96 protein-coding genes and 1 pseudogene (1 of these 97 only partly in view) are annotated in these 102,529 nt (G+C 60.5%); 48 read left to right on the forward strand and 49 right to left on the reverse strand.

Features of this window, described 5'->3' with window-relative positions:
• The 5 genes from truD to rpoS form a co-directional block, all read left to right on the forward strand.
• Positions 1-299, forward strand: partial view of a tRNA pseudouridine(13) synthase TruD gene (gene truD, locus JFT66_RS11345; protein WP_198859276.1) — the end only. Its footprint begins 760 nt before the window's first position; only the last 299 of its 1,059 coding nucleotides appear in the window; its start codon lies off the left edge, out of view; the stop codon is at positions 297-299.
• Positions 287-1,036 carry a 5'/3'-nucleotidase SurE gene (surE, locus tag JFT66_RS11350; protein ID WP_153837624.1) on the forward strand — a complete coding sequence of 250 codons (750 nt, stop codon included), beginning with the start codon at positions 287-289 and terminating at the stop codon, positions 1,034-1,036. Before truD ends, surE begins: the two co-directional genes overlap by 13 nt.
• A gap of 41 nt (positions 1,037-1,077) precedes the next feature.
• Complete coding sequence (locus JFT66_RS11355) at positions 1,078-1,713, forward strand: protein-L-isoaspartate(D-aspartate) O-methyltransferase (protein WP_198809603.1); 636 nt, start codon at positions 1,078-1,080, stop codon at positions 1,711-1,713.
• 209 nt (positions 1,714-1,922) lie between these two features.
• Positions 1,923-2,753 carry a peptidoglycan DD-metalloendopeptidase family protein gene (locus JFT66_RS11360; protein ID WP_034118476.1) on the forward strand — a complete coding sequence of 277 codons (831 nt, stop codon included), beginning with the start codon at positions 1,923-1,925 and terminating at the stop codon, positions 2,751-2,753.
• A gap of 106 nt (positions 2,754-2,859) precedes the next feature.
• Entirely contained in the window at positions 2,860-3,867 is a 1,008-nt protein-coding gene (rpoS, locus tag JFT66_RS11365) for an RNA polymerase sigma factor RpoS (protein ID WP_034118477.1), read from the forward strand.
• Positions 3,868-4,080: 213 nt separating this feature from the next.
• Here the strand turns inward: rpoS and JFT66_RS11370 are convergent, their stop codons facing one another.
• Positions 4,081-4,290, reverse strand: a complete 210-nt coding sequence (locus JFT66_RS11370) for a cold-shock protein (protein WP_002554837.1) — start codon at positions 4,288-4,290, stop codon at positions 4,081-4,083.
• A gap of 388 nt (positions 4,291-4,678) precedes the next feature.
• Between JFT66_RS11370 and dcd the strand changes: the two genes are divergently transcribed.
• Both dcd and JFT66_RS11380 read left to right on the forward strand, forming a co-directional pair.
• A complete protein-coding gene (gene dcd, locus JFT66_RS11375; protein WP_003189215.1) occupies positions 4,679-5,245 on the forward strand; it encodes a dCTP deaminase in 567 nt (188 codons plus the stop codon).
• Between the two features lie 108 nt (positions 5,246-5,353).
• Entirely contained in the window at positions 5,354-5,554 is a 201-nt protein-coding gene (locus JFT66_RS11380; protein ID WP_032877358.1) for a hypothetical protein, read from the forward strand.
• 23 nt (positions 5,555-5,577) lie between these two features.
• On the opposite strand, the gene pdeM is transcribed toward JFT66_RS11380, so the two are convergent.
• The 15 genes from pdeM to JFT66_RS11455 form a co-directional block, all read right to left on the reverse strand.
• A complete protein-coding gene (pdeM, locus tag JFT66_RS11385) occupies positions 5,578-6,228 on the reverse strand; it encodes a ligase-associated DNA damage response endonuclease PdeM (RefSeq protein WP_034118478.1) in 651 nt (216 codons plus the stop codon).
• Complete coding sequence (locus JFT66_RS11390) at positions 6,228-8,708, reverse strand: ligase-associated DNA damage response DEXH box helicase (protein WP_198859277.1); 2,481 nt, start codon at positions 8,706-8,708, stop codon at positions 6,228-6,230. The genes pdeM and JFT66_RS11390 overlap by 1 nt, the downstream gene beginning before the upstream one ends.
• A 57-nt stretch (positions 8,709-8,765) precedes the next feature.
• The gene (locus tag JFT66_RS11395; RefSeq protein ID WP_034118480.1) at positions 8,766-9,530 is read right to left on the reverse strand and encodes an ABC transporter ATP-binding protein; all 765 of its coding nucleotides are present in this window, start codon (positions 9,528-9,530) and stop codon (positions 8,766-8,768) included.
• A 13-nt stretch (positions 9,531-9,543) separates the two neighbouring features.
• The gene (locus JFT66_RS11400; protein WP_034118481.1) at positions 9,544-10,662 is read right to left on the reverse strand and encodes a succinylglutamate desuccinylase/aspartoacylase family protein; all 1,119 of its coding nucleotides are present in this window, start codon (positions 10,660-10,662) and stop codon (positions 9,544-9,546) included.
• 9 nt (positions 10,663-10,671) lie between these two features.
• The gene (locus JFT66_RS11405) at positions 10,672-11,382 is read right to left on the reverse strand and encodes an ABC transporter permease (protein ID WP_034118482.1); all 711 of its coding nucleotides are present in this window, start codon (positions 11,380-11,382) and stop codon (positions 10,672-10,674) included.
• Positions 11,379-12,107, reverse strand: a complete 729-nt coding sequence (locus tag JFT66_RS11410) for an ABC transporter permease (RefSeq protein WP_034118483.1) — start codon at positions 12,105-12,107, stop codon at positions 11,379-11,381. The genes JFT66_RS11405 and JFT66_RS11410 overlap by 4 nt, the downstream gene beginning before the upstream one ends.
• A gap of 56 nt (positions 12,108-12,163) precedes the next feature.
• Positions 12,164-12,943: a transporter substrate-binding domain-containing protein gene (locus JFT66_RS11415; RefSeq protein WP_033902768.1), complete on the reverse strand. Its 780-nt coding sequence runs from the start codon at positions 12,941-12,943 to the stop codon at positions 12,164-12,166.
• A gap of 311 nt (positions 12,944-13,254) precedes the next feature.
• Positions 13,255-14,889 (reverse strand): ATP-dependent DNA ligase, encoded by a 1,635-nt coding sequence (locus tag JFT66_RS11420; protein ID WP_198859278.1) that lies wholly within the window; start codon positions 14,887-14,889, stop codon positions 13,255-13,257.
• The gene (locus JFT66_RS11425; RefSeq protein WP_153870371.1) at positions 14,886-15,890 is read right to left on the reverse strand and encodes a ligase-associated DNA damage response exonuclease; all 1,005 of its coding nucleotides are present in this window, start codon (positions 15,888-15,890) and stop codon (positions 14,886-14,888) included. Before JFT66_RS11425 ends, JFT66_RS11420 begins: the two co-directional genes overlap by 4 nt.
• Before the next feature lie 139 nt (positions 15,891-16,029).
• On the reverse strand, positions 16,030-18,471 hold the full coding sequence (locus JFT66_RS11430) for a penicillin acylase family protein (RefSeq protein ID WP_198859279.1): 2,442 nt from the start codon (positions 18,469-18,471) through the stop codon (positions 16,030-16,032).
• A 228-nt stretch (positions 18,472-18,699) separates the two neighbouring features.
• Positions 18,700-19,344, reverse strand: coding sequence for a glutathione S-transferase N-terminal domain-containing protein (locus JFT66_RS11435; RefSeq protein WP_034118487.1), 645 nt, complete (start codon positions 19,342-19,344; stop codon positions 18,700-18,702).
• Positions 19,345-19,531: 187 nt separating this feature from the next.
• Entirely contained in the window at positions 19,532-19,738 is a 207-nt protein-coding gene (locus JFT66_RS11440; RefSeq protein WP_034137262.1) for an SEC-C metal-binding domain-containing protein, read from the reverse strand.
• Positions 19,735-20,217, reverse strand: coding sequence for an LEA type 2 family protein (locus tag JFT66_RS11445; RefSeq protein WP_153837631.1), 483 nt, complete (start codon positions 20,215-20,217; stop codon positions 19,735-19,737). The genes JFT66_RS11440 and JFT66_RS11445 overlap by 4 nt, the downstream gene beginning before the upstream one ends.
• 21 nt (positions 20,218-20,238) lie before the next feature.
• The gene (locus JFT66_RS11450; RefSeq protein ID WP_034118489.1) at positions 20,239-20,709 is read right to left on the reverse strand and encodes a YchJ family protein; all 471 of its coding nucleotides are present in this window, start codon (positions 20,707-20,709) and stop codon (positions 20,239-20,241) included.
• Between the two features lie 4 nt (positions 20,710-20,713).
• Positions 20,714-21,211 carry a DUF6231 family protein gene (locus JFT66_RS11455; protein WP_034118490.1) on the reverse strand — a complete coding sequence of 166 codons (498 nt, stop codon included), beginning with the start codon at positions 21,209-21,211 and terminating at the stop codon, positions 20,714-20,716.
• A 206-nt stretch (positions 21,212-21,417) separates the two neighbouring features.
• Here JFT66_RS11455 and JFT66_RS11460 point away from each other — a divergent pair, with 206 nt between their 5' ends.
• Positions 21,418-22,176: a collagen-like protein gene (locus JFT66_RS11460; RefSeq protein WP_198859280.1), complete on the forward strand. Its 759-nt coding sequence runs from the start codon at positions 21,418-21,420 to the stop codon at positions 22,174-22,176.
• Positions 22,177-22,248: 72 nt separating this feature from the next.
• On the opposite strand, the gene JFT66_RS11465 is transcribed toward JFT66_RS11460, so the two are convergent.
• Positions 22,249-22,713: a CopD family protein gene (locus JFT66_RS11465; RefSeq protein ID WP_034118492.1), complete on the reverse strand. Its 465-nt coding sequence runs from the start codon at positions 22,711-22,713 to the stop codon at positions 22,249-22,251.
• A 99-nt stretch (positions 22,714-22,812) separates the two neighbouring features.
• Here JFT66_RS11465 and dinG point away from each other — a divergent pair, with 99 nt between their 5' ends.
• The 6 genes from dinG to JFT66_RS11495 all read left to right on the forward strand — a co-directional run bounded on the left by dinG (position 22,813) and on the right by JFT66_RS11495 (position 31,259).
• The gene (gene dinG / locus JFT66_RS11470; RefSeq protein ID WP_034118493.1) at positions 22,813-24,957 is read left to right on the forward strand and encodes an ATP-dependent DNA helicase DinG; all 2,145 of its coding nucleotides are present in this window, start codon (positions 22,813-22,815) and stop codon (positions 24,955-24,957) included.
• A gap of 88 nt (positions 24,958-25,045) precedes the next feature.
• Entirely contained in the window at positions 25,046-27,343 is a 2,298-nt protein-coding gene (locus tag JFT66_RS11475) for a beta-galactosidase (protein ID WP_198859281.1), read from the forward strand.
• Positions 27,344-27,425: 82 nt separating this feature from the next.
• Positions 27,426-28,571 (forward strand): EstA family serine hydrolase, encoded by a 1,146-nt coding sequence (locus JFT66_RS11480; protein ID WP_034118495.1) that lies wholly within the window; start codon positions 27,426-27,428, stop codon positions 28,569-28,571.
• Between the two features lie 143 nt (positions 28,572-28,714).
• Positions 28,715-29,854 (forward strand): OmpA family protein, encoded by a 1,140-nt coding sequence (locus JFT66_RS11485; RefSeq protein ID WP_198859282.1) that lies wholly within the window; start codon positions 28,715-28,717, stop codon positions 29,852-29,854.
• A 27-nt stretch (positions 29,855-29,881) separates the two neighbouring features.
• Positions 29,882-30,529, forward strand: coding sequence for a pyridoxamine 5'-phosphate oxidase (gene pdxH, locus JFT66_RS11490; RefSeq protein ID WP_198859283.1), 648 nt, complete (start codon positions 29,882-29,884; stop codon positions 30,527-30,529).
• Between the two features lie 265 nt (positions 30,530-30,794).
• Entirely contained in the window at positions 30,795-31,259 is a 465-nt protein-coding gene (locus tag JFT66_RS11495; protein ID WP_003189251.1) for a glycine zipper 2TM domain-containing protein, read from the forward strand.
• A gap of 160 nt (positions 31,260-31,419) precedes the next feature.
• On the opposite strand, the gene nhaA is transcribed toward JFT66_RS11495, so the two are convergent.
• Complete coding sequence (gene nhaA, locus JFT66_RS11500) at positions 31,420-32,604, reverse strand: Na+/H+ antiporter NhaA (protein WP_034118498.1); 1,185 nt, start codon at positions 32,602-32,604, stop codon at positions 31,420-31,422.
• Between the two features lie 216 nt (positions 32,605-32,820).
• On the opposite strand from nhaA, the gene JFT66_RS11505 reads away from it, so the two are divergent.
• Positions 32,821-33,915: a PLP-dependent cysteine synthase family protein gene (locus tag JFT66_RS11505; RefSeq protein WP_198859284.1), complete on the forward strand. Its 1,095-nt coding sequence runs from the start codon at positions 32,821-32,823 to the stop codon at positions 33,913-33,915.
• Between the two features lie 124 nt (positions 33,916-34,039).
• On the opposite strand, the gene JFT66_RS11510 is transcribed toward JFT66_RS11505, so the two are convergent.
• The 3 genes from JFT66_RS11510 to JFT66_RS11520 all read right to left on the reverse strand — a co-directional run bounded on the left by JFT66_RS11510 (position 34,040) and on the right by JFT66_RS11520 (position 37,126).
• Positions 34,040-35,653 carry an NAD(P)/FAD-dependent oxidoreductase gene (locus JFT66_RS11510; RefSeq protein WP_198859285.1) on the reverse strand — a complete coding sequence of 538 codons (1,614 nt, stop codon included), beginning with the start codon at positions 35,651-35,653 and terminating at the stop codon, positions 34,040-34,042.
• A gap of 106 nt (positions 35,654-35,759) precedes the next feature.
• Positions 35,760-36,431, reverse strand: a complete 672-nt coding sequence (locus JFT66_RS11515) for a COG3650 family protein (RefSeq protein ID WP_034118501.1) — start codon at positions 36,429-36,431, stop codon at positions 35,760-35,762.
• A 95-nt stretch (positions 36,432-36,526) separates the two neighbouring features.
• Positions 36,527-37,126: a short chain dehydrogenase gene (locus JFT66_RS11520; protein ID WP_153837637.1), complete on the reverse strand. Its 600-nt coding sequence runs from the start codon at positions 37,124-37,126 to the stop codon at positions 36,527-36,529.
• A 104-nt stretch (positions 37,127-37,230) separates the two neighbouring features.
• On the opposite strand from JFT66_RS11520, the gene JFT66_RS11525 reads away from it, so the two are divergent.
• Entirely contained in the window at positions 37,231-38,139 is a 909-nt protein-coding gene (locus JFT66_RS11525) for a LysR family transcriptional regulator (protein ID WP_153837638.1), read from the forward strand.
• Here JFT66_RS11525 and JFT66_RS11530 read toward each other — a convergent pair.
• The 4 genes from JFT66_RS11530 to JFT66_RS11545 are packed head-to-tail and all read right to left on the reverse strand — an operon-like array spanning position 38,136 to position 40,598.
• A complete protein-coding gene (locus tag JFT66_RS11530; RefSeq protein WP_034118505.1) occupies positions 38,136-38,621 on the reverse strand; it encodes a DoxX family protein in 486 nt (161 codons plus the stop codon). The two genes, JFT66_RS11525 and JFT66_RS11530, sit on opposite strands and share 4 nt — an antisense overlap.
• On the reverse strand, positions 38,618-39,394 hold the full coding sequence (locus JFT66_RS11535; protein WP_153837639.1) for an HvfC/BufC N-terminal domain-containing protein: 777 nt from the start codon (positions 39,392-39,394) through the stop codon (positions 38,618-38,620). The genes JFT66_RS11530 and JFT66_RS11535 overlap by 4 nt, the downstream gene beginning before the upstream one ends.
• A complete protein-coding gene (bufB, locus tag JFT66_RS11540; RefSeq protein ID WP_198859286.1) occupies positions 39,391-40,269 on the reverse strand; it encodes an MNIO family bufferin maturase in 879 nt (292 codons plus the stop codon). Before bufB ends, JFT66_RS11535 begins: the two co-directional genes overlap by 4 nt.
• 23 nt (positions 40,270-40,292) lie before the next feature.
• Positions 40,293-40,598 (reverse strand): BufA1 family periplasmic bufferin-type metallophore, encoded by a 306-nt coding sequence (locus JFT66_RS11545; RefSeq protein WP_034118508.1) that lies wholly within the window; start codon positions 40,596-40,598, stop codon positions 40,293-40,295.
• A 776-nt stretch (positions 40,599-41,374) separates the two neighbouring features.
• Here JFT66_RS11545 and JFT66_RS11550 point away from each other — a divergent pair.
• From JFT66_RS11550 to JFT66_RS11565, 4 genes are read left to right on the forward strand one after another with little or no spacing between them, the layout of a single operon-like run.
• Positions 41,375-42,367: a hypothetical protein gene (locus JFT66_RS11550; protein WP_198859287.1), complete on the forward strand. Its 993-nt coding sequence runs from the start codon at positions 41,375-41,377 to the stop codon at positions 42,365-42,367.
• 2 nt (positions 42,368-42,369) lie between these two features.
• Entirely contained in the window at positions 42,370-43,062 is a 693-nt protein-coding gene (locus JFT66_RS11555; RefSeq protein ID WP_153837643.1) for a hypothetical protein, read from the forward strand.
• 23 nt (positions 43,063-43,085) lie between these two features.
• Positions 43,086-44,063 (forward strand): hypothetical protein, encoded by a 978-nt coding sequence (locus tag JFT66_RS11560; protein WP_034118511.1) that lies wholly within the window; start codon positions 43,086-43,088, stop codon positions 44,061-44,063.
• A gap of 12 nt (positions 44,064-44,075) precedes the next feature.
• Complete coding sequence (locus JFT66_RS11565) at positions 44,076-45,368, forward strand: MFS transporter (RefSeq protein ID WP_162524813.1); 1,293 nt, start codon at positions 44,076-44,078, stop codon at positions 45,366-45,368.
• A gap of 48 nt (positions 45,369-45,416) precedes the next feature.
• On the opposite strand, the gene JFT66_RS11570 is transcribed toward JFT66_RS11565, so the two are convergent.
• From JFT66_RS11570 to JFT66_RS11590, 5 genes are all read right to left on the reverse strand, one after another.
• Positions 45,417-46,118 (reverse strand): ABC transporter ATP-binding protein, encoded by a 702-nt coding sequence (locus tag JFT66_RS11570; RefSeq protein WP_034118512.1) that lies wholly within the window; start codon positions 46,116-46,118, stop codon positions 45,417-45,419.
• Position 46,119: 1 nt separating this feature from the next.
• Positions 46,120-46,887, reverse strand: coding sequence for a high-affinity branched-chain amino acid ABC transporter ATP-binding protein LivG (livG, locus tag JFT66_RS11575; RefSeq protein WP_005785832.1), 768 nt, complete (start codon positions 46,885-46,887; stop codon positions 46,120-46,122).
• Positions 46,884-48,137, reverse strand: coding sequence for a high-affinity branched-chain amino acid ABC transporter permease LivM (locus JFT66_RS11580; RefSeq protein WP_034118513.1), 1,254 nt, complete (start codon positions 48,135-48,137; stop codon positions 46,884-46,886). Before JFT66_RS11580 ends, livG begins: the two co-directional genes overlap by 4 nt.
• Positions 48,134-49,057, reverse strand: a complete 924-nt coding sequence (gene livH, locus JFT66_RS11585) for a high-affinity branched-chain amino acid ABC transporter permease LivH (RefSeq protein WP_003193535.1) — start codon at positions 49,055-49,057, stop codon at positions 48,134-48,136. The genes JFT66_RS11580 and livH overlap by 4 nt, the downstream gene beginning before the upstream one ends.
• A gap of 227 nt (positions 49,058-49,284) precedes the next feature.
• Positions 49,285-50,412: a branched-chain amino acid ABC transporter substrate-binding protein gene (locus tag JFT66_RS11590; protein WP_153837646.1), complete on the reverse strand. Its 1,128-nt coding sequence runs from the start codon at positions 50,410-50,412 to the stop codon at positions 49,285-49,287.
• Between the two features lie 341 nt (positions 50,413-50,753).
• Between JFT66_RS11590 and JFT66_RS11595 the strand changes: the two genes are divergently transcribed.
• A complete protein-coding gene (locus JFT66_RS11595) occupies positions 50,754-51,056 on the forward strand; it encodes a DUF2288 domain-containing protein (protein ID WP_017530446.1) in 303 nt (100 codons plus the stop codon).
• A 229-nt stretch (positions 51,057-51,285) separates the two neighbouring features.
• Here the strand turns inward: JFT66_RS11595 and JFT66_RS11600 are convergent, their stop codons facing one another.
• Together JFT66_RS11600 and JFT66_RS11605 are read right to left on the reverse strand one after the other, a co-directional pair.
• Positions 51,286-53,550, reverse strand: a complete 2,265-nt coding sequence (locus JFT66_RS11600) for a putative bifunctional diguanylate cyclase/phosphodiesterase (protein ID WP_198859288.1) — start codon at positions 53,548-53,550, stop codon at positions 51,286-51,288.
• 138 nt (positions 53,551-53,688) lie between these two features.
• Positions 53,689-54,057: a YkgJ family cysteine cluster protein gene (locus JFT66_RS11605; protein WP_034118516.1), complete on the reverse strand. Its 369-nt coding sequence runs from the start codon at positions 54,055-54,057 to the stop codon at positions 53,689-53,691.
• 251 nt (positions 54,058-54,308) lie between these two features.
• On the opposite strand from JFT66_RS11605, the gene JFT66_RS11610 reads away from it, so the two are divergent.
• Positions 54,309-55,655, forward strand: a complete 1,347-nt coding sequence (locus JFT66_RS11610) for a spinster family MFS transporter (RefSeq protein WP_034118518.1) — start codon at positions 54,309-54,311, stop codon at positions 55,653-55,655.
• Between the two features lie 76 nt (positions 55,656-55,731).
• On the opposite strand, the gene rapA is transcribed toward JFT66_RS11610, so the two are convergent.
• Complete coding sequence (gene rapA, locus JFT66_RS11615; protein WP_034118519.1) at positions 55,732-58,578, reverse strand: RNA polymerase-associated protein RapA; 2,847 nt, start codon at positions 58,576-58,578, stop codon at positions 55,732-55,734.
• A gap of 219 nt (positions 58,579-58,797) precedes the next feature.
• On the opposite strand from rapA, the gene JFT66_RS11620 reads away from it, so the two are divergent.
• Positions 58,798-59,139: an aspartate-semialdehyde dehydrogenase gene (locus JFT66_RS11620; RefSeq protein WP_198859289.1), complete on the forward strand. Its 342-nt coding sequence runs from the start codon at positions 58,798-58,800 to the stop codon at positions 59,137-59,139.
• Here JFT66_RS11620 and JFT66_RS11625 read toward each other — a convergent pair.
• The 3 genes from JFT66_RS11625 to JFT66_RS11635 all read right to left on the reverse strand — a co-directional run bounded on the left by JFT66_RS11625 (position 59,136) and on the right by JFT66_RS11635 (position 61,747).
• Positions 59,136-60,317, reverse strand: a complete 1,182-nt coding sequence (locus JFT66_RS11625; protein ID WP_034118521.1) for an aminotransferase class V-fold PLP-dependent enzyme — start codon at positions 60,315-60,317, stop codon at positions 59,136-59,138. The genes JFT66_RS11620 and JFT66_RS11625 overlap by 4 nt on opposite strands.
• On the reverse strand, positions 60,314-60,784 hold the full coding sequence (locus JFT66_RS11630; RefSeq protein WP_198859290.1) for a RidA family protein: 471 nt from the start codon (positions 60,782-60,784) through the stop codon (positions 60,314-60,316). The genes JFT66_RS11625 and JFT66_RS11630 overlap by 4 nt, the downstream gene beginning before the upstream one ends.
• A 90-nt stretch (positions 60,785-60,874) precedes the next feature.
• Positions 60,875-61,747 carry a LysR substrate-binding domain-containing protein gene (locus JFT66_RS11635; RefSeq protein WP_198859291.1) on the reverse strand — a complete coding sequence of 291 codons (873 nt, stop codon included), beginning with the start codon at positions 61,745-61,747 and terminating at the stop codon, positions 60,875-60,877.
• A gap of 132 nt (positions 61,748-61,879) precedes the next feature.
• On the opposite strand from JFT66_RS11635, the gene JFT66_RS11640 reads away from it, so the two are divergent.
• Positions 61,880-62,041: a hypothetical protein gene (locus JFT66_RS11640; RefSeq protein ID WP_198859292.1), complete on the forward strand. Its 162-nt coding sequence runs from the start codon at positions 61,880-61,882 to the stop codon at positions 62,039-62,041.
• A gap of 143 nt (positions 62,042-62,184) precedes the next feature.
• Positions 62,185-62,301, forward strand: coding sequence for a cytochrome c oxidase subunit CcoM (gene ccoM / locus JFT66_RS30085; protein ID WP_019817835.1), 117 nt, complete (start codon positions 62,185-62,187; stop codon positions 62,299-62,301).
• A gap of 140 nt (positions 62,302-62,441) precedes the next feature.
• On the opposite strand, the gene JFT66_RS11645 is transcribed toward ccoM, so the two are convergent.
• Together JFT66_RS11645 and JFT66_RS11650 are read right to left on the reverse strand one after the other, a co-directional pair.
• The gene (locus JFT66_RS11645; protein WP_003189291.1) at positions 62,442-63,917 is read right to left on the reverse strand and encodes an inorganic phosphate transporter; all 1,476 of its coding nucleotides are present in this window, start codon (positions 63,915-63,917) and stop codon (positions 62,442-62,444) included.
• Positions 63,918-64,250: 333 nt separating this feature from the next.
• Positions 64,251-64,451 (reverse strand): hypothetical protein, encoded by a 201-nt coding sequence (locus JFT66_RS11650; RefSeq protein ID WP_003189295.1) that lies wholly within the window; start codon positions 64,449-64,451, stop codon positions 64,251-64,253.
• A gap of 559 nt (positions 64,452-65,010) precedes the next feature.
• Here JFT66_RS11650 and pcaR point away from each other — a divergent pair.
• The 11 genes from pcaR to pcaC all read left to right on the forward strand — a co-directional run bounded on the left by pcaR (position 65,011) and on the right by pcaC (position 75,723).
• On the forward strand, positions 65,011-65,853 hold the full coding sequence (gene pcaR, locus JFT66_RS11655; protein WP_153837651.1) for a pca regulon transcriptional regulator PcaR: 843 nt from the start codon (positions 65,011-65,013) through the stop codon (positions 65,851-65,853).
• Between the two features lie 145 nt (positions 65,854-65,998).
• Positions 65,999-67,339, forward strand: coding sequence for an MFS transporter (locus JFT66_RS11660; RefSeq protein ID WP_198859293.1), 1,341 nt, complete (start codon positions 65,999-66,001; stop codon positions 67,337-67,339).
• Positions 67,340-67,530: 191 nt separating this feature from the next.
• Positions 67,531-68,388 (forward strand): CoA transferase subunit A, encoded by an 858-nt coding sequence (locus JFT66_RS11665; RefSeq protein WP_198859294.1) that lies wholly within the window; start codon positions 67,531-67,533, stop codon positions 68,386-68,388.
• On the forward strand, positions 68,388-69,167 hold the full coding sequence (locus JFT66_RS11670; RefSeq protein WP_034118527.1) for a CoA-transferase subunit beta: 780 nt from the start codon (positions 68,388-68,390) through the stop codon (positions 69,165-69,167). Before JFT66_RS11665 ends, JFT66_RS11670 begins: the two co-directional genes overlap by 1 nt.
• Positions 69,164-70,366 carry a 3-oxoadipyl-CoA thiolase gene (gene pcaF / locus JFT66_RS11675; RefSeq protein ID WP_198859308.1) on the forward strand — a complete coding sequence of 401 codons (1,203 nt, stop codon included), beginning with the start codon at positions 69,164-69,166 and terminating at the stop codon, positions 70,364-70,366. Before JFT66_RS11670 ends, pcaF begins: the two co-directional genes overlap by 4 nt.
• 17 nt (positions 70,367-70,383) lie before the next feature.
• Complete coding sequence (gene pcaH, locus JFT66_RS11680; protein WP_153870392.1) at positions 70,384-71,088, forward strand: protocatechuate 3,4-dioxygenase subunit beta; 705 nt, start codon at positions 70,384-70,386, stop codon at positions 71,086-71,088.
• Between the two features lies 1 nt (position 71,089).
• Positions 71,090-71,656, forward strand: coding sequence for a protocatechuate 3,4-dioxygenase subunit alpha (gene pcaG, locus JFT66_RS11685; RefSeq protein ID WP_153870393.1), 567 nt, complete (start codon positions 71,090-71,092; stop codon positions 71,654-71,656).
• Between the two features lie 188 nt (positions 71,657-71,844).
• Complete coding sequence (locus tag JFT66_RS11690; protein ID WP_034118531.1) at positions 71,845-73,140, forward strand: MFS family transporter; 1,296 nt, start codon at positions 71,845-71,847, stop codon at positions 73,138-73,140.
• A 10-nt stretch (positions 73,141-73,150) separates the two neighbouring features.
• Positions 73,151-74,515, forward strand: a complete 1,365-nt coding sequence (locus tag JFT66_RS11695; RefSeq protein WP_198859295.1) for a 3-carboxy-cis,cis-muconate cycloisomerase — start codon at positions 73,151-73,153, stop codon at positions 74,513-74,515.
• A 10-nt stretch (positions 74,516-74,525) separates the two neighbouring features.
• Complete coding sequence (gene pcaD / locus JFT66_RS11700) at positions 74,526-75,317, forward strand: 3-oxoadipate enol-lactonase (protein ID WP_198859296.1); 792 nt, start codon at positions 74,526-74,528, stop codon at positions 75,315-75,317.
• 10 nt (positions 75,318-75,327) lie between these two features.
• Positions 75,328-75,723: a 4-carboxymuconolactone decarboxylase gene (gene pcaC / locus JFT66_RS11705; RefSeq protein ID WP_198859297.1), complete on the forward strand. Its 396-nt coding sequence runs from the start codon at positions 75,328-75,330 to the stop codon at positions 75,721-75,723.
• A 133-nt stretch (positions 75,724-75,856) separates the two neighbouring features.
• Here pcaC and JFT66_RS11710 read toward each other — a convergent pair whose 3' ends face one another.
• The 5 genes from JFT66_RS11710 to JFT66_RS11730 form a co-directional block, all read right to left on the reverse strand.
• The gene (locus JFT66_RS11710; RefSeq protein WP_198859298.1) at positions 75,857-76,756 is read right to left on the reverse strand and encodes a polysaccharide deacetylase family protein; all 900 of its coding nucleotides are present in this window, start codon (positions 76,754-76,756) and stop codon (positions 75,857-75,859) included.
• A gap of 82 nt (positions 76,757-76,838) precedes the next feature.
• Entirely contained in the window at positions 76,839-78,089 is a 1,251-nt protein-coding gene (locus tag JFT66_RS11715; RefSeq protein ID WP_034118537.1) for an OprD family porin, read from the reverse strand.
• A 183-nt stretch (positions 78,090-78,272) separates the two neighbouring features.
• Positions 78,273-79,730, reverse strand: a complete 1,458-nt coding sequence (gene adeC, locus JFT66_RS11720; protein WP_034118538.1) for an AdeC/AdeK/OprM family multidrug efflux complex outer membrane factor — start codon at positions 79,728-79,730, stop codon at positions 78,273-78,275.
• On the reverse strand, positions 79,727-82,888 hold the full coding sequence (locus JFT66_RS11725) for an efflux RND transporter permease subunit (RefSeq protein WP_034118539.1): 3,162 nt from the start codon (positions 82,886-82,888) through the stop codon (positions 79,727-79,729). Before JFT66_RS11725 ends, adeC begins: the two co-directional genes overlap by 4 nt.
• Before the next feature lie 3 nt (positions 82,889-82,891).
• Positions 82,892-84,040 carry an efflux RND transporter periplasmic adaptor subunit gene (locus JFT66_RS11730; RefSeq protein WP_034118540.1) on the reverse strand — a complete coding sequence of 383 codons (1,149 nt, stop codon included), beginning with the start codon at positions 84,038-84,040 and terminating at the stop codon, positions 82,892-82,894.
• Positions 84,041-84,305: 265 nt separating this feature from the next.
• Between JFT66_RS11730 and JFT66_RS11735 the strand changes: the two genes are divergently transcribed.
• Positions 84,306-84,938, forward strand: a complete 633-nt coding sequence (locus tag JFT66_RS11735) for a TetR family transcriptional regulator (protein WP_034118541.1) — start codon at positions 84,306-84,308, stop codon at positions 84,936-84,938.
• 241 nt (positions 84,939-85,179) lie between these two features.
• Here JFT66_RS11735 and JFT66_RS11740 read toward each other — a convergent pair whose 3' ends face one another.
• The 3 genes from JFT66_RS11740 to JFT66_RS11750 are packed head-to-tail and all read right to left on the reverse strand — an operon-like array spanning position 85,180 to position 87,772.
• Positions 85,180-86,235 (reverse strand): alkene reductase, encoded by a 1,056-nt coding sequence (locus JFT66_RS11740; protein ID WP_198859299.1) that lies wholly within the window; start codon positions 86,233-86,235, stop codon positions 85,180-85,182.
• A gap of 29 nt (positions 86,236-86,264) precedes the next feature.
• A complete protein-coding gene (locus JFT66_RS11745; RefSeq protein ID WP_198859300.1) occupies positions 86,265-87,431 on the reverse strand; it encodes an MFS transporter in 1,167 nt (388 codons plus the stop codon).
• A gap of 14 nt (positions 87,432-87,445) precedes the next feature.
• The gene (locus JFT66_RS11750) at positions 87,446-87,772 is read right to left on the reverse strand and encodes an ArsR/SmtB family transcription factor (RefSeq protein ID WP_034118544.1); all 327 of its coding nucleotides are present in this window, start codon (positions 87,770-87,772) and stop codon (positions 87,446-87,448) included.
• 154 nt (positions 87,773-87,926) lie between these two features.
• Here JFT66_RS11750 and JFT66_RS11755 point away from each other — a divergent pair, with 154 nt between their 5' ends.
• Positions 87,927-88,511, forward strand: coding sequence for an acyl carrier protein phosphodiesterase (locus JFT66_RS11755; protein WP_034118545.1), 585 nt, complete (start codon positions 87,927-87,929; stop codon positions 88,509-88,511).
• A gap of 110 nt (positions 88,512-88,621) precedes the next feature.
• Here JFT66_RS11755 and JFT66_RS11760 read toward each other — a convergent pair whose 3' ends face one another.
• On the reverse strand, positions 88,622-89,413 hold the full coding sequence (locus tag JFT66_RS11760) for a lysophospholipid acyltransferase family protein (RefSeq protein ID WP_034118546.1): 792 nt from the start codon (positions 89,411-89,413) through the stop codon (positions 88,622-88,624).
• Positions 89,413-90,168 carry an L-ornithine N(alpha)-acyltransferase gene (gene olsB / locus JFT66_RS11765; RefSeq protein ID WP_034118547.1) on the reverse strand — a complete coding sequence of 252 codons (756 nt, stop codon included), beginning with the start codon at positions 90,166-90,168 and terminating at the stop codon, positions 89,413-89,415. Before olsB ends, JFT66_RS11760 begins: the two co-directional genes overlap by 1 nt.
• Positions 90,169-90,353: 185 nt before the next feature.
• On the opposite strand from olsB, the gene JFT66_RS11770 reads away from it, so the two are divergent.
• The 8 genes from JFT66_RS11770 to JFT66_RS11805 all read left to right on the forward strand — a co-directional run bounded on the left by JFT66_RS11770 (position 90,354) and on the right by JFT66_RS11805 (position 98,568).
• Positions 90,354-91,427, forward strand: a complete 1,074-nt coding sequence (locus JFT66_RS11770) for a serine hydrolase domain-containing protein (RefSeq protein ID WP_198859309.1) — start codon at positions 90,354-90,356, stop codon at positions 91,425-91,427.
• On the forward strand, positions 91,424-91,738 hold the full coding sequence (locus tag JFT66_RS11775) for a hypothetical protein (protein ID WP_034118549.1): 315 nt from the start codon (positions 91,424-91,426) through the stop codon (positions 91,736-91,738). Before JFT66_RS11770 ends, JFT66_RS11775 begins: the two co-directional genes overlap by 4 nt.
• Positions 91,739-91,846: 108 nt before the next feature.
• Positions 91,847-93,022, forward strand: coding sequence for a M20 aminoacylase family protein (locus JFT66_RS11780; protein ID WP_198859301.1), 1,176 nt, complete (start codon positions 91,847-91,849; stop codon positions 93,020-93,022).
• Between the two features lie 60 nt (positions 93,023-93,082).
• Entirely contained in the window at positions 93,083-94,393 is a 1,311-nt protein-coding gene (locus JFT66_RS11785) for a citrate-proton symporter (RefSeq protein WP_198859302.1), read from the forward strand.
• Positions 94,390-95,832 (forward strand): amidase, encoded by a 1,443-nt coding sequence (locus JFT66_RS11790; protein WP_198859303.1) that lies wholly within the window; start codon positions 94,390-94,392, stop codon positions 95,830-95,832. Before JFT66_RS11785 ends, JFT66_RS11790 begins: the two co-directional genes overlap by 4 nt.
• Positions 95,833-95,895: 63 nt before the next feature.
• Positions 95,896-96,654 carry a helix-turn-helix domain-containing protein gene (locus tag JFT66_RS11795; protein ID WP_034118553.1) on the forward strand — a complete coding sequence of 253 codons (759 nt, stop codon included), beginning with the start codon at positions 95,896-95,898 and terminating at the stop codon, positions 96,652-96,654.
• 173 nt (positions 96,655-96,827) lie between these two features.
• The gene (locus JFT66_RS11800; RefSeq protein ID WP_153837666.1) at positions 96,828-97,409 is read left to right on the forward strand and encodes a YceI family protein; all 582 of its coding nucleotides are present in this window, start codon (positions 96,828-96,830) and stop codon (positions 97,407-97,409) included.
• A 1-nt stretch (position 97,410) separates the two neighbouring features.
• Positions 97,411-98,568, forward strand: coding sequence for a phospholipase D-like domain-containing protein (locus tag JFT66_RS11805; RefSeq protein ID WP_198859304.1), 1,158 nt, complete (start codon positions 97,411-97,413; stop codon positions 98,566-98,568).
• A gap of 128 nt (positions 98,569-98,696) precedes the next feature.
• Here JFT66_RS11805 and bglX read toward each other — a convergent pair whose 3' ends face one another.
• The gene (gene bglX / locus JFT66_RS11810) at positions 98,697-100,988 is read right to left on the reverse strand and encodes a beta-glucosidase BglX (protein ID WP_153870408.1); all 2,292 of its coding nucleotides are present in this window, start codon (positions 100,986-100,988) and stop codon (positions 98,697-98,699) included.
• A 238-nt stretch (positions 100,989-101,226) separates the two neighbouring features.
• Here bglX and JFT66_RS11815 point away from each other — a divergent pair, with 238 nt between their 5' ends.
• Both JFT66_RS11815 and JFT66_RS11820 read left to right on the forward strand, forming a co-directional pair.
• Positions 101,227-101,838 carry a LemA family protein gene (locus JFT66_RS11815; RefSeq protein WP_034118558.1) on the forward strand — a complete coding sequence of 204 codons (612 nt, stop codon included), beginning with the start codon at positions 101,227-101,229 and terminating at the stop codon, positions 101,836-101,838.
• A gap of 18 nt (positions 101,839-101,856) precedes the next feature.
• Positions 101,857-102,456: pseudogene (locus tag JFT66_RS11820) on the forward strand (TPM domain-containing protein); the annotation flags it as partial.
• Positions 102,457-102,529: the final 73 nt, after the last annotated feature.

Consider the following 102,529-nt stretch of genomic DNA (forward strand, 5'->3'; position numbering starts at 1 on the left):
ACCCGACCGGCCCGCAGTGGGGCGAGGGTGACTCGCCAGCGACAGGTCTTACACATGAACTGGAACAATCTGTCGCTGCCAGCGAGGCCGACCTGCGTGATTGGTTGGTGAATGCAGGTATGAGCCAGGAACGTCGCATTCTGCGACTGCCCATTGGCGGGTTGACGTGGCATTATCCCGAGCCTGACATTCTGCAATTGGAATTCGTCCTGCCGGCCGGATGCTTCGCCACTGTCTTGGTGCGCGAACTTGTTGATCTGGTGCCGGTGGGGCAGACGGACAGCCCATGCGTATTCTGATATCAAACGATGACGGTGCCACCGCGCCCGGTCTTGCCGCGCTCTATGCTGCGTTGCAAGATTACGCCGAGTGCGTGGTGGTTGCCCCCGACCAGGACAAGAGCGGCGCCAGCAGTTCGCTGACGCTCGACCGTCCACTGCACCCGCAGGTCCTGGCCAATGGCTTTATCAGCGTGAACGGCACCCCCACCGACTGCGTGCACCTGGCGATCAACAGTTTGCTGGAGCATGAGCCGGACCTGGTGGTTTCGGGTATCAACCTGGGCGCCAACCTGGGTGATGACGTGCTGTATTCCGGCACCGTGGCGGCGGCCCTTGAAGGGCGCTTTCTGGGTCGCACCGCGTTCGCTTTCTCCTTTGCCTCGCGCCAATTGGATAACCTGGCGACGGCGGCGTATTTCGCACGCAAGCTGGTGCAAGCTCATGGCTCGCTGGACCTGCCGCCGCGTACGGTACTCAACGTCAATATCCCCAACTTGCCCCTCGATCATATCCGCGGTATCCAGCTCACGCGCCTGGGCCATCGCGCCCGTGCGGCGGCGCCCCTGAAGGTGGTCGATCCGCGCGGCAAGGAAGGCTATTGGATTGCCGCAGCCGGTGACGCCGAGGATGGCGGAGAGGGCACGGACTTTCACGCGGTGATGCAAGGTTATGTGTCGATTACCCCGTTGCAGTTTGATCGCACCTTCAGTGATGCCTTCAGTGGTCTCGATGGCTGGCTGGAGGGTCTGCGTTGATGGCTCGTGAACAAGACGACCTGTTGCGCCGTGGCATCGGGATGACGTCCCAGCGCACGCGGGAGCGATTGATCCAGCGCCTGTATGAAGAGGGCTTGTCCAACCCCCAGGTACTGGAAGTGATCCGGCGCACGCCGCGGCATCTGTTTGTCGATGAAGCCTTGGCGCACCGCGCCTATGAAGACACGGCGTTGCCCATCGGCCACAACCAGACTATCTCCCAGCCGTACATGGTTGCGCGCATGAGCGAGCTGCTGCTGGCGGCGGGGCCTTTGGACAAGGTGCTGGAAATCGGTACGGGTTCTGGCTACCAGACGGCCGTGCTGTCGCAATTGGTGGAGCGGGTGTTCTCGGTAGAGCGCATCAAGGTGCTGCAGGACCGGGCCAAGGAACGTCTGGTGGAGCTGAACCTGCGCAACGTGGTGTTTCGCTGGGGCGACGGCTGGGAAGGCTGGCCGGCGCTGGCGCCGTACAACGGCATCATCGTCACCGCGGTGGCCACTGATGTGCCGCAAGCCTTGCTGGATCAATTGGCACCTGGCGGGCGGCTGGTCATCCCGGTGGGCTCCGGCGAAGTGCAACAGTTGATGCTTATTATCCGTGAAGATGAAGGCTTTTCCCGGCATGTGCTCGGTGCCGTGCGATTCGTACCGTTGCTCAATGGTCCGCTGGCCTGATGATTTCTTCGCAAGCAGTGAATTCTGTTGGCGAGGATGTGTCTTACGGCGGGGTCTATTGAATCAACATGCTTGGCGGCCGGTATTAAACATGATGAATTTTTCGTTTCAGTCGTGTGCCGGTAAAAAGCCAACGCCCAGTTATACTTGCGTCATATTTCAAGCCTGATACAGGCGTTAACGTTCAGCCACCACAAAGGGAGCGGCGGGTGAGTCTCACAGGTCCTGCGCAGCGAATGAGTAAAACAAGCTTTCAGCGACTGGTGCTTGGCCTTGTCTTGAGTTCCTTATTGGCGGCCTGCTCGAGCACGCCATCGGGCGGTGCGCGGGTAGTTGACCGCGCAGCACCGCAAAGACCGACGGTGACCACCGGCCAATATGTGGTGCGCAAGGGCGACACACTGTTCTCGATCGCCTTCCGTTATGGCTGGGACTACAAAGCGCTGGCCGCCCGTAACAACATTCCTGTGCCTTATACGATACATCCCGGCCAGACTATCCGTTTCGATGGTCGCTCCGGTTCGGCATCTACGGCAGTTGTGACAAAATCGGGATCTTCGCCCTCGTCTTCGAGCAAAACTACCGTCATCACCCGGCCCGCAGGTAGCGCCGCGCCTACGGTTGCGGGCAAGCCGGCACCCGCGCCGCTGCCACCTGCGGGGCCTGCACCGACCGGTTGGGGGTGGCCTTCAAACGGAGTGTTAATTGGAAAATTCTCTTCAAACGGTAGTTTGAATAAAGGCATTGATATCGCCGGGGATTTGGGACAGCCTGTTTTAGCTGCGTCTGATGGGACAGTGGTGTACGCCGGGAGTGGTTTACGGGGCTACGGCGAGCTGGTCATCATCAAACACAGCGATACCTACGTCAGTGCCTACGGTCACAACCGCAGGTTGTTGGTTCGGGAGGGGCAGCAAGTCAAAGTCGGACAGACAATTGCCGAAATGGGGTCAACTGGTACAGACCGGGTGAAACTGCACTTTGAGATTCGCCGCCAAGGGAAACCTGTAGATCCGCTGCAATTCTTACCCCGTCGTTGATATGTTGCACAGCCTGTTCCCTCACGTAGAAGGAACAGGCTCCAGCGTTGCCAAGGATAAAGGCGTCGCTTGAGCTTGAGGTCGAACTCACCAAAGGACTATAACAATGGCTCTCAGTAAAGAAGCGCCGGAGTTTGACATCGACGATGAGGTTCTCCTTATGGAGGCCAGTATCGATACGGATTCGATGTCAGATAATGAAGGAGCGGCACCACCTTCAGTTCGCACCAAATCCAAGAACTCCACCGCGTTAAAGCAACACAAGTACATTGATTACACGCGGGCGCTCGACGCGACTCAGCTGTACCTCAATGAAATCGGCTTTTCCCCTCTGTTGACCCCCGAAGAAGAAGTCCATTTTGCGCGTCTGTCGCAAAAGGGCGATCCGGCTGGGCGCAAACGCATGATTGAAAGCAACCTGCGCCTGGTGGTGAAAATCGCTCGACGCTACGTCAATCGTGGGTTATCCCTGCTGGACCTGATCGAGGAAGGCAACCTGGGCCTGATCCGGGCGGTGGAGAAGTTCGACCCTGAGCGGGGCTTCCGCTTTTCAACCTATGCCACCTGGTGGATCCGACAGACCATCGAACGGGCGATCATGAATCAGACCCGTACGATCCGGCTGCCGATCCATGTGGTCAAGGAGCTCAACGTCTACCTGCGGGCAGCGCGTGAGCTCACTCAAAAACTCGATCATGAACCTTCGCCTGAAGAGATCGCCAACCTGCTGGAAAAACCGGTAGGGGAGGTCAAGCGCATGCTGGGCCTTAACGAGCGGGTATCTTCGGTCGATGTCTCGCTGGGACCGGATTCGGATAAAACCCTGCTGGACACCCTGACGGATGATCGTCCAACGGATCCTTGCGAACTGTTACAGGACGTTGATCTTTCCCAAAGTATTGACCAGTGGTTGTCAGAGCTTACGGACAAGCAGCGTGAGGTGGTGATTCGCCGCTTCGGCCTGCGCGGCCATGAGAGCAGCACCCTGGAGGATGTAGGTCTGGAGATCGGCCTGACCCGTGAGCGGGTGCGACAGATCCAGGTGGAGGGCCTCAAGCGCTTGCGTGAGATCCTCGAGAAGAATGGCTTGTCGAGCGAGTCGTTGTTCCAATAGGAAGCGACTCTGCTTGAATGCTTGAATGCGGGAGGGGGCTTGCTCCCGATAGCGGTGTGTCAGTCAATCCAAATATCGACTGGTCCACCGCTATCGGGAGCAAGCCCCCTCCCACATTTTACGTATGGCATTTTTATTTATGTATGACCAAATTCCAGGCATAAAAAAACCCCGCTTTTAAGGGCGGGGTTTTTTCGACTGAGTCAGTACAAGTTAGATAACTTGAACTTCTTCAGCTTGCATGCCTTTCTGACCGCGGGTAGCGATGAAAGAAACCTGTTGGCCTTCTTTCAGGCTTTTGAAGCCGTCGGATTGGATAGCTTTGAAGTGAACGAACAGGTCGTCACCGGATTGTGGAGTGATGAAGCCGAAGCCTTTTTCATCGTTGAACCACTTAACGGTACCAGTTTGGCGATTAGACATGGTGTAACTCCTTGAACAAAGTTAACTGCGACTCAGGAAAAGCCCTGGCCGAGACTGAGTGCAAAGAGCAGGAAAAATTCTTGGAGATGGTTGGATCGAAATTCAACATATCGTGTAGAGATTCTCAGTGACACAAGCAACACAGTGGCGCCACCTTAACCCTTTTTCAGGAACGTGCCAATGGTATTTCCGAAGGTTTCTCTAATTTCGTGACTGACGGTGGTATTTACAGTCACCCTTGACGGTAACCCGGACACCGGCCCCGCTGGCTGCGGCTTATGGCGGGCCGTGCATTCAGCAAGAAAACCCCTGTGGCCTTTGAACCCCAGGGCCGGCCCCGGTAAGATGGCCCACAGATTTTTTCCACCTCGCTATTCAGGACACCGCCATGAGCATCAAATCGGACAAGTGGATTCGCCGCATGGCGCAGGAACACGGCATGATCGAGCCGTTCGTCGAGCGCCAGATTCGTGGTGAAGGCGATGAACGTGTCATTTCGTACGGCGTTTCCAGCTATGGCTACGATGTGCGTTGCGCCGATGAATTCAAGGTGTTCACCAACATCAATTCGGCGATCGTCGACCCGAAGAACTTCGACGAAAAAAGCTTCGTCGACGTCAAGAGCGACGTGTGCATCATCCCGCCAAACTCATTTGCCCTGGCGCGTACTGTGGAATTCTTCCGTATTCCTCGCGACGTGTTGACCATTTGCCTGGGTAAAAGCACCTACGCGCGCTGCGGCATTATCGTCAACGTGACGCCGCTTGAACCGGAGTGGGAAGGCCACGTGACCCTGGAGTTTTCCAACACCACTACCTTGCCGGCGAAGATTTACGCCAACGAAGGCGTGGCACAGATGCTGTTCCTGCAGTCCGACGAGGCTTGTGAAGTGTCCTACAAAGACCGTGCAGGCAAGTATCAGGGCCAGCGTGGCGTCACTCTCCCACGCGCTTGATCGAAAGCTCCTACGGTCAAAGGGAATTAGTCTGCGGAAAGTGACTCTATCTAGGTGTACTGCCTCGGCGCGTGCAAAACGCGTCGGGCCACGCTTGAGGAGTACCTTATGAAGATCGACCCGCGAATCAGCGCAGAACTCGCCCGGCTTGAACCCAACCAGATTGGTGTTCTGGCCTGGTCCCTGATGGCCAACCCCGCTCACGCGGGCGGCATTCCCCCCGGCCAACCTGAGCCCGATTACCCACAGCCCACCGAACCAGGTGAGCCTACCCTGCCTGATGAGCCACCACCGGCACCTGTCGCCTGATATTCGGACGGCCGGTCAGCGCTTCACTGAATCGGCCAAACCCTGTGGTCGCCGATCACAAAGATTCGGTGGTCATCATCCTGCTCCACGGCATAACCTCCCGTGAATGCGCCAAACGCCGGTAGCAGGCTGACCCGCTTACCCATCTGGAAGCACGGCAGGCGCAAGCGCTGACGGCCTTTGCCGCACAAGCGATACACCGGATGCACGTGCCCCGCCAATACATGGTGGCTAGGGTGAGCGTCGGGTTCGTGTTGCAAGGCGAAAGGGCCCATCAATAGCGGCTCCGGGACTACCTCAATTCTCAAGTCGTCCGGGGGATCGCCGGCGCGTTTATCGTGATTGCCGCGAATCAAGGTCAAGGCCAACTCGCCATTGCGTGCACGCCAGGCCCGGATCGCGCTGAGGGTGCTGCTGGCGTGAGAGCCTGGGCCATGCAGGAAGTCACCGAGAAAGATCAACTGCGCGCAAGGCAGCGCCGCCAATAGCCTGTCCAGGCGTTCCAGATTGGCCGTGGTGGTGCCCTGGGGCACAGGTTGTCCCAGGCTGCGATAGGCCGATGCTTTGCCAAAATGCGCATCGGCAATCAGCAGGCACTGACGAGCGGGCCAGTACAGCGCCTTGTCCGCCAATAACCACAGCTCTTCGCCCTCCAGTGTCAGTGTGCAATGCATCAACCTTTTCCTTTATCCGCGACTTTTTCCAAATCCTTGACCATTCGTGCAATGCGCTCCGAGAGTTTTTCCGAGCTCATGCTTTCGCGCATGCGCTCAACCAGCAGCGGGAAGGCTAGGGGCGTAGGTCGCTGAATCACGTGCAGGTCCAGCTTCAGCGCCGCTAAATGTCGTAATGTCTGTTCCAGCCTACGAATATCCAACTCATCACGCAGGACTTCTTCCCCGGCTTGGGCCAGCAACAGGTTCTGCGGGTCGTACTGTTTGAACACTTCAAAGAACAGGCCGCTGGAGGCTTGCACCTGCCGCGTGCTTTTCGGCGCGCCTGGATACCCGGCAAACACCAGCCCGGCGATCCGCGCAATCTCGCGAAAGCGGCGCAGGGCAAGCTCTCCGGCATTCAGGCTGGCGACCACGTCCGCCAGCAAGTGCTGCGGGCTCAGTAACGCCGCATTCAACAGCTGCGGCCAGTGCACCTCGGTAGCACTCAATAGCTCCAGGCCATAATCATTCACTGCAATCGAAAAGGTCAGCGGCTGCTGTTGGCTGACCCGCCACGCCAGCAAACTCGCCAGGCCCAGGTGTACCTGGCGCCCGGCGAATGGATACAGGAACAGGTGCCAGCCCTCCCGCGATTGCAGGGTTTCTGCCAGCAGATTCCCGCGTGTGGGCAGGCCGGACCAGCGCAGTTGGGTGTGCAATAACGGTTGTACCGCCTGCATCTCCGGGCCGTCGAAGTGCCCTTGCGCTGCGGCATCAAAACGTTCGACCACCGCCTGGGCCAGTTCATTGGAAAGTGGCATGCGCCCGCCATTCCAGCGTGGCACGGCAGCTTTTTTTGCGTTGCTGCGACGTACATAGGCGGTCATGTTTTCCACCCGTACAAGTTCCAGCAACCGCCCGGCGAACAGGAAGCCATCCCCGGGCTTGAGCCGTGCAATAAAGCCTTCCTCGACACTGCCCAGGTTCTTGCCGCCGCCGCCCTTGCTCCAGAACTTCAACTGGATGCTCGCGTCGCTGACGATGGTCCCCACGCTCATGCGATGGCGGCGCGCCAAGCGCGCATCCGGGACACGCCAGATACCGTGCTCGTCGGGCTCCACGCGGCGGTAATCCGGATAAGCGGTGAGTGACAGGCCACCATGGCGCACAAACCCTAAGGCCCAGGCCCAATCCGCTTCGGTGAGGTCGCGATAGGCCCAGGCGCCGCGCACTTCTGCCAGCAATGCATCCGGGGTAAACCCGCCGCCGAGGGCCATGCTGACCAGGTGTTGTACGAGCACATCCAGCGGTTTGTGAGGCGATTCCCGCGCTTCGATGCGCCGCTGGGAAATTGCATCCTGGGCGGCTGCGGCTTCCACCAGTTCGAGACTGTGGGTCGGCACCAGTGTTACCCGTGATGGCCGCCCCGGCGCATGGCCGGAGCGCCCGGCGCGTTGCATCAGTCGCGCCACGCCCTTGGCGGAGCCAATCTGCAGCACCCGTTCCACTGGCAGGAAGTCGACTCCCAAGTCCAGGCTGGAGGTACACACCACCGCCTTGAGCTGGCCGTCTTTCAAGGCGCGCTCCACCCAGTCCCGGGTTTCCCGCGATAACGAACCGTGGTGCAGAGCAATCAATCCGGCCCAGTCCGGGCGGGCCTCCAGAATCGCCTGATACCAGATCTCCGATTGCGCCCGAGTATTGGTAAACACCAGGCAACTGCTGCTGGCCTCCACCTCGGCGACCACCTGCGGCAACATCTTCAAGCCAATATGCCCAGCCCAGGGAAAACGCTCGGTGACGGGCGGCAGCAAGGTGTCGACCTTCAGCTCCTTGGCCGTTTGCCCCTGTACATTGATCCCGCCACCCTGTGGCACCAGTACCTCCAGCGCGTGGGCCTGATTACCCAAGGTCGCCGAAATACCCCACACCATCAGCTCAGGATGCCAGCGCCGCAAGCGTGCCAGCGCCAGTTGCAACTGCACGCCGCGCTTATTGCCGATCAGTTCGTGCCATTCGTCCACGATCACCATGCGCAGGTGCGCCAGGCTGGTTTCACTGTCGGCCCGCGCCAGCATCAACGTCAGGCTTTCCGGAGTGGTGACCAATGCGGTGGGTTGACGACGTGTCTGGCGGGCGCGTTCGCTGCTGCTGGTATCGCCGGTGCGCAGGCCCACGCTCCAGGGAATCTGCAGGGCGTCCAGCGGTGCCTGCAGGGCGCGTGCGGAGTCGGCGGCCAAGGCGCGCATGGGCGTGATCCACAACACGGTCAGCGGCTCAGCGGGTGGTTTGCGCTTGCCAGTGGCGGGCGGGCGAGTGATGGCGAAACGATTGAGGGCGGCAAACCACAGGGCATAGGTTTTACCCGCACCGGTGCTGGCATGCAGTAACCCTGATTGGCCCGCCTTGACCGCTGCCCAGACGTCTTTCTGAAAGGCGAACGGTTTCCAGCCTTTGGGGGCAAACCATTGTTTTGCGAAGTCGTGGGTTTTTGCCATGCGGCAGCTGACGCTCTGGAGGCTCTATTGCAGAGACCCTCCAGACGTCGCAAAGGTTTATTTCAAATTGCCGCTCAGAAACTGCTGCAGACGCTCGCTTTTCGGATTGCCCAGCACATCCTCTGGCGTGCCTTGCTCTTCCACCAGGCCCTGGTGCAAGAACAACACCTGGCTGGAGACCTTGCGCGCAAAGCTCATCTCGTGGGTCACCATGATCATGGTGCGGCCTTCCTCGGCCAGGCCCTGGATCACCTTCAACACCTCACCCACCAGTTCCGGGTCGAGGGCCGAGGTGGGCTCATCGAACAGCATCACCTCCGGCTCCATCGCCAGGGCGCGGGCGATGGCCACGCGTTGCTGCTGGCCGCCGGACAGGAACGCCGGGTATTGATCGGCTACACGCGTCGGCAGCCCGACTTTGTCCAGGTAGCGGCGGGCGCGGTCTTCGGCGTCTTTCCTGCTGCAACCCAGAACCCGGCGCGGGGCCATGGTGATGTTTTCCAGCACGCTCATATGGCTCCACAGGTTGAAGTGCTGGAACACCATCGCCAACCGTGTGCGCAAGCGTTGCAGCTCGGCGTCGTCGGCTACGCGCATGCCGTGGCGGTCACTGACCATGCGGATCGGTTGGCCATCCAGGGTCATGGCGCCATCGTCGGGGGTTTCCAGGAAGTTGATACAGCGCAGGAAGGTGCTCTTGCCGGAGCCGCTGGCGCCGATCAGGCTGATCACATCACCGGTCTTGGCCTTGAGCGACACGCCCTTGAGCACTTCATTGTCGCCATAGCTTTTATGCAGGCCTTCAACGGTCAGTTTGTACATGGGGCGTGCATCCTCAAGGCGAAAGTAGATAGCCGCTGCGGTAGGCCTGTGAGCCGGCGACATGGCTGATCACCATTCCGGCAGTGGCCATGCGGCGCAGCGAACGGGCGTAAAGCAGGCCGGCGTGCCGACAGTGCACGGGCGTTACGCGGTCGGTAATGGGGTCGATGATTTCGGCGATCAATTGCCCGGCCTCCAGGTATTCACCCGGCAGGGCGCTGAACACCAGCAAGCCGCCCACTGGCGTGGTCACCGGCTCCACGCCCGCCAGCGGGGTGGCCGGGTAGGCCAGGGCGGGCAGGGGCGCCACGTCGCCGGTGATAGCGCCGAAGTGGGTCAGGTAATCGAGGATGGCCTGGCAGTCCAGCGCAGCGAGGCCATGGTTCACATCGCCCTGGCCGCGCAGTTCGACGGTCACCGAAAAGCTGCCCATGGGGATCGGGAAACGCTCGCCGAAACGTTGTTGCAACTGCCACCACACTAGCGTGAAACACTCATCAAAGGACTGCCCGCCGGAATCAGTGGCCAGCAGGTTAGCCTCCGAGCCGAGATAACGCGCCAACGGTTCTACCTGCGGCCAGGCCTCGGGCGTGGTGTACAGGTGGGCCACGGCTTCGAAGTCGCAATGCAGGTCCAGCACCATGTCGGCATCACAGGCCAGGCGTTGCAGCACCAGGCGTTGGGATTGCAACTGGGTCTGGGCGGTCTGCGCGGCCAGGGCGCTGGACAGTGCGGTGCGGATCACGCGGGCATTGTGCTGGGGATCATCGCCCAGCAGGTCTTCGACCTGGTTACCGACGTCTTCGCTGAGGTCGACAAACAGGCGGTTGAAGTTCTGTCCGCTTTCCAGCTCATAACGGCCCAGGGGAATATCCATGAGCACTTGTTCCAGGCCCACCGGGTTGGCGACAGGCACCAGCACGATTTCGCTGCGCAAGCGCCCGGCCGCCGCCAGCTCTGCCAGGCGCACCTTGAGGTGCCAGGCCACCAGCATGCCCGGCAGTTCATCGGCATGCAGTGAAGACTGGATGTAGATTTTGCCGCCGACCTGTTCCGGGCCGAAGTGAAAACTATGGATCTGCCGCGCCGTGCCTGGCACCGGCGCGATCAGGTCATGTTGCTGATGTCGCATGAAAGCTCCTTAGTGGCTCGGCCCGAGGAAGGCCAGCCAGCGGCGCTCCGCCAAGCGAAACAGGCCAACCAGGGCAAAGGTCACCGCCAGGTAGATCAGCGCGGCGATGCCGAATGATTGAAAGGTCATGAAGGTGGCGGAGTTGGCATCCCGGGCCACCTTGAGGATGTCCGGGATCGTTGCGGTAAACGCCACCGTGGTCGAGTGCAGCATCAGGATCACTTCGTTGCTGTAGTAGGGCAACGAGCGGCGCAGCGCCGACGGCATGATCACGTAGGTGTAAAGTTTCCAGCCGCTGAGGCCGTAAGCCTTGGCCGCCTCGACTTCGCCGTGCGCCATGCTGCGGATTGCCCCGGCGAAAATCTCCGTGGTGTAGGCGCAGGTGTTGAGGGCGAAGGCGAGGATGGTGCAATTCATCGCGTCGCGAAAAAACGCATCCAGCAGCGGTTGTTCGCGCACCGCAGCGAGGCTGTAGATGCCGGTGTAGCAGATCAGCAACTGGATATAGAGCGGCGTGCCGCGAAACAGGTAGGTGTAGAACTGCACGGGCCAACGCACCAGGCGCTTGCGCGAGACGCGGGCGATCGACAGCGGGATCGAGACGAGAAAGCCGATGACGAGCGCGGCGCTGAGCAACCACATCGTCATGGCCAGGCCGGTGATGTGCTGGCCGTCGCTATAAAGGAACGGGCGCCAGTATTCCTGCAGAAGCTCGATCATCGCACTGCCTCCCGGGAGCCTGCAGAGTAGCGACGTTCAAGCCGGCGCAAGACAACGTTGGAAGCGCTGGTGATCAACAGGTAGATCAGCGCCGCGAGTACCAGGAAATAGAACAGTTGATAGGTGCTCTTGCCCGCATCCTGGGCGGCTTTTACCAGGTCCGCCAGGCCGATGATCGACACCAGCGCGGTGGCCTTGAGCATCACCATCCAGTTATTACCGATGCCCGGCAGGGCAAAGCGCATCATCTGCGGGAAAGTCACGTAGCGAAACCGCTGCCCGCGCTTGAGCCCGTAGGCGGTAGCGGCTTCCAGTTGGCCGCGTGGCACAGCGAGGATCGCGCCGCGAAACGTTTCGGTGAAATAGGCGCCGTAGATAAACCCCAGGGTGATCACCCCGGCACTGAAGGGGTCGATCTCGAGGTATTCCCACTCCATAAAGTCGGTCAGGCCAGTGAGCCAGGTTTGCAGGCTGTAGAAAATCAACAGCATCAGCACCAGGTCGGGCACCCCGCGAATCAACGTGGTGTAGAGCTGGGCGGGGATACGCAGGAACGGCAGGCTGGACAGTTTGGCACTGGCGCCGAGCAGGCCCAGCAAGACGCTGACGGCCAGGGACAGCACCGACAACTTGATGGTCATCCAGGTGCCTTGCAGCAACAGCGGACCGAAACCCTTCAAACTGAACGCGCTCAGCCCGAGGGTTTGCAACAGATCTTCGAACATAAATCAGGACCTATGGCGATAAAAAAGCGCCCCGCCGAGGCAGGGCGCCCCAGGCATTATTTGCCGCTGTACAGGTTCAGATCGCCAAAGTGTTTCTTCTGGATGGTGGCGTAGGTGCCATCATCGTGTAACGCTTTGATACCTTTATCCAAAAGGGCCTTGAGTTCAGTGTTACCTTTTTTGATACCGACGGCGGTTTTCGACGGCAGCAACGGGTCATCGATGGCTGCGCTGACTTCGTAGCCGGCACCGGCTGGCGACTTCAGGAAGCCCAATTCAGCTTGCAGCATGTCCTGCACGGAAGCGTCGAGGCGCCCGGAGGTCAGGTCAGCATAAACCTGGTCCTGGTTGGCGTAGGCCTTGGTGGTTACTCCGGCTTTATCCAGCACGGCCTTGGCGTAGGCTTCCTGGATGGTGCCTTGCTCGTAGCCCACGGACTTGCCCTTGAGGGATTCAGGTGTCGAGTACCCAGCACCTTTCTTGAACACCAGCGACGTAGGCCCGGAGAACAGTTCGCTGGAGAAGTCGATTGCCTTCTCGCGCACCGGGGTCACGGTCATGGACGAAATTACGCCGTCGAACTTGTTGGCTTTAAGGCCCGGGATCATGCCGTCAAAGTCACTTTCGACCCACTTGCACTTGACCTTCAGCTCCGCGCAGATCGCATTGCCCAAGTCGATATCGAAGCCCACCAGGCTGCCGTCGGCGGCTTTGGATTCGAACGGTGCGTAGGAAGGGTCGACACCAAAACGCAATTCCTTGTATTCCTTGGCGGTAGCAACACCAGCAGCCATGCACAGAGCCAGTGCAGAAAGGGTCAGCAATGCTTTTTTCATTAGGTATTCCCTGAAAACCAAGATAAGCGCTTGTGGCGCGTTTAGGATTGTTACTGAACGGTGTCAGACGGATCACAAGTAGCAATTTCTGCACCATAGTTCCGGATGAGCTTTTTAAAAGGTGGGATAAGGCACGCCTGAGTGTAGGAGATGCCCGAAAATGGGCATTGAATTTCCAGTGCGCCATTTTAGTTCGGGCTCAGATCCAAATGTGGGAGGGGGCTTGCTCCCGATAGCGGTATGCCAGTCAATGAATGGAGTGACTGTCACACCGCCATCGGGAGCAAGCCCCCTCCCACAAAGGTCCAGCGTCAAGCCAATAAATCCTGCAAAGTAGTAAGACTGTCAGCCTCATCCACCGCCTTATCCTGCCGCCAGCGCAACATCCGCGGAAACCGCACTGCAATCCCGCTCTTATGTCGCTTGGACAGGGCAATACCCTCGAAGCCCAGCTCAAATACCATGCTCGGCGTCACGCTGCTGACCGGGCCGAACTTCTCCACTGTAGTTTTGCGCACGATGGCATCGACCTTGCGCATTTCCTCGTCGGTCAGCCCGGAATACGCCTTGGCAAACGGTACCAATGTGCGCTCGCTGCCCGGCGGGCCATCCCACACCGCGAAGGTGTAGTCGCTGTAGAGGCTGGCGCGCCGGCCATGGCCGCGTTGGGCATAGATCAACACGGCGTCGATGCTGAAGGGGTCGACTTTCCACTTCCACCACAGGCCCATGTCCTTGGTGCGGCCCACGCCGTAGAGGCCGTTGCGATCTTTGAGCATCATGCCTTCTACGCCTAGGCTGCGAGAGGCTTCGCGCTGCGTGGCCAGCGCTGCCCAAGTCCGCCCCTCGAGCAACGGCGAGGGCAACAATACCGGTTGGTTGCACGCGGCAATCACCTGTTCCAATTGCGTGCGCCGCTCGGCCTGGATGTGGTTGCGCCAGTCCTCGCCCTGATACTCCAGCAGGTCATAGGCAAGTACCGCGACCGGCGCATCCTCCAAGACTTTTTTACTCAGGGTCTTGCGGCCGATCCGCTGTTGCAGCAGTGCGAAAGGTTGCACCGAGTCTTTCCACACCACAATTTCGCCATCGATCACCGTCCCGTCGGGCAGGCCACTCACCAGGCTGTGGAGTTCGGGGAACCGCTCAGTCACCAACTCTTCGCCTCGGGACCAGATCCACAGGCGCCCCTCACGCTTGACCAGTTGCGCACGAATGCCATCCCACTTCCATTCCACCTGCCAATCGGCGGGCGAACCGAGCAGGGTGTCGAACTGCTCCACGGGTTGCGCCATCCCATGGGCGAGAAAAAACGGATACGGCTGCCCGCCACGTTGCGCATGTTCGTCGGATGATTCGGCGGCGATCAGCTTGAGGTAGCCCTCGGCTGTCGGGCGATTCGACAAGTCGGTGTAGCCCACCAGCCGTTGTGCCACGCGCTTGCTATCCAGATCGGCCATGGCGGCGAGGGCGCGGGTGACCAGCAGTTTGGACACACCGACACGGAAGCTGCCGGTGATCAACTTGATGCACACCATCAGGCTCGGCTGATCCAGTTGCGCCCATAACGCTGGCAGTCGCTCGGCCAGGTCCACGGGAGAAAGCCCGCGAAGGGGCAGCAACTTTTCTTCCAGCCACACGGCCAGGCCGTCCTCGGAGCTGTAGGTGGATTCGGGCAGGAGCAGGGAAATCGTCTCGGCCAAGTCACCTACTGACTGGTAGCTTTCTTCGAACAGCCAGGGTTCGATGCTGGCCGCTTCGGTGGCCATGTCCCGCAGCAGGCGCGTCGGCACCAGTTGCCGCGGCCGCCCACCGGAGAGGAAGTACACCGCCCATGCAGCATCTTCCGGTGGCGCTTGCAGGAAGTAGGCCTGCAGGGCCGCGAGCTTGGCATTGCTGGAAGTGGTGGCGTCGAGGTTGGCGTACAGCTCGGCGAAGGCTTTCATGCCGTGGCCTCTTCTTCGTCATCCCCATATTCAGTGCTGAAGCCTTGGGCATCCAAGCCCTTTTCACGCAGGTGGCGTACCAGTACGCCGACTGAGCCGTGGGTAACCATCACCCGTTCGGCACCGGTTTGTTCGATTGCCCACAATAGCCCAGGCCAATCGGCGTGGTCTGAAAGCACAAAGCCGCGGTCCACGCCTCGCCGACGCCTTGTACCGCGCAGGCGCATCCAACCGCTGGCGAAGGCATCGCTGTAGTCGCCGAAGCGGCGCATCCAGGTGCTGCCACCGGCGGAGGGCGGGGCGATGATCAGCGCTTGGCGTAGTAGTGGGTCAGTCTTCTTGAAGTCGCCGGCATACAGCGTCTCGGGAATGTAGATGCCGGCTTCACGGTAGACCCGGTTCAACGGCTCGACGGCGCCGTGGCTGAGAATCGGGCCGATGCTGGCGTCGAGGCCATGGAGAATGCGCTGGGCCTTGCCGAAGGAATAACAGAACAGCACGCTGGCCTTGCCGTTGGCGATATTGGCCTGCCACCAGTCGTTGATCCCGGCAAAGATCTGCGCCTGGGGCTGCCAGCGGTAGATCGGCAGGCCGAAAGTGGATTCGGTGATAAAGGTATGGCAACGCACGGGTTCAAACGGCGCACAGGTGCCATCGGGTTCAACCTTGTAGTCGCCGGACGCCACCCAGACTTCACCTTGATATTCCAGGCGCACCTGGGCCGAACCAAGCACATGCCCGGCCGGATGAAAACTCAAGGTCACACCGTGATGCACCAGGCGTTCACCGTAAGCCAGGGTTTGCAGGTTGATGTCCTGGCCCAGGCGCCAGCGCAGGATGCCTTCGCCGGGGGCGGCGGCCAGGTAGTGTTGATTGCCGGTGCGGGCATGGTCGCCGTGGGCGTGGGTGATCACGGCGCGCTCTACCGGGCGCCAGGGGTCGATGTAGAAATCACCGGCAGGGCAATAGAGGCCTTCGGGCCGGGCGATGACAAGGTCCATGGGGTTGCCGTGGGCGATGGGCTTATCAGTTAGGAGGCGAAGGCGGCGCGAGAAGTTCTATCTGATATACATGGGGCCAAATGTGGGAGGGAGCAAGCCCTCTCCCACATTTGGATTCGGTTTCTTCTGGGAAACCGGGTTATTTACCGGGCGTCAGGGTCAACCTGGCCTTCCCATACACCTTCTCAAAGTTCTGCGGCTGCATCGGGAAGCTCAGGTATTGCGCCTTGAGCTGCGGGTCGATGCCGTTGGCATAGTTCGGGTTGGCCGGGTTGCCGGATTGGCCAATGCCGCCCTGGCCCAGCATCGGTTCGGCCAGGCCGAAGTCGATGATCATGCGCAGCGCCGGCACCTGGGTCGTGTTGAAATCCTGGCCCCAGCTGTATGGCGCAGGGTTCAGGGTGTTGTGGTCGCCACCGCTGGCAAACGGGCCGCGGATGACCTGGCCATTAGTGTTTTTCCATGTGCTGCTGTGCAGCTTGCCCCACTGCCAGGCCTTGTGATCAGCGCCCAATTGGCTGTCGCCGGTGCTGATGGCGGCGGCGAGGGAACGGGCGAGGATCGCGGGCTTGTCTTCTTTCTGCGGTGTGCGCGTGTCATCCCAGAACGGGCTGTCTTCACGGCCCAGCAAGTGATCGGCGATGGCCGAGTAGGACAGGCTGGCGTTGCCGACGAAGGCTTTCCAGCTGGCGCTGTTTTCCGGGCCGAGTTTGTCGAGGAAGATCTGCCGGGCGCTTTCCTGCAGGAACAGCTCGTAGACCGCCGCGTCAGCCGAGGTTGGCGCAAGGCGACCATCGAAGGCCAGCAGGCGGTCCAGTGCTTCGCGGGCCTTGGTGCGCTCCGCTGCCGGTAGGGCATCGATGGCCTGCTTGAGCGGCTGCGCCATGCCGGGTGCCTGGAACATGCTCTTGAGCTTGGCGGCGAAGGTGGTGGTCTGGTCGTACTGCATGGCGATCAGGCTGCGGCTGTCGTGCTTGCCGGCGCTGGCCAATTGCGCCAGGCGTTCGCTGCGCTCCGGTGCATCCCAGGAGTTGGACAACTGCATGCCGTAGCCACGCGGCGCAGTACGCTGGTTGGCAGTGCCGATCCAGCCTTGGGCCGGGTCCTGGTCGTAGGGATGCAGCATCGCGTCGGCGTAGCCGTCCCAGTCAAAGCGCGTATCCCAGCCCGGCGATGGCAACAGGCCTTCGCCTTCACGGCGGTTGGGGAAGCGGCCGGTGACTTGCCAGCCGATGTTGCTGGCGTCGGCGAAGATCATGTTCAACGCGATGGCGCGAATCTCGCGGGTGGCGTCCGACGCCTTGCCGGCGTTTTGCGCGCGGGACAGGTCGAAGAACGCATCCAGGCTCTTGTCGTCCTTGAAGTCGGCGGTTTGCAGGGCCAGGCCAAGACCGCTGGTAAGCGCCTGGCTGCTGTTGAGCAGCGCGCCGTGACGGGTTTCGTACACCACTTCGCGAATCGAGCGTTGGCCCTTGATGAAGAAGGTTTCGTTACGTACGCCGGCTGGCAGCCATTTGCCGTTGTTCTCGTAGTACAACGCGCTGCCCTGGCGCTTGACCTTCTCCAGGAACAGGTCCTGGGTATCGCCCTTGACCGCGCTCATGCTCCACGCGACCTTGCCGTTGAAGCCGGACAGCAGGGTTGGCAAGCCGGCAATCGAAGCACCGACAGCCTGGTATTTCGGTGCACGAATCTGCACGTAGCTCCACGGCGTCGGCGCTTGTGGCTGGGCGGCGATATCATTGGCCAGCAGGCTCTTGCCGCTGCGGCTGCGTTGCGGTCCGATGGCCCAGTTGCTCGAGGTAGTGACCGCCAGCGCATTGAGGCTGCGCAATTGCTGGCTCACCGCGTCCAGCCCGGCGAGGCCGGTGATCTGACCCAGGCTCACGCCCTTGAGCTTGTCGGCTTCGGCCTGTGGGATAGCTTCGTCCGGCGCGCTTGGGGTGAGCCAGGCGAGCTTGTCGACGCCGACTTTTTGCGCCAGCACCAGGGACGCAATTTCCTCCTGCAGGTTGCTCGACTGGCTGAAATTCAGCAGGCAGAACAGCAGCGCCGAATCTTCCGGCTTCCAGTACTCGGGCTTGTAGCCGCTCTGGGCCAGATCCGACGGCAGTTTGTCGCGATAGCGGAACAGGTAGGCATTGACGCCCCGGGCATACACCTCAAAGAAGCGTTTAAGGCGCGGCGACGAGGCGTTATACAGCTCGCCGGCGCTTTTCTTGAGGTTGACCGCGCGCATGAAGCGGTCGACATCCAGCACTTGCGGCCCGGACATTTCCGCCAGGCGGCCCTGGGCCAACAGGCGCAAGGTGAGCATCTGGGTGATGCGGTCACTGGCGTGCACATAACCGAGGCTGAACAGCGAGTCGTGGAAGGTGTTGCTTTCGATCAGCGGCATGCCCTGGGCATTGCGGCGCACCGATACATTTTGCGCGAGGCCCTTGATCGGCTGCACGCCAGCAACGGGCGGCACGGTGTCCTGGGTGTTCTGGAGCTGGCAACCGGCCAGGCTCAAGGCACTGGCCACTGCCGCGGCAACGCCGAACCGGGGAAGAAAATGTAAGAGGGCTGGCGAGGCCATGGCAAAGCTCCTGCGGGGGGTAGCGTCAGTAAAGGCGCTACGTTAGTGAGCGCGACGAAACGACGCAAGCGGGAGTTTTAGGTTAAACGTCAGATCTTGAGTCGGGCAGAGATCCATGTGGGAGCGGGCTTGCTCGCGAAGGCGTTCCGTCAGTTGATACATACGCTGACTGATACACCGCATTCGCGAGCAAGCCCGCTCCCACATTTGATCGGATGTGACTCAAGATCACGGCTTGGGCGGATTCACTTTCTGCACCAGTTCATAGGCCCGGACGGTCGCCGGCCGCTCTTTGATGCTGTTGAACCAGCGCTGCACATGTGGGAAATCTTCCAGGCGCTGGCTCTGCCACTTGTGGGAAACAATCCATGGGTAGATCGCCATATCGGCGATGCTGTAGTCCGCACCGGCGACAAACGGGCGATCCGCCAAGCGACGGTCCAGCACCCCATACAAGCGGGCGGTTTCATCCACATAGCGCTTGATGGCGTAGGGGATTTTCTCCGGTGCGAACTGGCTGAAATGGTGATTCTGCCCAGCCATCGGCCCCAAGCCGCCCATTTGCCAGAATAGCCATTGCAGTGCTTCCTGGCGCCCGCGCAGGTCTTGGGGAAGGAACTGGCCGGTTTTTTCCGCGAGGTACAGCAGGATGGCGCCGGATTCAAACAGGGAAATCGGCGCCCCGCCGTCGGTGGGGCTCTGATCGACGATGGCCGGAATGCGATTGTTGGGAGCTATTTTCAGGAAGTCCGGCTTGAACTGGTCGCCCTGGCCGATGTTGATCGGGTGCACCTTATAGGGCAGCCCGGCTTCTTCGAGGAACAGCGATACCTTGTGACCGTTGGGGGTGGTCCAGTAATACAGGTCGATCATGAAGCTCTCCAGATGAGCGAATGCCTACGGGTATAGGTGATGATCGACGGGCAATAATTCAATGAAATATTTACGTCTAAGGTTAGAAGCGGCTTGCACAGGTCTGAAAGCAAAGAAGCCCCGACATGTGGGAGCAAGCTTGCTTCCACATGTCGGGGCTTCAGTGGCGCGAACCGAGGCTGGTGAATTACGCCCCGTGGCACTTCTTGAATTTCTTCTCGCTGCCGCACGGGCAAGGATCATTGCGACCCACATCCTTCAAGGCGTTGCGCACCGGCTCCTGGTGAGCATGGCCGCAGTTCGGGCCGTGGACATGGCCGTGGTCGTGATCATGGTGATCGTGATCGTGATCGTGGTTGCAGTCAGGACCATGGACATGGGGTTGCTGAGTCATCGATGTTGCTCCGGAATAAAATCGCCGGGGATTATCTCGCCATTGTGCGCGACCTGCACGTCATTACCGATGAATAATCCGGTTTTCAATTCGCCTTCCAAACGGTAAGGCACAGGCTGATCGGGATTTTTCAGCATCTGCACAACGTCACGTACTTGCGGCCAGAGGTTGGTACGTACCGAAACCCGGAAAAATTTATGACTGCGCGGCGGTACGGTCAGCCATTCGTCGGACTCGCCCTCGGTCAGCAGCAGGTTGCCCAGGCTGATCTTGTAGACCAGGCCGCGTACCGTCAGGTCGGCGTCGTCGCGGTTGTCCACGCGAAAATAGAGTTTGAATTTCTGCTCCAGCAACTTCGCCCGCACCACCTCGACCTTCACCAGGGAAACGTGGGGTGGAGGAGAGTCGTCCTCGAACCACGACGCGCAGCCGGTCAGGCCGAAGGTTAACGCCAGCATCAAGCTGTAGATCCGAAGCATGGCGTTATCCCTGTCAGGTAATTAGAGGTAGCTGGAGCAACACTTCTTGAATTTCTGCCCACTGCCACACAAACATACATCATTACGCCCGGCCTTCACCTCCACCGTCGGGTCGATGAAGTACCAGCGCCCCTCATTCTGTACGAAAGACGATTGTTCACGGTGGCTGTGTTCACCGCTGCTGTCATGCCAGCGCGCGGTGAAAGTGACGAAGGCGTGTTCCGGCTGCCCGCCGAACACCTCGGAGCTTTCAACCTCAAGGCCCAGCCAGGTGCTCTGGGCACTCCAGGCGGCGATGGCGTCGCGGTCCAGGCCGGCCTGTTGCGCGGGCAGGGTAGTGGACACCAGGTAATCGACCAGGCCCAGCACATAGGCGCTGTAGCGCGAGCGCATCAACGCGCTGGCGCAGGGGGCCGGGTGGCCGGCGTGATAGCGGCCGCAGCAGGCATCCAGCAGATTGCCGCTGCCGCATGGGCAAATGGATGTACTCATTGGGTTACCACCAATACTTTCCGAAATTCTCCGGGTTGGCCCAGAAGCGGGCGTTGAGCCAGTCCGGCACCTGTTTATAGTCAAGCAGATCATAGGTAAACAGCGTCAGAAACTGCTTGTCGCGTTGGAAGCGCTCGCCGGCCTGCAGGGCCAGGGAGAAAAAATCGGTTTCCTTCCAGCCGCACGCGTTCAGGTCGACCAGCACGGCGATGCGGCTGGCATTGAGGTTACGAATGCCGCCCAGCAAGGTCAGGCCTTGCGGTTTTGACAGGTGCTCCAGGCAGTCGACCACCAGCGCCAGGTCAAAACGCTGCGCCGCCAATTCTTCCGGCAACGGCCCTGGCGCGGCACAGAAAACATCGGTGTCCGGGTGTGCTTCTCTAAAGGCATCCAGCGCCGGGAATTGGCTGGCGCCCAATAACAGCAGGCGTTTTGGCCCTTGAAGGTCAAGCAGGGCCGCCAGTGCTTGCTGGGGCGTACGGGAAGAAATTCCGGCGGTCATTACACATCCTCACATAAGGACCGTAGAGACTAGCGCGGCTGAGCCTGCTGGCCTAGAGCGGGCGGCGGCTAAATGTCCGGCATTGCCAGCGATCCTCGGGTAAACCTTGCCCTTCTGAAGTTTTTTGATCCTTCACTGGCAAATCGCCTGTAGAAGTCGTTACTGTGCGACCAAAGAAAAATTCGAAAACACTCAGGAGCCCCATGATGCGTAAGGTTTTTCTGTTGGCCCTGTTGGTCAGCCCCGTTGCCCTGGCCCAAAGCGTCAGTGTCGAAACCAATTCGTTGATGCGCCTGCCCAGCAGCACCAGTGTGTTGCAACTGGAGCGCCTGGACGTTGCGGACTACGGCACGTTGCTGATCCCGTCCACCATCAGCCAAGTCACGGTGGAGGAGCTGCACCTGGGCCGTGACGCACGCATCGCCATTGTCCCCGGCAATACGGCGCTGCAAATGCAAGTGCGCCAGGCGCAGTTGGAGCACGGTAGCCAGATCACCTCCCGCGGCGCCCCAGGTACTCATGAAAAAGCGGCCAAGGCCGGGCGTGACCTGACCTTGCGGATCAATACCCTCATCGCTGAAGAATTGTCGGTGGATGCCCGTGGCGGTGCCGGTGCCCAAGGTTATGCGGGCCTGGATGGCGCCCATGGCGAAGACCCGGGTTGCACCTGGGGTTCGGCTGGGCGAGGTGCCAACGGTGATAATGGCGGTGATGGGCTGCCGGGCGCTTCGGGGGCGAGTATACGGCTGGAGCTGCCGCAAGACTTTCCGGGTGACAAGATCAAGGTCTGGGTCGACGGTGGCGCTGGCGGCTTGGCCGGTATAGCGGGCAAACCCGGCAAGGGTGGGCAGTCGAAGGGTTGCCTGGTGTACCGCGCCGATGGCGGCGACAAGGGCCGGCCTGGGCTGGAAGGGCAGCCGGGGCCGGCAGGGCCTGCGGGTTCTGTGACCATTCAGCGGCTCTGAAGAGGCGCAGCTTCAAGGCACAAGCTGCAAGCTGCAAGCTGCAAGTTAAAGGCTTGCAGCTTGCAGCTGTGCTTAGAACATCGGCCGAGCCGAAGCAATCGCCACCACTACCAACCCCACGATCAAGTTAATCCCCACCAACCTGCGGATCTGCCCCAGCGCAGCCGCGCCGGCCGGCCAATCCTCAGCCGCCACTGCGGTGCGCAACTCCGGGAATTTCAACGCCTGGATGCGGATAAACAGCGCCGTCATCACCAGGTACAACCCCATCATCACCTGCACATAACGCGGTGCGGTCTCAAAACCGCTGAAGCGCAATTGCAGCAGGCCAATGCCACTGATCGGCAAAACCACTACCGCCACCCACACCCATATGAAAAAACGTTGAAACACATTTGCCCACAGCTTGAGCCGGGCAGGGCCCTCAAGGGCCGCCATGGCGGCGGGGCGCAGGATCATCCAGGCGAAAAACATACCGCCGACCCAGATCAGGGCGGCCAGTACATGCAGGGTGTAAGCGAGGCTAAACGCGGTCATTGTGGTACTCCGTTCTGCGCGGGATTAATTAGCGGGGTATGATAGCGGCCGATCCGAACCACTGAAAATTTATCCAGCGTTTTTTGCGCCCGACTATCCATGATCAGCACTGAACTCAAAACCACGATCCAGGGCGCCTATTCGCGTTTTCTCGAAGCCAAGAGCTTGAAACCGCGCTACGGCCAACGCCTGATGATCGCCGAAGTGGCGAAAGTCCTCGGGGATATCGACACCGACGACGAAGGTCGCCGCGAAGGCGAGCCCGCGGTCGTGGCCGTCGAGGCCGGCACCGGTACCGGCAAGACGGTGGCCTACAGCCTGGCCGCGATCCCCACCGCCAAGGCCGCGGGCAAGCGCCTGGTGATCGCCACCGCCACTGTCGCCCTGCAAGAGCAAATCGTCTACAAAGACCTGCCCGACCTGATGCGTAACAGCGGCTTGAGCTTTACCTTCGCCCTGGCCAAGGGCCGTGGCCGCTACATGTGCCTGTCCAAGCTCGACGTGCTGCTGCAGGAAGGCCATGCGCAAACCGCCACCGCCTCGCTGTTCGAAGAAGAGGGCTTCAAGATCGAGGTCGATGAGGCCAGCCAGAAGCTGTTTACCAGCATGATCGAGAAGTTGGCCGGCAATAAGTGGGATGGCGACCGCGACAGTTGGCCCACCGCCCTGGAAGATTCCGACTGGGCGCGCCTGACCACCGACCACAGCCAATGCACCAACCGTCACTGCCCCAACTTCGGCCAGTGCGCCTTCTATAAGGCCCGCGAGGGCATGGGCAAGGTGGATGTAATCGTTACCAACCACGACATGGTGTTGGCCGACCTGGCCCTGGGCGGCGGCGCGGTGTTGCCCGACCCGCGTGACACCCTGTACGTATTCGACGAAGGCCACCACTTGCCGGACAAGGCCATTGGGCACTTTGCCCATTACACGCGCCTGCGTTCCACGGCCGACTGGCTGGAAACCACCGCCAAGAACCTCACCAAGTTGCTGGCCCAGCATCCATTGCCCGGCGACCTGGGCAAGCTGATCGAGCAGGTGCCGGAACTGGCGCGCGAGATCAAGACCCAGCAGCAGTTCATGTTCAGCGCCTGCGAACAGGTCGCAGACTTCAAGCCCGGTGAAGACGTCGAGGGCCGCGAGCGCCCGCGTCACCGGTTTGTCGGTGGGATGATCCCCGAGCACATGCGCGAAATGGGTATCGAGCTGAAGAAGGGCTTTTCGCGGCTGACCGACCTGTTCACCCGCCTGACCGACTTGCTCAAGGAAGGCATGGACGGCGAGGTCAACATCGGCATCGCCAGCAACCAGGCCGAAGAGTGGTACCCGCTGTTTGGCAGCCTGTTGTCCCGCTCCCAGGGTAACTGGGAGCTGTGGACTGCCTTCACCGTCGAAGACCCGGAAGACAACCCGCCCATGGCCCGTTGGCTGACCCTGTCGGAGAGCGGGGCACTGTTTGATATCGAGGTCAACGCCAGCCCGATCCTTGCTGCCGAAATGCTGCGCCGCAACCTGTGGAATGTGGCCTATGGTTGCCTGGTGACCTCGGCTACGCTGACCGCCCTGGGCACTTTTGATCGTTTCCGCATGCGCGCCGGCCTGCCGAAAAAGGCCGTCACCGCCGTGGTGCCGAGCCCGTTCCATCACGCCGATGCGGGTGTACTGCGGGTGCCTGACCTCAAGGCCGACCCACGGGACGCGCCGGCGCACACGGCGGCGATCATTCGCGACCTGCCATCGTTGGTGGAAGGTTCCCGTGGCACCCTGGTGCTGTTCTCGTCGCGCAAACAGATGCAGGACGTGTTCGATGGCCTCGACCGTGACTGGCGCAAGCAGGTGTTTATCCAGGGCAACCTGTCCAAGCAGGAAACCCTGAACAAGCACAAGGCGCGGGTCGACGGTGGTGATTCCAGCGTGTTGTTCGGCCTGGCCAGCTTTGCCGAGGGCGTGGACTTGCCCGGTGCCTACTGTGAGCACGTGGTGATCGCCAAGATCCCGTTCTCGGTGCCCGATGACCCGGTCGAGGCCGCACTGGCCGAATGGATCGAAGCCCGGGGCGGTAACCCGTTCATGGAAATCTCGGTGCCGGATGCTTCACTGAAGCTGGTACAGGCCTGCGGGCGGTTGCTGCGTACGGAAGAAGACCGGGGCACCATCACCTTGCTCGACCGTCGCCTGGTCACCCAGCGCTATGGCAAGGCTATCCTCAATGCTTTGCCGCCGTTCAGGCGCGAAATTTCTTAAGCCACTGTGGGCAATTTCGCCCACTTCGTGGTCTATCTCATCGATGTCATCAGGCCATTCACCGGCCGTCTGGGAGAACCTTGTTCGTATGATTCGCACGCTGCCCGCCCTTTTTGCCTTGCTGTTCGCAGCGCCGTTGATGGCCGCGCCTGCCGGGCAACAAACGCTGTTCAACTTCGTCCGGCCTGCCGATGTGGTCAAGGTGGCGACCCAGGACGCCAGCCTGCCGCAATACAACGCCGAACAAACGCCCGAAGGCAAGGTACTGCGCCGTATCACCTTCAACCCGGCAGCCGAGCCGAGCCTGGTACTCAGCCCGCAAACCGGCGCATGGGACTGGTCGCAATCAAGCGCTGTGAGCCTGCGTATCCAGAGCGCGATGAACTGGGCGCTGACGCTCTACGTCAAGGTGCAGAGTGCTGACGGCAAGACCCTGGTCAGCCGCGTTGACCTGCCGGCCGGCCCGGCGCAGACCCTGTTGGTGCCACTGCAAGCCAACTCGCCATTGAGCCAGGGCATGAAGGCCGGCCCGCCGATGCCGATAACCGTTGACGGCCAGCGGGTGTTGCTGGCTGCCAGCGCCGGGGAAATCGACCGCAGCCAGGTCGTCTCGGTGACCCTGTCGATGATCAAGCCCAATGCCGCCCAAAGTATCCTGCTGGAGCGCTTCGGCGTGCAGGACAGCGAGCCGGTGTTGAAGGCCGCCTACAGCGAGTTGGTCGACGCCTATGGTCAGTCCACTCGCACGCGTTGGCCGGAAAAGATCAGCAGCGATGACCAACTCAAGGCGTCGGCCGCCAAGGAACAGCAGCAGCTCAAGACCTGGCTGGCCGAGCGAAATAAATCCTCCCTGGACCAATACGGCGGCTGGAACAAAGGTCCGGCATTCGACGCCAGCGGCTTTTTCCGCACCGAGAAACGTGACGGCCGCTGGTACCTGGTGACGCCGGAAGGTCATCCGTTCTACTCCCTAGGTGTCAACACCGTGGCGCCGGACAATAGCCAGACCTATGTGGCGGGGCGTGAGTGGATGTTCGCGGCGCTGCCCAAGGCCGGTGAACCCTTTGACAAGTATTACGGCAGTGGCGACAACCGTACCGGCAACGGTGCCGGCGAAGGTCGCGGTTTTGGGGCTGGGCGTTGGTACGATTTCTACGCTGCCAACCTGCAACGAGCCTACGGCACCGAAGGTTTTGACCAGAAGCGCTGGGTCACCCATACCCTCGATCGCTTGCAAGGCTGGGGTTTCAATACCGTAGGCAACTGGAGCGATGAGGACCTGGCCACTGCCGACCGCGTGCCGTACACCTTGCCGCTGTCGATTGTGGGTGACTACGCCAGCATCAGCACCGGCACCGACTGGTGGGGCGGCATGCCTGACCCGTTCGACCCACGCTTTGCCATGGCCACCGAACGCGCCGTGGCCATCGCCGCGCGCGATCACCGCGATGACCCGTGGTTGATCGGCTTCTTTGCCGACAACGAATTGGCCTGGGCCGGTCCCGGAGACGATCCGAAATCTCGCTACGCCTTGGCCTACGGCACTTTGCGCATGACCACCGACGTTCCGGCCAAGCGCGCCTTTCTCAAGCAATTGCGCGACAAGTACCGTAATGAGGAGGGGTTGTCCAAAGCCTGGGGCATTCACCTGGCAGGCTGGGAGCTGATGGAAGATCCGGGCTTCGAGCCGCCGATGCCCAGCCCCGAGCATCCGGAAATCGAAGCTGACTTCAAGTATTTCCAGAAGACCTTTGCCGATACCTACTTCAAGACCATCTCTGACTCGCTGAAGTGGCACGCGCCCAACCAACTGTTGCTGGGCGGCCGTTTTGCGGTGAGCACCCCGGAAGCCGTGGCATCGTGCGCGCAGTATTGCGATGTGTTGAGCTTCAACATGTACACCCTCAAACCCCAGGACGGCTATGACTTCGCCACCCTGCGTGCGTTGGACAAACCGGTGCTGATCACCGAGTTCAACGTTGGCTCTGCCGACCGTGGCCCGTTCTGGGGGGGCGTGACGCAATTGGCCCGTGAAGAAGACCGTGCCGCGGCGTACAGCACTTTCCTGACGCAGGCGATGGCTGAGCCGTCGATTGTCGGCGTGCACTGGTTCCAGTACCTGGACCAGCCAGTGACCGGGCGTCTGCTGGATGGCGAAAATGGCCACTTCGGTCTTGTTGGCATCACCGACGTGCCGTTCCAGGGCTTCGTCGACAGCGTACGTAAAAGCAACCTTGCAGCAGTCGATCAATTGGGCAGGGCGGCCGAAAAGGCCAAGGCGGTCGGCGCCGTGAGAGAGAACGAAGGGGGTAGATCAGCCCAGGCAGGCAAGGGCGCGGGGCAGGGCACCGGGCAGGCCGGTGGGCACTCTGGGAATGGGCATTGATTCATCGTTGACGGGTTCACAAAACCTACAATGACTGGAACAATGTCGGCTACTTCTTACAGTGTTTTCAAAGGCGGCTTAGGTGCAGATTCAGGGTCATTACGAGCTCCAGTTCGAAGCAGTACGCGAAGCCTTCGCCGCGTTGTTCGATGACCCTCAGGAGCGTGGTGCCGGGCTGTGCATCCAGATCGGTGGGCAAACCGTCGTCGACCTGTGGGCCGGTACCGCCGACAAGGACGGGGCCGAAGCCTGGCACAGCGACACCATCGTCAACCTGTTCTCCTGCACCAAGACCTTCACGGCAGTCACCGCCCTGCAACTGGTGGCCGAAGGCAAGCTCAAGCTCGATGCGCCTGTTGCCGATTACTGGCCGGAATTTGCGGCTGCCGGCAAGGAAGCGATCACGCTACGCCAGTTGCTCTGCCACCAGGCCGGGCTGCCCGCCATCCGCGAAATGCTGCCCGTCGAGGCCCTGTACGACTGGCAATTGATGGTCGATACCCTGGCGGCCGAGGCCCCGTGGTGGACACCGGGCGAAGGCCATGGCTACGAGGCAATCACCTACGGTTGGCTGGTCGGCGAATTGCTGCGCCGTGCCGATGGGCGCGAGCCGGGTGAGTCCATCGTCGCGCGGGTGGCGCGACCATTGGGGCTGGACTTTCACGTTGGCCTGGCAGATGAAGAGTTTTATCGTGTTGCCCATATAGCTCGCAGTAAAGGCAACATGGGGGATGAGGCCGCGCAACGGTTACTTCAAGTAATGATGCGCGAACCTGCGGCGATGACCACACGTGCATTTGCCAATCCACCGTCTATTCTGACCAGCACTAATAAGCCCGAATGGCGACGCATGCAGCAGCCCGCGGCTAATGGTCACGGTAATGCCCGCAGCCTGGCCGGGTTTTATAGCGGTTTGTTGGACGGTAGTTTGCTGGAAAGCGACATGCTCGAACAATTGACCCGTGAACACAGTATCGGACCGGATAAAACCTTATTGACCCAAACCCGCTTCGGCCTGGGCTGCATGTTGGATCAACCGCAGTTGCCCAACGCTACGTTCGGCCTCGGGCCACGTGCATTTGGGCATCCTGGTGCAGGGGGCTCAGTCGGTTTTGCCGACCCGGAACATGATGTCGCATTCGGTTTTGTCACTAATACCCTGGGGCCCTACGTACTTATGGACCCGCGTGCGCAGAAGTTGGTCGGAATATTGGCCGGTTGTCTATAAACCCCTTGCTGTTTCACAATTTTTTGTTACAAAGGCAAGTATAAGAAAGATGCTGAACGACATGTTGTAACTTGAATGTTCTTTAAGCGTCTGTTTAACGGGTCACGAGACCCCCTGGTTTTTTCTCATTTTGTGGATATCTCATGTTATCGAACAAGTCCTTGGCACTGGCGCTGTGCCTCACTATTACAGGTTGTGCACAAACTCCACAAAATGATGCCGAAGGTGGGCATTGGTGGTCATTTGGATCGGACAAGACTGCGACCAAGGACGCAGTGACCCAAACCGACGCCAAGCCCGATGCCAAGCCGGCTGCGGGTGCCAAGCCAGTTGAACCTGTCGCAGCAGCTGCTGCGCCGGCTGCCAAGGCTGACACCGGTTACAGCTGGTGGCCGTTCTCCACCAAGAGCGCCGAAGAAAAGGCCGCCGATGCCAAGGCTGACCTGAAAGCCGACCTCAAGGCGGCAACCCCGACGTCGGACGCGGCGCCTGTGGTCGCCAAGACCGACACCGAGCCTCACTGGTGGTGGCCGTTCGAAAGCAAGCCAAAGCCATTGTCCAAGGTCGACGTGACCAACGTGCCGATGCCTGACCCGAAAATCACCCAAGCCTGGCTGGACGACTACGAGCCACGCCTGCGTGCGGCCATCAAGGACAGCAACCTGCAATTGGAACGACGCGACAACGTGCTGGTGGTGATTGCCCCGGTAGACGGTTCCTACAACCCGAAGCGCCCGGCAATGTTGCTGCCGGTGACCCTGGGCCCGTTCACCCGTGTAGCCAAGGCAGTCGAGGCTGATCCAAAGACCGCCGTACTGGTCCTGGGCCACGTCGATGCCACTGGCAGCGCTCCCGCAAGCCAGGCGTTGAGCAAGGAACGTGCGCAGTCGATTGCCTCGATTTTCAGCCTCAGTGGGTTGAAGCAGGATCGCCTGATGCTGCGTGGCATGGGCGACCTTATGCCACGTGCTGCCAACGACAGCAATCAGGGCCGTGCGCTGAATCGTCGCATGGAAATCATGTTCACTCAGCGTACAACGATGTTGGCACTGCTGAGCAAGTACAACTCGGGCAAGACGCCACCTGTTGCTGAAATGGTTGCCGTGCAGAATGTTCCAGCCCCGGCACCGGCGGCAAAAGCGCCAGCCAAAAAGGCCCCGGCCAAGAAAGCTGCCGCCAAGCCAGCGGCTAAAAAGGTTGCGGCCAAACCGGCTGCGAAGAAACCCGCTGCGGCCAAAGCCAAGGCTGCTGCACCCGCTTCGAACGACCAGGCGAAAAACTGAGCCGTTGAACCACAAGGATAAAGCCGCATGACCCAGGCACTGGCCGATATGCGCCGTGACTACACACGGGACGGTTTGAGCGAGGCCCAGGCCCCGGACGAGCCGTTTGAGTTGTTCCATCAGTGGTTTGGCGACGCGGTGAAAACCGAACAGCCGCCGGTGGAGGCCAATGCCATGACCCTGGCGACGGTCGACCAGGACGGTCGCCCTCACTGCCGCATCCTGTTGCTCAAGGGCTTGGATGCACAGGGCTTTACCTTCTTCACCAACTATCAGAGCGCCAAGGGCGAACAACTCGCGGCGCGGCCGTTCGCGGCCATGACCTTCTTCTGGCCGACCCTGGAACGCCAGGTGCGCATTGAAGGGCGCGTGGTCAAGGTCACCCCTGAAGAGTCGGATGCTTATTACCAGGTGCGCCCTTTGGGCAGTCGCCTGGGCGCTTGGGCCTCCCCGCAGAGCAAGGTCATTCGTGACCGCGAAGAACTGCAGGAACTGCTCAAGGCCACTGAACAGCGTTTCAGCGATACCCAGCCAGATTGCCCCGAGCATTGGGGTGGGTACCGTTTGCTGCCCGAACGCATCGAGTTCTGGCAAGGTCGCGCGAGCCGCCTGCATGATCGCCTCAACTATCGTTTGCAAGGGGCTCAATGGTCCCGCGAGCGCCTGGCGCCCTGAGCGTCACCTTTGGTCATCCCACCTGAATCAACCCTATTGCGCTGAAGTCCCTGTTCAAGAGACTTCGGGCGCTTTCGGCTGTGCGACTACAATGATCAGGTAGGTTGTGGCATCGTTCGGCCCCCTGGCTTGGCTACCGTTCGTCGAGTTTTCTGGTGCTGGCAGTCTGTACTCAGGCTGAATGAAAACAATTTTCTGCCTGGCTTGCCGTGACAGGCGCCAAGCCACAGCGTTTAATGAATACCTGTCCTTTGGAGTTGATGCTATGCGTAAGTCCGTTTTACTAGTTGCCTGCTTTACCACCCTGTCGTTGCTGCTGGGTGGCTGCGCCTCGAGTCTGACCGGCGACTCGTACTCTCGTGATGAGGCGCGTCGTGTACAAACCGTGCGCATGGGCACCATCGAATCCTTGCGTCCGGTGAAAATCGAAGGTACCAAGACCCCAATCGGCGGTGCTGCAGGTGCGGTCATCGGCGGTGTTGGCGGCAGCGCCATCGGTGGCGGCCGTGGCAGCATCGTCACCGCCGTGATTGGCGCGGTCGCTGGCGGCCTGTTGGGTTCGGCCACCGAAGAAGGCCTGACCCGTACCCAGGGCGTGGAAATCACCGTTCGCGAAGACGACGGCAGCATGCGCGCCTACGTACAAGCCGTGCAGGAAAATGAAATCTTCCGCATTGGCGACCGCGTACGCATCATGACTGTTGACGGTACCAGCCGCGTTACCCGTTAAGCGGCAAGTCGTAGTCATCAAAACCCCAGCCGGGTGACCGGTTGGGGTTTTTGCTTTCATAGACCAGACGCCGCTGTGCTTGCCAAAAAGCGCAAAAGTTGCGGGCAATAAAAAACCGCCTTAGTAGGGCGGTTTTTTAGTTTTGGGGCTGTTACTCCAATTATGAAACCAGGGCTTTCTTACGACTCGCCATCGCTGTCACCGCATACCCGATAAAGGCCGCCAGGATCGACCCGGTCAGAATCCCCATGCGGTCTTCACCGGCAAACTCACTGGCACCCGGTACAAACGCCAGGGAGCCGACAAACAGGCTCATGGTGAAGCCGATACCGCACAGGATCGCCACGCCAAGCACTTGGCCCCAGTTGGCGCCGCTGGGCAGTGAGGCGATGCCGGTCTTGATCGCCAGCCAGGTGAGGCCGAACACACCGACAGTCTTGCCGATCAACAGGCCCGCGGCGATGCCCATGGGCACCGAGTGGGTGAAGCTCTCCAGGCTGACGCCGCTGAGGGAAACCCCGGCATTGGCGAATGCGAACAGCGGCAGGATGGCGTAGGCCACCCATGGGTGCAGAGCGTGTTCCAGGGTCAATAGCGGCGAAGTCTCGGCATTCTTGGTACGCAGTGGAATACAGAACGCCAGGGTCACGCCAGCCAGCGTGGCATGCACACCGCTCTTGAGTACACACACCCACAGGATCAGGCCGATGATCAGGTACGGCCCAAGCTTAATCACGCCCAGGCGGTTCATCGCAATCAAGGCGATCAAACAAGCTCCGGCTCCCGCCAGGGATGCGCCGGACAAGTCGGCGGAATAGAACAATGCAATGACGATGATGGCGCCCAAGTCGTCAATGATTGCCAGGGTCATCAGGAACAGTTTCAGCGACACGGGTACACGCTTGCCCAGCAGGGCCAAGACACCCAGGGCGAACGCGATATCCGTGGCCATGGGGATCGCCCAGCCGGCGAGAGCGGCGGGGTTGTCCTTGTTCAGCGCCCAGTAGATCAACGCCGGCACCACCATGCCGCCGATGGCCGCTGCGCCAGGCAGCACCACTTGGGAAGGCTTGGACAGGTGGCCATCGAGAAGTTCGCGCTTGACCTCCAGGCCGATCAACAGGAAGAACAGGGCCATCAGGCCGTCGTTGATCCACAGCAGCGCCGGCTTGGCGATCGTCAACGCACCCACCTGTGTAACCACTGGCGTCTCGAGAAAGGCGTTGTACAGGTGCGACAACGGCGAGTTGTTGATGATCAGTGCCAAGGCGGCAGCGGCGATCAACAACAGGCCACTGGCGGCTTCCAGCTGGAAGAAACGGGTGAAAGTGCTACGCAGAGGCAAGGGGTGCTCTCCATTCCAAGTTCAATAGGTGGGTACCCTAACCCGTACTGTTAGTTGTTAAAACAAAAGTTATATTCTTATTTGTTATAAGAGACTGGCCGGATTGTCGACGCGCCAAAGACTAGCAATTGTGTGTCCAATTGAGTCGGCACTGTATCTGTGTGAAGTGTAGGAAACATCCTAAGATCAAGGCTGAAAACCTTTAGAGAACCCTCCATGAGCGACCTCCGTACCTGGGCCCGCGAAGCCATTCGCATCATTGAAGCAGACTTCCAGCGCAGCGCCGACACCCACCTGATTCCGTTGCCATTACCGGGTTTGCCGGGCATCGAGTTGTACTTCAAGGACGAGTCCAGCCACCCCACCGGCAGCTTGAAACATCGCCTGGCCCGCTCACTGTTCCTGTACGCGCTGTGTAATGGCTGGCTCAAGCCCGGTGCACCGGTGATTGAAGCGTCGAGTGGTTCCACCGCGATCTCCGAAGCCTACTTCGCTCGACTGCTGGGTTTGCCGTTTATAGCGGTCATGCCCGCTACCACGTCCCAGGAGAAGATCGCCCAGATCGCCTTCTACGGCGGCAAGAGCCATCTGGTCCAGGATCCGACGCAGATCTACGCCGAATCAGAACGCCTGGCCAAGGAAAGCGGCGGTCATTTCATGGACCAGTTCACCTATGCCGAACGCGCTACCGACTGGCGGGCAAACAACAACATCGCCGAGTCGATCTTCCAGCAGATGCGCTTTGAGCAGCACCCGGAGCCCAGCTGGTTGATTTCCAGCCCCGGCACCGGCGGCACCACCGCGACCCTGGGCCGTTATGTGCGTTATCGCCAGCATTGCACTCGCGTGCTGTGCGCTGATGCCGAACGTTCGGTGTTCTTCGACTTCTACCAGAGCGGCGACGCCAGCCTGCGCCTGGACTGTGGTTCACGGATCGAAGGGATTGGTCGGCCGCGGGTCGAGGCATCGTTTTTGCCAGCGGTGATTGATGCGATGGTCAAGGTGCCAGACGCGTTGTCGTTGGCGGCCATGCATTACCTGGCGGGGCGTCTGGGTCGGCGGGTCGGCGGTTCCAGCGGGACCAACCTGATCGGCGCCTTGATGGCGGCGCAACAGATGAAAGCGGCGGGGGAGTCGGGGTCGATCGTGGCGATCTTGTGTGACGGCGGCGAGCGTTATGCCACCACCTATTACGATCAGGCGTGGCTGGCGGGGCAGGGGTATGAGTTGCAAGGGTTGATGGCAGCCGTTGCGGCAAGCGTGGAGCGTGGTGAGCCGTTGCCCAAAACTATCCTGTGCGCCAATATCTGACCCAGCGCAAATCAAAATGTGGGAGGGGGCTTGCTCCTGATGGCAGTGGTTCAGTCAGAACGTTTTTGACTGACAGATCGCAATCGGGAGCAAGCCCCCTCCCACATTTTTTACTGCAGTGTTCTCAGGCTTCGATGCCGAGCATATCCCGCGCCAACGCCTCGGCAATCCGAATCCCGTCCACACCCGCCGACAGAATCCCGCCGGCATAACCCGCGCCTTCCCCGGCCGGGAACAGGCCTTTGACGTTCAGGCTCTGCATCGATTCGTTACGGGTAATGCGCAGCGGTGACGAGGTGCGGGTCTCGATACCCGTCAGCACCGCGTCGTGCAGCGAATAACCTTTGATCTGCTTCTCGAACGCCGGCAGGGCTTCGCGGATCGCTTCGATGGCGAAGTCCGGCAGGGCCAGGGCCAGGTCACCCAGGGATACGCCGGGCTTGTAGGAAGGCTCCACACTGCCAATGGCGGTGGACGGTTTGCCGGCGATAAAGTCGCCCACCAGTTGCGCGGGGGCCTCGTAGTTGCTGCCGCCGAGAATGTAGGCGTGGGACTCCAGGCGCTCCTGCAACTCGATACCGGCCAGCGGGCCACCCGGGTAATCCACCTCGGGCGTGATGCCGACCACAATGCCGGAGTTGGCGTTGCGCTCGTTACGCGAGTATTGGCTCATGCCGTTGGTGACGACGCGATTGGGTTCTGAGGTCGCGGCCACCACGGTGCCGCCCGGGCACATGCAGAAGCTGTAGACCGAACGGCCGTTCTTGGCGTGGTGCACCAGCTTGTAGTCGGCCGCGCCCAGTTTCGGGTGGCCGGCGTACTTGCCCAGGCGTGCGGCGTCGATCAGCGACTGCGGGTGTTCGATACGGAAACCCACCGAGAACGGCTTGGCTTCCATGTACACGCCGCGGCCGTGGAGCATGCGGAAAGTGTCACGGGCGCTGTGGCCCAGGGCGAGAATCACATGCTTGGAGAGGATCTGTTCGCCGCCGTCGATGACCACGCCGTTCAATTGGCCGTCCTCGATCAACACGTCGGTGACCCGCTGCTCGAAGCGCACTTCACCGCCAAGGGCGATGATCTGCTCGCGCATATTTTCCACCACGCCGGTCAGGCGGAAGGTACCGATATGCGGCTTGCTGACGTAGAGGATCTCTTCCGGCGCGCCGGCCTTGACGAACTCGTGCAGCACTTTGCGGCCGTGGAATTTCGGGTCCTTGATCTGGCTGTACAGCTTGCCGTCTGAGAAGGTCCCGGCGCCACCCTCACCAAATTGCACGTTGGACTCGGGGTTGAGCACGCTTTTACGCCACAGGCCCCAGGTGTCCTTGGTGCGTTGGCGCACTTCCTTGCCGCGCTCGAGGATGATCGGCTTGAAGCCCATCTGCGCCAGCAGCAGCCCGGCGAAGATCCCGCAAGGGCCAAAACCCACCACGATTGGCCGTTCAACCAAGTCTGCCGGCGCCTGGCCTACCACCTTGTAGCTGACGTCGGGCGCCGGGTTGACGTTGCGGTCGTCGGCAAACTTGAGCAGCAGGGCGGCTTCGCCCTTCACGTTCAGGTCGACGGTGTAGATGAAGCACAGCTCCGAGGTCTTTTTACGGGCATCGTAGCTGCGCTTGAACAGGGTGAAATCGAGCAGGTCATCACTGGCGATGCCCAGGCGCTGCACGATGGCAGGCCGCAGGTCTTCTTCGGGATGGTCGATGGGCAGCTTGAGTTCGGTGATTCGTAACATGACAGGATCCGGTAGGCGGCGGGCAAGGAGGCCGGCTGTTTTGCAAACCGGTGATTATAAGCCCCAATGGCAACTTTCCGTCATGTTAAAACAGCGCAGGGCCGAATCAGTCGTCCCGCGAGCCGCCAAACGCCGCGCAACCACGCTGTACCTGGCCGTTGACCCGCAACTCGGCGCTCATGTGTTGCAGGCTGCCGCTTACGCTGTCGACGCAGCGCTGGGGCGCCACCCACAGTTCAATGTGCTGGTTATTGGCTTCGGTCATCAGGTTGAAGCGGCCGTCGCCCAGTTGCTCTTCGACGTATGGCACTGCCAGCGGCGGCTGGCCTTCACGCTCCAGCACCATGCCCTTGGCCGTGACATTCATCGCCCAGGCCGGTTTATGGCCGTTGGCGCGCAGGATCATGCGCTTGAAGTCCGGGTCGGTGCAGGCTGAGGTCGAACGCTCGACACGGTAAAGTTGTTGCAGCTCCACTTCGCCCTGGGTGCCGGTAGCGACGCCGGAAAACTTGCCGCGCAGGTCGGCAAACAGTGCGCCTTGCTGGCCGGCCAGGGAAGCAGCTTCCTGAAGGATGCTGGTGCCGCCGGTGTCCTTGACCAAGTAGTTACGCTGGTCACCGCACGGCTGGAACAGCAACTTGCCGCCCACCGCGGTCAATTCCCCCTGCATACGGGTCAGCCCTACGGTAGAGGGCTTGGCCGGCTCGCTTTCGAACATCTGGCAAGCGGCGAACAGAGGAAGCAAGGCACACAGGGCGAAAGTACGGGCGGCACGCATATCGGGTCTCCAGACAAGTGCCGCCACGTTACGCAGGCTGGCGCCGCATCACAAGCCCGCTCGCCGGCTTCAGGCGTTTCTGACAGACGTCAAACTCAGCCTACGATAAAGGTCTGGCCAGTCTGTAGGCCCTCAACGCTTTTTGCGTAAGCCAGTGCCACGTCGGCAGCTGGGGCTGGTTTGTAGCCACGGAAGTACGGTGCATAGCTGCCCATGGCCTCCAGTAGAACTGTCGGGCTGACCGCGTTGATACGCAGGCCGCGTGGCAATTCAATGGCTGCCGCTTTGACGAATGCATCCAATGCGCCGTTGACCAATGCCGCCGAGGCGCCTGTACGAATCGGATCACGGTTCAGAATGCCGCTGGTGAAGGTAAACGAAGCGCCGTCGTTGGCGTACTCCCGACCAATCAGCAGCAGGTTGACCTGGCCCATCAGCTTGTCACGCAGGCCCAGTTCAAAATCGCTTTCGCTCATGTCGCTCAGGGCTACGAAGTTGACGCTGCCCGCAGCGCAGACCAATGCGTCGAACTTGCCAGTTTGTTCAAACAGTCTACGGATCGAGGCGCTGTCGCTGATGTCCACCTGGAAGTCGCCGCTGTTGCGCCCGATGCTGATCACGTCGTGACGCTGGGCCAGTTCCGCCTTCACCGCCGAACCGACTGTGCCGCTGGCACCAATCAATAGGATTCTCATCGTGCTGTTCCTCCAGGGGTTAAGTGAGGGTTCAGTCTAGTGTGGCTTTTTAGTCGGATAAACGCGCTAATAGGCAACCTTTGGTTTTCAAATGGAAACAATCCATGAGTGAAATGGATGACCTGGCGGCCTTCGCGGTGCTGATCGAAGCTGGCAGCTTCACTGTGGCGGCCGAGCAAATGGGTTGCAGCAAGGGGCAGTTGTCCAAACGCATCAGCCAGTTGGAAGCGCAGTTTGCCGTGGTGCTGCTGCACCGCACCACGCGCAAGCTGAGCCTCACCGCCGCCGGTGCGGCATTGCTGCCTCAGGCACAAGCGCTGGTGGTGCAAGTGGAGCGCGCACGCCAGGCGTTGGCGCGGCTCAAGGACGATCTGGCCGGCCCCGTGCGTATGACCGTTCCGGTGTCATTGGGGGAAACCTTCTTCGATGGCTTGCTGCTGGAGTTCTCCAAGCAATACCCACAGGTGCAGATCGAGCTGGAGCTGAACAACAGCTACCGGGACCTGGCACGGGATGGCTTTGACTTGGGTGTACGCTCGGGTGCCATCGAAAATGAACGCCTGGTGGCCAAGCCTTTACTGGCCTGGCACGAGATGACCTGCGCCAGCCCGGCCTACCTTGAACAGCACGGCGAGCCGCTGACCCCGGCAGACCTGGCGGCCCACACCTGTCTGCTCAACAGCCATTACAGTGGCCGTGAGGAATGGCTGTATCACCAGCAGCACGAACTGCTGCGGGTACGGGTAAGCGGCACCTTCGCCTCCAACCACTACAACCTGTTGAAAAAAGCCGCGCTGGTGGGTGCCGGTATTGCGCGCCTACCTTCCTACGTATTACCGACGGAACTGGCTGACGGCCGATTGCGCTGGCTCCTGCGCGACTATCAGACGCGCAGCATGCCGATGTACCTGGTTCATCCCTATCAAGGTGGCCTGCCGCGCCGTACCCAGGTATTGGCCGACTACCTGGTGGACTGGTTCAAGCGCAGCGGCGAGGCGCTGGACCGGCTTTAGCGATAGCGACGGGCAATCAACTGGTCGATGGACAGGCAGCCCGGTCCCTTGGCGAGTAACAGCAACAACAGCGCGATCCAGGTGCCGTGGGTAGGGTAGGCGTCAGGGTAGACGAACAACTGGATGGTCAGGGTCATGCCGATCAGGGCAAGGGCGGAAAAGCGCGTGGCGAACCCCACCAGGATCAGCACCGGGAAAAAGTGCTCGGCAAAGGTTGCCAAGTGCGCGGCCACTTCCGGTGACAGTAGCGGCAGGTTGTATTCGCTGCGGAATAACCACAACGTCGAAGCAGCAAGTTTGGGTTCGCCCACTTGGAACGTACCGCTGATCAGATCAATGGCAAAGCCTTCAACTTTGGTCTGCCCGGATTTCCAGAACACCGCTGCAATGGAAAAGCGCGCAATAAAGGCGATCACGCTGTAGGGGATGTTTTCGAACAGTGCGACGGTCCGTTTTACCAGGCAGGGAGCGGAAGTGTTCATGGCGATACCTTTTGTTCCAGATGCAAATGAGTGATGGCGTCGTGGCTGATCAGCAGCGTGAGGCATTGGTGCAGGTCGAACTCGTCCGAAACTTCAAGGGCCTTGGCTACGGCCACCTCTAGTCCGGCGCCGTGGCTGAGGCTGTTGATAAACGTCACCGATCCGCTGTCGATGGCGAACACCTTGACCGTCAACCCTTGGCGCAAGACCAGCGCGCCCTGGGCATACCAGGGGTTCACCCTGGCGATAGCGCCGTCGGTCTGGTGCGCCGCCCAGATCGCGACGATTGCGTAGGGGGAGTTCAATGTGGCGAGCGAGGGATGCAGTCGCATACGTAACTGCCCCAGTTGCGCTTGAGCTTGCAGGTGCTGGACAACGTCTTGCTGGCCCAGCGGCTGTCGATCCGCTGCGTGGTAAGCGCGAACCCGCAGGCGTTCCAGCCGTGCAATATCTGCCAGGTAAGGAACGGTCGAGGCTGGTTCGAAGCCCTGGATAAAGTCAGCTAATGAGCTGCCGTAATCACTGATCAGCGGGCTGGTGGGCGGCTGGCCTTGTACGTACAGGCCGGCCATGGCGTGGAAAAATTCATCGCCGACCAGTTGCCGCACCACTGGGTAGGCGGCTGCCAACCCATTGATCAACGAGCTGTGGACATTATTGCGATACACCGCGAAGCGGCTCGCCGGGTCGGCACCGTTGCTGCTGAACACACCCTCGGGACAGGCGGCGTCTGGCGTCAGCAAGGCGTGAGCAAATGCCTGTTGAATGCTCATCGGGCCACCTGCGACAAATACCATTGCGCCTGCCGGGCCTCGGCCTGCAGCACGCTGAAAGCCGGCACCTGGTTATCCCGCTCGATCAGCGTGGCCACCGGCCCGGTTCGTGTCAGTACCTGCTCGTACAACTGCCACACGGCGTTATCGATAGGCGCGCCGTGGTCATCGATCAGCAGGCGGTCGCCCAGGCTGTCCGTGTCTTCGGCAAAGCCGGCCAGATGAATCTCACCGACTGCGTGCAATGGCAGAGCATCAATATAGGCCAATGGCGCGCGCTGGTGATTGATGCAGGAGACGTAGACGTTGTTGACGTCCAGCAACAGGCCGCAACCGGTACGGCGGACGATCTCGCTGATGAAGTCGGTTTCGTCCAGGGTAGAGCGCTCGAACTGCAGGTAGGTGGAGGGGTTCTCCAGCAACATCGGCCGCTTGAGCGTGTTTTGTACTTGGTCGATGTGCTCGCACACCCGGTTCAAGGTGCTGGCGTCGTAGGCCAGGGGTAATAAATCGTTGAGAAACACCGGGCCGTGGCTGGACCAGGCCAAGTGTTCGGAAAAAGACTGGGGTTGATAGCGTTCGATCAGCGTGGCCAGTCGTGCCAAGTGCTCACGGTCCAGCGGACCTTCGCCACCGATGGACAGGCCCACGCCGTGCAACGACAGTGGGTACTGCGCGCGGATCAATCCCAGGTAGTGATGAAACGGGCCGCCGGCCACCATGTAGTTTTCGGCGTGTACTTCGAAAAAACCGATGTCGGGGCAGGTCTCGAGCACTTGCGCGAAGTGCTCGGTCTTTAGCCCCAGCCCGGCCCGCAAGGGGAGGCCGGGCACCTGAGCCGGTGAGACCGTGTAGTGAGGAGTAGGCGTCATCATCGTTACTCAGGCGGCGCTGGGTTTCAGGATTTGGCGGCGAAGGCGGCTTCCTGGCCGAAACCGGTCGGCGAGGTGCTGCTTGGGGTCTTGGTGCAAGTGCCGGCGGGGACCAGTTTCCAGGCGTCGGCCTGGTCTTTGGTTTTGGAGGTACCGGCGCAGGAAGTGCCGGCGCCTGCGGCGCAATCGTTCTTGCCGGCTTCAGCCACGCCGAAGCATTTCTGCATGTCGTCGGCTGCGTGAGCGGTATTGGTCAGGGCGGAAAGACTCAGGGCCGAACCCAGGGCCAAAACGAGGGTAGCGGCGGACAGCGAACGGGTTTTAGTAGTCATGGTGTATCTCCAGCAGTGAGGTTTGTGTAAGGAAGCGTTGGTGCTTGCTTACCCCACTAGAGTGAGGACATCCCAATGCGTTACAGCGGCTGACAAAAAAATTCAACGCGCCGGCAAAAAGCGCTCGCGAATGCCTGAGCCAAGAGCTTCAGGCATTCGCGAGTTCATACTGCATTTTGCGCACATTGCTATCAGCCAAATCACGTGAGGGACGATTGATGACGTTCGCTCAGTGCCATTCTTGAATTAATACGGGAACATCATCTGATCTGGTTTTAGTACAGATACATTATGTAAGCCGACTATTTAGTTTTTAAATACACGGCGTGGTTTCTTATGTATTCACTTCTAAGTGTCTGCGTTTTCGGGGCGAAGAGGTAGTTCGTGGAGGGTGACGAGTCTTTTGCACAGAGGCTTTTTGTTTGGATTAAGCGCTTTGTCCCCATTCTTGGGCGCATACATTAGTTTTTTGTATAGAGAACAGTCAGTTGTAAATTTAAGGATTTATTCTTTTGACTTTTGTTTTTTGGTTGTTTAGTTTGTTTTTGCCGGCGACAAATGAAATGCGCAGTTCACGAACGACTCTGCTGGAGAGTGTTCCAGTCTAACTAAGAAGGAATGTGACAATGAAAGAAGTAAAAGTAGCCCTGCTGCAAAGTGCCACCTGCAACTTGATGCATGTGAAACTGCCTTCCAAGCCAAAGCCGGTAAAAGTGGCTAAATAAGGAAGCAGTGGGCCTGGAGAGTTAGCTCTCCAGGCCTTCAAGGAGCAGCTTATGTACTTTATAACTCCAGCGGTATTAGTATTCGACGACGGCAAAGAAGAATGTTGGGTTGAATACTCTTCAGGCTGTAACGGCGTCAAAATTTCCAAAGGCTTGGGCAGGTTCATTGCCGAGCACTGCGGTCGGGCGGTAAATGCCGATCACTTGAAAGCAGCGATCGCACTCGATAACACCCTCAGTGAGGCGGACATCGGTACCTTGCTGGCTAACGTCTGTACGCCGGTAGTGGATGAGCCCAAATCCGGTTATCACCTGGCCACACAGAATCACCCCTTTCTTGACATGTCCCAAGGCCTATCGGCGTTGGAGGCAGACGCCCGGATCATGGCCGCCTACGTCAAGGAACATCAGTATCCGCCCGTCGAGCTGAGTGTTGACTCAAGTCACGATGTCGCGATCATTGACGCGGTCAACTTGGACATCGACGAGCTGCGCAATTCTGTTTTTTATCAGTTCAGTATGATGTTGTCGGGGACGTTCGGCGTGCGCTTGCACCAACCAGCGTATTACGACGGCGAACGTGATTATCACCAAGTTGAGTTGCTGAAGAAGTCCATCCCTTCAGGCGGTGCCAGGCACCCCACGGAATGTTTTGTTGAAGTCCATCGTTCGCCGCTGCTTGAGCCGGGTGTCTACTATTTTTCCCCGACCAAGAGTTCGCTGCAACTGCTCTCCCGCACATTGCCGGCCTCCATGGATGCCGAGCGCATTTCAAACTCCGATGCCGATTGGGTGGTAAGGCTGGTGTTGTGCGCTGCGGTGAGACGTTCAATGTTCCGTTATCGCGACCCGCGCAGTTTTCGTGCCTTACTGGTCGATGCCGGGCATGCAGAGGCTCAATTGTCGGCGTTGGCAAGTTATTGCAACTGGCATTACACATCACGGTTTGTCGTGGACTTTGAGTACGCAAAAGACTTTACGGATGAGTCATCGGATGACGGCCTTCCGGCGTTTTCAATCGGGTTGCTGGAGGGGTGGAATTAATGATGTACGTAAGCCAGTGCGGTAATGAGCGTTTGATCCCCGAGACGTGGGAACACCATAACTGGGAACGCCCCTATGTATTCCTGAAGACATTGCAGAGTGATCTTGCGGCTCGGCCGCAGGCTTTTCAAAGTCATCGTTACCTTTTGGATAAGCTAGTGTCCGGGTATGACCTCAAGCGGGCTATCTCAAGACGCAGCTTTACTTCAGTTGCCGAGCGGGACGTTCCCTCCTCGGTACTGGTGGCGGTCCTCAGGTGCCTTTACCAGGCGTTGGCCCAGGAGACACATCTGTTCGCTGGCGTCGTGACCCAGGGTGTACAAGGTTGGGCGGATGCAGCATGGTCGTTGGACCATACGCCCAGAGCGCTCAAACGTTCGGATCGCCCCAGTGACAGCGAGGTAGTCGCCAAGATCATTCAGGGCCAAGGCTGGGCTGGGGGTAACGGCATCACGGTGCTGCTTGGAATCAATTGGCAATTTGCCGTTGACGCATTCACCGATCCCGATATTGCCTATGCCAAAGCCTTGTTGGATGTGGGGCGTGTCGGTCATGCCTTGTTATTGGAAGGGCAGCATCAAGGTCTCGTGGCCAGAATGACCCCGGCGGTACATGAAGAAACAGCGTCGCAGATGCTGCGCCTGAGTGAAGAAAGGGATGTTCTTTATGCCATTCGGCTGGTTTTTCCAGGCTGAGTGCGTCGCAAGGAGTTGCAAAAATGAACAGACTTTCGCCGCTGAGGGATGCATACGAGCGAGAGGGCTACGTCGTTGTTCGCAAGTTGCTGGACAACGAGACGCTGACGGTACTTGCTGAAAAAGTAATGCAGCAATTGCTCCATCATCGGATAGCGGACGGTTTTACCCACAGGGGGCAGCCTCGATTCACGGAGCCCGCGCAGCCCGACGCCGACCTGCTTAAGTTCGTCGACGTCATGCGCTCTGAGCTGACCGAAGTACTTTTTCAGGCCCCAGCAGTGATCGAGGTGATGAAAGTGCTACTCGATACCGATGAGGTGTTTGTCCACCCGGTCAAATGGGTGCGGGGTCTGGCGCCATTGGATTCTTCGCTGCACTGTTCGCCCGGCGTTCACCAGGACTTTCCGGAACTACAAGGCAGTGACCGGCAAATCACCTTATGGGCGCCGTTTTTTAATGTCGATGAGAGTTCGGGGTCGCTGCCGGTTTATAACAAAAAGCCCGGCGAGACCCTGTTACCGCTCGAGCTGGCGCTCAATCCATCAGGCTGGCAAGTCTGCCCGCAAGTGCTGGGCACAAAGAATGTGTTCGAATTACAGCCGGGTGATGTGCTGTTGTTCAATACCTTCACCCCGCATGGGGGCGCCACCAATACCGGCGAGGGTTGGCGTTGCAGCATCGAGGCTCGGTTTCAACCGCTGGCTGATCCGTTGGCGCTCAGTAACTTTGCCAAGCCGCTGTTGACCCAGGATTGGCAAACGTTCTATGAGGGTTGGCATACCTGGGGTTTTTACTGGAAGGACAGGCATCCACCCCTCACACCCTTTGATCCGTCCTGGGAACAATGGCGAGACCTGACGGCGATCGGTGAAGCGGTTAAAGGAAACAAGAACGCCGTGGCAGCACTCGAAATCGCTGCGAAGTTCGGAGTGTCCGAACCCATCAGGTCTTGTGCCCAGCGGTTGCTAGAGTCCTTTGAATGTAGTTACGACCAATAGGGTGCTTTGGCTGTGAAGAACCGATTTACAGATTTTTTCATCAGCAGGAATTTTTCATTCCTATGGCTGGGGCAAGCGCTTTCATCGTTTGGCGAGTTTGTTTTTGAAAGCACGGTCATCGTCTGGTTGGTGACGGACTTGTTTCACAACAGTGCCTTTTTACCGACGGCAGTGGGCCTGGCAGTGGCGGCCTCGGCCATCCCGCGTGTGTTTGTGGCGCCACTCGCCGGAGCCTGGGTTGATCGAATGGCCCCGCTGTACGTGATGATCGCGGCGGATGCTATTCGGGTGCTCAACTTCCTGATCTTTTTCGTGATCTATTCGCTGGCAGGGCTTGATCAGATGCAAGTGCTTGCCGGGGTTCTGCTGTTGTTGTTGGTTAACAGCACCGCTGCGCAATTTTTCAACCCGTCGCGTCAGGCGATCATGCAGGTGGTCATCCCTTCTGCGCGACGCGTTGAAGCTTCAGCCAAGGCGATGTTTTCCTTGACGGGTATTTCAGTGTTGTCGGCTTCCCTTGGGCCGGCGTTATTTGTGTGGGTAGGGCCTGCTGTGGCACTGCTGATCAATGTGCTGGCCTTTACGTGTTCGGCACTCTGTATTGCCTCCACCCAAGGCCTGCGCAGGACGTTGCTGGCCGAGCAGCAACGGTTGCCTTTCTGGCATGGGCTGCTCGCGGGGCTGCGGTTTTCCTGGGGGCACGCGTCCATTCGCACGCTGCTGATCGGTGTTGCGCTGTATGGGTTTTCACTGGGGGTCAATAATGTTGCACTGTCCTTGTATGCGTTCAAAACCCTGGGCTTGAGCCCCTATGAATACGGCTTGATACTCGCGGCGTTCCCAGTGGGAGGCTTGATTGCCGCCGTGCTGGTGCGGCCGTTGCTGAAGTCCTTGAGTACACGTCAGGCATTTACTATTTCGTTGCTGTGCATGGGTTTCAGCTACCTGGCGTACTCGCTGCATCCACCGTTTTACCTGGCTTGGGCACTGATGTTCTGCTGCGGGCTGTTCTTTTCGGTGTTTGCGATTGTTCAAGGGCCGATGCTTCAAGAGGCTGTGCCTGAAGGCTATATGGGGCGTGTATCCGCAACGGTCACACCCGTGCTGGCCATCGCATCGCTGACCGGTACGCTGGTGTGTTCCCAAACGCTTAACCTGGCGCAGAGCGTTATCGGGTATTTCGATATGCCGCTGGACGTGTATGGCCTGTATATCTTCCTCGCGGCGGGCTTGCTGTTGACGGGGGGCGGATTGATGCTGGTCGGCCAACGGGCCAGCAAAGGTCAACTTGCCGCGAGCCTCTAAATCGCAAAAAAAACGGCCCGAAGGCCGTTTTTTGTTGACGCCAATGGCTCAGCCACCGAGATAGGCTTCACGCACCTTCGGATCCGTCAGCAATTGCTCGCCGGTGCCCTGCATCACCACCCGGCCGTTTTCCAGCACGTAGGCGCGGTCGGCAATTTTCAGCGCCTGGTTGGCGTTCTGCTCCACCAGAAACACCGTTACACCGTCCTTGCGCAGTTGTTCGATGATGTCGAAGATCTGCTGAATGATGATGGGTGCCAGGCCCAGGGAAGGCTCGTCCAGAAGCAACAGCTTGGGTTTGCTCATCAGCGCCCGGCCGATGGCGAGCATTTGCTGCTCGCCGCCGGACATGGTGCCGCCACGCTGGCTGAAGCGTTCCTTGAGGCGCGGGAACAGGTGCAGCACCTTGTCCATCTGCTCCTGGTAGTCGCCCTTGTCGGTAAAGAACCCGCCCATGGCCAGGTTCTCTTCCACGGTCAGGCGGGAGAACACCCGACGACCTTCCGGTACCACGGCAATGCTCTTGCGCATGATCTCGGCGGAGTGCTTGCCCACCAGCTCTTCACCCATGTAGCGGATACTGCCGCTGTGAGCCTGGGGCGAACCGCACAGGGTCATCAGCAAGGTCGATTTGCCGGCACCGTTGGCGCCGATCAGGGTGACGATCTCGCCCTGGCGCACTTCCACATTGACGTCGTGCAGGGCCTGGATCTTGCCGTAGAAAGTGGAAACGTTTTCGAATTGCAGCATTTTACGCTTCCCCCAGATAGGCTTTGATCACTTCAGGATTGTCGCGGATCTGCTCCGGCGTCCCGTCGGCCAGCGGCGTGCCCTGGTTGATCACGACGATGTGGTCGGAAATGCTCATGACCAGTTTCATGTCGTGTTCGATCAACAGCACCGTGGCGTTGTTTTCCTCACGCAGCACGCTGATCAGCGCCTTGAGGTCTTCGGTTTCCTTGGGGTTCAGGCCGGCGGCGGGTTCGTCGAGCATCAGGATCCGCGGACGGGTCATCATGCAACGAGCGATTTCCAGGCGACGCTGCTGACCATAGGCCAGGGTGCCGGCCGGGCGGTTGGCGAACTCGGTCAGGTTGACCTTGTCCAGCCAGTACGCCGCGTACTCCATGGCTTCGCGCTCGCTCTTGCGGAACGCCGGGGTCTTGAACAGGCCCGCAAAGAAGTTGGTGTTCAAGTGACGGTGTTGGGCGATCAACAGGTTCTCCACCGCCGTCATATCCTTGAACAACCGCACGTTCTGGAAGGTGCGCACCACGCCCTTGCGGGCGATCTCGTGACCGGCCAGACCCTGGATCGGCTGGCCGTCCAGCAGGATGCTGCCACCGCTCGGTTTGTAGAAGCCGGTGAGGCAGTTGAACACCGTGGTCTTGCCGGCGCCGTTCGGGCCGATCAGCGCCACAACCTGTTTTTCTTTGACGGTCAGGGCCACGCCGTTGACCGCCAGCAAGCCGCCGAAGCGCATGCTCAAGTTTTCGACTTTCAGGATCTCGCGGCTCATTTGCGCAGCTCCATGTGTGGACGTTGCATAGGGAGCAAGCCTTGAGGACGCCAGATCATCATCAGCACCATCATGGCGCCGAACATCAACATGCGATATTCGCTGAACTCACGCATCATTTCCGGAAGCAGGATCATCACGATCGCCGCCAGGATCACGCCCAGTTGCGAGCCCATGCCACCCAGTACCACGATGGCGAGGATGATCGCCGACTCGATAAAGGTGAACGACTCCGGGGTCACCAAGCCTTGGCGAGCGGCGAAGAAGCTACCGGCGAAACCGGCGAATGTTGCCCCGAGGGTGAATGCCGAGAGTTTGATGACTGTCGGGTTCATGCCTAACGCACGGCAGGCGATTTCATCTTCGCGCAACGCTTCCCACGCACGGCCTATCGGCATGCGCAGCAAACGATTGATCACGAACAGGGCGGCCAATGCCAGCAGCAGCGCCACCAGGTACAGGAACACCACTTTGCTCACTGGGTTGTAGGCAATCCCGAAGTACTCGTGGAAGGTCTGCATGCCTTCGGCTGCGGTACGGTCGAATGACAGCCCGAAGAACGTCGGCTTGGGGATGCTGCTGATGCCGTTGGGGCCACCGGTGATATCGGTGAGGTTACGCAGGAACAGACGGATGATTTCACCGAAGCCCAGGGTCACGATCGCCAGGTAGTCACCGCGCAGGCGCAGCACCGGGAAGCCCAACAGGAAGCCGAACGTGGCCGCCATCAGACCGGCGAGTGGCAGACAGACCCAGAAGCTCCAGCCCAGGTAATGCGAGAGCAGCGCGTAGGTGTAGGCACCCACGGCATAGAAGCCCACGTAACCCAGGTCGAGCAGACCGGCCAGGCCCACCACAATGTTCAGGCCCAGGCCCAGCAACACGTAGATCAGGATCAGGGTGGCGATGTCGACCGCGCCGCGCGAACCGAAGAACGGCCAGATCAATGCGGCGATGATCAGGCCGATGATGATGTAGCGCTGGGTGCGCGGCAGGGTCAGGAATTGGCTGACCTTGGGCGACACCAACGGGCCACGGTTGCCCTTGAACAAGGCACCGACCTGCTGGGTAAACAGTACGCGCAGGAACATCAGTACGGAACACAGGGCGATGATGGTCAGGGTCACGGGACCGGTGCCATGCACTTCCAGGTTGATGCCGACAATGCTCAGCTTGAGGCCGAGTACCGGAAAGGCCACGGCCCAGACCAGCAAGGCGCTGAAAAACGCCGATTTAAGATATCTGCTCATACTTTCTCAACCTCCGGACGGCCCAGGATGCCGGTCGGACGGAACAACAACACCAGAACCAAAAGGCCGAACGCCACGACGTCCTTGTACTGGTCACCGAAGATATCGGCGCCAAAGGCTTCGGCCACGCCCAGCACCAGCCCGCCGAGCATGGCGCCCGGAATGCTGCCGATGCCGCCCAATACCGCCGCGGTAAAGGCCTTGAGGCCCACCAGGAAACCGGCGTTGGGGTTGATCACGCCGTATTGCATGCTCAGCAACACGGCCGCCACGGCGGCCAGTGCGGCACCGATGACGAAGGTCAGGGCGATGATGTTGTTGGTGTTGATGCCCAGCAGGTTGGCCATCTTGATGTCTTCGGCACAGGCCCGGCAGGCGCGCCCCAGACGGGAGCGGGAGATGAACAGGGTCAGGCCCAGCATGGCCACCAGGGTGACGACGAAGACCAGGATCTGCATGTACGAAATCAGCACTTCTTGTGCGCCACCTGGGCCGAAGGAGATGCTCCCCGGGATCAGGTTGGGAATGGACTTGTCCTTGGAGTCCTGGGACAGCAATACGGTGTTCTGCAGGAAAATCGACATGCCGATGGCGGAAATCAGCGGGATCAGACGGTTGCTGCCACGAAGGGGACGGTAGGCAACTCGCTCGATACTGTAGCCATAGGCACTGGTCACGATGATCGATGCCAGGAACGCGGCGGTCATCAACAGCGGCAGGGAGTGGATCCCCATCATGGCCAGCCCGGCAAGGGCGATGAAGGCCACGTAGGAACCAATCATGTACACCTCGCCATGGGCGAAGTTGATCATTCCAATGATGCCGTAAACCATTGTGTAGCCAATGGCTATCAAGGCATAGGTGCTGCCAATGGTCAGGCCATTAACCAGCTGTTGGAAAAAATGATAGATCTCAGGCATTACAGCGCTCCTAAAAACCCGATACGCATTTCACTGGTGGAGTCATTTCCGGCTCGGTGCCCTGTTCTGTGACCAGGTTGCACAAAGCGTTTGCCAGCGAACCGCTGGTGACGGTTTTAAGATTTTCAGGTGAGCCAGCGCCCGGATCGCGGGTGACATGGCCCATAAACCTCGTAAAACAAAACCCACTGCTTGCACAGTGGGCTTGTTGACCAGTAATGCCTGGCTTACTGAGGGGAAACTTCGGTTTTTGGTTTACCGAAGTGCCATTCGTAGACCACGAACTTGAAGTCCTTCAGGTCGCCCTTGGCGTCGAAACTCAGATCGCCAGTCGGGGTCTTGAAGGTACCGGCGTGGATGGCCTCGGCCACTTTGGCGGTGTCTTCGCTCTTCGCGGCAGCGATACCGCCGGCGATGACTTCAACCGCCGAGTAGGCCGGGAACACGAACGGACCGGACGGGTCCTGCTTGTTCTTGGCGAACTCTTCAACGATGGCTTTGTTGGCAGGGTCGGTGTCGAAGGATTTCGGCAGGGTCACCAGCAGGCCTTCGGAAGCGCCCTGGGCGATTTGCGAGATGGAGTCGTTGCCGACGCCTTCAGGCCCCATGAACTTGGCGTTCAGGCCTTTTTCCTTAGCTTGGCGCAGGATCAGGCCCAGCTCAGGGTGATAGCCGCCGTAGTAGACGAAGTCGACGTTGGCTTGCTTGAGTTTCTGGATGATCGAGGAGAAGTCCTTGTCACCTGCGTTCAGGCCTTCGAAGACGGCAACCTTGGTGCCTTTCTCTTCAAGGGTTTTCTTCACGGCGGTGGCGATGCCTTCACCGTATTGCTGCTTGTCGTGCAGTACGGCCACGATCTTCGGCTTCACGTGATCGGCGATGTAGTTGCCGGCCGCCGGGCCCTGGGCGCTGTCGAGGCCGATGGTGCGGAAGATCAGCTTGTAGCCACGGGAAGTGATTTCAGGGCTGGTGGCGGCCGGGGTAATCATGATAACGCCTTCGTCTTCATAAATATCCGACGCAGGCTGAGTGGAGCTGGAGCAGAGGTGACCGACTACGAACTTCACGCCGTCGTTGACCACTTTGTTGGCGACTGCAACCGCTTGTTTCGGATCGCAAGCGTCGTCGTATTCCTTGGCTTCAAGCATTTTGCCATCGACGCCGCCCTTGGCGTTGATGTCCTTGATGGCTTGCTTGGCACCCATGAATTGCATGTCGCCGTATTGCGTCACCGGACCGGTCTTGGGACCGGCGATGCCGATCTTGATGGTGTCGGCTGCGAACGAATGGCCGGCAACCCCAGCCAGGACCATAGCGGCAAACAGTTTGGAAATCTGCTTAGTAGCCTTATTCATAGTGCTCCACTCTTACTGTTGTATTTTTTATAGTTCTAGCGGCCTTGTGAGCTGCAGAACCGGATCAGATATCGCGGATATCCCCCCGGCATTGCCCTGGCAACTGTACCGGTACAGTGTAGAGCGCCGGTTGATCGCTTGAAAAGCTGGCAGCTGGGGGCAAAACCCGGGCATGTCGCTTAAATGAAAGAAAAAGACAGAATTGCGGCGGTTGATATCAGCCTTCTAAGGCATTCCCTGGCTTTTCTGGCACTTTCAATCGCTACCTCATTTGCTACTGGGTTTTTCTGCCGGAGTTACGAAGCTATGATTGCGCCGATTTTTTACTCAGGTGAACTCCCATGACCCAAGAACCAAGCACCCTCTATGCCAAGCTGCTCGGTGAAACCGCCGAAATTTCCTGGAAGGAGCTCGAGCCGTTCTTTGCCAAGGGTGCCCTATTGTGGGTCGACGCCGGCCTGGATTTGATCGAAGCGGCCGAGGGAATGGCCGAAGATAACCGCGACAAAGTCGCTGCCTGGCTGGCTGCGGGGAGCCTTGGCGAAGTGTCTGCCACGCGGGCATTGGACCTGGTCGAACGTGACCCGAGCCTGTGGGCGGTAGTGGTTTCGCCTTGGATTCTGATCCAGGAAAGGGCAGCGTAAGTATTGCTCGCACTAAAAAGGTGCGGCTTTTTCACCTTGGCAAGTGTGTAGCGGAGTAACCGCTCGCCCCGTGATGGCAACTTGCCGTAGAGAAAGGTCACAGCCGAGGGTGACGTTAACGTCACGGGAACAGTTGAGCTCGCCAGGAAATAGCCAAGGAATTGTTTCCAGGTGTGCCACAGCGCTGGATATCGATGACCGTTTAACCGCCAATCCATACGTTTGGCGCTCAGCGAATCGGCCTGACAATAGACGGCGGGCCAACACGCGCCGGGGCCGGGTCTTTTAACGGTGGGGTATCTTTGTTGCCCTCCACGCTGAACGGGTAGAGCGGGTTGCGCATCGCGAGGCCCTGTATCACGCCGATGATGTCGTTGAAGGGTACCGCCGGGCTGAGCAGGTAACCCTGGATAAAGTCACACTCGTGCTTGAGCAATAGCTCGAACTGCGCCTGGGTTTCTACGCCTTCAGTCACCACCTGCAAGTGCAGGGTATGCGCCATGCCGATAATCGCCTGAACGATTTCGCTGTCTGCGGTGGACTTGGGAATGTCCTGGATAAACGAGCGGTCGATCTTCAAGGTGTTGAGCGGTAGGCGCTTGAGATAGGCCAGGGATGAGTAGCCGGTGCCGAAATCATCGATTGCCAGGGAGACACCCAAGGCACGGATTTGCCGCAGCAACGCCAAGGTGCTGCTGATATTGCCCATCAGCGCATTCTCGGTGACTTCCAGTTCCAGGCGGTCGGCAGCCACGCCGGCGAAGCGCAGGGCGGCTTCGATTTCATCGGCCAGCTCGTCCCGGGCCAGGTTCAGGGCCGAGCAGTTCACGGCCATGGTCAACTCGGTGTAGCCCCGGTCAGACAGCAGACTCAGATCATGACAGGCCTGGCGCAATACCCAGTGGTCTAGTTCGGCGATCAACCCGTTGTTCTCCGCGATGCCGATAAACCGGTCCGGGGCCAGCAGCCCATGTTGGGGGTGTTGCCAGCGCACCAGGGCCTCGAGGCGCGTGACCTTGCCGAGCTTCATGTCGAAGATCGGCTGATAAAACAGCACCAGTTCGCTGCGTGCAAGCAAGGCGGCGCGCAGTTCTTCTTCCAGTTGCAGTTCGAGGAATGCGCGGGTTTTAAGGTTGGAACTGAAGAAGTTCAGGCTGTTGCGCCCGGCGTCCTTGGATTGATACAGCGCCAGGTCAGCGGTTTTCAGCAGCTCTTCGCACGTTTGGCCGTCATCCGGGAACAGGCTGATGCCGATGCTGGTGGTCATCACCATGCGCCGGCCCGCCAGTTCGATGGGTTCTTTCATCTGCTGCATGATGCGCTGGGCCAGGTGCCGGGCTTCGTCGCGGTGATGAATATTGATCAGGATGCAGAACTCATCGCCACCAAACCGTGCGACCACATCCTCGTGGCTGCGTATCGAGCCCTTGATATTTGCGGCCAGCACCGCCAGCAACTGGTCGCCAGCGTCATGCCCAAGGCTGTCATTGATGCGCTTGAAGTGGTCGATATCGAGGAAGATCAACGCCATCATGCCTTGGCTGCGCGTTTTTTCTGCGATCTTTTCCGCGAAGATCTGATTGAAGCCACGGCGGTTGAGCAGGTTGGTCAAAGCATCGAAGTGGGCCACCTGCTGCAGTGACGCACGGGCCTGGTCCAGTTCGCTGAGCAGCGCGTTGACCCGGCGCAGGTCGCGCTCCTTGTGTTGCAGTTTTTTGTCCGCCAGGGCCGCACTGACGCTGCTGCCGATCACCAGCAAAGTAATCACCGCCACCGACAGGCCCAATTGAATCGGGTTGTTATCCGCTGGCAATGAAAGGTCCGCCCCGCTGGGCACCAGCATTTGCATGGCCGCCATGCCGGTGAAGTGCATGCTCAGGATCCCGGCGCCCAGCACCAGGCTGGCGGCGTATTTGAGCAACTGATGAAACACCCCGGCGCCGTTGCGCAGATAGCTCGACAGCAGCAATGCCGCGAGGCTGGCACCGATGGCAATCGCCACCGAGGCCATGAACAGCCTTGTGTCGAAATACACCTGGGCCTGGGAGCGCATGGCCGCCATGCCCACGTAGTGCATCAGCGCGATGCCCAGGCCCATCCATACCGAAGCCAGCAGGTACTGATGGAACCGTAGGTGGGCATGACTGAGGGTTTGCATGGCGAACAACGATGCGATCAGGGCGATCCCCAGCGAGGCGAACGTCATGATCAATTCGTAGTGAATGGCAATGGGGGCCTGGAAAGCCAGCATGCTGATGAAGTGGGTCGACCAGATCCCTCCGGCCAGGCAACCCGCTCCCAACCAGCGCCAATGGCGGCGGGCGGTGGGGTCTTCGACATGGCCGACGCGTTCGGCCATGTCCAGCGTACCGAAACCCGCTGCGCAGGCGACCAGGTACGCGAGTAGCACCAGAAAGGGGTTATGACTGCAATTGAGTAATAAGTGCCCGCTTTCTGGAAGGTCGGTAAAAAAATGCTGACCCAGCCATTCCATAGCTTATCCCGTCATAGAGCCACGTCACTGCCACAGGCGATGACCTATGAAGTCGAGTATAGAAGCCGCGCGGGATTTGCCATGAATAATGGCACTTTGATCTCAATTATTTTGGCATGCCTTGCATAGCGTCTGGTGCTAAGCGCTGATGGGCAGGTCCAGTTCGAAGGGCAGCGCTTCCAGTGGGGCCAGGCCGAAGGCGGCGCGTGCGGCATCGCAGTCGACGTTTTGCACACCCTGGCTCCAGGAGGCGTCGAACTCGCGGCAGACGCTGGAGCGTTGCTCATAGATCGAGCAACTGGTGGCCTGCCCGACTTCGCCCTCAAGGCTGCAGCAACGTGCAGGTTTCTGGTCGGTACCGATCATCGCCACGCGGCTGGGGTTGATCTGCACCACCAAATCATCGGGCACTGTGCCCCCGGATGAGGCGCATTCACCCCAGAAGAAAGACACGCGAAAGTGTGAACAGCAGGCACCGCAATTCAGACACGGACTGGCTTCGGACATGGGCGTCATCGATAAGAAAAGTAGGAGGTGGGTGCTACGAGAGGCTCGCCATTCTATCCGTGCCATGGCCGTTGGGAAGGGGGGCGTGCACTTATATTTTCGTAGGCAAAATCCCCTGATGATGGGTGAAATCATGCCCTATCAGCTTTACGAATCATTACAGACAACCGCTGCCAGCCTGACTATGTTGCAGGTACCGGGCAGGATGCATCGGGCATCGCAGCTCTCATAACAATAATAGAGACGGACCCATGCAGAACTCGACCCAAGCGGCGAATGCCTGGCGCATTCTGTTCCTGCTGTTCCTCGCCAACCTGTTCAATTTCTTCGATCGCACGATCCCCGCGATCATCATCGAGCCCATCCGCATGGAGTGGCACCTGAGCGACTTCCAGCTCGGTATCATCGGCACCGCCTTTACCCTCGTCTACGCCATTGCCGGGCTGCCGCTCGGGCGCCTGGCCGACACCGGCTCACGCAGCAAGTTGATGGGCTGGGGCCTGTTCGCCTGGAGCGGGCTGACGGCGATCAACGGCATGGTCGGCAGTTTCTGGACGTTCCTGCTGGTGCGCATGGGTGTTGGCATCGGGGAAGCCAGCTATGCACCGGCAGCCAACTCGCTGATTGGCGACTTGTTCCCGGCCCACCGTCGCGCGCGAGCCATGGGTATTTTCATGCTCGGTTTACCGTTGGGGCTGTTGCTGGCGTTTTTCACCATCGGCTGGATGGTCAAGGCATTCGACAGCTGGCGCGCACCGTTCTTTATCGCGGCGGTGCCGGGGCTGATTCTTGCGGTGTTCATGTTCTATATAAAAGAACCCAAGCGCGGCGCGGCGGAAACCGTGCAAGTCGCCCAGGAACGTGTCGACCGCCCGATCCGTCGCGTACTGGCGGTGCCCACCTTCCTGTGGCTGGTGCTGGCCGGGCTGTGCTTTAACTTTGCCACGTACGCGTGCAACTCGTTCCTGGTGCCAATGTTGCAACGGTATTTCCTGATGCCGTTGCAGGATGCAGCCGTCGCTACCGGTGTGATCGTCGGCCTGACCGGCTTGGTGGGGCTGACGCTGGGCGGCTGGGTTGCCGACAAGATTCATCAACGGGTTGCCAATGGCCGCCTGTTGTTTGCCGCGTTCAGTTTGATCATCTCCACGGTCACCACCGCCTGGGCATTGCATGCCGGGCGTGTCGAGATTGGGGTGTTTGTGGCGCTGTTCAGTGTGGGCTGGTTGTTTGCCTACAACTTCTACACCTGCGTTTACACGGCGATCCAGGACGTGATCGAACCGCGCCTGCGAGCGACGGCGATGGCGTTGTTCTTTGCTGGGCTGTATTTACTGGGCGGTGGCATGGGGCCGGTGGTGGTCGGGGCCTTGTCCGATCACTTTGCCCATTCGGCGATGTATGCGGCCGGAGCGCAGCAGATGACGGAGGCTTATAAAGCCGTGGGGTTGCATGACGCCATGTACCTGATTCCGGTGGCGCTGTTCTTGACCATGCTGTTTCTGTTTCAGGCGTCGCGCAGTTTTGTGCGCGATGCCAAGCGCATGAAGGAGGGATTGAGTGGGGTTGAGGTGCCGGCTTCGGTGGCAACAGCATGAGATTCAGGTGACTCCATCGGGAGCAAGACAAATAAAAAGGCCCGCACTAAGCGGGCCTTCTACTTACAGCGGATTATCAGCCCGCTACCAACACCCGAATCGCTTCCAGTCGCAGCGCCGCCTTATCGAGCATGGCCAAGCCTTGCTCGCGTTGATTGCGCAAAGCAACCAGCTCACTGTCACGTACGGTCGGGTTGACCGCTTGCAACGCGGTCAGGCGTGCCAGCTCTTCGTCGGTGTCTGCGGCCAGGCGACGCTTGGCCTCGGCCACACGCTCGGCGTGGCGTGGGGCGATTTTCTCTTCACCGGCGTTGATGCGCGGTGTGAGTTGATCGCGCTGGGCCTGCACGAACTTGTTGGCGCTGGCCCGTGGCACGCTTTCGAGTTGGTCGTTCAAGGTGACGAACGACACACGGCCCGACAGGTCATTGCCATTGGCATCCAGCAGGCAGCGCAGGGCGGCCGGTGGCAGGTAGCGGCCCAGTTGCAACGAGCGTGGCGCAACCACTTCACTGACGTAGAGCAGTTCAAGCAACACGGTGCCCGGCTTGAGCGCCTTGTTCTTGATCAGCGCCACGGCGGTGTTGCCCATGGAGCCAGACAACACCAGGTCCATGCCGCCCTGCACCATCGGGTGCTCCCAGGTGATGAACTGCATGTCTTCCCGGGAGAGCGCTTGGTTGCGGTCGTAGGTGATGGTCACGCCTTCGTCGTCACCCAGGGGAAAGCTGGCGTCGAGCATTTTTTCGCTCGGCTTGAGGATCAGCGCGTTTTCCGAATGGTCTTCGCTGTCGATGCCGAAGGCGTCGAACAGGGTTTCCATATAGATCGGCAGGGCGAACTGGTCGTCTTGCTCAAGGATGTCTTCGACCAGCGCATCGCCTTCACCGGCGCCGCCGGAGTTGAGTTCCAGCAAGCGGTCACGGCCGGTGTGCAGCTCTTGCTCCAGGCGCTCGCGTTCGGCACGGGCTTCGTCGATCAGGGCTTGCCACTCGCCGTCGTCGGCGGCTTCCAGCAATGGCAGCAGGCGCGGGCCGAACTGATGCTGCAAGGCGTTGCCGGTCGGGCAGGTGTTGAGGAAGGCGTTGAGCGCTTCGTGGTACCACTGGAACAGGCGCTGTTGCGGGCTGGTTTCCAGGTACGGCACATGCAGTTCGATCACGTGTTTCTGGCCGATTCGATCCAGACGCCCGATGCGCTGTTCCAGCAGGTCGGGGTGGGACGGCAGGTCGAACAGCACCAAGTGGTGGGAGAACTGGAAGTTACGGCCTTCACTGCCGATTTCCGAACAGATCAGCACCTGAGCGCCGAACTCTTCATCGGCAAAGTAAGCGGCGGCGCGGTCACGTTCGAGGATGTTCATGCCCTCGTGGAACACCGTGGCCGGGATGCCGGAGCGCACGCGCAGAGCGTCTTCCAGGTCCATGGCGGTTTCGGCGTGGGCGCAGATCACCAGGACCTTGGTGCGCTTGAGCATCTTCAGTTGGTCGATCAGCCACTCGACCCGTGGGTCGAAGCGCCACCAGCGGTTTTCTTCCTCGATGTCCGGTTGCGCCTGGAAGCTGACTTCCGGGTACAGCTCGGCATGTTCGCCCAGAGGCAACTCGAGGTATTCGTCCGGGTTCGGCAGCGGGTAGGCGTGCAGCTTGCGCTCGGGGAAGCCTTGCACGGCGGCGCGGGTGTTGCGGAACAGCACGCGGCCGGTGCCGTGGCGGTCAAGCAGTTCACGCACCAGGCGAGCACTGGCTTCGCTGTCGCCATCGTTGACGGCGGTGAGCAGGGCTTCACCTTCGTCACCGAGGAAACCCTGGATAGTCTTGTGCGCGGCTGGCGACAGGCGGCCCTTGTCCAGTAGTTCCTGCACGGCTTCGGCCACTGGGCGATAGTTTTCGCTCTCGGCGCGGAAGGCCTGCAGGTCATGGAAACGGTTCGGGTCCAGCAGGCGCAGGCGCGCAAAGTGGCTGTCCTGGCCCAGTTGTTCGGGGGTGGCGGTCAGCAACAGCACGCCCGGGATAACCTCGGCAAGCTGCTCGACCAGGCTGTATTCCGCGCTGGCCTTGTCTTCATGCCACACCAGGTGGTGGGCTTCGTCGACCACCAGCAAGTCCCAACCGGCGGCGAAGAGTGCGTCCTGGGCCTTCTCATCGTCGACCAGCCATTCCAGCGCAACCAGTGCAAGCTGGGTGTCTTCGAACGGGTTGGTGGCATCGCTTTCGATGAAGCGTTCTTCGTCGAACAGGGCGACCTGCAGGTTGAAGCGGCGGCGCATTTCCACCAGCCACTGGTGCTGCAGGTTTTCCGGGACCAGGATCAGCACGCGGTTGGCGCGCCCCGAGAGCAGTTGGCGATGGATGACCAGGCCGGCTTCGATGGTCTTGCCCAGGCCCACTTCGTCAGCCAGCAAGACCCGTGGCGCGATACGGTCAGCGACTTCACGGGCGATGTGCAGTTGGTGAGCAATAGGTTGCGCACGTACGCCACCCAGGCCCCACAGCGAGGACTGCAACTGGCGGCTGGTGTGTTCCAGGGTGTGGTAGCGCAGCGAGAACCAGGCCAGCGGGTCGATCTGCCCGGCAAACAGACGGTCGCTGGCCAGGCGGAACTGGATGAAGTTGGACAGCTGGGTTTCCGGCAGGGTGACCTGCTCGTTCTGCCCGTTGAGGCCGTGGTAGACCAGCAGGCCGTCGACGTCGTCGACTTCCTGTACGGTCATTTTCCAGCCTTCGAAATGGGTGATGGTGTCGCCCGGCGAAAACCTCACGCGAGTGAGGGGCGCATTCCGTAGCGCATACTGGCGGGTGTCGCCAGTGGCCGGATAGAGCACGGTCAACAAGCGCCCGTCCTGTGCCAGAACGGTGCCTAACCCCAGCTCTGCTTCGCTGTCACTAATCCAGCGTTGCCCCGGTTGATACTGCTGCGCCATGCTGCCTGACTCCCGCCGTGAAAAAGCCGACTATCTTAACGGAACAAGCCCCTGCGCCCAAGGACTCTGACAAAAACTACTCCGTTTGGCCGGCGGGCAGAGTGCTGAATCGACGGGTGGCGGGCACTTGCGAGTGTCGACTGAGTCACAGCTTGGCGAGCCCGCGCTCAAGTCGCCCTGCAACCCGCCGACAGCCTGTTGATCAGGAGAGTAACTATCATGCTGCCACCCATGCTGCCCGTCAGCGTTGTGCCGGTCACGTCGCAACTCGATCCGGCACGCCAGAAGCCGGATATTCCGCCGGTGGTACCCGTTCAAGCGGGCTCCAACGAGAGCACCATCGACCTGAAAAAGGGCGATGCGGAGCAATCGACCTTTCTGTTGCGCGAAGAACAACTCCGCCAGCAGGAACAGCAGAAACGCCGGCGCGAAGCCGACGACGGCTCGGAGCAGCATTTGCCCATTCCCGGCGACGTGCTTAACGCGGACAACACTGTTCCCGTGGCACCTTTGATCGAAGATGCGCCACGCCAGGGCCTGTGGGTGGATATCGAGGTTTAATCGTTCAGTTCACGCAGGGCCTTTGTCAGTAACTCGATATCGTCATCGGTGTTGAGTGGGCTGACGGAGATTCGCGCAATACTGGCCAGCCCGCGTGCCTGCATATCCAAGGGGGTGTAAGCCACGCCGTTGGCGCCGATATTGATGCGCTTCAATCCCAGGCGCCGCTTGAGTTCAAAGCTGTCCCAACCGGCCAGGTTGAAAGCGATCAAGCCGGAATGAGTGGTGCCCAGGTCATGCAGGGTAATCCCTGATATCTGAAGCAGCGCTTCGCGGATTCGCGCACGGGTCTGCGAGACCCTTTCCCACACGCGCTCGATCCCCAATCGATTGATCTCTTGCAACGCATTGCCTAGGCCGGCCAGCAGGGCGAAGGACACTTCGCTGGTTTCAAAGCGCCGGGCGTCGTTGCGCAAGTCGAAGCCTTCGGCGGTCCAGGGCGCTGAAAGCACGTCGCGTTGGGCGGGGGCCAGGTGCTGGAGAAAATCCGGCCTGACATACAGCAGTGCAGTACCGCGAGGCCCGCGCAGGTGCTTGCGGCCGGCGGATTTAAGCACGTCGCACTGCAACGCTTGCACATCCACCGGCACCTGGCCGACGGCTTGGCCGGCGTCGATAAAATAGGGGATGGCATGCCGCCGGGCGACTGCGCCGATGGCCTGCGCAGGGTTGATCAGGCCGCCGTTGGCCGGCAGCCAAGTGAGGTCGATCAGCTTCACGTTGGCATCGAGCATCGACTCCAGCGCCACTGGGCAGACCGCGCCGGTGGCATCGCAGGGGATGACCTCAACCCGCGCGCCCGCTTGTACGGCCAACGCCATGCTCGCCAAGTTGCCGCCCCATTCGTGGCGGCCTACCAGGATCCGGTCGCCCGTCTTCCAGGGGCCCAGCGCCTGGAAGGCCATGCTCCAGGCCGTGGAACCGCTGCTGGCGAAGGCAATCGAGGAGGCCGGCGCATTGAGCAGTTGCCCGGCGGCGCGGCGGGCTCTTTCCACCAGCACCGCGCCATGTTCGCCGGCTTCCATCGGGCCGTCGCGGGCTTCGCGTTGCAACTGGTCGAAGATGGCGTCGAGGGTTGCCTGGCTGGGCAAGGACGCCCCGGCATGGTTGAAGTGCACAAGGCCTGACTGGCAGCCGGGTGTGGCCTTGCGCAGTTGTTGGATAGCCAGCGGGCTCACGGCCGCAGCTCGAAAATGGCATCAACCTCCACGGCGACGCCAGCCGGCAAACTGCAGACGCCTACAGCGGTGCGTACGTGCCGGCCTTTGTCGCCGAGGGCGTTGACCAACAGGTTTGAGGCACCGTTGGCGACTACGCTCTGGCGCTGGAAGTCCGCTGTGCTGGCGATGAACACGCCCAGGCGCAGGGTGCGCACCACCCGCGAAAGGTCATCACCCAGCGCATCGCTTAATTGCCCCAGCAGCCCCAACGCTGCCAGTTCCGCCGCCTGTGCGCCTTCTTCATCACTGAGGGCGTCACCCAGCCGCCCGACGTAGGCGGGTTTGCCATCGAGCATGGGAATTTGCCCGGAGATGAACAGCTGGTGTTGGCTGATGACATGGTTGATGTAGTTGGCTGCCGGTTGGCTGGGTGTTGGCAGTGTCAGGCCGAGGGCGTATACGCGTTGGCGGATGGAATCGCTCATGGTGAATCCTCTGGGTTCAGGAGGTTTCAGCATGTTGATTGTCGAGGTGGCCGACAAACGGATAGATCTCACCCGATGTATCGAAAAAACTCACGTGTCGGCGCAGGCTTGCTTCAGCCATTGGCTGAAGCACTCGGCCGCTGCGCTGAGTGGGCCTTGGGGCGCGATCAGCCAGTAGCCGATTTCGCTGTGGTAGGGCGGCCAGTCAAATGCCTGTACCAGGCTGCCGTCCTGAAGCCTGCGCGCGATCAGACGGTGGCGGCCCATGGCGATACCCTGGCCAGCCACCGCGGCTTCCACCACGATGTTGTAGTCATGCAGCATTACACGGGGGTGGCGCTCGAGGTCGACCTGATAATGGGCGGACCAATCCGTCCATTCGAAGGGGCGGTGCGAAGTCGCCATCAACAAGGAGCCATGGGGCACCTGGCTGGCCTTGAAGCCCGGGCTGCACACCGGGTATAGGGTTTCGGCCATCAGGCGTGTGGCGTGCACGTTGGGCCAGTCGCCTTTGCCGTAACGGATGGCCAGGTCTACCTCGGCCGTGGCGACATTGGCCAATTGAATCGCGGGCAGCAACTCCACCTGGATATGCGGGTGCTGCTGGAGAAACTCGGCCAGGCGGGGTGCCAGCCATAGCGCGGCGAAGGACGCGAGCACGCCGATGCGCAACACGCTGGCGCTGGTTGCGACCCGTTGGCTGCGGGTGGCAGCCGCGATGGCGTCCAGGGCTGGGCGGATTTGGGCGTAATAGAGTTGCCCGTCTGATGTCAGATCAATCGCACGGGTACGCCGGATAAACAGCGGTTTGCCCAAATGTTGTTCGAGCTTGTGCACTTGGTGGCTCAGCGCACTTTGTGTCACCGACAACTCGTTCGCCGCCTTGATAAAGCTCAAGTGCCGCGCCACGGCTTCGAAAGCGCGCAGGGCCAGCAGCGGTGGAAGATCGTTGTGCAGGGCCACTGGGGGCGCCTCCTCGGTCGGGTGCAAAGCGCCGATTTTGGTCGATGACCTGCATTTTGTCGCCCGCTGATTTGCCGTCGGGCGGGGCAGGCCGCATTATTGCGGCATTCCCGCCACTGCGTAAGCCAAGCCATGAGTGATGACGACAAGCTGATTGACCTGAACGCCGAACGTGCCAAGCGCGTACATGATCTCAACGACAAACGCTTGAATGAACTTCGACAAGCCTTTGAACAAGCCATGCCTTTGGGGAAACCCAAGAAGAAGTCGAAGAAAAAGCCGAAAAAACGTTGAAACAGCCTGCATCCATTGATGCAGGTCAGTTATTACCCTTCTTTACGCCCCGTTGCGGGCGACATTGATCCTAGTCAATTTCCCACTGCGGCTTCTCCATTAACTTAGCCCTATCGCAACAGGGCAAGTGCAGGAGGCCGGTCATGTTTTTCGATAATGTGGTTTTTGCCGGAGTGCTGACTGTAAGCCTCATGGTGCTGTTTTTTGTAGGGTTTGGATTTTTTATCTGGAAAGACGCGAACAAGCGTAAAAAACCTTAGGTCTTTCCGGGTTACATGGGCACGCAAGGCATTTTGGGCGACTTCGGTCGCCCTTTTTTTCGCTTTGCTTTTCTCTAAATGCGAATATAAAAAAAGGTGCGACCCTCGCGGATCGCACCTTTTTTATTGCCGTCTGGCTATCAGTTGCCCAATGCCTTGGACGCCAACCAGAATAACCCGGCCGACAGGCCCACGGTCGCTGGCAGGGTCAATACCCAGGCCATCAGGATGGTCTTGACGGTGCCACCTTGCAGGCCGCTCTTGTTGGCAACCATGGTGCCCGCAACGCCGGAAGACAGCACGTGGGTGGTGGACACTGGCAGGGCGAAGATATTGGCGAAGCCGATCATGGTGGCCGTGGTGATCTGTGCCGACATGCCCTGTGCATAGGTCATGCCCTGCTTGCCGATCTTCTCGCCGATGGTCAGCACCACGCGCTTCCAACCCACCATGGTGCCCAGGCCCAGGGCCAGTGCGACCGCGAGGATCACCCAGAACGGGGCGTACTCGGTAGTGGCAGTCAGGTCTTTGCGCAGCTTGTCGAGGTCGGACTTCTCACGGGAATCCAGGCCTGGCAGCTTGCCGACTTTCTTCGCGGTGTCGTCCAGGCAGAGCAGGTAACGACGTACTTCAATGCGATGGTCGGCGGTCAGCGAATGGTAGTCCGAGACGCCTTTCAAGGTACCCAGCAGCGCGTTGATCGTCGGTTCGGTCTGCTGCGGGTTGCAACGGAACTTGCCCGGCAGGTCATCCTTCACGCTTTTGCCCAGGGCCAGGAACTCGCCCAGGGTCTCGTGGTTGCGCTGGTAGAACTGGTTCAGGTGCAGAGTCGCGTCGCGGGTACGCTCGATCTGGTAGGTGGTGCTGCCCAGGTCAAGGACGAACTGCGCCGGCACGATACCGATCAGTACGAGCATGATCAGGCCGATGCCTTTCTGGCCATCGTTGGAACCGTGCACGAAACTCACCGCCATGGCCGAAATCACCAGGACCAGGCGGTTCCAGAACGGCGGGTGCTTCTTGTCATCGAGCTTGCGGCGCTGGTCCGGGGTCTTGTGCATCTTCGACAGCGGGCGCCACCACTTCAGGCCGATCAGCACCAGGGCTGCGACCAGGAAGCCGGCCATCGGCGAGAACACCAGGGACGCGCCGATATCCACGGCCTTCTGCCAGTTCACACCGTCAGCCAGGGGGATGTCATTGATTAGCGCGTTGGCCAGGCCGACACCGAGGATCGAGCCGATCAGGGTGTGGGAGCTGGAGGCGGGGATACCGAAGTACCAGGTGCCCAGGTTCCAGGTGATCGCCGCAGCCAATAAAGAGAAGACCATCGCCAAGCCATGGCCGGTGTTCACATTGATCAGCAACTCCACCGGCAGCAAGTGCACGATGGCGTAGGCAACACCGACACCGCCGAGCAACACGCCGAGGAAATTGAACACCCCGGAGAAGAACACGGCCAGGTGCGGCGGCATGGCTTTGGTATAGATGACTGTGGCCACCGCGTTAGCGGTGTCATGAAAGCCATTGATGAACTCGAAGGCGAGGACAAAGGCCAGGGCGAGCAACAGGCTCACTAGAACCCAAGCATCCAGTCCGCTGAATAAATCGATCATGAAGGTTTTCTGACCCGGTCGTAAGGGGGCGCGATTATGCCAGAAAACATCAGTAATCGATGCATTAGCTGCTCATCGGTAACAATCTTGATTGAGAAACCACCGGCAAAACGGACGCATCCCAGGGTTTTCGGGGGTTTGGCAAGTCTTTGATTTATAAAGCGCAGGTCGGAAAAGCCAGGCTTTTGTCATGAAAACGTCATGCCTGAAACATTTGTATGAAATTTCGTGGGTGGCTGTAGGTTACTGACCAGCGGGCACGGATACGAGGTGCCCTCTGCCAGTGGTGGACCGGCAGAGACAGCAAGGCCCTGGAGGCTTGAACCGAAGTGCTTATGGCTCTTCGGTCTTGAGTTCCTGTTCTATCTTTTGGATTTCCTGGGCAAAGGCCTGGTCCAGCAAGCTGGCTCGTTTGCGCCATGGTTTGCGTTCCGGCTCAGGTTGCGCGGCGTAGGTGGTGACTTCCCCGCCGTAAACGTCCTTGTAACGTTGCTCCTGGCGCTCAAGTTCCGCGCGCAGTTCATCTTTCGTCACAGTGTTACCTAATTGAGTTGAGTTTATTGATCGCGCAGTGTCATGCCTGAAAGCGTCCTCGGGCGGTTTCCAATTGAACAGTTGAACCGTTCAAGTTGAAAGGCGGGCCTGAGGGCAGTTCTTTTAAGCGGGTACATGTGACCGGCGTTGCATACAACCTGCAACGCCTGGTGAGCTCCAATCCCGACAGTGATATCGGGCTGACCTCTGCACAGATTGCATTATAGCGGTGCATTTGAATAACACTATCATCATGAAGTTAAAAAGCGTCAACATCGTGTGAGGATTTTGTTACATGTCGCTGTCAGTAATTGTGAACACCGTCATCATATTGTCTGCATTCATTCTACATGGCAGGGTTAGAAGGCCACTCTTGTGAGCTTATAAGGCAAATCTGAAACGTTAGCCCCCTGAGGCCGGTGCCTGTCAAATTGCGATAATCGCATGACCGTCCGATAATCGCCCAATGTTGCCGGCGCTGACTTGTGCATCGCGACCGGCACGGCTTGTAATAGCGGCCAACCCTCCCGTGGTCAGAACAAGAGAAAGGACCCTTGAAATGAACGATCAATTGCGCAACTCCTTTGCATCAGTGGCGCCGCCGATCGTGGCTTCACCGGCCAAGCGCATCCAGGCGTTCACCGGTGATCCGGATTTCATGACCTCCCTGGCCCGTGGCCTGGCCGTGGTGCAGGCGTTCCAGGAGCGCAAGCGTCATCTCACCATCGCCCAGATCAGCCACCGCACGGAAATCCCCCGCGCCGCCGTGCGCCGTTGCCTGCATACCTTGATCAAACTTGGCTACGCCACCACGGATGGGCGCACCTACTCGCTGCTGCCTAAAGTGCTGACCCTTGGTCACGCCTATCTGTCGTCCACACCGCTGGCTGTCTCGGCTCAACCTTATCTGGACCGCATGAGCGAGCAACTCCATGAAGCCTGCAATATGGCCACCCTCGAAGGCGACGACATCCTCTATATCGCGCGTTCCGCCACCACCCAGCGCCTGATCTCCGTTGACTTGTCGGTGGGCGGGCGCTTGCCGGCGTATTGCACGTCCATGGGCCGCATCCTGCTCGCCGCCCTTGACGATGCGTCGCTGCAGGACTATCTCGAGCATGCCGACCTGCAAACCAAGACCAGTCGCACGCTGACCACGCCCGAAGCCTTGTTCGAGTGCCTGCAACAAGTGCGTCAGCAGGGTTGGTGCATCGTGGACCAGGAACTGGAGCAGGGCCTGCGTTCCATCGCGGTGCCGGTGTATGACGCCTCCGGCCAGGTGTTGGCCGCGCTTAACGTCAGCACCCATGCCGGGCGGGTCAGCCGCAGTGAGTTGGAGCAGCGTTTTTTGCCGAGCATGCTCAGTGCCAGCCGTGATTTGAGTGCGCAACTGTTTGCCTAAGCTGTTCGGTGACCGCACAGATCCCGGCTCGCTCGATTGACGGTGTTTCCCCTGGCTTATTAATGTGCGGCAGCGCTGTGCGCAGCCGCCCAATAATAATGATGACCCCAGGTCGTCAGCCCGCCATCGGTGTGGAATAAAAATAATGAATCAGCCATCTGTCGGTACCACCCTGGACGTGCAGTCCTTTATCAATACCCAGCCGCTGTCGCGCTATCAGTGGCGCGTGGTGATCCTGTGTTTCCTGATTGTCTTCCTCGACGGCCTCGATACCGCTGCCATGGGCTTTATTGCTCCGGCACTGTCCCAAGACTGGGGCATCGACCGCGCCAGCCTCGGTCCGGTGATGAGTGCCGCGCTGATTGGTATGGTGTTCGGCGCATTGGGCTCTGGTCCGTTGGCCGACCGCTTTGGCCGCAAAGTCGTGTTGGTCGGCGCGGTGCTGGTGTTTGGTGCTTTCAGCCTGGCGTCGGCCTACAGCAGTAATGTCGACCAGTTGCTGGTGCTGCGCTTTCTCACCGGGCTGGGCCTGGGCGCCGGCATGCCGAATGCCACCACCTTGCTCTCCGAATATACCCCTGAGCGCCATAAGTCGTTGCTGGTGACCAGCATGTTCTGCGGTTTCAACCTGGGCATGGCCGGCGGTGGGTTTATTTCGGCCAAGCTGATCCCGGCGTTCGGCTGGCACAGCCTGTTGCTGATTGGCGGCATCCTGCCATTGATCCTGGCGGTGGTGCTGTTGGTGTGGCTGCCGGAGTCGGCGCGTTATCTGGTGGTACGCAATCGCGGCACCGACAAGGTGCGCAAGACCCTTGCACCGATCGAGCCCGGCATCGTGGCCCAGGCCACCGGTTTCAGTGTGCCGGAGCAAAAAACCGTCAAGGCCCGCAACGTCTTCGCGGTGATCTTCTCGGGCACCTACAGCGCCGGCACCTTGTTGTTGTGGCTCACTTACTTCATGGGCCTGGTGATTGTTTACCTGCTGACCAGCTGGCTGCCCACCCTGATGCGCGACAGCGGTGCCAGCATGGAACAGGCCGCGTTTATCGGCGCGCTGTTCCAGTTTGGCGGGGTATTGAGCGCTGTCGGCGTGGGCTGGGCAATGGACCGGTTCAACCCGCACAAAGTGATTGGCACTTTCTATTTGCTGGCCGGGGTGTTTGCGTACGCGGTCGGGCAGAGCCTGGGCAATATCACCTTGTTGGCAACCCTGGTGCTGATCGCCGGGATGTGCGTCAACGGTGCGCAGTCGGCGATGCCGTCCCTGGCCGCACGCTTCTACCCAACCCAAGGGCGTGCCACCGGTGTGTCGTGGATGCTTGGTATTGGCCGCTTCGGCGCGATCCTCGGCGCGTGGATGGGCGCTACCTTGCTGGGCCTGGGCTGGAACTTCGAGCAGGTGCTTACAGCATTGGTGATTCCCGCTGCATTGGCCACGGCAGCGGTGGTGATCAAGGGCATGGTCAGCCATGCCGATGCTACCTGAGGCTGGCAGGGTTCTAATCTGGGAGGGGGCAAGCCACCTCCCGGATTAGAAGATTAGCTAGACAACAATCTGTTCGATAATCGAACGCTGAGTCGATTATCGGATTGTTCGACTCATTTCCCCGGCTTAATCTTCAAGCACTTCGGCGCCACCCCAGCGCTTTTTTCGATCAACCCCGGGAGCCCAACCCCATGGCTGAAATCCTCACCCTGCGTGATGCGGTCAAGCGCTTCGTGAACGACGGCGATACCGTCGCCCTCGAAGGCTTTACCCACCTGATCCCTACGGCCGCAGGTCATGAAATCATTCGTCAGGGCAAGAAAGACCTGACACTGGTGCGTATGACGCCTGACCTGATCTACGACCAGTTGATCGGTGCCGGTTGCGCACGCAAGTTGATTTTCTCTTGGGGCGGCAACCCGGGTGTGGGCTCCCTGCACCGGCTGCGCGACGCGGTCGAGAAGCAATGGCCGCAACCGCTGGAGATCGAAGAACACAGCCACGCCGACCTGGCCAATGCCTACGTTGCTGGTGCATCCGGCCTGCCGTTCGCGGTGCTTCGTGCTTACGCCGGTTCTGACTTGCCCAAGGTCAACCCACTGATCAAGACCGTCACTTGCCCCTTCACCGGCGAGGTGTTGGCGGCGGTGCCGTCGGTGCGCCCGGACATCACCGTGATCCACGCGCAGAAAGCCGACCGCAAGGGCAACGTGTTGCTCTGGGGCATTCTGGGTGTGCAGAAGGAGGCGGCCCTGGCGGCCAAGCGCTGCATCGTCACCGTCGAGGAAATCGTCGATGACCTGAATGCACCGATGAACAGCTGCGTGCTGCCGACCTGGGCCCTGACGGCGGTATGTCACGTACCGGGTGGTGCGCACCCGTCCTACGCCCACGGCTACAACGAGCGGGATAACCGCTTCTACCAGGCGTGGGACCCGATTGCCCGCGACCGTGGGACCTTTAGCGCCTGGATCGACGAGTACATCCATGGCACTGCCGACTTCAGTGAATTCCAGGCCAAGCTGGCCACCACTCAGGAGGCCAAGTAATGGCTTACTCCACCAATGAGATGATGACCGTCGCCGCCGCACGCCGCCTGCAGAACGGCTCAGTCTGCTTCGTCGGCATCGGCCTGCCGTCCAAAGCGGCCAACCTGGCGCGCCTGACTTCGTCGCCCGACGTGGTGCTGATCTACGAGTCCGGCCCGATTGGGGCCAAGCCCAGCGTGTTGCCGCTGTCCATCGGTGACGGCGAGTTGGCGGAGACTGCCGACACTGTAGTGCCCACCGGTGAGATCTTTCGCTACTGGCTGCAGGGCGGGCGCATTGATGTCGGTTTTCTCGGTGCAGCCCAGGTCGACCGTTTCGGCAATATCAACACCACCGTGGTCGGTGATTATCACCAGCCCAAAGTGCGTTTGCCCGGTGCCGGTGGCGCGCCGGAGATCGCAGGTTCCGCCAAGAGCGTGCTGATCATTCTTAAACAGTCGTCCCGTTCATTTGTCGACAAGCTGGACTTCATCACCTCCGTCGGTCACGGCGAAGGCGGCGATTCACGCAAGCGTCTTGGCCTGCCCGGCGCCGGTCCCGTAGGCATTATTACTGACCTGTGCATCATGGAGCCGGAAGAGGGCAGCCATGAGTTCGTGGTCACCGCGCTGCATCCTGGCGTGACCCGTGAGCAAGTGGTCGCCGCCACCGGCTGGGCGATTCGCTTTGCCGATCAGGTCAGTACCACGGCCGAACCCACCGAGACAGAACTGACCGCCCTGCGTGACCTTGAAGCACGCACGGCCGCGGCCCACGGCCAAGCGCCGGGAGAAGCCTGATGCGCGACGTATTTATCTGCGATGCCATTCGCACGCCTATCGGCCGTTTTGGTGGTGGCCTGTCCACGGTACGCGCCGATGACTTGGCGGCGTTGCCGATCAAGGCGCTGATCGAGCGCAACCCCTCGGTGGATTGGAGCGCAGTGGACGAGGTGTTTCTCGGCTGCGCCAACCAGGCAGGCGAAGACAACCGTAACGTGGCGCGCATGGCGCTGTTGCTGGCGGGGCTGCCGGAAAGCATTCCGGGCGTGACCCTCAACCGCCTGTGCGCCTCGGGCATGGATGCAATCGGTACTGCTTTTCGCGCCATTGCCAGTGGCGAAATGGAGCTGGCGATTGCCGGTGGCGTCGAGTCGATGTCCCGTGCTCCGTTCGTGATGGGCAAGGCCGATGCTGCGTTTTCGCGCAACATGAAGTTGGAAGACACCACCATCGGCTGGCGCTTTATCAACCCGCTGATGAAGGCCCAGTACGGCGTGGATGCCATGCCGCAGACCGCCGATAACGTGGCCGACGACTACCAGGTTTCCCGCGCCGACCAGGACGCTTTCGCCCTGCGCAGCCAGCAACGCACCGCCGCCGCGCAAGCCGCGGGTTTCTTCGCGGAGGAAATCGTGCCGGTGCGGGTCGCCCATAAAAAAGGCGAGACCCTGGTGGAGCACGATGAGCACCCACGGGCCACCAGCCTGGAAGCCCTGGCCAAACTCAAGCCGGTCAACGGCCCGGACAAGACCGTCACCGCTGGCAATGCCTCGGGCGTCAATGATGGCGCCGCAGCACTGATCCTCGCGTCCGCCGAGGCCGTCAAGAAACATGGCCTCACCGCCCGCGCCCGCGTGCTGGGCATGGCCAGTGCCGGGGTCGCCCCGCGTGTGATGGGCATTGGCCCGGTACCGGCGGTGCGCAAGCTGGTGGAGCGCCTGGGGTTGGCGGTCACTGCCTTTGACGTGATCGAACTCAACGAAGCTTTCGCCAGCCAAGGTCTGGCGGTGCTGCGCGAGCTGGGCATTGCTGACGATGCACCCCAGGTCAACCCGAACGGCGGCGCCATTGCCCTCGGCCACCCCTTGGGCATGAGCGGTGCGCGGTTGGTCTTGACGGCCCTGCACCAGTTGGAGAAAACCGGCGGCAGCAAAGGCCTGGCGACCATGTGCGTGGGCGTCGGCCAAGGCCTGGCCCTGGCGATTGAACGCGTCTAACAAGAGAGGATTGCTCCATGAGTGACAAGCCCGGTTACCGGCGCCCGCAAGCGGGCACCCAACCTGATTACCTGCACCCGGCCTACCAGTCGACGAACCTGCGCTCGCCGTCCCAGCCACTGGTGTTCCTGCCCCATTCCTTGTCGGAAATCACCGGCCCGACTATCGGCGCCGAGCGCATCAATGAGAAGGACAACGACCTGACTGCCCAGCATGACGGAGAGCCCCAAGGCGAGCGCATCATCATTCATGGCCGTGTGCTCGACGAGAATGGCCTGCCGGTACCGGGCATCCTTGTGGAGATCTGGCAGGCCAACGCCGCCGGTCGCTATAACCACAAGCGCGACCTGCACGACGCACCGCTGGACCCGAACTTCACTGGCACCGGGCGCACCGTCACCGACGCCGATGGCTGGTACCAGTTCCAGACCATCAAGCCCGGCGCCTACCCATGGGGCAACCACCACAACGCATGGCGCCCGGCGCATATCCACTTTTCGCTGTTCGGCCCCAGTGTGCTGACGCGGTTGGTGACGCAAATGTATTTCCCTGGCGACCCGTTGCTCGAATACGACCCGATCTACAACTGTGTGCCGGATACCCGCGCCAAAGAACGCCTGATCGCGCGTTTCGACCTGGAAAAAACCGTTCCTTCCTACGCCCTCGGTTACCGCTGGGACATCGTCCTGCGCGGCCGCGACGCCACGCCGATGGAGAAATGAGATGACACTCAATGCGACCACGTCCCACACCGTCGGGCCGTACTACCACATCGGCCTGACCTGGCTGAACCGCGAAGACCTGACCGTTGCCGCGACCCTCGGCGAACGCGTGGCCATCAGCGGGCAGGTGGTGGATGGCAACGGTGATGTCGTCAACGACGCCATGCTCGAAGTCTGGCAGGCCAATGCCGCCGGCAAATACGACCACCCTGAGGATGAGCAGGACAAGGCGCTCGACCCCAACTTCGAAGGCTTTGGCCGGGTGCCGGTGGATGCCGAAGGGCGGTTCCGCTTTACCACCATCAAACCGGGTGCCGTTCCAGGCTTGAAGGGCACCACCCAGGCGCCGCACCTGGTGGTGCTGGTGTTTGCCCGCGGGCTGGTGAAGCACTTGCTGACGCGGATTTATTTTGACGGTGAGGCACTCAATGGCGATGACCCGCTGCTGGCGTGTGTGCCAGCCGAGCGTCGCGGTACGTTGATTGCCAAGCCGGATGCGCAGGGCGTGCATCAGTGGAATGTGATTTTGCAGGGGACGGATAAGGAAACGGTGTTTTTCGATTACTGAGTTGGCTGTAGGGGCCCATCGGGAGCAAGCCCCCTCCCACATTTGGACTTGTGAATACATACCAATGTGGGAGGGGGCTTGCTCCCGATGAGGCCCTCACAGTCACTACATACCCAAAAGTCTGCTTGCGGAACATGGTTGTTGCAAAGTATGTCTAGGCTATAACCGTTCCCACTGAGTAAAAAAACATGACAACAACAACGAGTCACTACACCGGAGAAGAACGCAGCAAACGGATTTTTGCGATTGTCGGTGCCTCTTCCGGCAACCTTGTCGAATGGTTCGACTTCTACGTCTACGCCTTTTGCGCCATTTATTTCGCCCCGGCGTTTTTCCCCTCGGACGACCCCACGGTCCAACTGCTCAACACCGCCGGTGTGTTTGCCGCCGGGTTCCTGATGCGGCCCATCGGCGGCTGGCTGTTTGGCCGAGTGGCCGACAAGCACGGTCGCAAGAACTCGATGATGATCTCGGTGCTGATGATGTGCGCCGGTTCCCTGGTCATCGCGTTCCTGCCCACTTACAAAGACATCGGTGCCTGGGCGCCGGCGCTGCTGTTGGTGGCGCGGCTGTTCCAGGGCTTGTCTGTGGGTGGCGAATACGGCACCACGGCGACCTACATGAGTGAAGTCGCACTCAAGGGCCAGCGCGGTTTCTTCGCCTCGTTCCAGTATGTGACCCTGATCGGTGGTCAGTTGCTGGCGGTATTGGTGGTGGTGATCCTGCAACAGATCCTCACCGAAGACGAACTGCGCGCTTGGGGCTGGCGTATTCCGTTCGTGATCGGCGCCATTGCCGCAGTGATCTCCCTGCTGCTGCGTCGTACGCTGAAAGAGACCACCAGCAAGGAAATGCGCGAAGACAAGGACGCCGGCAGTATCGTCGCGCTGTTTCGCGACCACGGCAAAGCGTTCATCACCGTGCTGGGCTACACCGCCGGCGGCTCGCTAATTTTCTATACGTTCACCACCTACATGCAGAAGTACCTGGTGAATACCGTTGGCATGCATGCCAAGACATCCAGCTACATCATGACCGGCGCGCTGTTTCTGTACATGTGCATGCAGCCGCTGTTCGGCATGCTGGCCGACAAGATCGGTCGCCGTAACTCCATGCTCTGGTTCGCCGGCCTTGGCACCCTGTTCACCGTGCCGATCCTGCTGACTTTGAAAACCGTGACCAGCCCGTTCCTGGCCTTTGTGCTGATCACCCTGGCCTTGGCGATTGTCAGCTTCTACACCTCCATCAGCGGCCTGGTCAAAGCCGAGATGTTCCCGCCCCAGGTGCGTGCCTTGGGCGTGGGCCTGGCGTATGCCGTGGCTAACGCGGTGTTTGGCGGTTCGGCGGAAGTGGTCGCATTGAGCCTGAAATCCATCGGTATGGAAAACACCTTCTACTGGTACGTCACCGCAATGATGGCGGTGGCCTTCCTGTTCAGCTTGCGCTTGCCGAAACAGGCGGCGTACCTGCACCACGATCTGTAAGGGATGAGTTATGACGCTGCGCACGAGCAATCAACTGTTCGACGCTTACTTCACCGCTGACAGCATGGCCGAGGTGTTCTGTGACCAGGGACGCTTGCAGGGCATGCTGGATTTCGAGGCCGCGCTGGCCCGGGCTGAGGCGCGGGTCGGGTTGATCCCGCAGGCCGTTGTCGCACCGATCGCCCAGGCGTGCCTGGCGTCTTTGTACGACGTGGACGCCCTCGGCGTGGCGATTGCCACCGCGGGCAACTCGGCGATTCCATTGGTCAAGGCGCTGGGCAAATTGATTGCCAGTGAAGATCCCGGTGCCGAGCGGTATGTGCATCTGGGCGCGACCAGCCAGGATGTGATGGACACCGGCTTGGTGCTGCAAGTGCGTCAGGCACTGGTGTTGATCGAAGCGGACCTGGCGCGCCTGGGGGATGTGCTGGCTGCCCAGGCCCAGCGTTACGCCGCTGTGCCATTGGCCGGGCGCACCTGGTTGCAGCACGCGACGCCGGTCACCCTGGGGATGAAAATTGCCGGTTGGCTGGGCGCGGTGACGCGCAGTCGCCAGCGCCTTGCCGAGTTGAAACCGCGCCTGTTGGTGCTGCAATTTGGCGGGGCGTCCGGCACCTTGGCAGCGCTCGGCGAACACGCCATGCCTGTGGCCGAAGCCTTGGCCACTGAGCTGCAACTGAGCCTGCCCGAACAACCCTGGCACACCCAGCGTGATCGCCTGGTGGAGTTCGCCAGTGTGCTTGGCCTGATCGCCGGTAGCCTCGGCAAGCTGGGCCGCGATATCAGCCTGTTGATGCAAACCGAGGCGGCGGAGGTGTTTGAGCCTTCGGCGCCGGGCAAGGGCGGGTCGTCCACCATGCCGCACAAGCGCAACCCGGTCGGCGCCGCCGTGCTGATCAGCGCCGCCACCCGCGTACCGGGCCTGGTGGCGACGCTGTTCAGCGCCATGCCTCAGGAGCACGAACGCAGCCTGGGCTTGTGGCACGCCGAATGGGAAACCTTGCCGGAGATTTGCCGGTTGGTGTCTGGGGCTTTGCAACAGGCACTGGCGGTCAGTGAAGGGCTGGAGGTCGACGCCGAGCGTATGGCGCAGAACCTTGACCTGACCCAAGGCCTGCTGCTGGCCGAGGCCGTCAGCATCGTGCTTGCCCAACGGCTGGGGCGCGACACCGCGCACCATTTGCTTGAACAATGCTGCAAACGTGCGGTTGCCGAGCAGTGCCACTTGCGCGCAGTGCTGGCGGATGAGCCGCAAGTAACCGCCGAGTTGTCAGCGGCTGAACTGGACCGCCTGCTCGACCCGGCCCACTACCTGGGCCAGGCGCATACCTGGGTCACGCGTGCCATGACCGAACACTTTGCTTTGACTGCCTGAGGAGACCGCTGTGGCTTTTGTACAACTCGCCGAGGGCGAACTGCATTACCAATTGGACGGGCCGCAGGGGGCACCGTTGCTGGTGCTGTCCAACTCCCTGGGCACCGACCTGCATATGTGGGATATCCAGATCCCGGCATTCATTGAGCATTTTCGCGTGTTGCGCTTCGACACCCGTGGGCATGGCAAATCCCTGGTGACCGAAGGGCCGTACAGCATCGAGCAACTGGGCCGTGACGTGATCGCACTGCTGGATGCGCTGGATATCCAACGTGCACATTTTTGCGGCCTGTCTATGGGCGGCTTGATCGGCCAGTGGCTGGGCATTTACGCCGGCGAGCGCCTGCAGCGCCTGGTGGTGTGCAATACCGCCGCCAAGATCGGTACGCCTGAGGTGTGGAACCCACGCATCGAAATGGTCCTGCGTGATGGCGCCGCCGCGATGGTGGCCCTGCGCGATGCATCGATTGCGCGCTGGTTCACCGCGGATTTCGCAGCGGCCAACCCGCATCAGGCCAAGCAGATCACCGACATGCTTGCGGCCACCTCGCCTGAAGGTTATGCCGCCAACTGCGGTGCGGTGCGCGATGCGGATTTTCGTGAGCAATTGTCGTCGATCAGCGTGCCGACCCTGGTGATAGCCGGCACCGAAGACGCGGTGACGCCGCCAGCCGGCAGCCACTTTATCCAGAGCCATGTGCGCGGCGCCGAGTACGCCGAGTTCTATGCGGCGCACCTGTCCAATGTGCAAGCCGGCGCTGCGTTCAGCGACCGCGTGATTGAATTTCTGCTGGCCCGCTGAGGAGCTTTTTGTGGACGAGAAACAACGTTACGCCGACGGCCTGCAAGCGCGCCGCGAAGTACTGGGCGATGCTCATGTCGACCGAAGCCTCAATGCCCTGACCGAGTTCAACAGCGAGTTCCAGGAAATGATCACCCGCCACGCCTGGGGTGATATCTGGACCCGCCCTGGCTTGCCACGGCACACCCGTAGCCTGATCACCATCGCCATGCTGATCGGCATGAACCGCAGTGAAGAGCTGAAACTGCACCTGCGTGCGGCCGCCAGCAATGGCGTGACCCGCGCCGAGATCAAGGAAGTACTGATGCAGAGTGCGATCTATTGTGGGATACCGGCGGCGAATGCGACGTTTCACCTGGCCGAATCGGTGTGGGATGAATTGGGTGTTGAGTCCCGATCAACTTAAGTTGAAATACGATCAAAATGTGGGAGGGGGCTTGCCCCCGATTGCGATGGTTCAGCGAGTACATCTTCTGACTGACACACAGCCTTCGAGGGCGAGCCCCTCCCAAACGTCTGATCTCCACAGGTTGCAGAGATCAGTGTGAATCTGTATCCCATATCCAATTCCATACGCCTGGCAGATGCACTGGCTCGCTTACGACCTTCACTGCACGTCCTAGCGCCGCTTGTTGAAGCTGGACAGTGTCGGTGTAGAACGGCTCGGCGGCGGTCGTCAAACCATTGATTCGCGCACTGTCCATCAGGATTTGCAAGTACTCCTGCATGTGTCGGGCTGTGTAGCGGTTGATATCGTGGAAGGTCACCACCACCGGTATCACGCCCTCCACGCTAGGCAACTCTCCCAAGGCGATACGTTCGCGTACAACTGACAGTTGCCGATACAAGTTGGCCCGCCGACGCGGGCTGCCATTGAAGCCCCAGATCTTGCCGTCGTTGGCACTCAGGTCCGTCAGCAGTACCTGCATGCCGTGCCGCTGGTAGGCGGCGAAGGTGCGCTTGTCGTAGTTCCAGAAGGGCGGGCGTACCAATACAGGGGGCGTACCGGTGATGCTGGCGATAGCCGCAGCGCCGACGTTGAGGGTGCGCTCCAGCTCTGCGTCATTCAACCAACGGTGGTTGGTGTGAAATGTCGTGGCGGTGTGGAACGCCAGGAGGTGGCCGGCGGCGAATTCACGTTCCATGGTCTTGCGCCCCCGGGAACTGCCGCCGGAGCGGTAGGCTTCGGTCTGCAGGAAGAACACTGCCTTGATGCCCGGTAATACCGGGTTATGTGCCAGATCAGCCACCACCGACCGGCTCGGATTGTTGTAGCCCGAGGCACTGGGGCCGTCATCGAAGGTCAGCAGGAAGCGGATCGGTGCCTGGGCCTGCAAGCGCTCCTGGGTCGTTGGCGTCAGGGTAATGGGCGCGCCGATGCAGCCGCTCAGGCTCAGCGCCAGGGCGAACAATGCGGTGGCTGCGGCAAGGGATTTCATGGGGGACGCGAGCTCGATAAAGGCCGCTGCTGGGTGGGTCAGCAGCGGCAGGCGCGCACCATACCGTAAGTCTGGCGCCGGTTCACAGTAGACTTATCGGATAGCTGACGATCAACCGGTTTTCATCGAACTCATTGTTGCTGTAGTCCCGGCGCATGCTGGAATTGCGCCAGCGCACGTTGAAGTTCTTCAGTGTGCCGCTCTGCACCGTATAGCCCACTTCACTTTCACGCCCCCACTCCTTGCCGTCCGTGATAGCGCCGGTGTGTACGTTGCTGCCGCTGATGTAGCGGTTCATCAAGGTCAGGCCCGGTATGCCGAGGGCGGCGAAGTTATAGTCGTGGCGCACCTGCCAGGATTTTTCCTCGGCGTTGTCGTAACTCGAGTTGTAGCTGTCGTTGGCCAAGGTGCCGCCGCTGGTGCCGTTGACGCGCATCCAGGCGCTGTTGCCGGTGAGTTTTTGCAGGCCGACATAGAAGGTGTTGCCGCCGTACCTGGCGGAGAACAGGCCGGACCAGGTTTTGTTGTCGAGGCTGCCTGCGCGGGCGCTACCGTCGTCCTTGCCGTAGAAAAACCCGAGGTTGGCGCCCAGGGTCCAGTCGCCGACGGGTTGGCTGTGGATCAGGTTGATGAACTGCTGGCTATAAATGTCCTTGAGCTGGGCATTCCACGCGCCGACCTGGGTGCGCTTGTCATTGAACGCGTATTCGGCGCCCTGGAAGTTGAAGCGGTCGGAGGTAAACGCAGTTTTACCGAACATCGACATGTCGCTCATGCTGCTGTCGTCACGCGGGCTGTTGGCGCGGAACTGGCCGCCATACAGGGTCAGGCCGTCGATTTCCTTCGAAGTGATCTGCCCGCCGCGCAGGGTTTGCGGCAGTGAGCGGCCGTCGTCCGAGCGCAGGATCGGCAGCACCGGCATCCATTCGCCTACCTTCAGTTCAGTCTTGGAAAGCCGCGCCTTGAACGCCACGCCCAGGCGCCCGAATTCATCCGCTGGCCGGCCATCATGGTCCAGCGGCAGCAACTGGGTGCCACCGGTGCCACGCCCGCCATCAAGCTTGAGCGAGTACAAGCCCAGCACATCCACACCGAAACCTACGGTGCCTTGAGTGAAACCGGACTTGGCGTCGAGGATGAAACTCTGCGTCCACTCCTGCGCACCGCCCTGGGTTTTGGTCGGGTTGGTGTAATTGCGGTTGAAGAAGAAATTGCGCAGGTTGAGGTTGGCGCTGGCGTCCTCGAGAAAGCCGTGTTCTTCGGCGATAGCGGGAAGGGCAAGACTGGCGACAACGGTAGCCAGCCACAGCTGGCGCGGTTGGAAAGTGCTCATGGCGTTGGACCTGTTGTTATTGGGTTTATTCAGGTGGGCGCCATGGTGCGCGGTGGTACGGGGGCGATTCAATCAGGGCAGGGTGGGTTGTGGGCGATGATCGAACGCAAGTTGGCGGGATAAAAATCAAGGCATAAAAAAACCGCTTCCGGTGAGGGAAGCGGTTTTTTCATACCCGCGCTATCAGAACAACTTCAAGGGCGGTGCTTCTTCTTTCAGCGGTTCATTCTTCGCCGTTTGCTCGTTCCAACCACCACCGAGGGCCTTGTACAGGTTGACCTCGCTGTTGAGCTGCGCCAGGCGGTCGGTGATCAGCGATTGCTGGGCACTGAACAGTTGGCGTTGGGCGTCGAGGAACGTCAGGTTGCTGTCGACACCAATGCGGTAGCGACGCTCGGCCAGGCGGTAGTAATCCTGGTTGGCGGCGACGAAGCCACGTTGGGCGTCCAGTTGCTGCTTGTAGGTCTCACGTGCGGCAAGGCCGTCGGAGACTTCCTGGAAGCCGGTCTGGATCGCTTTCTCGTAGTTGGCCACGTTGATCTCTTTCTGGATCTTCGAGTAGTCCAGGCTTGCGCGCAGGCTACCGGCGTTGAAGATCGGGATGTTGATCTGCGGGGCAAACGCCCAGGTGCCCGAACCGCCTTTGAACAGGCCGCCCAGGGTAGGGCTGGCGGTACCGGCGCTGGCGGTCAGGCTGATACTCGGGAAGAACGCCGCACGGGCCGCGCCGATATTGGCGTTGGCCGCCTTGAGGTTGTACTCGGCCTGCACAATGTCGGGACGACGTTGCAGCAGGTCCGACGGCAACCCGGCAGGCACTTCGCTGAGCAGGTCATCCGACAGTGGCTTGCTGGCGATATTTGCCGGCAGGCCGGTGCCCAGCAGCAGGGTCAGGTTGTTTTCGTCCTGGGCCACCTGGCGGGTATACCGGGCCAGTTGAACCCGGGCGTTTTCCACCGAGGTGCGTGCCTGGCTGAGGTCGAGGGCCGAGGCCACGCCGACTTCGTTGCTGCGCGAGGTGAGCTTGAAGCTCTGCTCGAAAGCACCGAGGGTGTCCTGGGTCAGCTTGAGCAGCTCCTTGTCGGCCTGCCAGGTCAGGTAGGCATTCGCCACGCTGGCCACCAGGCTGATTTGGGTGCTGCGGCGCGCTTCTTCAGTCGCGAAGTACTTTTGCAGCGCCTCTTCGCTCAGGCTACGGACGCGACCGAACAGGTCCAACTCGTAAGAGCTGATCCCGAGGCCGGCCGAGTATTGGCTGGTGATGCCCGATTCGCCGGTCTGCGACAGTTTGGCCGGGGTACGCTGGCGGCTGCCGCTGCCAGTGGCCGACACGGCCGGGAACAGGTCGGCACGCTGGATCTGGTACTGCGCCGCATACGCGTCGATGTTCAGCGCCGCGACACGCAGGTCACGGTTGTTCACCAGTGCGGTCTGGATCAGCTGTTGCAGGGCAGGGTCATGGAAAAACTGCTTCCAGCCCTGCTCGGCAGCGGCCTGGCCCGGCGCCTGGGCCGACGAGTACGCCGGCCCCTGCGGGAACTGGGCCGCTACCGGCGCTTCGGGGCGCTGGTAGTCAGGTATCAGCGAGCAGCCACTGAGCACGAATGCCGTGACGGCTAGGGAAAGTAGCGACTTGCTCATTGGCCAGCCTCTTTAGGAGTTTCAGTAGTGTCTTTCTTTTTACGTTCGCCGGCCGAGGACACGGTTGCATAGAACAGTGGCACCCAGAAGATCGCCAGCACAGTGGCCGTGATCATACCGCCGATTACGCCGGTACCGATGGCATGCTGGCTACCCGAGCCTGCGCCACTGGAAATCGCCAGCGGCAGTACGCCGAGCACGAACGCCATGGACGTCATGATGATCGGGCGCAGACGCATCCGCGACGCTTCGATAGCCGCCTCGACAATGCCTTTGCCTTGCTCGTGCAGCTCTTTGGCGAATTCCACGATCAGGATGGCGTTTTTCGCCGCCAGGCCCACCGTCACCAGCAAGCCCACCTGGAAGAACACGTCGTTGGACAGGCCGCGCAGGCTGGTGGCGATCAGCGCACCGATCACACCCAGTGGCACTACCAGAATCACCGCGATCGGGATCGACCAGCTTTCGTACAAGGCCGCCAGGCAGAGGAACACCACCAGCAGCGACAGGGCGTACAGCGCAGGCGCCTGGGAGCCGGACAAGCGCTCTTCATACGACAGGCCGGTCCAGGAGTAGCCGATGCCGGCCGGCAGCTCTTTGGCAATGCGCTCGACTTCCGCCATCGCGTCACCGGTACTGTAGCCCGGTGCCGGAGTACCGAGGATTTCCATCGCCGCTACACCGTTGTATCGCGAGAGCTTGGGCGAGCCGAAGATCCACTGGCCCGACGAGATGGCCGACAGTGGCACCATCTTCCCGGAGTTGCTGCGCACGTACCATTTGTCCAGGTCTTCCGGAGACATCCGGCTGGCAGCGTCACCTTGCACATACACCTTCTTCACACGACCACGGTCGATGAAGTCGTTGATGTAGCTACCGCCCAAGGCGATGGCCAGGGTCTGCTGGATATCCGCGAGGCTGATGCCCTGGGCACTGGCTTTCTCGTCGTCGACGGTCAGCTCGTACTGCGGCTCATCGTTCACGCCGTTAGGACGTACGCCCGCCAGCACCTTGCTTTGCGCCGCCGCACCGAGGAACTGGTTACGTGCAGCCATCAGCTTGTCGTGGCCGACGCCACCCTGGTCTTGCAGGAACACGTCGAAACCGGTGGCGTTACCCAACTCCAGAACCGAAGGCGGCACGATGGCGAATACCATGGCGTCCTTGAAGGCCCCGAAGAAGTAACCCTGGGCACGCTTGGCCACTTCGAATACCGACATCGACGCATCACGCTCGTCCCACGGCTTGAGCATCACGAACGCGAGGCCCGAGCTCTGGCCACGACCAGCGAAGTTGAAGCCGTTTACGGTAAACACCGACTTCACAGCCTTGCCTTCCCCCGGCTCGCCTTCCTTGTCATTGAGCAGGTAGGCGCGCATGTCGTCGATCACGGTTTGCGTACGTTCAGCCGAAGAACCAACCGGTGTCTGCACCTGGGCGAAGATCACACCCTGGTCTTCCTCAGGCAGGAACGCGCTTGGAATACGGGTGAACATCCAGATCATGCCGGCCAGGATCAGCACATACACCAGGAACGCTGGAATCTTGTGCTTGATCATGGCACCCACGCCGCGCTCGTACTTGAGTACGCCGCTGTCGAAGGTACGGTTGAACCAGCCGAAGAAGCCGCGCTTGGGCTGGCCATGTTTTTCTGGATCAATCGGCTTGAGCATGGTGGCGCACAAGGCCGGGGTGAAGATCAGGGCAACCAGTACCGACAATGCCATCGCCGAAACAATGGTGATGGAGAACTGGCGGTAGATCACACCGGTGGAGCCCCCGAAGAACGCCATCGGCAGCAGTACCGCCGAGAGTACCAGGGCGATACCTACCAGGGCGCCCTGGATCTGGCCCATGGACTTGATCGTCGCTTCTTTGGGCGACAGGTGTTCCTCGGCCATTACCCGTTCGACGTTTTCCACCACGACGATGGCATCGTCCACCAGCAAGCCGATGGCCAGGATCATGCCGAACATGGTCAGGGTGTTGATGGTGAAGCCGCACGCGGCCAGGATCCCGAAGGTACCCAGCAATACCACCGGTACGGTCATGGTGGTGATGATGGTGGCGCGGAAGTTCTGCAGGAACAGGAACATCACCAGGAACACCAGCACGATCGCTTCGACCAGGGTGTCAACTACACCGGAGATCGATTCGGTCACGACCGGGGTGGTGTCATACGGTACTACCGCCTTCATGCCAGGCGGGAAGAACGGCTCCAGGGACTTCACTGTTTCGCGGATGGCCTTGCCGGTGTCCAGTGCGTTGGCACCCGCCGCCAGCTTGATGGCCATACCGGATGCCGGCTTACCGTTGAACTGTGCACTGATGCTGTAGTTCTGGCCGCCCAGCTCGATACGCGCGACGTCACCCAGGCGAACCTGCGAGCCGTCAGTGTTTACCTTCATCAGGATCTTGGCGAATTCGTCAGCGCTTTGCAGACGCGTCTTACCGATGATGGTGGCGTTCAGTTGGGTGCCGGGCAGGGCAGGCAAACCGCCCAGTTGACCGGTGGCCACTTGCACGTTCTGCGCCTTGATTGCGTTGCTGACATCCACTGGCGTGAGCTGGTAGTTGTTCAGCTTGGCCGGGTCGAGCCAGATACGCATGGCGTACTGCGAACCGAAGACCTGGAAGTCACCTACACCCGCGGTACGGGAAATCGGGTCCTGGATGTTGGACACGATGTAGTTGGACAGGTCGTCCTTGGTCATGCTGCCGTCTTCCGACACCAGACCGATCACCATCAGGAAGTTCTTCACCGACTTGGTCACGCGGATACCCTGTTGCTGCACTTCTTGCGGCAGCAGCGGGGTGGCCAGGTTCAGCTTGTTCTGCACCTGGACCTGGGCGATATCCGGGTTGGTACCCTGGTTGAACGTCGCGGTGATGGTCATGCTGCCGTCGGAGTTACTGTCCGAGGCGACATAACGCAGGTTGTCGATACCGTTGAGCTGTTGCTCGATGACCTGCACCACGGTGTCCTGCACGGTTTGTGCAGACGCGCCTGGGTAGGTTACCTGGATATCAATGGCCGTTGGCGCAATGGCCGGGTATTGGTTGATGGGCAACTTCAGGATCGACAGTGCCCCGACCAGCATGATCACCAGGGCAATTACCCAGGCGAAAATGGGACGGTCGATAAAAAATTTCGACATGGATTACTCCCCTTGACCAGCAGCGGCAGCAGGCGCTGCAGCAGTACCGGCGGGTTTAGCGTTGTCAGCGTCCTTGACCTTGACTTCGATGCCCGGCTTGATGAATTGCAGGCCCTCGGTGATCACACGGTCACCGGCGTCCAGGCCTTTTTCCACCAGCCAGTAGGCGCCGGAAGTACGGTTGGCAACCAGGACGCGTTGCTCGACCTTGTTGTCCTTGTTCACGATCAACGCCGTCGGGATGCCCTTGAGGTCACGGGTCACGCCTTGTTGCGGCGCGAGAATGGCCTTGCTGTTCACGCCGGCTTGCAGCTGGGCGTGCACGAACATCCCGGGCAGCAGGGTGTGGTCAGGGTTCGGGAACACGGCGCGCAGGGTCACGGAACCGGTAGTCTGGTCGACCGACACTTCCGAGAACTCAAGCTTGCCGTCCTGGGCGTAGGGCGTGCCGTCTTCCAGGGTCAGCTTGACCTTGGCAGCGTTTTCGCCGGCTTTCTCCAGTTGGCCACTTGCAAGGTCGCGGCGCAGTTTCAGCATTTCCGCCGAGGACTGCGTGACGTCAACGTAGATCGGGTCCAGTTGCTGGATCACGGCCATGGCATCGGCCTGGCCATTGCTGACCAGTGCGCCTTCGGTCACCGAAGAGCGGCCAATGCGCCCGGAGATCGGCGCGAACACTTTGGTATAGCGCACGTTGATCTGGGCGGTTTGAACGTTTGCTTCGGCGGTCATGCGGTTGGCGACGGCAGTGTCGTATTCCTGACGGCTGACGGCTTGCTCATCGACCAATTGCTTGTAGCGGTCGCTGATGGACTTGGTCTGGGTCAGGCTGGCTTGGGCGCTTTTCAGGGTGGCGTCATACACCGACGGGTCGATCTGGTAGAGCTGTTGCCCTTCCTTCACGTCCGCACCTTCCTTGAACAGGCGCTTGAGAATGATGCCGTTGACCTGAGGCCGGACTTCCGCGATGCGGTAGGCCGTGGTGCGGCCTGGCAGCTCGGTGGTCAGGGTGAAGGCTTGCGGTTGAATGGTGACCACGCCGACCTGAGGGGTTTGAGCGGGCGGTGCCGCTTCTTCCTTTTTACATCCGCTGAGCAGCGATGCCAGGGCGACGGCAGTGACCAGAGCGGTAACAGCTGGCTTAAGTTGCATGAAGATCCTCGGGTCAGGCGCGCAGAGTGCGCACAAGAAGTGTGGAAGGGTAAAAAACAAGCGGTGAGTGGATAAGTAGCTTGCTACGCAATATACTTACGTTCATGGTTGTTTGTAAACTCTTGACAGGCTGCGTGGAATATTGACAAAGCAGCACCGTAAGCCTCGATTCTAGTACGTTCGGCGCCCATGACGGCGTCGTCCCACAATTATTCAGATGATGGTCAAGTACCATCCACAGTGTCCCGATTGAGGTTTTACTGCCATGGTTCGTCGCACCAAAGAGGAAGCTCAGGAAACGCGCAGCCAGATTCTGCAAGCCGCCGAGCAGGCTTTCTATGATCGCGGTGTCGCGCGGACCACCCTGGCGGACATCGCCGCGCTGGCCGGCGTGACACGCGGGGCTATCTACTGGCATTTCAGCAATAAGGCCGACTTGCTCCAGGCGCTGCTCGACACGTTGCACGAGCCGCTGGACGAACTGGCCCGGGCGAGTGAAAGCGAGGATGAGGTCGACCCGCTGGGCTGTATGCGCAAATTGCTGATTCATCTCTACCATGAAGTGGCCCTGGACCCGAAAACCCGGCGCATCAACGAGATTCTGTTTCATAAGTGCGAGTTCACCGATGAAATGTGTGACATGCGCCGCCAACGCCAGACCCACAGTCTTGAATGCAACCTGCGCATCGGCTTGACGTTGCGTAACGCGGTCCATCGCGGGCAACTTCCAGAAACGCTCGATACCACCCGCGGGGCCGTATGTATCCATGCCTTTATCCACGGTTTGATCGGCCAGTGGCTGCTGGTGCCTGACAGTTTTCAACTGCATCAGGACGCCGAGCGCTGGGCTGATATAGGGCTGGACATGCTGCGCCTGAGCCCCAGCCTGCGCAATTGAGACAAAATGCGTAATTGCGTCCAGTTGTGTCAATAGTAAAGACCAGAGACAGCCAATCGTCCCTTTGCCTGATTGGCGGGGTGACTTTATATACGGGCTGGCCTGCGGTTGATAGGTAGTTGGCTAAGTATTTTGTAGCGATATTGTTGCGGTTCTGTGAAGCAATGTTTCCAAGGGCCTATACACAGACAAAAATGCGGGAGGGGGCTTGCCCCCCTCCCGCATTGTTTTGCGGATCGCGTTAGATCACCAGCGTCGGGTAATCGATATAACCCACCGGGCCTTTACCGTAGAAGGTCTCCGGGTGCGGCTCGTTCAGCGGTGCATCAGCTTTCAAGCGCGCCGGCAGGTCCGGGTTGGCAATGAAGGGTATGCCGAAGGCCACCGCATCCGCCTTACCCGCCGCCAGCCAAGCGTTGGCGCTGTCTTTGGTGAAGCGTTCGTTGGCGATGTACGGGCCGCCGAAGGCTTTTTTCAGTTGTGGGCCGAGGCTATCCGCGCCTTCTTTTTCACGGGAGCAGATGAAGGCGATGCCGCGCTTGCCCAGTTCACTGGCAACGTAGGTGAAGGTTTCGGCCAGGTTGGCGTCGCCCATGTCGTGGGCGTCGGCACGCGGTGCCAGGTGCACGCCTACCCGGCCGGCACCCCAGACTTCAATCGCAGCGTCGGTCACCTCCAGCAGCAGGCGGGCACGGTTCTCCAGGGAACCGCCGTAGTTGTCGGTGCGCTGGTTGGTGCTGCTTTGCAGGAACTGGTCGAGCAGGTAGCCGTTGGCGCCGTGGATTTCCACACCGTCAAAGCCTGCGGCCTTGGCGTTTTCCGCACCTACGCGGTAAGCGTCGACGATGTCGGCGATTTCAGCGGTTTCCAGGGCGCGCGGGGTAGGGTAGTCGGCCAGTGGGCGCACCAGGCTGACGTGGCCTTTGGCCTGGATGGCGCTGGGTGCCACTGGGGTTTCGCCGTCCAGGTAGGATTCGTGGGAGATCCGGCCGACGTGCCACAGTTGCAGGAAAATCTTGCCGCCCGCGCCATGCACGGCCTTGGTGATGTTGGCCCAGCCGCGCACCTGGTCGTTGGACCAGATACCCGGGGTGTCCGGGTAGCCAACGCCCATAGGCGTCACGGAAGTGGCTTCGCTGAGGATCAGCCCGGCGGAGGCGCGTTGCACGTAGTACTCGGCCATCAGCGCATTGGGCACACGACCGGCATCCGCGCGGCAGCGGGTCAGCGGCGCCATGATGATGCGGTTCGACAGTTCCAGGTCGCCCAGTTTGATCGGATCGAAAATAGTCGTCATGGGGAAAACACCTTTGTCTTTGAAGTTGATCAATTGGTCACAGGGGCCAGGTCGGCATTGCCGCTCTGACGGAAAGTAATCAGGGTCACCAGTAGGGCCAGGATCGCCAGGGCCGCCGCGGCCAATGGCACGCTGGTCAGGCCGAAACCGTGGGCAATCACACTGCCGCCAACCCAGGCGCCGAGGGCGTTGCCGATATTGAAGGCGCCGATGTTCAGGGTGGACACCAGGTTTGGCGCGGCCTTGCCGAAGGTCACCACGTTGATCTGCAGCGCCGGTACGGCAGCAAACGACGCGGTGGCCCACAGGAACAGGGTAATTTGCGTCGGGATCAGCGCGACGCTGGTCCAGGACAGGACGGTGGAGACCACCGCCATGCTGATGAACACGCCGATCAGGGTGGCCGCCAGGCGCTTGTCCGCCAGCTTGCCGCCGATGATGTTGCCCACGGTCAGGCCCAGGCCGATCAGCAGTAGGGTCCAGGTCACGCCCTTGGGCGACACGCCGGTGACATCGCCGAGCAACGGTGCGACGTAGGTAAAGAGAGTGAACATGGAGGCGGCGAACAACGCCGTCATGCTCAGCGACAACCAGATGCCGGCACCCTTGAGGGCTGCCAGTTCGGCACGCATGTCGAGTTTTTCTTCGTCACGCTTGGCCGGCAGGAAGCGGATCAGGCCGATCAAGGCGATCACGCCGATCACGGTCACCGCCCAGAAGGTCGAGCGCCAGCCAGCTTCCTGGCCCAGTGCGGTACCCAGCGGCACGCCAAGTACGTTGGCCAGGGTCAGGCCGGTGAACATCAAGGCCACGGCCGAAGCGCGCTTGTTGGCCGGTACCAGGTTGGCCGCTACCACTGAACCAATCCCAAAGAATGCACCGTGGCACAGCGCAGTGACGACTCGCGCAAACATCAGCACGTTGTAGTCACTGGCCAGGGCACAGAGCAGGTTGCCGACAATAAAGATGCCCATCAACGCTACCAGGGCGGCCTTGCGTGGCAGCTTGGCGGTGGCCAGTGCCATGAACGGCGCGCCGATGGCCACGCCCAGGGCGTAGCCGGTAACCAGCCAGCCGGCGCCGGGAATCGACACGCCCAGGTCCGCGGCCACATCGGGCAACAAGCCCATGATGACGAACTCGGTGGTGCCGATGGCGAAGGCGCTCAGGGCCAGTATGAGTAGCGAAAGGGGCATTTACGTTTCCTTTATTACAGCGGTGCGCTCATATCGGCGCTGAGTTCAGTGGTGAGCGCTGTGAGAAAGGCTTGGATCACTTCCTCGTTGCGCTTGAAAAAGTGCCATTGCCCGGCCTTCTGGCTGCTGATCAACCCGGCGCGTTGCAAGGTGGCCAGGTGGGCCGACACGGTCGACTGGGACAAGCCGCAGCGCTGGTCGATCTGCCCGGCGCAGATGCCGTATTCGTGGTTGTGCAGTTGCTCGGGGAATTGCACCTTCGGGTCTTTCAGCCAGGTGAGGATGTCTCGTCGTACTGGGTGCGCCAGGGCTTTTATTATTTCGTCGAGGTCAATGGACATGGCAGTTGCTCGGTGTCGTAAAACGTTATATCGCGATGAGGCGAACTTTAAATCGTTATATTTCGATACACCAATATGATTTTGGTCTTAGCTCAAGCCGATTAGGTATATCGGGTTATAACGATACGTTGATGGCAGTGTTAGACTGCGCGCCATGAATTATCTCGCACATCTGCACCTGGGCGGCCAACTTCCTGCGCAACTGCTGGGCAGCCTGTATGGCGATTTCGTCAAAGGCCGCCTGCAGGGCCAGTTCAGCCCGCAAATCGAAGCGGCGATCCAGTTGCATCGCTCCATCGACCGCTTTACCGACAGCCACCCGTTGGTCGGCGCGGCGTTGTCGCGCTTCAGCCTGACCCGCAGGCGCTATGCCGGGATCGTCCTCGACGTATTCTTTGACCACTGCCTGGCGCGGGATTGGGCGCTGTATGCCGACCAGCCCTTGGAGCAATTCACCTCCCAGGTGTACCGCGTGCTGGCGGCCGAACCCACGCTGCCGGGCCGCCTGGCGCAGATTGCGCCGTATATGGCAGCGGATGATTGGCTGGGCTCTTACCGCGAGTTCGCGGTGATGGATCAGGTGTTGCGCGGGATTTCGCGGCGGCTGACGCAGCCTCAGGAGTTGGGGCAGGCGATGCAGGAGTTGCGGGTGTTGTATGAGCCGCTGAGTGAAGACTTCCGGATCTTCTACCCTGAACTGCAAGCCTTCGCGCATAACCACCTGAAAACACAAAGCTAAATGTGGGAGGGGGCTTGCTCCCGATTGCGGTGTGTCAGCCACCGCTGATGCTGGCTGATCCACTGCTATCGGGAGCAAGCCCCCTCCCACATTTGAACGGTGTTCACATCTCAGGCTGCAAAAGCCGGTCGAGCATGCACTTGTTCCGTCTCCGCCAACGGCCCGAACAACGCCTTCTGCACCGCCTGCTGCGCCTGGAATGCCAACGCCGCACGCTCCCGCCCGGCGCAGGCAATCGGCTTGAGCACGTAAATTTCCACATCGCTCTGGTCATTGGAAAACAGGCGCATCAGGTGCGAGAGCAAATCGTCGTCGCCAATAAACGGTGCCAGTGAGTCCACCTGCCCATCGCGCAGATAACGGATCGCCACCGGTTGCAGCGACACCTGCGCATCAATCGCACTGGCCAGCAGACGCCCGTGGAACGTACGCAGGCTGCGCCCGTCAGTGGTGGTGCCTTCGGGGAACATCAGCAGTGGGTGCCGTTGTTCCAGATGGCGGGTCATCTGCTTGCGGATCAACTGGCTGTCACCCGAGCCGCGACGGATAAACAGGCTACCGGCCTTGGCCGCCAACCAGCCAGCCACCGGCCAGGTACGCACTTCGGCCTTGGACAAAAACGACATTGGCGTGACCATGCCCAGCAGCGGGATATCCGTCCAGGACACGTGATTGCTCACCCACAACATCGGCGTTTGCGGCACCTCACCGTGCACCGTTACGCGAAAGGGCAGGGCATTGGTCAATCGCGCCATAAAGAACCGCGACCAACGCTGGCGGCGCACCATCGAGTTAGCCACGCCCAGACGTTCGAACAGGCCGAACACACTGGCCATGCTCAACCCCAGCGCGACCACCAGCAGTACTCGGGCGATGCGCCCATACACGCGCAGGCGGTTCATCACATGGCCGCCTTGAAGTGACGCGCGTAACGCGGGCACAGCTCATCGCGCTTGAGCAGGATGAACACGTCGGCCACCTGGAAATCTTCATCCCAGCACGGCTCGCCGCAGATCTTCGCGCCCAGGCGCATATAGGCCTTGAGCAGTGGCGGCATTTCCGCGATGACGTTGGATGGCAAGTCCAGGGCCGGCAGCGGTTTTTTCGGTTCGGCGCGCAGGTGTTCGTTGCACAGGTAACGCTCGCGCAGGCGTTGCATGATTGCGTGGGCCTGGATGCCGCCGTCGTGCATCGGGATGCTCGCGCAACCCATCAGGTAGCTGTAGCCGCCCTGGTTGAGTACCTCGGCCAACTCGCCCCACAACACCGCGATGGTGCCGCCATTACGGTAGGCCGGGTCGACGCAGGTGCGGCCGATTTCCAGGATCGGGCCCTGCAGGTGCAGCAAGCCATGCAGGCTGAATTCTTCTTCGCTGTAGAACCGGCCCAAGGTGCTGGCGGCCTGATGGTCGAGCAAACGGGTGGTGGCGACGAGTCGACCGCTGTTCAAATCCCGCACGCCGATGTGGCTGCAGTGAACATCATAGTCATCCATGTCCAGACCCAGTTCCGCGCCTTTCAGCTTGGCGTTGAACTCGCCGCTGAACACGTTGAACCGCAGGGCCTGGGCTTCCTGCAACGCCTTGGCGCCAACCAGGCGTTCGGCTTGCAGGCGGCGTTCATTGCCGGTGTCGCTGATGCGGGCGATCTGAGTCATGGCGAGTCTCCGAGTGCCGGCCACGTTTCGGCCAGTCGACTTTGTTGTCCAAAGTCAGGCTATGTAGCCTCGGTGTCATCTCCATGAAGTTACGGTGACGGTTGGATGACAGCCCCTATGTAGCAAATCTGTCATTGGCCTGCGCTAGGCTCGCGGGCTTGAATGCTCCCCTTGAGTTTGCGTCCATGGTCCGTGGCTTGTTGTGCGTTGCCTTGTTGTTCATCACCGTTACCGCCCGCGCTGAAATCTGGCCCGAAAAGGATTGGGCCTTGGGCACGCCACTCGTCGGTCCCGCTGTCGATGCCCTGGATGCTTACGCCTTCCCGCCCCGCGACGACACTACCCGCAATGGCATTCGCACCGACGCGCTGCTGGTTATTCGTGACGGTGAAATCATCTACGAACGCTACGCCGCGCCCACCACCGCCAGCACGCCGCACTTGACCTGGTCGGTGAGCAAAAGCCTGATGGCCACGGTGCTCGGTGTGGCCTACGGCGAAAACCGCTTCAAATTGACTGACCCCGCCGCACGTTTTTATCCGCCGATGAAACAGCACCCCAAGGTGACCATGGCCGACCTCCTGCACTGGGCCTCGGGCCTGGACTGGCAGGAAGACTATGAATACGCGCCGTTGAAATCCTCGGTGGTGGCGATGCTCTACACCCGAGGCCGGGGCGATATGGGCGAGTATGCCGCCGACAGCCAAGCCGTCGCCGTACCTGGCCAGGCGTTCCGTTATTCCAGCGGTGACAGCAACATCTTGTCCGCTGCCCTCAAAGGCATGCTCGGGCACAAGGCTTATATGACTTACCCGTGGGATGCGCTGTTCAAGCCGCTGGGTATTCGCAATGCGACCTGGGAAACCGATGCCGATGAGACTTTCGTCGCCTCATCCTACGCCTACCTCACCGCCCGGGATTTGGCGCGTGTCGGCCTGCTGATGGCGCGGAATGGGCGTTGGGGTGAACAACAGTTGCTGCCTGAAGAGTGGGTGGCCTTCAATCGCCAGCCGTTCGACCCATACAAAGCCGGCCAGGACGAAGCCGTGCCCGGCGGCCAATGGTGGCTCAATACGGGCGCGTCCAGACCTTGGCCCGATGCCCCTGCCGACACCTTCGCCGCTCTCGGGCACTGGGGCCAGGCGCTGTTTGTGATGCCCGATGAACACCTGGTAATCGTGCGCTACGGCGATGACCGCGACGGCAGCTACCGCCATAACGAACTGCTCAAGCGCGTGCTGGCGGCGGTGCAGCCATGATTCGCCGTCGACCGTTTACCAGTCTGTTTCTGCTGCTGGTGCTCGCCCTGCTGGGCTGGGTGTGGCATGAGCGCGTCAACCTGCAAGCCTTCCCCGACATCATCGCGGCGTACACAGCCAAGGAGTACTGCTCGTGCCGGTATGTGGAGAACAATCCGGCGGAGTATTGCCGTGGGTATGTGAAGCAGTACGTGCCGACCAGTGCGTTTATCGACAAGCCGGAACGCAGTGAAGTGACGGCGAGTGGGTTGGGGCGTACGCACACGGCAAGGTGGTTGGGTGAACGGCAGGGCTGTCGTCTATCGCCCTGAGGTTCCACCCAGTGGAACCACCTTTGATTGTCCTCACGCCCACATCGCGCTTAGCTGTCGATGTGTCGCCAACAAGAACGGGAACACCCGCCTGTGAGGAGAATCACCATGCGCCCACACCAGCACATCCTGGATTGGCTCAGCGACGTCGCCAGCGACTTGCACGCTGTGCGTCACGATATTCACGCCCATCCTGAACTCGGCTTTGAAGAGAACCGAACCTCTGCGCTGGTCGCGCAATCCCTGAGGGAGTGGGGTTATGAGGTGCACACCGGCATCGGCAAAACCGGGGTGGTCGGCGTGCTGCGCAACGGCAGCAGCTCGCGCACCCTGGGTATTCGCGCCGACATGGACGCCTTGCCCATCATCGAAAACACCGGTGCTTCCTACACCAGCCAGCACGCCGGTTGCATGCACGCCTGCGGGCATGACGGCCATACCACCATGTTGCTCGGCGCGGCGCGTTATCTGGCGGCGACCCGGCAATTCGACGGCACCTTGAAACTGATTTTCCAACCCGCCGAAGAGGGCCAGGGCGGCGCCGAGGCGATGCTGGCGGACGGTCTGCTGGAGCGTTTCCCCTGTGATGCGCTGTTCGGCATGCACAATATGCCGGGCTTGCCGGCGGGGCATTTGGGCTTGCGGGTCGGCCCGATGATGGCTTCGCAGGACTTGCTCACCGTGACGCTGGAAGGCGTCGGCGGCCATGGGTCCATGCCGCATCTCACGGTTGATCCGTTGGTTGCGGCGGCGAGTATGGTCATGGCCTTGCAGACGGTAGTGTCGCGCAACATCGACACCCAGGAAGCCGCCGTGGTCACGGTCGGCGCGCTGCAAGCAGGGCAGGCCGCCAATGTGATTCCTCAGCAAGCCCTGTTGCGCCTGAGCCTGCGCGCACTGAACCCCAAGGTGCGCGAGCAGATGCTGGAACGGGTCAACGCGATCATCCAGACCCAGGCCGCTAGTTTCGGCTGCACGGTGCAGATCGAACACCGCCCGGCCTACCCGGTGCTGGTTAATCACGCCGAAGAAACCGAGTTTGCCCGTCAGGTCGGCGTGGCCTTGCTCGGCGCCGAGGCAGTGGACGGCAACACCCGCACGCTGATGGGCAGTGAAGACTTCGCCTGGATGCTGCAACGCTGCCCCGGCAGTTACCTGTTTATCGGCAACGGTGTGTCGCGGCCGATGGTGCACAACCCCGCCTATGACTTCAACGACGACATCCTGCTGACCGGCGCCGCCTATTGGGGCGCGCTGGCCGAGAGCTGGCTCAAGCCTGCCTGACGAGCGCACTTTTTTCTGCCGCTGGACCCTTTCCCTTATCGGTTGAATGGAGTGTTCCTCATGCAGACTTCAAAACCTGGCGTCTCCCGCACCCGCCAAGTGGTAGCGGCCGTGATCGGCAATGCGCTGGAGTGGTATGACTTTATCGTCTACGGCTTTCTGGCGAGCATCATCGCCCGGCAATTCTTCCCCTCTGAGGATGAATACGCCTCGCTGCTGATGGCGTTGGCCACTTTTGGCGTGGGCTTTTTCATGCGCCCGGTAGGTGGAATCCTGTTGGGCATTTATGCCGACCGCAAAGGCCGCAAGACGGCGATGCAGTTGATTATCCGGCTGATGACCGTATCCATCGCGCTGATCGCCTTCGCGCCGAACTATGCCGCCATCGGCATGGGCGCGCCGTTGTTGATCGTGGTGGCGCGGATGCTCCAAGGCTTTGCTACCGGCGGGGAATACGCGAGTGCCACGGCGTTTCTGGTGGAGAGCGCACCGGCCCATCGCAAGGGCCTGTACGGGTCATGGCAGTTGGTGGGGCAATGCCTGGCGGTGTTTGGCGGGGCGGCGATGGTGGCGTTGGTCACGCACTTCTTTTCTCCCGAGACCCTCGACCTGTGGGGCTGGCGTTTACCGTTTGTGCTGGGCTTGCTGATCGGCCCGGTGGGGTTGTGGATTCGTCGGCACATGGAAGACCCGGAAGAGTTTATCGAGGCGCGTAAAAACGCGACCGGCCCGGCACCCAGCTTGATGGATGTGTTGCGTGACCATCGCCGTAGCATCCTGGTGTCCATGGGCCTGGCCTGCGGGGCGACGGTGTCGTTCTATGTGGTGCTAGTGAACATGCCGACCTTCGCCCACAAGAACCTCGGCCTGCCGTTGGACCAGGTGCTGATGGTGCAGATGTTTGCGGTAGCGTTGATGACCGTGGTGATTCCGTTGTCGGGCCTGCTCTCGGATCGCCTGGGGCGGCGACCGGTGTTGATGGCGTTCACCCTGGCGTTCTTCGTGATGGTCTACCCGTTGTATGTGTGGGTGGCTGCGGCGCCGTCCATCGAACGCTTGCTGGTGATGCAGGTGATGCTGTGCACCGCCATTGGCGGGTTCTTCGGGCCGGCGCCGACCGCCTTGGCCGAGCAGTTTCCCATCGAGGTGCGTTCCACCGGCGTGTCGGTGGCCTATAACGTGGCGGTGATGGTGTTCGGTGGTTTTGCGCCGTTGATCGTGACCTGGCTGAGCAAAGTGCTGGGCACGCCGGTGGCGCCGTCGTTCTATGTGTTGTTCGCTTGCGTGCTGACGCTGCTGGGCACTTACTGCATGCAGGAGGCACCACGGGCGAAGAAAACGCTACCGTTTTCAAGTGAGGTGAAGCCTTGAGTATTGTCGATTGGGATGCCACTGAACTGTCGCGGGCGATCCACGGGCGGCAGGTGTCGTGCGAAGAGGTGATGCAGGCATACCTGGCACAGATCCAGCGTTTCAACCCGAGCGTGAATGCACTGGTGTCGTTGCGCGACAGCGATGCCGTGCTGGCTGAGGCGAGGGCCTGTGATCGTGAGCTGGATCAGGGTAAGTCGCGTGGCTGGATGCACGGCATGCCCCAGGCCATCAAGGACCTGGCGGCGACCCAAGGCTTGCGCACCACCTTGGGCTCACCGCTGTTCTCCGAGCATGTACCGAGCGAAGACGCCATCAGCGTGGCGCGGGTGCGGGCCAATGGCGCGATCATCATCGGCAAGACCAACGTGCCGGAGTTCGGCCTGGGCTCCCATACCTACAACACGTTGTTCGGCACCACCGGCAATGCCTATGACCCACGCCTTGCGGCCGGCGGCAGCAGTGGTGGGGCGGCGGTGGCCCTGGCGCTGCGTATGCTGCCGGTGGCCGATGGCAGCGATATGATGGGCTCGCTGCGCAACCCGGCGGCGTTCAACAATGTGTTCGGCTTGCGCCCGTCTCAAGGGCGTGTGCCCCACGGGCCGATGCCGGAGCTGTTCGTCCAACAGTTGGGCACCGAAGGCCCGATGGGCCGTAGCGTTACGGATGTGGCGCGGCTGCTGGGCATCCAGGCCGGTTACGACCCACGGGTGCCACTGTCATCCCGGGACGATCCCGCCGTGCTGGGCCAGCCGTTGCAGCGTGACTTCAACGGCGCACGCCTCGGGTGGCTGGGTGACTACAACGGTTACCTGCCGATGCAGGACGGCGTGATGAGCCTGTGCGAAGCGGCCCTCGGTGACTTCGCCACGCTGGGCTGCGACGTGCAACGCTGCCAGCCAAATTTTTCCCTGGCGCGTCTGTGGCGCTGCTGGCTGGTACACCGCCATTGGCTGGTGCATGGCAACCTTGGCGCGGCCTACGCCAACCCGCAAAAACGCGCACTGCTCAAACCCGAAGCGCAATGGGAAGTGCAGGGCGGCCAGGGCTTGAGTGCGCAGCAGGTGTACCAGGCGTCGATGGATCGCAGCGAGTGGTACCGCGCCTTGGCCAACTTGTTCGAGCGTTACGATTTCCTGCTGCTGCCCACCGCCCAAGTGTTCCCTTTTGATGCACAGCAGGCGTGGCCGCGCCACGTGGCTGGGCGCGAAATGGATACCTATCACCGCTGGATGGAAGTGGTGATCGGCCCGACCCTGGCCGGTTTGCCGAGCATGAACATCCCGATCGGCTTCAACCCCCAGGGCCTGCCCATGGGCCTGCAGATCATCGGCCCGGCCCAGGCGGACCGAGCCGTGCTGCAATTGGCCTATGCCCATGAACAACTGACCCAATGGGTGCAACGCCGGCCGCCGGCGTGCCTTGAAGCGATCGTCTGAGCCGCGACCGGGCCTGTATCTTGCTGTGAGAATGATCATCCACCGGCAACAGGGAGATCGAACATGGACACAGGCACCGTACGCTCGGTTGAACGCGCACTGGCAATCGTCGAGTTGCTGGGCGAGCACCAGGCCCTGGGGCTGGAAGAGCTGCACTACCTCACGCGGCTGCCCAAGGCCACGGTGTCACGCATGTTGCTGACCTTGCAGGAACAGGGCTGGGTCTATCGTGGCCTGAGCGATCGGCGTTACCGCCTGCGCGCCCGGCGTTTGTTCGGCGATACCCAGCAACGCTTCAAGCGCCAGGTGGTGGAAAGCGCGGCACCCTGGTTATTGGAGCTCAGTGAACGCACCGGCTTGGTGGTGGACTTGTCCTGTTTCGATGGCGAGCGCCTGGAAGTCATGGAGAGTGCGATTCCCGGTGTGCTGCGCAAGCTGTACCCGAACAACTGCCAGATCGTCGGCCAGTATGCCAGCCTGTTTCATTCGGCGATGGGCAAGGCGTGCCTGACGCAATTGCCCCTTGAGGAAGTGCAACGCCTGGCGGGCCGCGATCAGGTGGCGGCGGACGAGCAATACCGTGCCTGCGAACAAACCCAGCACCAAGGCTTCGGCCAGCGCACCGAAGGTTACTGGGAATACCCGGTGCGCCTGCCGTTCCTGATCCGTGCGGTGGCGCTGCCGGTGCGTACCAATGGCCGATTGGTGGGGAGCATGGCCCTGCACTGGCCGATGCATCAGGCGCCGGTGGAACGGGTGCTGAACCTGCACATGGCCAGCCTGGAGCAAGCGGTGCGCGAAGTGCAGCAGGCATTGGCCTAGACAGTCACCACAGGACCAATGTGGGAGGGGGCTTGCTCCCGATAGCAGAGTGTCAGTCACTGGATGTGTTGCTGATCCACTGCCATCGGGAGCAAGCCCCCTCCCACATTGGATTTGCGCCATTCGTGAGATTGCGCTTAAGGTTCATCCAGGTTTTTTGCCCTAGAGTCTTTATGTTCAATGTCAAACCTCTGGTCTTCGCGCTGCTGACCTGTGCCACCGTGCCTGCCCACGCCGACTGGTACCTGGATAACGAATCCTCGCGCCTGTCTTTCGTCACCACCAAAAACACCGAGATTGCCGAGGTGCATCGCTTCCTGGTGTTGCATGGCAAGGTCGACGCTAAAGGCGCGGCGCAGTTGCAAGTGGAGATGGAGTCGATCAACAGCGGCATCCCCCTGCGCGACGAGCGCATGCGCAATGACCTGTTCCAGATCAAGACCTTCCCTGAAGCGCTGATCAGCGCGCAGATCAATCTGCAACCGATCAATGACCTGGCGTCCGGCGCGCAGCTGGAATTGCGCTTGCCATTGAACGTCACGCTGCACGGCAAGACCCAGACCTACAGCGCCGAGTTGCTCGCCACACGCCTGGATGAACGACGCTTCCAAGTGGTGACCCTTGAGCCGGTGGTGCTGCATGCCGAGGATTTCGACCTGGCGCCCGGTGTGGCGGCGTTGCGTAAGGCGGCTGGGCTGAAGTCGATCAGCCTGTCGGTGCCGGTGGGTGCGGTACTGATCTTCACGGCGCGCTGACATGAGCGGCGCAGTGTTCCCGTGGCGCAGCGCCAATCAGTTCGAATTGTTGATCGACGGGCCGAGTTTCTTCCCGCAGATGCTGGTGGGCATTGCCCGGGCCGAGCAGCAGGTTGATCTTGAACTGTATCTGGTCGAAGCCGGTGCCTGTGCCGACGCCATGGTGCAGGCGCTGGTGCTGGCCGCTGAGCGTGGCGTGCAGGTGCGCTGCCTGTTCGATGACTACGGCAGCCTGGCGTTTACCCTCGGGCTGCGCAAGCGCTTGACCGATGCCGGTGTGGAGCTGCGCTTCTACAATCGCCTGAACTGGCGGCGTTGGATGCGCAACCTCTACCGCGATCACCGCAAGCTGCTGCTGATCGACCAGCGCATCGCCGTGGTTGGCGGTACGGGCGTCACCGATGAGTTCTGGACGCCGGGGCAAGACAGCGCCGAATGGCATGAAGTGATGGTGCAGATCAGCGGCCCGCTGGTACTCGACTGGCAGGCCCTGTTCGATCGGCAATGGCACGCCAACGTGGCGCGCCGTGAATGGAAACCGGCGACCCATTTCGGGTTACCACGCTTGCCCAAGGTGCCAGCCACCGGGCCTGGGCTCGGCCGCGTGGCGTATGCCGACGCCCGTCAGCATCGAGATATCCTGCAATCGCTGATCCGCGCCTTGAACAGCAGCAAGACGCGTATCTGGTTGGCAACGCCGTACTTCCTGCCGACCTGGAGCGTGCGCCGTGCCTTGCGCCGGGCGGCAGGGCGGGGTGTAGATGTGCGCTTGCTGCTCACCGGCCCACGCACCGATCACCCATCCGTACGTTACGCCGGCCATCGTTATTACCCGCGCCTGCTACGTGCAGGTGTGCAGATCTTTGAATACCAGCCGTGCTTCCTGCACCTGAAGATGGTGCTGGTGGACGATTGGGTGAGCATTGGCTCGTGCAATTTCGACCACTGGAATTTGCGCTTCAACCTGGAAGCCAACCTCGAAGCGTTGGACCCGGGATTGACGGCGGCGGTGGTGGGCAGTTTCGAAGCAGACTTTGCCCAGAGCCAGGTGGTGAGCCTGGAGGCATGGAAGGCGCGGCCGTTGTGGAGGCGGGTCAAGCAGCGGATGTGGGGGTGGATTGATCGGTTGGTGGTCAATTTGCTGGACCGACGCGGCTAGTCGCATCACCTCAATCAAATGTGGGAGGGGGCTTGCTCCCGATAGCAGCGGGTCAGTCAATGAATCGGTTAACTGACACACCGTATCGGGAGCAAGCCCCCTCCCACATTTTTTACTGCATTCGAGGTTTAGAGCAGCTCAAAGGTCTGTTGCTGCACATCCTGGGAATCCAGCCCGATCTGCACATTGAACTCACCCGGTTCCGCCGCGAACTTGAGCTGGGCGTTGTAGAACTTCAAGTCGTCCTCGGTGATGGTGAAGTGCAGCGTGCGCTCTTCGCCGGCCTTGAGCATGATCTTCTGGAAGTTCTTCAGCTCCTTGATCGGGCGGATCATCGAACCGGCCACGTCCTGGATATACAACTGCACCACGGTTTCGCCATCGACCTTGCCGGTGTTCTTGACGGTGACACTGGCGTCGAGCTTGCCGGTCTTGTTCAAGGTGGTGGACGACAGCGCCATGTCCGACAGGCTGAAGTGGGTGTAGCTCAGGCCATAACCAAAGGGAAACAGCGGGCCGGTGGTGTCATCGAAGTACTGCGAGGTGTAGTTGCCAGGCTTGCCCGGGGTGAACGGCCGGCCAATGGTCAGGTGGTTGTAGTAGGTCGGAATCTGCCCCACCGAACGCGGGAAGGTGATTGGCAGCTTGCCCGACGGGTTGTAGTCGCCGAACAGCACGTCGGCGATGGCGTTGCCGCCTTCGGTGCCGGCGAACCAGGTTTCCAGGATCGCGTCGGCTTGTTGGTTTTCCTCGAGGATCGACAGCGGACGGCCGTTCATCAGCACCAAGACCAACGGTTTGCCGGTAGCTTTAAGGGCCTTGATCAGGTCGCGCTGGCTTTGCGGGATGTTCAGGTCGGTGCGGCTCGATGATTCGTGGGACATACCACGCGACTCGCCCACCGCTGCGACGATGACGTCGGCGTTCTTCGCCGCTTTCACTGCTTCGTCGATTAGCACTTGGGCAGGGCGCGGGTCATCTACTACTTCCGGGGCATCGAAGTTGAGGAAGTTAAGGTAGTCGAGCACCGCCTTGTCGCTGGTGATGTTGGCGCCGCGGGCATAGATCACTTGGCCTTTTTCGCCGATGACAGCGTTCATGCCGTCGAGCAGGGTCACCGATTGCGCAGGTCTGCCGGCAGCGGCCCAACTGCCCATCATGTCGATCGGCGCCTTGGCCAGTGGGCCGACCAGGGCGATGGTCGCGGATTTTTTCAGCGGCAGCGTTTCATTCTGGTTCTTCAGCAGTACCAGGCTGCGCCGTGCAATGTCGCGGGCTTCGGCGCGGTGCAGGCGGCTGTCGGCGTAGGGATCGGCCGGGTCATCCTCGGCCTTGCCGATGCGCAGGTACGGGTCCTTGAACAGGCCCATGTCGTACTTGGCACCGAGCACTTCGCGCACGGCGTTGTCGATGTCGCTCTGCTCGATCTCGCCGGACTTGAGCAGCCCAGGCAATTCCTTGCCGTACAGCGAGTCGTTCATGCTCATGTCGATGCCGGCCTTGATTGCCAGCTTGGCGGCTTCACGCCCGTCCTTGGCCACGCCGTGCTTGATCAATTCGAAGATCGCACCGTGGTCGCTGACGGTCAGGCCCTTGAAGCCCCAGTCTCTGCGCAGCAGGTCGTTCATCAGCCAGGTGTTGGCGGTGGCAGGCACGCCGTTGATCGAGTTCAACGCCACCATCACGCCGCCGGAGCCGGCCTTGATGGCTGCGTGGTAAGGCGGCAGGTAATCCTGGTACATCTTGACCGGGCTCATGTCGACCACGTTGTAGTCGCGCCCGCCTTCCACCGCGCCATACAGGGCGAAGTGCTTGACGCTGGCCATGAGGCTGTCGGCATTCGCGGGGCTTGCGCCCTGGAACGCCTTGACCATGACTTCGGCAATCCGCGAGACCAAATACGTGTCTTCACCGAAGCCTTCGGAGGTGCGGCCCCAGCGTGGGTCACGCGAGATATCGACCATCGGCGCAAAGGTGATGTCGAGGCTGTCGGCGGCGGCTTCCTGGGCGGCGATGCGCCCGGAGCGGCCGATGGCGTCCATGTCCCAGCTGGAAGCCAGGGCCAGGCTGATCGGGAAAATCGTGCGGTGGCCGTGGATCACGTCATAGGCGAAGAACATCGGGATCTTCAAGCGGCTGCGCATGGCCGCGTCCTGCATCGGGCGGTTTTCCGGGCGGGTGATGGAGTTGAACGTGCCACCGATGCGGCCGGCGGCGATTTCCTTGCGGATCAGCTCCCGGGGCATTTCCGGGCCGATGCTGATCAGGCGCAATTGGCCGATTTTCTCGTCCAGGGTCATTTGCTTGAGCAGGTCGCTGACGAAGGCGTCCTTGTCTTTAAGCGCAGCAGGCTTTGTTTCTGCCCATACGGGGTGACTGGCCAGAGTGGCAACAAGGCCGAGCAAACACAGCTTCTTCATGAATATCCTTTTTCGGCTCACTGCACAGCGATAACGCTGATCGGCCAAAATGTGGGGAGCGTCTATTGTTGTTCGGGTGTTGTTCAGATAAATGCAGCACACTCTGAACTCTTTTTCGCGCTGGGCATCTTTGTAGCTGATTGGCTCGATGCATGCCAGTGGTGGCGGATTATGCCCCAAGCGCGTCGTTTATAGGGTTAGTCGTCAACTTCCATCAAGATTGGGCAGGAGAAACACCATGCAAGCAGCACAACATTACCGCTGGGGCTTCAAGGCTGCGGCTTTGCTACTGATCAGCACAGTGCTGAGCGGTTGCGGCATCAACAACATCCCGACCCTGGATGAACAGGCCAAGGCGGCCTGGGGCCAGGTGCAGAACCAGTACCAACGCCGTGCCGACCTGATCCCCAACCTGGTGGAAGTCGTCAAGGGCTACGCTGCCCATGAGCAAGACACCCTGACCGCCGTGATTGAAGCGCGGGCCAAAGCCACCTCGATCCAGGTGGATGCCAGCACCCTCGACAACCCCGAAAAACTCAAGCAGTTCCAGCAGGCCCAGGATGGCCTTAGCGGCGCACTCAGCCGTTTGATGGTGGTATCCGAGCGCTATCCGGACCTCAAGGCCAACCAGAACTTCCTGGCCTTGCAGTCCCAACTTGAAGGCACCGAGAACCGCATCGCCGTGGCCCGTCGTGATTTCATCCAGGCTGTGCAAGCCTACAACACCGAAATTCGCACCTTCCCTGGCCGCCTGTGGCACACCGTGATGTACAGCGACTTGCCGATCCGCGCCACGTTTGAAGCCACCAGTGCCGACGCCGATAAAGCGCCGCAAGTGAAGTTCAAATAAGGCTGCACTGAGGTGTCGATGCGTTTATTACGGATAAGCCTGGCGCTGTGGCTGTTGGCCTGCGTGGGCGTGGCCCAGGCAGCGCTGACCTTCCCGGCGCTGAGTGGGCGCGTGGTGGACAGCGCGCAGATGCTCGACCCGGCGGTACGCGAGCAACTGACCCAGCAGTTGCAGGCGCTGGAGCAAACCTCGGGCGACCAGATCGTGGTGGTCACCGTGCCCGACCTGCAGGGCGTGCCCATAGAAGACTTCGGTTATCAATTGGGCCGCCAGTGGGGCATTGGCCAGAAGGGCAAGGACAACGGCGCGCTGCTGCTCGTCGCCCGTGATGACCGTAAAGTGCGTATCGAAGTCGGTTATGGCCTGGAAGGCGTGCTGACGGATGCGCAATCCTGGGTGATCATCAACCAGGTGATCCTGCCCAAGTTCAAGGCCGGTAACTTCAGCCAGGGCATCAGCGACGGCGTGGCCGCGATGCTGCAGGTGGTTGGCGGCGAACCCTTGGCAGTGCCTGCCCATGTGGCGGATGCGAATTTTGCCAAGGATAATCCCGGGTTCTCCATCGGCCTGTTTATCCTGCTGATCGGCGTGTTGTGGCTGTGTAATCGCCTGGGCCTCTCTCTTATTCACCTCTAACGCTGCCGCCGAACTACTCTCTGTAGATCGCTGTTGACGCACTATCATTCAACAA

The organism is Pseudomonas sp. MF6755 (assembly GCF_016405635.1).
Taxonomy (GTDB): domain Bacteria; phylum Pseudomonadota; class Gammaproteobacteria; order Pseudomonadales; family Pseudomonadaceae; genus Aquipseudomonas; species Aquipseudomonas haemolytica.

Excerpts from the sequence above, each read along its gene's own strand:
- surE (WP_153837624.1), top strand. The coding sequence starts at position 287 with ATGCGTATTCTGATATCAAACGATGACGGTGCCACCGCGCCCGGTCTT.
- JFT66_RS11355 (WP_198809603.1), top strand. The coding sequence starts at position 1,078 with ATGACGTCCCAGCGCACGCGGGAGCGATTGATCCAGCGCCTGTATGAA.
- rpoS (WP_034118477.1), top strand. The coding sequence starts at position 2,860 with ATGGCTCTCAGTAAAGAAGCGCCGGAGTTTGACATCGACGATGAGGTT.
- JFT66_RS11370 (WP_002554837.1), bottom strand. The coding sequence starts at position 4,290 with ATGTCTAATCGCCAAACTGGTACCGTTAAGTGGTTCAACGATGAAAAA.
- dcd (WP_003189215.1), top strand. The coding sequence starts at position 4,679 with ATGAGCATCAAATCGGACAAGTGGATTCGCCGCATGGCGCAGGAACAC.
- JFT66_RS11380 (WP_032877358.1), top strand. The coding sequence starts at position 5,354 with ATGAAGATCGACCCGCGAATCAGCGCAGAACTCGCCCGGCTTGAACCC.
- pdeM (WP_034118478.1), bottom strand. The coding sequence starts at position 6,228 with ATGCATTGCACACTGACACTGGAGGGCGAAGAGCTGTGGTTATTGGCG.
- JFT66_RS11390 (WP_198859277.1), bottom strand. The coding sequence starts at position 8,708 with ATGGCAAAAACCCACGACTTCGCAAAACAATGGTTTGCCCCCAAAGGC.
- JFT66_RS11395 (WP_034118480.1), bottom strand. The coding sequence starts at position 9,530 with ATGTACAAACTGACCGTTGAAGGCCTGCATAAAAGCTATGGCGACAAT.
- JFT66_RS11400 (WP_034118481.1), bottom strand. The coding sequence starts at position 10,662 with ATGCGACATCAGCAACATGACCTGATCGCGCCGGTGCCAGGCACGGCG.
- JFT66_RS11405 (WP_034118482.1), bottom strand. The coding sequence starts at position 11,382 with ATGATCGAGCTTCTGCAGGAATACTGGCGCCCGTTCCTTTATAGCGAC.
- JFT66_RS11410 (WP_034118483.1), bottom strand. The coding sequence starts at position 12,107 with ATGTTCGAAGATCTGTTGCAAACCCTCGGGCTGAGCGCGTTCAGTTTG.
- JFT66_RS11415 (WP_033902768.1), bottom strand. The coding sequence starts at position 12,943 with ATGAAAAAAGCATTGCTGACCCTTTCTGCACTGGCTCTGTGCATGGCT.
- JFT66_RS11420 (WP_198859278.1), bottom strand. The coding sequence starts at position 14,889 with ATGAAAGCCTTCGCCGAGCTGTACGCCAACCTCGACGCCACCACTTCC.
- JFT66_RS11425 (WP_153870371.1), bottom strand. The coding sequence starts at position 15,890 with ATGGACCTTGTCATCGCCCGGCCCGAAGGCCTCTATTGCCCTGCCGGT.
- JFT66_RS11430 (WP_198859279.1), bottom strand. The coding sequence starts at position 18,471 with ATGGCCTCGCCAGCCCTCTTACATTTTCTTCCCCGGTTCGGCGTTGCC.
- JFT66_RS11435 (WP_034118487.1), bottom strand. The coding sequence starts at position 19,344 with ATGATCGACCTGTATTACTGGACCACCCCCAACGGTCACAAGGTATCG.
- JFT66_RS11440 (WP_034137262.1), bottom strand. The coding sequence starts at position 19,738 with ATGACTCAGCAACCCCATGTCCATGGTCCTGACTGCAACCACGATCAC.
- JFT66_RS11445 (WP_153837631.1), bottom strand. The coding sequence starts at position 20,217 with ATGCTTCGGATCTACAGCTTGATGCTGGCGTTAACCTTCGGCCTGACC.
- JFT66_RS11450 (WP_034118489.1), bottom strand. The coding sequence starts at position 20,709 with ATGAGTACATCCATTTGCCCATGCGGCAGCGGCAATCTGCTGGATGCC.
- JFT66_RS11455 (WP_034118490.1), bottom strand. The coding sequence starts at position 21,211 with ATGACCGCCGGAATTTCTTCCCGTACGCCCCAGCAAGCACTGGCGGCC.
- JFT66_RS11460 (WP_198859280.1), top strand. The coding sequence starts at position 21,418 with ATGCGTAAGGTTTTTCTGTTGGCCCTGTTGGTCAGCCCCGTTGCCCTG.
- JFT66_RS11465 (WP_034118492.1), bottom strand. The coding sequence starts at position 22,713 with ATGACCGCGTTTAGCCTCGCTTACACCCTGCATGTACTGGCCGCCCTG.
- dinG (WP_034118493.1), top strand. The coding sequence starts at position 22,813 with ATGATCAGCACTGAACTCAAAACCACGATCCAGGGCGCCTATTCGCGT.
- JFT66_RS11475 (WP_198859281.1), top strand. The coding sequence starts at position 25,046 with ATGATTCGCACGCTGCCCGCCCTTTTTGCCTTGCTGTTCGCAGCGCCG.
- JFT66_RS11485 (WP_198859282.1), top strand. The coding sequence starts at position 28,715 with ATGTTATCGAACAAGTCCTTGGCACTGGCGCTGTGCCTCACTATTACA.
- pdxH (WP_198859283.1), top strand. The coding sequence starts at position 29,882 with ATGACCCAGGCACTGGCCGATATGCGCCGTGACTACACACGGGACGGT.
- JFT66_RS11495 (WP_003189251.1), top strand. The coding sequence starts at position 30,795 with ATGCGTAAGTCCGTTTTACTAGTTGCCTGCTTTACCACCCTGTCGTTG.
- JFT66_RS11505 (WP_198859284.1), top strand. The coding sequence starts at position 32,821 with ATGAGCGACCTCCGTACCTGGGCCCGCGAAGCCATTCGCATCATTGAA.
- JFT66_RS11510 (WP_198859285.1), bottom strand. The coding sequence starts at position 35,653 with ATGTTACGAATCACCGAACTCAAGCTGCCCATCGACCATCCCGAAGAA.
- JFT66_RS11515 (WP_034118501.1), bottom strand. The coding sequence starts at position 36,431 with ATGCGTGCCGCCCGTACTTTCGCCCTGTGTGCCTTGCTTCCTCTGTTC.
- JFT66_RS11520 (WP_153837637.1), bottom strand. The coding sequence starts at position 37,126 with ATGAGAATCCTATTGATTGGTGCCAGCGGCACAGTCGGTTCGGCGGTG.
- JFT66_RS11525 (WP_153837638.1), top strand. The coding sequence starts at position 37,231 with ATGAGTGAAATGGATGACCTGGCGGCCTTCGCGGTGCTGATCGAAGCT.
- JFT66_RS11530 (WP_034118505.1), bottom strand. The coding sequence starts at position 38,621 with ATGAACACTTCCGCTCCCTGCCTGGTAAAACGGACCGTCGCACTGTTC.
- JFT66_RS11535 (WP_153837639.1), bottom strand. The coding sequence starts at position 39,394 with ATGAGCATTCAACAGGCATTTGCTCACGCCTTGCTGACGCCAGACGCC.
- bufB (WP_198859286.1), bottom strand. The coding sequence starts at position 40,269 with ATGATGACGCCTACTCCTCACTACACGGTCTCACCGGCTCAGGTGCCC.
- JFT66_RS11545 (WP_034118508.1), bottom strand. The coding sequence starts at position 40,598 with ATGACTACTAAAACCCGTTCGCTGTCCGCCGCTACCCTCGTTTTGGCC.
- JFT66_RS11550 (WP_198859287.1), top strand. The coding sequence starts at position 41,375 with ATGTACTTTATAACTCCAGCGGTATTAGTATTCGACGACGGCAAAGAA.
- JFT66_RS11555 (WP_153837643.1), top strand. The coding sequence starts at position 42,370 with ATGTACGTAAGCCAGTGCGGTAATGAGCGTTTGATCCCCGAGACGTGG.
- JFT66_RS11560 (WP_034118511.1), top strand. The coding sequence starts at position 43,086 with ATGAACAGACTTTCGCCGCTGAGGGATGCATACGAGCGAGAGGGCTAC.
- JFT66_RS11570 (WP_034118512.1), bottom strand. The coding sequence starts at position 46,118 with ATGCTGCAATTCGAAAACGTTTCCACTTTCTACGGCAAGATCCAGGCC.
- livG (WP_005785832.1), bottom strand. The coding sequence starts at position 46,887 with ATGAGCCGCGAGATCCTGAAAGTCGAAAACTTGAGCATGCGCTTCGGC.
- JFT66_RS11580 (WP_034118513.1), bottom strand. The coding sequence starts at position 48,137 with ATGAGCAGATATCTTAAATCGGCGTTTTTCAGCGCCTTGCTGGTCTGG.
- livH (WP_003193535.1), bottom strand. The coding sequence starts at position 49,057 with ATGCCTGAGATCTATCATTTTTTCCAACAGCTGGTTAATGGCCTGACC.
- JFT66_RS11590 (WP_153837646.1), bottom strand. The coding sequence starts at position 50,412 with ATGAATAAGGCTACTAAGCAGATTTCCAAACTGTTTGCCGCTATGGTC.
- JFT66_RS11595 (WP_017530446.1), top strand. The coding sequence starts at position 50,754 with ATGACCCAAGAACCAAGCACCCTCTATGCCAAGCTGCTCGGTGAAACC.
- JFT66_RS11600 (WP_198859288.1), bottom strand. The coding sequence starts at position 53,550 with ATGGAATGGCTGGGTCAGCATTTTTTTACCGACCTTCCAGAAAGCGGG.
- JFT66_RS11605 (WP_034118516.1), bottom strand. The coding sequence starts at position 54,057 with ATGTCCGAAGCCAGTCCGTGTCTGAATTGCGGTGCCTGCTGTTCACAC.
- JFT66_RS11610 (WP_034118518.1), top strand. The coding sequence starts at position 54,309 with ATGCAGAACTCGACCCAAGCGGCGAATGCCTGGCGCATTCTGTTCCTG.
- rapA (WP_034118519.1), bottom strand. The coding sequence starts at position 58,578 with ATGGCGCAGCAGTATCAACCGGGGCAACGCTGGATTAGTGACAGCGAA.
- JFT66_RS11620 (WP_198859289.1), top strand. The coding sequence starts at position 58,798 with ATGCTGCCACCCATGCTGCCCGTCAGCGTTGTGCCGGTCACGTCGCAA.
- JFT66_RS11630 (WP_198859290.1), bottom strand. The coding sequence starts at position 60,784 with ATGAGCGATTCCATCCGCCAACGCGTATACGCCCTCGGCCTGACACTG.
- JFT66_RS11640 (WP_198859292.1), top strand. The coding sequence starts at position 61,880 with ATGAGTGATGACGACAAGCTGATTGACCTGAACGCCGAACGTGCCAAG.
- ccoM (WP_019817835.1), top strand. The coding sequence starts at position 62,185 with ATGTTTTTCGATAATGTGGTTTTTGCCGGAGTGCTGACTGTAAGCCTC.
- JFT66_RS11645 (WP_003189291.1), bottom strand. The coding sequence starts at position 63,917 with ATGATCGATTTATTCAGCGGACTGGATGCTTGGGTTCTAGTGAGCCTG.
- pcaR (WP_153837651.1), top strand. The coding sequence starts at position 65,011 with ATGAACGATCAATTGCGCAACTCCTTTGCATCAGTGGCGCCGCCGATC.
- JFT66_RS11660 (WP_198859293.1), top strand. The coding sequence starts at position 65,999 with ATGAATCAGCCATCTGTCGGTACCACCCTGGACGTGCAGTCCTTTATC.
- JFT66_RS11665 (WP_198859294.1), top strand. The coding sequence starts at position 67,531 with ATGGCTGAAATCCTCACCCTGCGTGATGCGGTCAAGCGCTTCGTGAAC.
- JFT66_RS11670 (WP_034118527.1), top strand. The coding sequence starts at position 68,388 with ATGGCTTACTCCACCAATGAGATGATGACCGTCGCCGCCGCACGCCGC.
- pcaH (WP_153870392.1), top strand. The coding sequence starts at position 70,384 with ATGAGTGACAAGCCCGGTTACCGGCGCCCGCAAGCGGGCACCCAACCT.
- pcaG (WP_153870393.1), top strand. The coding sequence starts at position 71,090 with ATGACACTCAATGCGACCACGTCCCACACCGTCGGGCCGTACTACCAC.
- JFT66_RS11690 (WP_034118531.1), top strand. The coding sequence starts at position 71,845 with ATGACAACAACAACGAGTCACTACACCGGAGAAGAACGCAGCAAACGG.
- JFT66_RS11695 (WP_198859295.1), top strand. The coding sequence starts at position 73,151 with ATGACGCTGCGCACGAGCAATCAACTGTTCGACGCTTACTTCACCGCT.
- JFT66_RS11710 (WP_198859298.1), bottom strand. The coding sequence starts at position 76,756 with ATGAAATCCCTTGCCGCAGCCACCGCATTGTTCGCCCTGGCGCTGAGC.
- JFT66_RS11715 (WP_034118537.1), bottom strand. The coding sequence starts at position 78,089 with ATGAGCACTTTCCAACCGCGCCAGCTGTGGCTGGCTACCGTTGTCGCC.
- adeC (WP_034118538.1), bottom strand. The coding sequence starts at position 79,730 with ATGAGCAAGTCGCTACTTTCCCTAGCCGTCACGGCATTCGTGCTCAGT.
- JFT66_RS11725 (WP_034118539.1), bottom strand. The coding sequence starts at position 82,888 with ATGTCGAAATTTTTTATCGACCGTCCCATTTTCGCCTGGGTAATTGCC.
- JFT66_RS11730 (WP_034118540.1), bottom strand. The coding sequence starts at position 84,040 with ATGCAACTTAAGCCAGCTGTTACCGCTCTGGTCACTGCCGTCGCCCTG.
- JFT66_RS11735 (WP_034118541.1), top strand. The coding sequence starts at position 84,306 with ATGGTTCGTCGCACCAAAGAGGAAGCTCAGGAAACGCGCAGCCAGATT.
- JFT66_RS11740 (WP_198859299.1), bottom strand. The coding sequence starts at position 86,235 with ATGACGACTATTTTCGATCCGATCAAACTGGGCGACCTGGAACTGTCG.
- JFT66_RS11745 (WP_198859300.1), bottom strand. The coding sequence starts at position 87,431 with ATGCCCCTTTCGCTACTCATACTGGCCCTGAGCGCCTTCGCCATCGGC.
- JFT66_RS11750 (WP_034118544.1), bottom strand. The coding sequence starts at position 87,772 with ATGTCCATTGACCTCGACGAAATAATAAAAGCCCTGGCGCACCCAGTA.
- JFT66_RS11755 (WP_034118545.1), top strand. The coding sequence starts at position 87,927 with ATGAATTATCTCGCACATCTGCACCTGGGCGGCCAACTTCCTGCGCAA.
- JFT66_RS11760 (WP_034118546.1), bottom strand. The coding sequence starts at position 89,413 with ATGAACCGCCTGCGCGTGTATGGGCGCATCGCCCGAGTACTGCTGGTG.
- olsB (WP_034118547.1), bottom strand. The coding sequence starts at position 90,168 with ATGACTCAGATCGCCCGCATCAGCGACACCGGCAATGAACGCCGCCTG.
- JFT66_RS11770 (WP_198859309.1), top strand. The coding sequence starts at position 90,354 with ATGGTCCGTGGCTTGTTGTGCGTTGCCTTGTTGTTCATCACCGTTACC.
- JFT66_RS11775 (WP_034118549.1), top strand. The coding sequence starts at position 91,424 with ATGATTCGCCGTCGACCGTTTACCAGTCTGTTTCTGCTGCTGGTGCTC.
- JFT66_RS11780 (WP_198859301.1), top strand. The coding sequence starts at position 91,847 with ATGCGCCCACACCAGCACATCCTGGATTGGCTCAGCGACGTCGCCAGC.
- JFT66_RS11785 (WP_198859302.1), top strand. The coding sequence starts at position 93,083 with ATGCAGACTTCAAAACCTGGCGTCTCCCGCACCCGCCAAGTGGTAGCG.
- JFT66_RS11795 (WP_034118553.1), top strand. The coding sequence starts at position 95,896 with ATGGACACAGGCACCGTACGCTCGGTTGAACGCGCACTGGCAATCGTC.
- JFT66_RS11800 (WP_153837666.1), top strand. The coding sequence starts at position 96,828 with ATGTTCAATGTCAAACCTCTGGTCTTCGCGCTGCTGACCTGTGCCACC.
- JFT66_RS11805 (WP_198859304.1), top strand. The coding sequence starts at position 97,411 with ATGAGCGGCGCAGTGTTCCCGTGGCGCAGCGCCAATCAGTTCGAATTG.
- bglX (WP_153870408.1), bottom strand. The coding sequence starts at position 100,988 with ATGAAGAAGCTGTGTTTGCTCGGCCTTGTTGCCACTCTGGCCAGTCAC.
- JFT66_RS11815 (WP_034118558.1), top strand. The coding sequence starts at position 101,227 with ATGCAAGCAGCACAACATTACCGCTGGGGCTTCAAGGCTGCGGCTTTG.